The sequence below is a fragment of the Paraburkholderia sp. CNPSo 3281 genome (assembly GCF_024206515.1).
Lineage (GTDB): Bacteria > Pseudomonadota > Gammaproteobacteria > Burkholderiales > Burkholderiaceae > Paraburkholderia > Paraburkholderia nodosa.
Genome location: NZ_JAMBPS010000024.1, coordinates 1 through 111,349, shown reverse-complemented (window position 1 = coordinate 111,349; position 111,349 = coordinate 1). Strand labels below are relative to the sequence as shown.

The 111,349-nt window shown below is 66.1% G+C and carries 97 protein-coding genes, 3 tRNA genes and 2 pseudogenes; 37 read left to right on the top strand and 65 right to left on the bottom strand.

Annotated elements, in window-relative coordinates; all coding sequences use genetic code 11:
* The 4 genes from M3I56_RS22760 to M3I56_RS22745 all read right to left on the bottom strand — a co-directional run.
* Nucleotides 1–396, bottom strand: a 396-nt coding sequence (locus tag M3I56_RS22760) for an NAD(P)/FAD-dependent oxidoreductase (protein WP_254355916.1), incomplete at its 3' end; no start/stop codon positions are given.
* Between the two features lie 43 nt (nt 397–439).
* Nucleotides 440–2,230 (bottom strand): acyl-CoA dehydrogenase, encoded by a 1,791-nt coding sequence (locus M3I56_RS22755; protein ID WP_254355915.1) that lies wholly within the window; start codon nt 2,228–2,230, stop codon nt 440–442.
* Between the two features lie 224 nt (nt 2,231–2,454).
* A complete protein-coding gene (locus tag M3I56_RS22750) occupies nt 2,455–3,459 on the bottom strand; it encodes an AraC family transcriptional regulator (protein ID WP_254355914.1) in 1,005 nt (334 codons plus the stop codon).
* 79 nt (nt 3,460–3,538) lie between these two features.
* Complete coding sequence (locus M3I56_RS22745) at nt 3,539–5,533, bottom strand: acetoacetate--CoA ligase (RefSeq protein WP_254355913.1); 1,995 nt, start codon at nt 5,531–5,533, stop codon at nt 3,539–3,541.
* A 722-nt stretch (nt 5,534–6,255) separates the two neighbouring features.
* Here M3I56_RS22745 and arcD point away from each other — a divergent pair.
* The 4 genes from arcD to arcC all read left to right on the top strand — a co-directional run bounded on the left by arcD (nt 6,256) and on the right by arcC (nt 10,992).
* Nucleotides 6,256–7,623, top strand: a complete 1,368-nt coding sequence (gene arcD / locus M3I56_RS22740; protein WP_254355921.1) for an arginine-ornithine antiporter — start codon at nt 6,256–6,258, stop codon at nt 7,621–7,623.
* A gap of 13 nt (nt 7,624–7,636) precedes the next feature.
* On the top strand, nt 7,637–8,896 hold the full coding sequence (gene arcA / locus M3I56_RS22735) for an arginine deiminase (protein WP_375541773.1): 1,260 nt from the start codon (nt 7,637–7,639) through the stop codon (nt 8,894–8,896).
* Nucleotides 8,897–8,945: 49 nt separating this feature from the next.
* Complete coding sequence (locus tag M3I56_RS22730; RefSeq protein WP_254355912.1) at nt 8,946–9,956, top strand: ornithine carbamoyltransferase; 1,011 nt, start codon at nt 8,946–8,948, stop codon at nt 9,954–9,956.
* Between the two features lie 106 nt (nt 9,957–10,062).
* Complete coding sequence (gene arcC / locus M3I56_RS22725; protein ID WP_254355911.1) at nt 10,063–10,992, top strand: carbamate kinase; 930 nt, start codon at nt 10,063–10,065, stop codon at nt 10,990–10,992.
* Nucleotides 10,993–11,106: 114 nt separating this feature from the next.
* On the opposite strand, the gene M3I56_RS22720 is transcribed toward arcC, so the two are convergent.
* From M3I56_RS22720 to M3I56_RS22700, 5 genes are all read right to left on the bottom strand, one after another.
* Nucleotides 11,107–11,361 (bottom strand): RNA-binding protein, encoded by a 255-nt coding sequence (locus M3I56_RS22720; protein WP_254355910.1) that lies wholly within the window; start codon nt 11,359–11,361, stop codon nt 11,107–11,109.
* A 90-nt stretch (nt 11,362–11,451) separates the two neighbouring features.
* Nucleotides 11,452–12,273 (bottom strand): polyphosphate kinase 2, encoded by an 822-nt coding sequence (gene ppk2 / locus M3I56_RS22715; RefSeq protein WP_254355909.1) that lies wholly within the window; start codon nt 12,271–12,273, stop codon nt 11,452–11,454.
* Nucleotides 12,274–12,410: 137 nt separating this feature from the next.
* A complete protein-coding gene (locus tag M3I56_RS22710; protein ID WP_254355908.1) occupies nt 12,411–12,854 on the bottom strand; it encodes a PRC-barrel domain-containing protein in 444 nt (147 codons plus the stop codon).
* 68 nt (nt 12,855–12,922) lie between these two features.
* Nucleotides 12,923–13,495, bottom strand: a complete 573-nt coding sequence (locus M3I56_RS22705) for a cupin (protein WP_254355907.1) — start codon at nt 13,493–13,495, stop codon at nt 12,923–12,925.
* A gap of 4 nt (nt 13,496–13,499) precedes the next feature.
* A complete protein-coding gene (locus M3I56_RS22700) occupies nt 13,500–13,853 on the bottom strand; it encodes a hypothetical protein (protein ID WP_254355906.1) in 354 nt (117 codons plus the stop codon).
* Between the two features lie 425 nt (nt 13,854–14,278).
* Here M3I56_RS22700 and M3I56_RS22695 point away from each other — a divergent pair, with 425 nt between their 5' ends.
* Nucleotides 14,279–14,656 carry a thioesterase family protein gene (locus M3I56_RS22695; protein ID WP_254355905.1) on the top strand — a complete coding sequence of 126 codons (378 nt, stop codon included), beginning with the start codon at nt 14,279–14,281 and terminating at the stop codon, nt 14,654–14,656.
* Between the two features lie 12 nt (nt 14,657–14,668).
* Here the strand turns inward: M3I56_RS22695 and M3I56_RS22690 are convergent, their stop codons facing one another.
* From M3I56_RS22690 to M3I56_RS22680, 3 genes are all read right to left on the bottom strand, one after another.
* Nucleotides 14,669–14,986, bottom strand: coding sequence for a YnfA family protein (locus M3I56_RS22690; RefSeq protein WP_028207023.1), 318 nt, complete (start codon nt 14,984–14,986; stop codon nt 14,669–14,671).
* Nucleotides 14,987–15,083: 97 nt separating this feature from the next.
* Entirely contained in the window at nt 15,084–15,887 is an 804-nt protein-coding gene (gene phnX / locus M3I56_RS22685) for a phosphonoacetaldehyde hydrolase (protein WP_254355904.1), read from the bottom strand.
* Nucleotides 15,888–15,941: 54 nt separating this feature from the next.
* Nucleotides 15,942–17,102, bottom strand: a complete 1,161-nt coding sequence (locus M3I56_RS22680) for a 2-aminoethylphosphonate--pyruvate transaminase (protein WP_254355903.1) — start codon at nt 17,100–17,102, stop codon at nt 15,942–15,944.
* A gap of 126 nt (nt 17,103–17,228) precedes the next feature.
* Here M3I56_RS22680 and M3I56_RS22675 point away from each other — a divergent pair, with 126 nt between their 5' ends.
* Nucleotides 17,229–18,086, top strand: coding sequence for a LysR substrate-binding domain-containing protein (locus M3I56_RS22675; RefSeq protein WP_254355902.1), 858 nt, complete (start codon nt 17,229–17,231; stop codon nt 18,084–18,086).
* Between the two features lie 15 nt (nt 18,087–18,101).
* Here the strand turns inward: M3I56_RS22675 and M3I56_RS22670 are convergent, their stop codons facing one another.
* Nucleotides 18,102–18,323 carry a hypothetical protein gene (locus M3I56_RS22670; protein WP_069268061.1) on the bottom strand — a complete coding sequence of 74 codons (222 nt, stop codon included), beginning with the start codon at nt 18,321–18,323 and terminating at the stop codon, nt 18,102–18,104.
* A 271-nt stretch (nt 18,324–18,594) separates the two neighbouring features.
* Between M3I56_RS22670 and M3I56_RS22665 the strand changes: the two genes are divergently transcribed.
* The gene (locus M3I56_RS22665) at nt 18,595–19,248 is read left to right on the top strand and encodes a phosphoribosyltransferase (RefSeq protein ID WP_254355901.1); all 654 of its coding nucleotides are present in this window, start codon (nt 18,595–18,597) and stop codon (nt 19,246–19,248) included.
* Between the two features lie 52 nt (nt 19,249–19,300).
* Here the strand turns inward: M3I56_RS22665 and M3I56_RS22660 are convergent, their stop codons facing one another.
* Nucleotides 19,301–19,597 (bottom strand): YciI-like protein, encoded by a 297-nt coding sequence (locus M3I56_RS22660; RefSeq protein ID WP_254355899.1) that lies wholly within the window; start codon nt 19,595–19,597, stop codon nt 19,301–19,303.
* Between the two features lie 204 nt (nt 19,598–19,801).
* Between M3I56_RS22660 and M3I56_RS22655 the strand changes: the two genes are divergently transcribed.
* The 3 genes from M3I56_RS22655 to M3I56_RS22645 all read left to right on the top strand — a co-directional run bounded on the left by M3I56_RS22655 (nt 19,802) and on the right by M3I56_RS22645 (nt 21,604).
* Nucleotides 19,802–20,119 (top strand): PsiF family protein, encoded by a 318-nt coding sequence (locus M3I56_RS22655; RefSeq protein ID WP_254355898.1) that lies wholly within the window; start codon nt 19,802–19,804, stop codon nt 20,117–20,119.
* 325 nt (nt 20,120–20,444) lie between these two features.
* Complete coding sequence (locus tag M3I56_RS22650; protein ID WP_254355897.1) at nt 20,445–20,888, top strand: hypothetical protein; 444 nt, start codon at nt 20,445–20,447, stop codon at nt 20,886–20,888.
* Nucleotides 20,889–21,016: 128 nt separating this feature from the next.
* The gene (locus tag M3I56_RS22645; protein ID WP_254355896.1) at nt 21,017–21,604 is read left to right on the top strand and encodes a YSC84-related protein; all 588 of its coding nucleotides are present in this window, start codon (nt 21,017–21,019) and stop codon (nt 21,602–21,604) included.
* A gap of 23 nt (nt 21,605–21,627) precedes the next feature.
* Here the strand turns inward: M3I56_RS22645 and M3I56_RS22640 are convergent, their stop codons facing one another.
* The 10 genes from M3I56_RS22640 to mltG form a co-directional block, all read right to left on the bottom strand.
* Nucleotides 21,628–22,695: a glycosyltransferase family 4 protein gene (locus M3I56_RS22640; protein ID WP_254355895.1), complete on the bottom strand. Its 1,068-nt coding sequence runs from the start codon at nt 22,693–22,695 to the stop codon at nt 21,628–21,630.
* A 190-nt stretch (nt 22,696–22,885) separates the two neighbouring features.
* On the bottom strand, nt 22,886–24,052 hold the full coding sequence (locus M3I56_RS22635; RefSeq protein WP_254355894.1) for an AAA family ATPase: 1,167 nt from the start codon (nt 24,050–24,052) through the stop codon (nt 22,886–22,888).
* Between the two features lie 103 nt (nt 24,053–24,155).
* Complete coding sequence (gene otsA, locus M3I56_RS22630) at nt 24,156–25,562, bottom strand: alpha,alpha-trehalose-phosphate synthase (UDP-forming) (protein ID WP_254355893.1); 1,407 nt, start codon at nt 25,560–25,562, stop codon at nt 24,156–24,158.
* A gap of 45 nt (nt 25,563–25,607) precedes the next feature.
* A complete protein-coding gene (locus M3I56_RS22625) occupies nt 25,608–26,915 on the bottom strand; it encodes a mechanosensitive ion channel family protein (protein ID WP_254355892.1) in 1,308 nt (435 codons plus the stop codon).
* Nucleotides 26,916–27,120: 205 nt separating this feature from the next.
* Nucleotides 27,121–27,483, bottom strand: a complete 363-nt coding sequence (locus M3I56_RS22620; RefSeq protein WP_028207010.1) for a Rap1a/Tai family immunity protein — start codon at nt 27,481–27,483, stop codon at nt 27,121–27,123.
* 85 nt (nt 27,484–27,568) lie between these two features.
* Nucleotides 27,569–28,294, bottom strand: a complete 726-nt coding sequence (locus tag M3I56_RS22615) for an ankyrin repeat domain-containing protein (RefSeq protein WP_051481823.1) — start codon at nt 28,292–28,294, stop codon at nt 27,569–27,571.
* A gap of 67 nt (nt 28,295–28,361) precedes the next feature.
* Entirely contained in the window at nt 28,362–29,147 is a 786-nt protein-coding gene (locus M3I56_RS22610) for a TatD family hydrolase (RefSeq protein WP_028207009.1), read from the bottom strand.
* A gap of 53 nt (nt 29,148–29,200) precedes the next feature.
* A complete protein-coding gene (locus M3I56_RS22605; RefSeq protein ID WP_254355891.1) occupies nt 29,201–30,244 on the bottom strand; it encodes a DNA polymerase III subunit delta' in 1,044 nt (347 codons plus the stop codon).
* Between the two features lie 87 nt (nt 30,245–30,331).
* Complete coding sequence (tmk, locus tag M3I56_RS22600) at nt 30,332–30,952, bottom strand: dTMP kinase (RefSeq protein ID WP_028207007.1); 621 nt, start codon at nt 30,950–30,952, stop codon at nt 30,332–30,334.
* Nucleotides 30,953–31,963 (bottom strand): endolytic transglycosylase MltG, encoded by a 1,011-nt coding sequence (mltG, locus tag M3I56_RS22595; protein WP_254355890.1) that lies wholly within the window; start codon nt 31,961–31,963, stop codon nt 30,953–30,955.
* A gap of 77 nt (nt 31,964–32,040) precedes the next feature.
* On the opposite strand from mltG, the gene M3I56_RS22590 reads away from it, so the two are divergent.
* Nucleotides 32,041–33,060, top strand: a complete 1,020-nt coding sequence (locus M3I56_RS22590; RefSeq protein ID WP_254355889.1) for a folate-binding protein YgfZ — start codon at nt 32,041–32,043, stop codon at nt 33,058–33,060.
* Between the two features lie 91 nt (nt 33,061–33,151).
* Nucleotides 33,152–34,006, top strand: coding sequence for an NRDE family protein (locus tag M3I56_RS22585; protein ID WP_254355888.1), 855 nt, complete (start codon nt 33,152–33,154; stop codon nt 34,004–34,006).
* Nucleotides 34,007–34,013: 7 nt separating this feature from the next.
* Here M3I56_RS22585 and M3I56_RS22580 read toward each other — a convergent pair.
* From M3I56_RS22580 to M3I56_RS22540, 9 genes and pseudogenes are all read right to left on the bottom strand, one after another.
* Nucleotides 34,014–34,684 (bottom strand): annotated as a pseudogene (locus M3I56_RS22580) (alpha/beta hydrolase fold domain-containing protein).
* A 59-nt stretch (nt 34,685–34,743) separates the two neighbouring features.
* Nucleotides 34,744–35,625 (bottom strand): SDR family oxidoreductase, encoded by an 882-nt coding sequence (locus M3I56_RS22575; RefSeq protein ID WP_254355887.1) that lies wholly within the window; start codon nt 35,623–35,625, stop codon nt 34,744–34,746.
* An 88-nt stretch (nt 35,626–35,713) separates the two neighbouring features.
* The gene (locus M3I56_RS22570; protein WP_254355886.1) at nt 35,714–36,712 is read right to left on the bottom strand and encodes an NADP-dependent oxidoreductase; all 999 of its coding nucleotides are present in this window, start codon (nt 36,710–36,712) and stop codon (nt 35,714–35,716) included.
* Between the two features lie 111 nt (nt 36,713–36,823).
* Nucleotides 36,824–37,351: a PaaI family thioesterase gene (locus tag M3I56_RS22565; protein WP_254355885.1), complete on the bottom strand. Its 528-nt coding sequence runs from the start codon at nt 37,349–37,351 to the stop codon at nt 36,824–36,826.
* A gap of 8 nt (nt 37,352–37,359) precedes the next feature.
* Nucleotides 37,360–37,662, bottom strand: coding sequence for a Dabb family protein (locus M3I56_RS22560; RefSeq protein ID WP_028206999.1), 303 nt, complete (start codon nt 37,660–37,662; stop codon nt 37,360–37,362).
* A gap of 174 nt (nt 37,663–37,836) precedes the next feature.
* Nucleotides 37,837–39,015, bottom strand: coding sequence for an acetyl-CoA C-acyltransferase (locus tag M3I56_RS22555; RefSeq protein ID WP_254355884.1), 1,179 nt, complete (start codon nt 39,013–39,015; stop codon nt 37,837–37,839).
* 53 nt (nt 39,016–39,068) lie between these two features.
* Nucleotides 39,069–39,704, bottom strand: coding sequence for a bifunctional nicotinamidase/pyrazinamidase (pncA, locus tag M3I56_RS22550; protein WP_254355883.1), 636 nt, complete (start codon nt 39,702–39,704; stop codon nt 39,069–39,071).
* A 46-nt stretch (nt 39,705–39,750) separates the two neighbouring features.
* The gene (locus M3I56_RS22545; protein WP_254355882.1) at nt 39,751–41,832 is read right to left on the bottom strand and encodes a 3-hydroxyacyl-CoA dehydrogenase NAD-binding domain-containing protein; all 2,082 of its coding nucleotides are present in this window, start codon (nt 41,830–41,832) and stop codon (nt 39,751–39,753) included.
* A gap of 245 nt (nt 41,833–42,077) precedes the next feature.
* Nucleotides 42,078–43,766 (bottom strand): 3-(methylthio)propionyl-CoA ligase, encoded by a 1,689-nt coding sequence (locus M3I56_RS22540; RefSeq protein ID WP_254355881.1) that lies wholly within the window; start codon nt 43,764–43,766, stop codon nt 42,078–42,080.
* Between the two features lie 157 nt (nt 43,767–43,923).
* Here M3I56_RS22540 and M3I56_RS22535 point away from each other — a divergent pair, with 157 nt between their 5' ends.
* The 5 genes from M3I56_RS22535 to M3I56_RS22515 all read left to right on the top strand — a co-directional run bounded on the left by M3I56_RS22535 (nt 43,924) and on the right by M3I56_RS22515 (nt 47,782).
* Nucleotides 43,924–45,522: a YdiU family protein gene (locus M3I56_RS22535; protein WP_254355880.1), complete on the top strand. Its 1,599-nt coding sequence runs from the start codon at nt 43,924–43,926 to the stop codon at nt 45,520–45,522.
* Between the two features lie 50 nt (nt 45,523–45,572).
* The gene (msrB, locus tag M3I56_RS22530; protein ID WP_201696977.1) at nt 45,573–45,992 is read left to right on the top strand and encodes a peptide-methionine (R)-S-oxide reductase MsrB; all 420 of its coding nucleotides are present in this window, start codon (nt 45,573–45,575) and stop codon (nt 45,990–45,992) included.
* 102 nt (nt 45,993–46,094) lie between these two features.
* Nucleotides 46,095–46,628: a septation protein A gene (locus M3I56_RS22525; protein ID WP_254355879.1), complete on the top strand. Its 534-nt coding sequence runs from the start codon at nt 46,095–46,097 to the stop codon at nt 46,626–46,628.
* A complete protein-coding gene (locus tag M3I56_RS22520; protein ID WP_254355878.1) occupies nt 46,625–46,933 on the top strand; it encodes a BolA family transcriptional regulator in 309 nt (102 codons plus the stop codon). Before M3I56_RS22525 ends, M3I56_RS22520 begins: the two co-directional genes overlap by 4 nt.
* A gap of 69 nt (nt 46,934–47,002) precedes the next feature.
* Nucleotides 47,003–47,782, top strand: a complete 780-nt coding sequence (locus M3I56_RS22515; RefSeq protein ID WP_028206990.1) for a peptidylprolyl isomerase — start codon at nt 47,003–47,005, stop codon at nt 47,780–47,782.
* Nucleotides 47,783–47,873: 91 nt separating this feature from the next.
* Here M3I56_RS22515 and M3I56_RS22510 read toward each other — a convergent pair whose 3' ends face one another.
* The gene (locus M3I56_RS22510) at nt 47,874–48,989 is read right to left on the bottom strand and encodes a Fic family protein (RefSeq protein WP_254355877.1); all 1,116 of its coding nucleotides are present in this window, start codon (nt 48,987–48,989) and stop codon (nt 47,874–47,876) included.
* 219 nt (nt 48,990–49,208) lie between these two features.
* Entirely contained in the window at nt 49,209–53,288 is a 4,080-nt protein-coding gene (gene purL, locus M3I56_RS22505) for a phosphoribosylformylglycinamidine synthase (RefSeq protein ID WP_254355876.1), read from the bottom strand.
* Between the two features lie 342 nt (nt 53,289–53,630).
* Here purL and M3I56_RS22500 point away from each other — a divergent pair, with 342 nt between their 5' ends.
* The 3 genes from M3I56_RS22500 to pgi all read left to right on the top strand — a co-directional run bounded on the left by M3I56_RS22500 (nt 53,631) and on the right by pgi (nt 58,513).
* A complete protein-coding gene (locus tag M3I56_RS22500; RefSeq protein ID WP_254355875.1) occupies nt 53,631–54,926 on the top strand; it encodes an FAD-dependent oxidoreductase in 1,296 nt (431 codons plus the stop codon).
* Nucleotides 54,927–55,046: 120 nt separating this feature from the next.
* Nucleotides 55,047–56,639 carry an NAD(P)H-hydrate dehydratase gene (locus tag M3I56_RS22495; protein WP_254355874.1) on the top strand — a complete coding sequence of 531 codons (1,593 nt, stop codon included), beginning with the start codon at nt 55,047–55,049 and terminating at the stop codon, nt 56,637–56,639.
* Between the two features lie 254 nt (nt 56,640–56,893).
* Nucleotides 56,894–58,513, top strand: a complete 1,620-nt coding sequence (pgi, locus tag M3I56_RS22490) for a glucose-6-phosphate isomerase (RefSeq protein ID WP_254355873.1) — start codon at nt 56,894–56,896, stop codon at nt 58,511–58,513.
* A gap of 54 nt (nt 58,514–58,567) precedes the next feature.
* On the opposite strand, the gene M3I56_RS22485 is transcribed toward pgi, so the two are convergent.
* Nucleotides 58,568–59,308 (bottom strand): ABC transporter ATP-binding protein, encoded by a 741-nt coding sequence (locus M3I56_RS22485; protein WP_302056953.1) that lies wholly within the window; start codon nt 59,306–59,308, stop codon nt 58,568–58,570.
* A 144-nt stretch (nt 59,309–59,452) separates the two neighbouring features.
* Here M3I56_RS22485 and M3I56_RS22480 point away from each other — a divergent pair, with 144 nt between their 5' ends.
* Nucleotides 59,453–60,088, top strand: coding sequence for an arylesterase (locus M3I56_RS22480; RefSeq protein WP_254355919.1), 636 nt, complete (start codon nt 59,453–59,455; stop codon nt 60,086–60,088).
* A gap of 205 nt (nt 60,089–60,293) precedes the next feature.
* Nucleotides 60,294–60,641, top strand: coding sequence for a hypothetical protein (locus M3I56_RS22475; RefSeq protein WP_254355871.1), 348 nt, complete (start codon nt 60,294–60,296; stop codon nt 60,639–60,641).
* A 94-nt stretch (nt 60,642–60,735) separates the two neighbouring features.
* Here the strand turns inward: M3I56_RS22475 and M3I56_RS22470 are convergent, their stop codons facing one another.
* From M3I56_RS22470 to tig, 8 genes are all read right to left on the bottom strand, one after another.
* Nucleotides 60,736–62,676, bottom strand: coding sequence for a SurA N-terminal domain-containing protein (locus M3I56_RS22470; protein WP_254355870.1), 1,941 nt, complete (start codon nt 62,674–62,676; stop codon nt 60,736–60,738).
* Between the two features lie 103 nt (nt 62,677–62,779).
* Nucleotides 62,780–62,856 (bottom strand) — tRNA-Asp (locus M3I56_RS22465).
* Between the two features lie 33 nt (nt 62,857–62,889).
* A tRNA-Val gene (locus M3I56_RS22460) sits at nt 62,890–62,965 on the bottom strand.
* 59 nt (nt 62,966–63,024) lie between these two features.
* Entirely contained in the window at nt 63,025–63,297 is a 273-nt protein-coding gene (locus M3I56_RS22455) for an HU family DNA-binding protein (RefSeq protein WP_254355869.1), read from the bottom strand.
* A gap of 322 nt (nt 63,298–63,619) precedes the next feature.
* Nucleotides 63,620–66,046 carry an endopeptidase La gene (lon, locus tag M3I56_RS22450; protein WP_254355868.1) on the bottom strand — a complete coding sequence of 809 codons (2,427 nt, stop codon included), beginning with the start codon at nt 66,044–66,046 and terminating at the stop codon, nt 63,620–63,622.
* 191 nt (nt 66,047–66,237) lie between these two features.
* The gene (gene clpX / locus M3I56_RS22445) at nt 66,238–67,509 is read right to left on the bottom strand and encodes an ATP-dependent Clp protease ATP-binding subunit ClpX (RefSeq protein WP_254338512.1); all 1,272 of its coding nucleotides are present in this window, start codon (nt 67,507–67,509) and stop codon (nt 66,238–66,240) included.
* A gap of 256 nt (nt 67,510–67,765) precedes the next feature.
* A complete protein-coding gene (clpP, locus tag M3I56_RS22440; RefSeq protein WP_254355867.1) occupies nt 67,766–68,413 on the bottom strand; it encodes an ATP-dependent Clp endopeptidase proteolytic subunit ClpP in 648 nt (215 codons plus the stop codon).
* A gap of 159 nt (nt 68,414–68,572) precedes the next feature.
* Nucleotides 68,573–69,919, bottom strand: coding sequence for a trigger factor (gene tig, locus M3I56_RS22435; RefSeq protein WP_254355866.1), 1,347 nt, complete (start codon nt 69,917–69,919; stop codon nt 68,573–68,575).
* Nucleotides 69,920–70,346: 427 nt separating this feature from the next.
* Here tig and M3I56_RS22430 point away from each other — a divergent pair, with 427 nt between their 5' ends.
* Entirely contained in the window at nt 70,347–71,504 is a 1,158-nt protein-coding gene (locus M3I56_RS22430; RefSeq protein WP_254355865.1) for a glycerate kinase, read from the top strand.
* Nucleotides 71,505–71,758: 254 nt separating this feature from the next.
* A complete protein-coding gene (locus M3I56_RS22425; protein WP_028206975.1) occupies nt 71,759–72,205 on the top strand; it encodes a MarR family winged helix-turn-helix transcriptional regulator in 447 nt (148 codons plus the stop codon).
* Between the two features lie 132 nt (nt 72,206–72,337).
* Here the strand turns inward: M3I56_RS22425 and M3I56_RS22420 are convergent.
* A tRNA-Leu gene (locus tag M3I56_RS22420) sits at nt 72,338–72,424 on the bottom strand.
* 435 nt (nt 72,425–72,859) lie between these two features.
* Between M3I56_RS22420 and M3I56_RS22415 the strand changes: the two genes are divergently transcribed.
* Nucleotides 72,860–73,702, top strand: coding sequence for a squalene/phytoene synthase family protein (locus tag M3I56_RS22415; protein WP_254355864.1), 843 nt, complete (start codon nt 72,860–72,862; stop codon nt 73,700–73,702).
* Nucleotides 73,703–73,716: 14 nt separating this feature from the next.
* On the opposite strand, the gene M3I56_RS22410 is transcribed toward M3I56_RS22415, so the two are convergent.
* The 3 genes from M3I56_RS22410 to M3I56_RS22400 all read right to left on the bottom strand — a co-directional run bounded on the left by M3I56_RS22410 (nt 73,717) and on the right by M3I56_RS22400 (nt 77,060).
* A complete protein-coding gene (locus M3I56_RS22410; RefSeq protein ID WP_254355863.1) occupies nt 73,717–74,937 on the bottom strand; it encodes a DUF1501 domain-containing protein in 1,221 nt (406 codons plus the stop codon).
* 68 nt (nt 74,938–75,005) lie between these two features.
* The gene (locus M3I56_RS22405; RefSeq protein ID WP_254355918.1) at nt 75,006–76,496 is read right to left on the bottom strand and encodes a DUF1800 family protein; all 1,491 of its coding nucleotides are present in this window, start codon (nt 76,494–76,496) and stop codon (nt 75,006–75,008) included.
* Between the two features lie 249 nt (nt 76,497–76,745).
* Nucleotides 76,746–77,060, bottom strand: coding sequence for a hypothetical protein (locus M3I56_RS22400; protein ID WP_254355862.1), 315 nt, complete (start codon nt 77,058–77,060; stop codon nt 76,746–76,748).
* A 251-nt stretch (nt 77,061–77,311) separates the two neighbouring features.
* On the opposite strand from M3I56_RS22400, the gene ompR reads away from it, so the two are divergent.
* The 3 genes from ompR to M3I56_RS22385 all read left to right on the top strand — a co-directional run bounded on the left by ompR (nt 77,312) and on the right by M3I56_RS22385 (nt 80,171).
* Nucleotides 77,312–78,046 carry a two-component system response regulator OmpR gene (gene ompR, locus M3I56_RS22395; protein WP_027814652.1) on the top strand — a complete coding sequence of 245 codons (735 nt, stop codon included), beginning with the start codon at nt 77,312–77,314 and terminating at the stop codon, nt 78,044–78,046.
* Between the two features lie 53 nt (nt 78,047–78,099).
* Nucleotides 78,100–79,449 carry an ATP-binding protein gene (locus tag M3I56_RS22390; protein ID WP_254355861.1) on the top strand — a complete coding sequence of 450 codons (1,350 nt, stop codon included), beginning with the start codon at nt 78,100–78,102 and terminating at the stop codon, nt 79,447–79,449.
* Nucleotides 79,450–79,622: 173 nt separating this feature from the next.
* Nucleotides 79,623–80,171 (top strand): peroxiredoxin, encoded by a 549-nt coding sequence (locus M3I56_RS22385; RefSeq protein ID WP_028206969.1) that lies wholly within the window; start codon nt 79,623–79,625, stop codon nt 80,169–80,171.
* Between the two features lie 18 nt (nt 80,172–80,189).
* On the opposite strand, the gene M3I56_RS22380 is transcribed toward M3I56_RS22385, so the two are convergent.
* The 3 genes from M3I56_RS22380 to ispD all read right to left on the bottom strand — a co-directional run bounded on the left by M3I56_RS22380 (nt 80,190) and on the right by ispD (nt 82,741).
* Nucleotides 80,190–81,335 carry an acyltransferase gene (locus M3I56_RS22380; protein WP_302056952.1) on the bottom strand — a complete coding sequence of 382 codons (1,146 nt, stop codon included), beginning with the start codon at nt 81,333–81,335 and terminating at the stop codon, nt 80,190–80,192.
* A gap of 172 nt (nt 81,336–81,507) precedes the next feature.
* Complete coding sequence (gene ispF, locus M3I56_RS22375) at nt 81,508–81,987, bottom strand: 2-C-methyl-D-erythritol 2,4-cyclodiphosphate synthase (protein WP_028206967.1); 480 nt, start codon at nt 81,985–81,987, stop codon at nt 81,508–81,510.
* A gap of 34 nt (nt 81,988–82,021) precedes the next feature.
* A complete protein-coding gene (gene ispD, locus M3I56_RS22370; protein WP_254355859.1) occupies nt 82,022–82,741 on the bottom strand; it encodes a 2-C-methyl-D-erythritol 4-phosphate cytidylyltransferase in 720 nt (239 codons plus the stop codon).
* Between the two features lie 236 nt (nt 82,742–82,977).
* Between ispD and mfd the strand changes: the two genes are divergently transcribed.
* From mfd to mscL, 4 genes are all read left to right on the top strand, one after another.
* Nucleotides 82,978–86,451, top strand: coding sequence for a transcription-repair coupling factor (mfd, locus tag M3I56_RS22365; RefSeq protein ID WP_254355858.1), 3,474 nt, complete (start codon nt 82,978–82,980; stop codon nt 86,449–86,451).
* A gap of 184 nt (nt 86,452–86,635) precedes the next feature.
* The gene (gene argE, locus M3I56_RS22360) at nt 86,636–87,859 is read left to right on the top strand and encodes an acetylornithine deacetylase (RefSeq protein WP_254355857.1); all 1,224 of its coding nucleotides are present in this window, start codon (nt 86,636–86,638) and stop codon (nt 87,857–87,859) included.
* A gap of 21 nt (nt 87,860–87,880) precedes the next feature.
* Nucleotides 87,881–88,891 (top strand): threonine/serine dehydratase, encoded by a 1,011-nt coding sequence (locus tag M3I56_RS22355; RefSeq protein ID WP_254355856.1) that lies wholly within the window; start codon nt 87,881–87,883, stop codon nt 88,889–88,891.
* Between the two features lie 177 nt (nt 88,892–89,068).
* Nucleotides 89,069–89,515 carry a large conductance mechanosensitive channel protein MscL gene (gene mscL, locus M3I56_RS22350; RefSeq protein WP_254355855.1) on the top strand — a complete coding sequence of 149 codons (447 nt, stop codon included), beginning with the start codon at nt 89,069–89,071 and terminating at the stop codon, nt 89,513–89,515.
* A 77-nt stretch (nt 89,516–89,592) separates the two neighbouring features.
* Here the strand turns inward: mscL and M3I56_RS22345 are convergent, their stop codons facing one another.
* The 3 genes from M3I56_RS22345 to M3I56_RS22335 all read right to left on the bottom strand — a co-directional run bounded on the left by M3I56_RS22345 (nt 89,593) and on the right by M3I56_RS22335 (nt 93,919).
* Nucleotides 89,593–91,590 (bottom strand): response regulator, encoded by a 1,998-nt coding sequence (locus tag M3I56_RS22345; protein ID WP_254355854.1) that lies wholly within the window; start codon nt 91,588–91,590, stop codon nt 89,593–89,595.
* A 98-nt stretch (nt 91,591–91,688) separates the two neighbouring features.
* Complete coding sequence (locus tag M3I56_RS22340; RefSeq protein WP_133186021.1) at nt 91,689–92,189, bottom strand: response regulator; 501 nt, start codon at nt 92,187–92,189, stop codon at nt 91,689–91,691.
* Nucleotides 92,190–92,266: 77 nt separating this feature from the next.
* Nucleotides 92,267–93,919 carry an ATP-binding protein gene (locus tag M3I56_RS22335; protein WP_254355853.1) on the bottom strand — a complete coding sequence of 551 codons (1,653 nt, stop codon included), beginning with the start codon at nt 93,917–93,919 and terminating at the stop codon, nt 92,267–92,269.
* Between the two features lie 514 nt (nt 93,920–94,433).
* Between M3I56_RS22335 and M3I56_RS22330 the strand changes: the two genes are divergently transcribed.
* A complete protein-coding gene (locus M3I56_RS22330; protein WP_028206958.1) occupies nt 94,434–94,934 on the top strand; it encodes a hypothetical protein in 501 nt (166 codons plus the stop codon).
* An 82-nt stretch (nt 94,935–95,016) separates the two neighbouring features.
* On the opposite strand, the gene M3I56_RS22325 is transcribed toward M3I56_RS22330, so the two are convergent.
* Nucleotides 95,017–97,551, bottom strand: coding sequence for an AsmA family protein (locus M3I56_RS22325; RefSeq protein ID WP_254355852.1), 2,535 nt, complete (start codon nt 97,549–97,551; stop codon nt 95,017–95,019).
* A 130-nt stretch (nt 97,552–97,681) separates the two neighbouring features.
* Between M3I56_RS22325 and M3I56_RS22320 the strand changes: the two genes are divergently transcribed.
* Nucleotides 97,682–98,428, top strand: coding sequence for an ATP-binding cassette domain-containing protein (locus tag M3I56_RS22320; RefSeq protein ID WP_254355917.1), 747 nt, complete (start codon nt 97,682–97,684; stop codon nt 98,426–98,428).
* Nucleotides 98,425–99,237: an ABC transporter permease gene (locus M3I56_RS22315; RefSeq protein ID WP_028206956.1), complete on the top strand. Its 813-nt coding sequence runs from the start codon at nt 98,425–98,427 to the stop codon at nt 99,235–99,237. The genes M3I56_RS22320 and M3I56_RS22315 overlap by 4 nt, the downstream gene beginning before the upstream one ends.
* Before the next feature lie 67 nt (nt 99,238–99,304).
* Here the strand turns inward: M3I56_RS22315 and M3I56_RS22310 are convergent, their stop codons facing one another.
* Together M3I56_RS22310 and ligD are read right to left on the bottom strand one after the other, a co-directional pair.
* Nucleotides 99,305–99,874: a DUF6013 family protein gene (locus M3I56_RS22310; protein ID WP_254355851.1), complete on the bottom strand. Its 570-nt coding sequence runs from the start codon at nt 99,872–99,874 to the stop codon at nt 99,305–99,307.
* Nucleotides 99,875–100,177: 303 nt separating this feature from the next.
* Nucleotides 100,178–101,230 (bottom strand): non-homologous end-joining DNA ligase, encoded by a 1,053-nt coding sequence (gene ligD, locus M3I56_RS22305; RefSeq protein ID WP_254355850.1) that lies wholly within the window; start codon nt 101,228–101,230, stop codon nt 100,178–100,180.
* Nucleotides 101,231–101,587: 357 nt separating this feature from the next.
* Between ligD and serB the strand changes: the two genes are divergently transcribed.
* Nucleotides 101,588–102,427 carry a phosphoserine phosphatase SerB gene (gene serB, locus M3I56_RS22300; RefSeq protein WP_254355849.1) on the top strand — a complete coding sequence of 280 codons (840 nt, stop codon included), beginning with the start codon at nt 101,588–101,590 and terminating at the stop codon, nt 102,425–102,427.
* Nucleotides 102,428–102,506: 79 nt separating this feature from the next.
* On the opposite strand, the gene M3I56_RS22295 is transcribed toward serB, so the two are convergent.
* From M3I56_RS22295 to rimO, 5 genes are all read right to left on the bottom strand, one after another.
* Nucleotides 102,507–103,712: a cystathionine beta-lyase gene (locus M3I56_RS22295; protein ID WP_254355848.1), complete on the bottom strand. Its 1,206-nt coding sequence runs from the start codon at nt 103,710–103,712 to the stop codon at nt 102,507–102,509.
* A 103-nt stretch (nt 103,713–103,815) separates the two neighbouring features.
* Nucleotides 103,816–104,421 carry a hypothetical protein gene (locus M3I56_RS22290; RefSeq protein WP_254355847.1) on the bottom strand — a complete coding sequence of 202 codons (606 nt, stop codon included), beginning with the start codon at nt 104,419–104,421 and terminating at the stop codon, nt 103,816–103,818.
* Nucleotides 104,422–104,481: 60 nt separating this feature from the next.
* Nucleotides 104,482–105,666 carry a beta-ketothiolase BktB gene (bktB, locus tag M3I56_RS22285; protein ID WP_254355846.1) on the bottom strand — a complete coding sequence of 395 codons (1,185 nt, stop codon included), beginning with the start codon at nt 105,664–105,666 and terminating at the stop codon, nt 104,482–104,484.
* 37 nt (nt 105,667–105,703) lie between these two features.
* Nucleotides 105,704–106,654, bottom strand: a complete 951-nt coding sequence (locus M3I56_RS22280; protein ID WP_254355845.1) for a sugar kinase — start codon at nt 106,652–106,654, stop codon at nt 105,704–105,706.
* 5 nt (nt 106,655–106,659) lie between these two features.
* Nucleotides 106,660–107,997 (bottom strand): 30S ribosomal protein S12 methylthiotransferase RimO, encoded by a 1,338-nt coding sequence (gene rimO / locus M3I56_RS22275; protein ID WP_254355844.1) that lies wholly within the window; start codon nt 107,995–107,997, stop codon nt 106,660–106,662.
* 318 nt (nt 107,998–108,315) lie between these two features.
* On the opposite strand from rimO, the pseudogene M3I56_RS22270 reads away from it, so the two are divergent.
* A pseudogene (locus M3I56_RS22270) lies at nt 108,316–108,616 on the top strand (helix-turn-helix domain-containing protein).
* 141 nt (nt 108,617–108,757) lie between these two features.
* Here M3I56_RS22270 and phaR read toward each other — a convergent pair.
* From phaR to M3I56_RS22255, 3 genes are all read right to left on the bottom strand, one after another.
* Nucleotides 108,758–109,363 carry a polyhydroxyalkanoate synthesis repressor PhaR gene (phaR, locus tag M3I56_RS22265; RefSeq protein WP_035514475.1) on the bottom strand — a complete coding sequence of 202 codons (606 nt, stop codon included), beginning with the start codon at nt 109,361–109,363 and terminating at the stop codon, nt 108,758–108,760.
* A gap of 151 nt (nt 109,364–109,514) precedes the next feature.
* The gene (locus tag M3I56_RS22260; RefSeq protein WP_254355843.1) at nt 109,515–110,255 is read right to left on the bottom strand and encodes a 3-ketoacyl-ACP reductase; all 741 of its coding nucleotides are present in this window, start codon (nt 110,253–110,255) and stop codon (nt 109,515–109,517) included.
* 97 nt (nt 110,256–110,352) lie between these two features.
* Nucleotides 110,353–111,349 (bottom strand): acetyl-CoA C-acetyltransferase (locus tag M3I56_RS22255; RefSeq protein WP_254355842.1); only part of this gene is annotated, 997 nt, incomplete at its 5' end.

The window sequence follows — 111,349 nt, the reverse complement described above, 5'->3', positions numbered from 1 at the left end:
CCAGCGCGTGACGTTCGCGAGGCTGATGACATAGTTGCCGTGGTTCTTGAAGTTGTCGGGCAGCGCCCAGTTCGGCACCGATTTAGCCCCCGTTTCGGAAAGAAAAAGGAACTTGTCCTCGGTCACGGGCACGTTCAGCGGTGCGCCTTGCTCTTTCCAGTCCGGCATCAGCTCGTTCAAGGCACGCGGATCCATGACCGCGCCCGAGAGGATATGCGCCCCGATTTCCGAGCCTTTCTCCAGCACGCAGACGCCGATTTCAGCGCCTTTTTCCGCGGCCAGCTGCTTCAGGCGGATCGCGGCGGACAGCCCGGCGGGGCCGCCGCCGACGATCACCACGTCGTATTCCATCGACTCGCGTGGACCGTACTGTGCAATCAGATCACTCGGCGACATATCCTCTTCCTTGCTTGCTAACTGAGCGCCCTAAGCCGCTCGATCAAAACTGCACTTCGCTCAGCGCGAGCACGCCAGCGTCGCCCTTTGCGGCCAGGATCGACGTCTCGAGGCCGCTTGCCTGCGCGAGAATGTGCTCGGCGTAGAACTGCGCGATCGCGATCTTCGCGCCGTAAAACTCGGCGTCGTTCGCGAGTTCGCGTTGCGAGACGAGCAACGCACGCGCCATTTGCCAGCCGCACAGCACGATGCCCGCGAGCTTGAGATACGGCACGCTGCCCGCGAACACCGCGTTCGGGTCGCGCTTGACGTTCGCAACCACGTAATCGACGACATTCGCCAGCGCGCGTGCGCCCTTTTCCAGTTGCTCGCGCATCGATGCCGCCGCCGCGCCGCCGGCCTGACCCAGTTCCTCAGCAGTCCGGGCGATCTCGCCAAGCAGCGCCTTCGCCACCGCGCCGCCGTCGCGCACCGTCTTGCGGCCTACCAGGTCGTTCGCCTGGATCGCCGTGGTGCCTTCGTAGATGGCGAGAATGCGCGCGTCGCGGTAGTACTGGGCCGCGCCCGTTTCCTCGATGAAGCCCATGCCGCCATGCACCTGGACGCCAAGGCTCGTCACCTCGTTGACCATTTCGGTGCTCCAGCCCTTCACGATCGGCACGAGGAATTCGTAGATCGCGAGATTGCGCGCACGCGCTTCAGGGTCGGCGTGGTAGTGAGCATGGTCGCTATAGGCGGCGGCGACATACGCGAGCGCTCGTGCGCCCTCGGTCATCGCGCGCATCGAGGCGAGCATGCGGCGCACGTCCGGGTGATGGATGATGGTCGCCGACTGCTTGAGCGAGCCGTCCACGGGGCGGCTCTGCACACGCTCCTTCGCGTACGCCACGGCCTTCTGGTACGCGCTCTGCGCCACGCCCACGCCCTGCATGCCTACGCCGAAGCGCGCCGCGTTCATCATGATGAACATGTATTCGAGGCCGCGATTCTCCTCGCCCACGAGGTAGCCGGTCGCGCCGCCGTGATCGCCGTACTGGAGCACGGCCGTCGGGCTCGCCTTGATGCCGAGCTTGTGTTCGATCGATACGCAATGCACGTCGTTGCGCGCGCCGAGCGAGCCGTCTTCGTTGACGAAGAACTTCGGCACGACAAAGAGCGAAATGCCTTTCACGCCTTCGGGCGCGTTGGGCGTGCGCGCCAGCACGAGGTGAACGATGTTTTCCGCCATATCGTGCTCGCCCCACGTGATGAAGATCTTCGTGCCGAAGACCTTGTAGGTGCCGTCGCCCTGCGGTTCGGCGCGCGAGCGTACCAGTGCGAGGTCGGAGCCGGCCTGCGGCTCGGTGAGGTTCATCGTGCCGGTCCAGTCGCCGGAGATGAGCTTCGGCACGTAGCGCGCCTTCAGCTCGTCGCTGCCCGCGGTCAGCAGCGCCTCGATGGCGCCGTCGGTGAGCAGCGGGCACAGCGCGAACGAGAGGTTCGCCGCGTTGAGCATTTCGATGCAAGGCGTAGCGATCAGCTTGGGCAGCGCCTGGCCGCCGAATTCGGACGGATGCTGCAGCCCCTGCCAGCCGCCCTCGACATACTGGCGGAACGCCCCGGCGAAGCCAGGCGTCGCCGTGACCTCGCCGTCGCGCCAGCTGCTCGGCGCGCGGTCGCCTTCTACGTTCAACGGCGCGATGACTTCGCCGGAGAGCTTCGCGCACTCGTCGAGCACGGCCTGCGCAGTGTCGAAACCAGCGTCTTCGAAACCCGGCAGGGTTGCGACGGCGTCGATGCCGGCCAGCTCTTTCAGCACGAACAGCATGTCCTTGACAGGGGCGTTGTAGCTCATGATCGGTCCTTCCAGTCACTCAGGGGTCAAATTGGATGCGCCGCCGGGCCAGGGTTACCTGGGTGGCTACCTTGCGGCAGTACAGGACGGATCGTAGCGTCAATGGGCCGCAATACCACTGTCCAAACCGGACCACATGGTGACAATTCTGGCCACATTGTCGGCCGCTGTGCCCACCCATCATGGGTGGGTGTCCTCACTTTATGCCGGCGATGCCCAGGCACTCAGCCGCGCCGGCGGTAGGTGCCGGGCGTGCTGCCCGTCCAGTGTCGAAAGGCGCGATGAAAGGCGCTGGGGTCGTCGAAACCCAGATCGCCGCCAATAGCCGCGATCGTGTCCTGGGTATCGGTGAGGCGCTGGATCGCCACGTCGCGGCGCAGTTCGTCCTTGAGCGCCTGGAAGGTGGTCTCCTCCGCGGCGAGGCGCCGGCAGAGCGTGCGCACCGAGCAGTGCAGGTTGTCGGCCGCCGCTTCGATGGTCGGCAGATCAGGCAGTTGCGCCGCCAGGTACTGGCGCACGTTGTGGCTCACGAGCTGCTCGCTGAAGGTCTCGAAGATCCAGTCGCCGGGCGAGCGCGCGAGAAACGCGCGCAGGTTGCGCTTGCTCTGCCGGATCGGCATGTCGAGAAAAGCCGCGCTAAAGCGCATCAGCGTGGCCTCGCAGCCAAAGCGCACGGGACCCGAGAAGAAGTAGCGGTGATCGAGCGCGTGCGGCGGCTGCGCGCAGGCGAAATCGACTTGCAGCAGCGGAATACGCTGGCCGATCAGCCAGGACGACACGCCGTGCGCGAGCTTGAGCATCAGCTCCTGGCCGAGCGGCCCGATCGCGCCGTACGCCGGGTTGGCGCGCAATGCCACCTGGGCCACCAGCCCCTGGCGGCGCGATTCGAGCCGGAAGTCGTCGAGCACGATGTGGAAGAACTGGTCGAAGCGATGCAGCGCCGTTTCGAGGTTGCGCGCATCGAGCAGGCTCAGGCAGAGAAACTTGAGCGTGCCGCTGCGCAGCGGCCGGCTGAAGATGCCGGGCATCTCGTCGTCGAGTTCGATGGCGAGCGTCTGGTAGAGCGTGGAGAACTGCTCTTCCGTCACACGGCCGCCCGGCTTGGCGAGCAGTTCCAGCGCGATGCCCGCCTCGTTGAGATAGCGGCGGATCACGGTGGGCTCGGCGCCCGCGCCGGCGAGAAAGCCGTTGACGAGCGAGATGGGAACGGTGGCGCTAGGCGATGGCATGCATTGACGATGGAAGGCCGCGGAAACGGACGGACATCGGCGTCGGTCCGCGCGCCATTTTAAATCGGCGCGGCCAGAATCACGCGGCCTGGCCCCTCGTCCGCGCAAACGCCGCAAACCACGCGAGACTTTCCGGGTTGGCCATGGTGTCCGGATTGGCCACCTTCTCGAGCGGCTGCCCGAGCAGAAGCCGCTTGATCGGCACCTCCATCTTCTTGCCCGATAGCGTGCGCGGAACGGCTTGAACCTGATGGATCTCATCGGGCACATGGCGCGCCGAGAGCGCCTCGCGCACGCGCGCGCGAATGCGCTGCGCGAGCGCGTCGCCCAGATCGACACCCGGGCGCAACACCACGAAGAGCGGCATCGACGAGCTGCGCCCCAGGTACTCCAGATCGACCACGAGGCTGTCGAGCACCTCGGGCACCGACTCCACCGCGCGATACAGCTCGCTCGTGCCCATGCGGATGCCATGGCGGTTGATGGTGGCGTCCGAGCGTCCGTAGATGACCGCGCCGCCGCGGGGCGTGATGCGCAGCCAGTCGCCGTGGCGCCAGATGCCAGGAAACATGTCGAAGTAGCTTTCGCGGTAGCGCCGGTTCGCTTCGTCGCGCCAGAAGTAAAGCGGCATCGAAGGCATCGGCGCGGTGCACACGAGTTCGCCGACTTCGTCGATGCGCGCGTGCCCGGCGTCATCGAATGCCTCGACGCGCGCGCCAAGGCACCGGCACTGCATTTCGCCGAGATAAACCGGCAGGGTCGGCACGCCGGCGAGGAAGCAGCCCGCGAAGTCGGTGCCGCCCGAAATCGCATCGATCCAGACGGGCCCCACCTGCTCGAGTATCCAGGCATACGCTTCAGGCGGCAGCGGCGAGCCGGTCGAGCCAACCGCGCGCAGGCGCGAGAGATCGTCCGCCGCACGCGGCTCGACGCCGGTCTTCAGGCACCCCTGGAAGTACGCCGCCCCCGCGCCGAAGAACGTCACGCCCGTCTCGCCCACGAAGCGCCACAACGCCTGCGCGTCGGGATACGTGGGGTTGCCGTCGTAGAGGCAGAGCGTCGCGCCCGCGAGCAGGCCGCCCACCTGGCAATTCCACATGATCCAGTTCGTGCTGGCGTACCAGTGGAAACGGTCACCCGGGTTCAGGTCGAGATGCAGCGCGGTGAGCTTTACGTGCTCCACCACGATGCCGCCGTGCGAATGCACGATGGCCTTGGGCATGCCCGTCGTGCCCGACGAATAGACGATCCACAACGGATGATCGAACGGCACGTGTTCGATCTGCAGCGGGACGTTGCCAGCGATGGCGTCGCGCCATGCCGTGGCCTGCGGGTACGCCTTCGCGTCGGCGTCCGGGTCGAGCTGCGGGACGAACACGAGGTGCGCCACGCTCGGCAATTCGCGCAGCAGATGGTGAATCAGCTCGCGCCGGTCGTGCGGCTTGCCGCCGTAGCGATAGCCGTCCACGGCGAACAGCACCTTCGGCTCGATCTGCCGGAAGCGGTCGAGCACCGCGAGCGGCCCCATGTCGGGCGAGCACACCGACCAGATCGCGCCCACGCTCGCCGTGGCGAGGAATGCCACGACGGTTTCGGGCGTGTTCGGCATGAAAGCCGCCACGCGGTCGCCGCGCGTCACGCCCATGCGCCGCAGCGTGGCCGCGCAAGCCGCAACCTCGCGGCGCAGCTCCGCCCAGCTCAATTCGCGCGTGCGTCCCGCCATGGGGCCGCTCTCGCTGCGCGAAACGATCGCGGGCCGCGCGTCGCTCGCGAGCTGAAAGGCCCGCTCGACGTAGTTCAATTCGACACCCGGAAACCAGCGTGCACCGGGCATCGCCGCATCGGCGAGCGCCACGCCGCGCGGCTCGCGCGAGGGAATCTGCGCCCAGTCCCACAGCGCGCACCAGAAACCGTCGATGTCCTCGACGGACCAGCGCCAAAGCGCGTCGTAGTCGTCGAACGCGAGACCGCGCGTCTCGCCGAGCCATTTCATGAACCGGGTTACGCGCGCTGATTCGACTTGCTGCGGCTCCGGCGTCCAGGCCGGAGCGGATGCGGGAACAGTTTCGTTCATCTCGTTGCGTGAGCTCGTGCGGGTTCGTTTGACCTAATGGTGCCGGAGCCGGTGCGCCTCGAACAATTCAGGGAAACCAGTGGGAGGTTTCCAACCGCGTTTGCTGACGACGATGTCCGCTAACGTCGCGCGCAATGACATGTCACGTTGTGATTATTTCCAGTATTTCGAATAAAAGCGGTAATTGAACACTTACGCGCGATCAATATTTTGTTTCCCGATTTAATCTAAGATAAATCGAAATTCACATGCCGGGTTGTCCTGCACAAATAGATCGAACCGCTCATTTACCTTGCGCCGCGCAACGCCTGTTTTACCGGGAAAGTCCGGCAATACGGCCCATTCCGTACGCAATTGGCATAAGGCCCGTCATCAAACTGCAATCCACTGACGCCTTTAATTTGGCAAATTCCCGCCGGGTTGCCTCTCCCTATCGGACCAAGGTCTTATTGTCAGATTGCGCGCCCACTATCAGATTGAGCGCGTAGCGGCACGGGTTCCGCTCTCGCGGCATGCGATCCGCGCTGCAGACTCAGGCACAAGCATGTTGATGGCCTCGCGCGCAGCGCGAGATCTGCAATCCAGCCGGCTCGTACAGGAGATCGCGCATGTCCGAATCGACGTCTACGCCTCACCCCTCCGCCAAGCCCGATAGCGCCGCCACGCCAGCCGCCGCCAACAGGCTTCGCCTCGGCGCGCTCACCGCCCTCGTCGTGGGCTCGATGGTGGGCGGCGGTATCTTTTCCCTGCCGCAAAACATGGCGGCGAGCGCCGACGCCGGCGCGGTACTGATCGGTTGGGCGATCACCGCGGTCGGCATGCTCATGCTGGCGTTCGTGTTCCAGTCGCTGGCCATACGCAAGCCCGAACTCGACGGCGGGGTCTACGCCTTCGCGAAAGCCGGCTTCGGCGACTACATGGGCTTCGGCTCGGCCTGGGGCTACTGGATCAGCGCGTGGCTCGGCAACGTCGGCTACTTCGTTCTCCTGTTCAGCACGCTCGGCTACTTCTTCCCGGTGTTCGGCGAGGGCAACACGCCGATCTCCATCATCTGCGCCTCGGTGCTGCTCTGGGCGCTGCACTTTCTCGTGCTGCGGGGCATCAAGGAGGCTGCGATCGTCAATCAGATCACCACGGTCGCGAAACTGGTGCCGCTATGCCTCTTCATCGTCATCTGCGCGTTTGCGTTCCGCTCCGGCACTTTCACGGCCGACTTCTGGGGACAAATGAATCCCAAGCTCGGCAGCGTGACGAACCAGGTCCGCAACATGATGCTCGTGACGGTGTGGGTGTTCATCGGCATTGAAGGCGCGAGCATTTTCTCCGCGCGCGCGGAAAAGCGCAGCGATGTCGGCAAGGCCACGGTCATCGGTTTCGTCGGCGTGCTGCTCCTGCTCGTGCTCGTGAACATCCTTTCGCTCGGCGTGCTCACGCAGCCGAAGCTCGCGGCCCTGCAGAATCCCTCGATGGCGGGCGTGCTCGAAAACGTGGTCGGCCACTGGGGCGCGATTCTCATCAGCGTGGGGCTCGTCGTGTCGCTCGCGGGCGCGCTGCTCTCGTGGGTGCTGCTGTGCGCCGAAATCATCTTTTCGGCCGCGCGCGACCACACGATGCCAAACTTCCTGCGCAAGGAAAACGCGAAGCACGTGCCCGCCAACGCGCTGTGGCTCACGAACGGCATGGTGCAGATCTTCCTCGTCATCACGCTGTTCTCGAAGGGCACGTATCTTTCGCTCATCTATCTCGCGACCTCGATGATCCTGCTGCCCTACTTCTGGTCGGCAGCCTACGCATTCCTGCTCGCACTGCGCGGCGAAACGTATGAAGCCAACAGCGGCGAGCGCAACAAGGACCTCGTCATCGCGGGCATCGCCGTGATCTATGCGGTCTGGTTGATTTACGCCGGCGGCCTCAAATACGTGCTGCTCTCCGCGTTGCTCTACGCGCCAGGTATCGTGCTGTTTGCACGCGCAAAACGCGAGGTCGGCCAGACCGTGTTCACCACCATCGAGAAGTTCGTTTTCGCCGCTGTGCTGATCGGCGCATTGCTGGCGGCTTTCGGCCTGTACAAGGGCTTTCTCACCCTCTGATTCGAGGAGTCTCATGATGAGTACGGACACTGTCGCCTTCGGCGTCAATTCCGAGGCAGGCAAGCTGCGCAAGGTCATGGTATGCGCGCCGGGTCTCGCGCATCAACGCCTCACACCCAGCAACTGCGACGAGCTGCTTTATGACGACGTGATTTGGGTCAGCCAGGCGAAGCGCGACCACTTCGACTTCGTGACGAAGATGCGCGAGCGCGGCGTGGACGTCCTCGAGATGCACAATCTGCTCACGGAAACGGTGCGACACCCCGAAGCGCTCAAGTACATCCTCGATCGCAAGGTTCGCCCCGAGACCGTGGGCGTTTCGCTCGCCGGCGAGGTGCGCAGCTGGCTCGAAGGGCTCGAGCCGCGCAAGACCGCGGAATTCCTCATTGGCGGCGTGGTTGCCGAAGATATTCCGGATACCGAACAAAGCAAGATCCTCAAGGAATTTCGCCGTTATCTGGGCTATTCGAGCTTCGTGCTCGCGCCGCTGCCCAACAGCACCTTCACACGCGACACGACCTGCTGGATCTACGGCGGTGTTTCGCTCAATCCGATGTACTGGCCGGCCCGCCGGCAGGAAACGCTGCTCACCACAGCCATCTACCGGTATCACCCCGAGTTCGCGGGCAAGGACTTTCAGGTGTGGTACGGCGACCCCGACGAGGACCATGGCGCGGCCACGCTCGAAGGCGGCGACGTGATGCCGATCGGCAACCGCGTCGTGCTGATCGGCATGGGCGAGCGCACGAGCCGCCAGGCAATCGGCCGTCTCGCGCAGAACATTTTCGCCAAGGGCGGCGCCGAGCGCATCGTCGTGGCGGGCCTGCCCAAGTCGCGCGCGGCCATGCACCTGGACACGGTATTCAGCTTCTGCGACCGCGACCTCGTGACGATCTTCCCCGAAGTGGTCAACGAGATCGTGCCGTTCTCGATTCGCCCCGACGAAAAGAGCCCCTCGAAGCTCGACCTGCGCCGCGAGGAAAAGCCCTTCGTGGATGTTGTGGCCGAAGCGTTGAGTTTGAAGAGCCTGCGCATCGTCGAGACCGGCGGCAACGCGTTCGCGGCCGAGCGCGAGCAATGGGACGACGGCAACAACGTCGTGTGCGTCGAGCCCGGCGTCGTGATTGGCTACGACCGCAACACCTATACGAATACGCTGCTGCGCAAGGCCGGCGTGGAGGTCATCACGATCACGGCGAGCGAACTGGGCCGCGGGCGAGGCGGCGGCCACTGCATGACTTGCCCGATCGTGCGCGACGCCGTCGATCTCTGAGCGTCGCTCCCTATCCGCATTCCCACTGCATTCGCAACGGAGAAACGACATGGCTTTCAACCTGCGCAACCGAAGCCTGCTTAGTCTGATGCATCACAACACCCGCGAGCTCCGTTATCTGCTCGATCTCTCGCGCGACCTCAAGCGCGCCAAGTACACGGGGACCGAGCAGCAGCACCTCAAGGGCGTCAACATTGCGCTGATCTTCGAGAAGACCTCCACGCGCACGCGCTGCGCGTTCGAAGTCGCGGCCTACGACCAGGGCGCGAACGTCACCTATATCGATCCGACCTCCTCGCAGATCGGCCACAAGGAAAGCATGAAGGACACGGCGCGTGTGCTGGGCCGCATGTACGACGCGATCGAGTATCGCGGCTTCAGGCAGGAGATCGTCGAGGAACTGGCTAAGTTCGCTGGCGTGCCGGTGTTCAACGGCCTCACCGACGAATACCACCCCACGCAGATGCTCGCCGATGTGCTCACCATGCGCGAGCATTCGGACAAGCCGCTCACGCAGATCAGCTACGCGTATCTCGGCGACGCCCGCAACAACATGGGAAACTCGCTGCTGCTCATCGGCGCGAAGCTCGGCATGGACGTGCGCATCGCGGCGCCGAAATCGCTCTGGCCGCACGACGAGCTCGTGGCGGACTGCAAGAAGTTCGCCGAGGAAAGCGGCGCGCGCATCCTGCTGACCGAGGACCCGAAGGCCGCCGTCAAGGACGTGGATTTCGTGCACACCGACGTGTGGGTCTCGATGGGCGAGCCCATGGAAGCCTGGGGCGAGCGCATCAAGGCGCTGCTGCCCTATCAGGTGAACATGCCGCTCATGAAGGCGAGCGGCACGCCGCATACGCGCTTCATGCACTGCCTGCCCGCCTTCCACAACAGCGACACGGTGATCGGCAAGCAGATCGCAGACAAGTATCCAGAGCTCAAGGGCGGCGTCGAGGTCACGGAGGAAGTGTTCGAGTCGCCGCTGAATCTGGCCTTCGAACAGGCGGAAAACCGCATGCACACGATCAAGGCGATTCTCGTTTCGACGCTCGCCGACATTTGAACCGTACCGATTGACGGCGCGCGTGCGCCGCGCGGCCGGGTTGCAAACCCGGCAACGCGGTGCATGCGCCCCGCTTCACCGACACGCATCACCTTGGGAGTCAGACATGCGAATCGTGATTGCGCTTGGCGGGAACGCGCTGCTGCGTCGCGGCGAGCCGATGACGGCGGAGAACCAGCGCGAGAACGTGCGCCTCGCGGCCACCCAGATCGCGCAGATCGCACAGGGCAACGAACTGGTGATCGCCCACGGCAATGGGCCGCAGGTCGGCCTGCTCGCGCTGCAGGGAGAGGCCTACAAGGACGTGCCCGGCTACCCGCTCGACGTGCTCGGCGCGCAGACCGAGGGCATGATCGGCTACATGATCGAGCAGGAACTCGGCAATCTCCTGCCGTACGAGGTGCCCTTCGCGACCATCCTCACCCAGGTCGAAGTGGACGCGAACGATCCGGCGTTCCAGCATCCGAGCAAGCCGATAGGCCCGGTCTACACGAAGGAGCAGGCGGAGACGCTCGCCGCCGAGCGCGGCTGGGCCATCGCCCCGGACGGCGACAAGTTCCGGCGTGTCGTGGCGAGCCCGCGGCCGAAGCACATCTTCGAGATCCGCCCCGTGAAATGGCTGCTGGAGCGCGGCACGATCGTGATTTGCGCGGGCGGCGGCGGCATTCCGACGCTCTACGGCGAAGGCCACAAGCTGGGCGGGGTGGAGGCCGTGATCGACAAGGATCTGTGCTCCGCCCTGCTCGCGCAGGAGCTGGAGGCCGATATGCTCATCATCGCCACCGACGTGAACGCCACGTACGTCGACTGGAGCAAGCCGTCGCAAAAGGCGATTGCGAGCGCGCATCCCGACGAACTGGAGAAACTGGGCTTCGCGGCCGGGTCGATGGGACCGAAGGTCATGGCGGCCGCGGAGTTCGCGCGCAACACCGGCAAGGATGCGGTGATCGGCGCGCTGGCCGATATCGTGGCGATTACCCAGGGCAAGGCGGGCACGCGCGTGAGCACGGGCAGGCCGGGCTTGATCTTCCATTAAGGCTGGCCTGTTCGGCCTGAGAGCGGGCGCGTCGAAACGGCGCCTGAAAATGCAGGGCGCGCACCGCAGCTGGCGAAGCCGCGGTGCGCGCCCTGTTGTGCGTTTGCGTGGCGCCTACTCCTCGCGTGGCGGCGGCATGACCTGGGCGCTGATGGTGTGGTCGCGCCAGAACAGGTTGTTAATGCGGCCCTGCAACCTGCGCAGCCCCTCCTCGCTCGCGGCGTGGAAGGTGAGCAGCGCGCCGGGACGGCCCGCCCCCTCGATACGCTGAATCGCGTCGTATGGCGGAAAACCGTAGCGCTCCAGAAACTCGTTGATTTCGGCATCCGTGACGTGTTCGTCGATATTACCCAGCAGCAGCTCGGCCATGGTCTAACCCCTCGTGAGCGTTCAATCGTGATGATAGTGTGGTTTGATCCGGCGCGACGACAGGCTGCGCCGGATCGAACGCCATGCCGCTCAGTACTTCTCCTGCACGTAGCGGTAAGGATAGTCCGGGTCGCGGTAGCCTTGTGGCTTCTGGCGTTCGGGCAGCGTGACCTTCTCGCGCGGCAGCGCTTTGTACGCAATGGTGTTCAGAATATGGCTGATGACGTTCAGACGCGCACGCTTCTTGTCATCGGATCGGACAACGAACCATGGGGATTCCGGCGTATCCGTCATGTCGAACATTTCGTCGCGCGCCCGTGAATAGTCGTACCAGCGGCTATACGACAGGAGGTCCATGGGCGAAAGCTTCCAGATCTTGCGCGGATCGTTGATGCGACCTTCGAGGCGCCGGGTCTGCTCTTTCTGGCTCACTTCGAGCCAGAACTTGATGAGGATCGTGCCCGAGTCGATGATGGCGCGCTCGATGAGCGGCACCCCGCGCAGGAATTCCGTCGCCTGTTCCGGCGTGCAAAAACCCATCACGCGCTCGACGCCCGCACGGTTGTACCAGCTGCGGTCGAACACCACGATCTCGCCCGCGGCGGGCAACAGCGGCAGGTAGCGCTGGAAGTACATTTGCGACTTCTCGCGCTCCGTGGGCGCGGGCAGCGCGAAGACGCGAAACACGCGCGGGCTGACCCGTTCGGTGAGCGCCTTGATCGTGCCGCCCTTGCCTGCGCCGTCACGGCCTTCGAACAGGATGCATACCCTGAGGCGCTTCTGGACCACCCACTCCTGCAAGCGAACGAGTTCGCCATGCAGGCGCTCGAGTTCCTCTTGATAGGCCTTTTCGCTGAGTTTTTCCGTCGGCACGGCTGCGCTCGCGGCCTTGACTTCGTCTTTCTTCGCCATTGAATCGCTCCCCGCTTCAGACGCCTCACACGAGGCATCCATCCACTATGGTGTGTGGACGAAGGGCGCGCAATAAGACTTTAGACTCAGGCACTGGCCGTCTTGACGTCCGGCAATCACGCTCGCGTACGAGCGCGTCATTCGTGCGCGTAATTGAACTCGGGCATGGCCTTCAGTTGGTCCTTGTCGGCCTGCAGCACGATCTGTTTGCGGTCGATGCGCAGGTCGTTGAACGGCACGGCCACGAGATGCTTGCCCAAACCGAGGAAGCCGCCCACGGAGAGAATCGCGAAGGCGCCCTGGTTAGGCGACTCGAGCACGATGTCGTCGATCGCGCCGATCTTGCTGCCGCTATTGTCGTAGACATCGGAGCCCACGAGCTTCGAGGCGCGAAAGCCGGTGCCCGACTGCACCGTCGCCATACGCTGCACGGCGATCGATTGCGGAGCCCCCTGCGCGAGCGCGGCAGACGGCACGCCCAGTGCACAGCCGAACACGCACCCAAACGCGACAACGAACGCAGTTGCGCGGCGGCAAGCGAGGTCACACAAATCCAGTGGGCGATTCGATTGTGTCGTCATGGTATCCCCCTCCTTTGTGCGAATGCACGGTGAATACCGCGCGAATGCAAGCGCTGTGCCTGGCGCACTCAGGCTTGCGCGAGCCAGTGCTCGATCAGCGGGCCGCGTTCGCCGTAAAGGGGATCGCTAGCGGGATACGGGAGCGCCTGCATGGCGCGCAACTCCGCCGACGTCAGAACGTCGCGGCGGATGTCCCACTGCTGCCCGCGCGGATAGCCGCCCGCCACGCGGAAGCCGCCGGCCAGCGAAAGCAGGCAATGGCCCGTGCCGGCCGGCAGCAGCAGCGCGTCGCCGGCATGCACGCGCAGCACGCGCCCGCCCGGGCCGCCGAGAATCAGCTCGGCCGTGCCCGCGAACACGCCGAGCACCTCGTGCGCCGTGGAGTGGAAATGGTGATAGTCGAACACGCCGTCGAGCCATTGCACCGGCCAGCCGTTCGCCTCGAAGCGCTCGTTGAACGCCCTTGCAAGGTCATGGGGGCCCGGCGCCAGCGCGCGCCGATAGACGATGACGGGAAGCCGGGCGTTGTTCGGCACCCATCCGTGCCCGGCCAGGAAGAAAGTTTCCACACCGCTTTTGCCTTGGGCCAGACGGCTTTCGCGCAGATGGCGCTGAAAATGAAAGGCGCGATTTTCGTGCATCGTCTTACTCCCTCGCATCGCTGGCGGCCGACGCGTTCGCTGCGCCGTTTGTCGTTTCTTTTGCCGCGCCCTTTACCGGCTGCTTCGCGTGATGCGGTTTGTGTTTCGAGGAATGCGTCGTTCGCGTGGCCTGCGCGCCTTTGTTGGCGGGCACGCCTTGTTCGACGCCCTGGGTCGGCGCCGGGTACACGCCGTTGGCCTTCGCCCCGTTCGACTCCGTGGCGGGTGCCGTGGACGGTCGATCCGCGCCGGTGTTGTCCTGCGCGAGCGCCACGCCCGCCGCCGCTCCTTCCAGGACGAGTGCCAGCGCGAGCGCGCCGGCCATGAAACCCTTCGTCGGTGGGGTGTGCATAGTCATCGGTCCTCCATTTCAGTACGATGCGAGCCCGGGTGCGAGGACCCCGCAACATCGAAGCGAGCTGACGGCGAAGGTCCCTGCTTAAAAAGCAGCAACCCGCGTACCGGCCCGGGCAGGCCCGAGCCCGGCACGGCGTTTGCGGCCAGTCGGGCAAATGGATTCGCGCGAACACGGTGCCGAGGTACCGCGGTGCCACATCAGGCGCACGCTTCGCGCATCCCGGAGAGGTCTATGCGTTCGAATTTCCTTCTCGCCGCCCGTGTTCGACGCGGCCCCGAGGCTCATCTGCCGACCGAGGAGCCCGATAATCCGCGTCGGCCGCCATCGCCTCCGGTGGTGCCGGACGTCGAGCCGCCGCCCGTGCCGGCAGGCGATCCGCCGCCTGAAGCGCCACCCGAGCGCCTGCGCTAGCGTTCCCGGCCGCCATGACGCGGCAGCGCTCAGTCGGCGCCCAGCAGCCGGCGCAACAGGCCCGCCTTCACCTCGGGCCATTCGTCCTCGATGATGATAAAGCGCACGGAATCGCGCTTGCGGCCGTCCGGCATGATGCGTTCGCGCCGCACCACACCCTCTTCTTTTGCGCCGAGGCGCAGGATCGCGGCGCGCTGTGCTTCGAGGTGGGCATCATGGATTTCAACAAGTACGGCGGCGACATCATCTTCCGCATCACGCGGCCCGCCGATGGCGCGCTCATCGCCATGGCGAAATCGGGCTTCGTGTTCTTCGACTACGAAGCGAAAAAGGTCGTGCCGATGCCGCAGGCCTTCCGCGACAAGTTTCCGCAGGTCAATACGCTCGGCTGAGCCTGGATTCGCTCAGCGCGGCTGGAACATGATGAGCGCCATGCCGGCGAGCGTGAAGCCGATGCCGGCCCAGTCCCAGGGGCTCGGCCGGATCGCCTCGACGGCCCAGAGCCAGAGAATCGCCACGCAGACATAGACGCCGCCGTAGGCCGCATAGGTGCGCCCGGCGGCCGTGGGATGGAGCGTGAGCAGCCACGCGAAGAGCGCGAGCGAGGCCGCGGCGGGCACGAGGAGCCAGGCGCTCGCGCCTTCGCGCAGCCAGCGGTAAGGCAGATAGCAGCCGATGATCTCGGCGAACGCGGTCACGACGAAAAGCACAAACGTCTTCATGGGCGGCGGCGAATGGCTGGGGCGCCCATGGTAACGCAAGCGGCGAGGCCGCCTGCGCGATTTTCGCAACGTACCGCTCAGCTCCCTTCAGGTGGGCTCAGGGCCGCTCTCCGCGGGCAAGCCGCGCTTCGATCTCGTTCACCACGGGCAGCAGATCGGCGACGCTGTCGATCACATAGTGCGCGCCCGCCGCGCGCAGGCGTTCCGCGGCCGCGGAGCGGCGGCGCGCGAATTCGTCGGGCGCGAGCGCGCGGACTTCGTTCTCGGACAGGCCGAACGCGTTGCCGCTCACCGCGACGCCCACCGCCCATGTCCCGCCGTTGATGCCCTCCTCGATGCCGACTTCGGTGTCGTCCACCTTGATCGCGTCGCGCGCGAGCCACACGCCGAGCTGCGGCAGCGTGCGATAGATCATGTACGGCGAAGGCCGGCCCTCGGGCGTGTCGCCTGTGCAAACAATGCTGTCCGGTTCGAAACCCTGAGCCTTCGCGCCTGGCACGATCTGGTCGATGATCTCGCGCGTGTAGCCCGTGGTCGTGCCGATGCGTACGCCATCGGCGCGCAGCGCGGCGGTCACGGCTGCCACGCCCGGAATCACGTCGCTGTACTGCGCGGCCACGGCGATGTTCTTCGGCACGAAGACGTCATACACGGCGTCGATATCGGCTTCACCCGGCGCGTGGCCGTAGCGCGCCTCCCATGCCGCCGCGACGCGCGGCAGCGCCATCAGCGCCGCGATGTGCGGACGCTTGGCCATGCCCATCGGCCCGCGCGCCTCGTCGATCGTGATCGGCACGCCGAATTGCTCGAAGGTCTCGACGAAGGCGCCCATTGGCGCGCGCGAGCCGTAGTCGACCACGGTGCCGGCCCAGTCGAAGATCACTGCCTTGACGTGTTTCATTGCATGCGTCCTGCTAAAAAGTCGATGATGTGGAGTCTTGACGGTATGCGAGCATCAAGCGGCGAGCGCTTCGCGTGCGCCGAGGTCGAGCGGCGCGGGCGCAGCACTTGCCACGCCGAGCGTGCGCAGCGCTTCGCCGCACGCGGCCACGACGCGGCGCATGACGGTCTCGTCGAGCGCGCCGATGCAGCCGATGCGAAAGCTCTCCACGCTTGTCAGCTTGCCCGGATAGATGATGAAACCCTGCGTCTTCATCAGTTCGTAGAAGCGCGCGAAGTCGAATGCGGGATCGGCCGGGGAAAAGAACGTGACGATGATGGGCGAGCGCCAGGCTTCGGTCAGCAGCGGCTCGAAGCCTAGCCCGCGCATGCCCTCGACGAGCACGTCGCGGTTGCGCGCATAGCGCGCGAGGCGCCCCGGCTGGCCGCCTTCGAGCGCGTGCAAACGCAGCGCCTCGATGAACGCGGCCACCGCGTGCGTGGGCGGCGTGAAGCGCCATTGGCCGGTGCGATTCATGACGTCCCACTGGTCGTAGATATCGAGCGCGAGCGAGTGGCTCACTCCCTTTGCGTTGTTCAGGACTTCTTTTTTCGCGATCACGAAGCCGAAGCCCGGCACGCCCTCGATGCACTTGTTGGCCGAGGAGACGAACGCGTCGCAAGGCAGCGTGCGCACGTCGAGCGGCACCGCGCCGAACGCGCTCATCGAGTCGACCAGTAGGCGCCGCCCCTGGCGGGCCGTCACGGCCGCAATCTCTTCGATCGGGTTCAGAATGCCCGAGCTGGTCTCGCAGTGGACGGCGACGACATACGTGATGTCCGGGTTCGCGATCAGTAGTTGCTCGACGTCTTCGGCGCGCGGCGGCAGGTAGTCGCCGGTGTCGTGCACGGTGTGCTGGCGGCCCAGGTAGCGCAGCGTCGTGGCGATGCGCTTGCCATACGCGCCGTTGGCGAGCACGAGCGCGTGGCCGTCGCGCGGCACGAAACTGCCGAGCATTGCCTCGACGCAATAGCTGCCGCTGCCCTGCAACGGCACGCAGTCGTATTCACCCTGCTCGTCGCCCGCGATCTGAAGCAGCGCAGCGCGCAATTGCGCGGTCATGGCACGGAAGTCGGCGTCCCACGAGCCCCAGTCGCGCTGCATCGCGGCCTTGGTCGAAGCCGCAGTGGTAAGCGGTCCGGGGGTCAGGAGATACGGCTCGGAGGGGGTGGTCATGCGGGCTCCAGTGGGCGTCGGGACAGTCAATGCCGACACGTTAGCGCAGCCCTATCCATCGGTAAAATCGATATAATCGATGGCTGTATAAGCTGAACTTGTCCCCTGTTGCCGGAGCGCTTCGACATGCAATACGCGCAGTTGCGGGCCTTTCACGCCGTCGCCGAACACGGCGGGTTCTCACGCGCCGCGCAGGCGCTCTCACTCACGCAGCCGGCCATATCGGACCATGTGCGGCGGCTCGAACAGGATTTCGGGGTCAAACTGTTCGAGCGCGGGCCTCGCGGTGTCGAACTTACGGAACTGGGGCGACGACTCTTCGCGGTGACGCGCCAGATGGTGGGGTGCGAACGCGACGCGCGGCGGCTGCTCGAAGCGGCGGGGGCGCTCGAATCGGGCGAACTTGCCCTCGCCGCCGACGCGCCCGACCTCGCCATCAAGCTGATCGGCGCGTTCAGGCGGCGCTATCCGGGGGTGGTGATCAAGCTCTCGATTGCGAACGCGACCGAATGCATGCGCCGCGTCCTCGCGAGCGAAGCCGACGCCGCGATCACGGCCGCGCGCCAGGTGCACAGCCGACTGCAGGCGCGCGTGCTGCGCGAGGAACCGCTCGTCGCGGTCGTGCCCGCCGAGAGTCCCGCCGCGAAAAAGCGCCGTATGACTTACGAGGAGCTCGTGCTTGAGCCGATGGTGTTTCGCGAAACGCATTCGGTCACGCAGCAGTTACTCGAAGCCGAACTCGTGCGTAAAGGACTGCAGGTCCAGCCCGTGCTCTACGTGGACGGCCGCGAGGCATTGCAAACGGCCATTGCGCAGGGTGTGGGCGTGGGCGTGATCGCGCATGCGGAATTCGGCGAGTCGCGGCGCATTCGCATGCTGCCGCTCGTGGACTGCCAGGTGCGCATGGTCGAATCGCTCACGCGCCTCGCCGACACGTCCTCGTCGAATCTGCTTGACGCGCTCTTCGCCACCCCGCTCGATTGAGCGGCGGGAGGGCCGTCAGGACACCACGATGGCGGTGCCAACGGCATGGAGCAGATCGCGCAGCGTTTCGGCCTGCTCCATGCGCGCCCCGTGGCGCAGGTGAATGCGCAGCGCCCGGCCCGCAATGCCGTCGACCGGGCGCGCGAGCCAGAGTTCGACGGCGAGCCCGAGGCCGTCGGGCGCATCGGGCACGACAGGTTCGACGACGCGCGGCTTGAAGGAGGCGGATTCGGACATGGCTAGACCTCGTCGGTGGCGGGATCGACTTCATCGTAGCGAGGCGACACGCCAGCGCCAAACGAGAAATCCACGTATGCAAATGAGCGCCGCCCCGCATTGGATCACGCGGGCGGTGGCATGCATGCCCCGCTCGCGCCGCGCGCCGCTTCGTGGGGGCCTGCGGGGGGTGGCTCTTTTAGCAGCAGCATGTGGCCGCGAGTGGCAAACTGAACGCATCGTCGCGCGGCCATTTGCCTGTTTGCCTGCAACGAGATGGGAGGAGCTCTTCATGGAACGCCCCTTTACCGATCGCCGCGAGGCGGGCCGTTTGCTCGCCGGCCCGCTCTCGGCCTACGCGGACAGACGCGACGTCATCGTGCTCGCGCTGCCGCGCGGCGGCGTGCCGGTAGCCTATGAAGTCGCGAAGACGCTGCATGTGCCGCTCGATGTCTTGCCCGTGTGCAAGCTCGGCCTGCCCTGGCAGACGGAACTCGCCATGGGCGCGCTGTCGTCGAACGGCGCACAGTACGTGGACAGCGCGCTCGTGCGCAGCGCCGGCGTGAGCGAGGCACAGTTGCAGAGTGCCATGGCGCTTGCGCGCATCGAGCTTGGACGGCGCGAGGCGCGCTATCGCGGCGAGCGTGCGCCGCTAGCCGTGGCGGGCCGTGTGGCGGTCGTCGTCGACGACGGCATGGCCACGGGCGCGTCGCTCAAGGCAGCGGCGCTCGCGCTCGCCACGCTGGGCCCCGCGCGCATCGTCGCGGCGCTGCCGGTTGCACCCGCGGGCTCGCAGGACCGGCTCGGCGGGACCGTGGACGAGTTCGTCTGCGCGCGGATGCCCGAGGCGTTCTACAGCGTCGGCCAGTTCTATCTCGACTTCGATCAGGTTAGCGACGACACCGTGCGCGACCTGTTGGCTCAAGCGGCGGCTGACGACGCGTAGATCCAGGCCGCGCCGGACGTGCCGCCGCTCTCACAACCGCTGCTCTCGCGCTCTATCGCACCGGATTCGACGCCGCTTCGCCCACTACCGTTTGCCAGGGCCGCACGCGCCAATGCTTCACGAGCCCCGAGAGCACATACGGGTCGGCGCGCGCGAACGCTTCGGCCGCGGCCGGGCTGTCGCCCTGAAAAAGCAGCAGCGCATTGTCGACGGGATCGGCAATCGCCCCCGCTAGCAGCAACTCCCCGCGTTCGACGGCGGCCCATGCCAGTTCCAGATGCGCGCTGCGGTGTTCGGGACGGCGTTCGAGGTAGTCGTCTGCGAGTTCGTACATCAAGAGGTAATGCATCCGCGTTCTCCGTGCTGTTGCGGCCGCGCCGGACAGGGTCGACGGCCGATAGCGAACATTGTGCAGCAGCCCACGCGTCAACCGAACACATTGCTGCGTCGTTTTAATGGCGGCTTTGCCATAATGGCGGCGCGCGAGAGTCGCACCGGCCATTCACGGCGGGCCGCACGTCACTGAGAACGTCCAAAGTCAAGGGAGTGAACGATGAAGATGCAATCCGTCATTGCTGCAATCGTGCTGGGCGGCGCGCTGGCCGCGCCGGCGTTCGCACAAACCGCCGCACCCGCTGCGCCGGCGGCGAACAGCCAGCAGAACAAGATGAAGGCATGCAACACCCAGGCCGGCGACAAGAAAGGCGACGATCGCAAGGCATTCATGAAGCAGTGCCTTTCGGCTGCCGGCACCCCCGCTCCGACCATGACCCAGCAGGAGCGCATGAAGGCGTGCAACGCCCAGGCCGGCGACAAGAAAGGCGACGACCGCAAGGCATTTATGAAGACCTGCCTATCGACAAAGAGCTGAGCGAAGGGGTTCGGGCACCCTCCCGCACCCTTCTGCATCGGCAGGATCCGCGCGCCGCAGCGTTTGCTGCGGCGCGTTTTTTTATGCGCCGGTTTTGTGCGTTGCAGCGGTTGTTCGATCTCCGCGCGCCCGCGTCGCCGGTTGTGCGAATCATCGCGTATGCGAAATCGTGCAGGTTTGCGCGGAATTGCGTCATCCCCCGCATTCGGACGTGCCGTTTTTCTCCTATGATGGCTGCAGCGGCGGCCCCTCCCCGAGAAATCACACATTAGCCATCGGGCTGCCGCGTTGACGTTGATGCCAATGGCATCGAACGGAGGCGCAGATGGCATGGAGACACAAGAACCGCTGGTTTCGCCGCTGGCTCATGGTGATCACCTTCTGGCTCGTGCCGGTGATGATCGTCGTGGTGCGCGAGGTTCAGGACGAGATGGCGTATAACCGCGCGGATTTGCAGCGCGCGCTGACCACCTGGACCTTCACCGACGCCGAGCGCGACGCCGGCGCCCCGCTGCGCTGCCACGGCACGCCCGAAACCGCGCGTGCAGCCGGCTGCCCCGCCGGGGTGCTCGCGGCGAACGCGCAGCGCCAGCAGGAAGCGCGCGACGAATACGCCGTGCGGCGCACGACGCTCGCGGGCTACTTGTGGCACGCGTTCGTCGGTTACTGGGTCGTGCCCGCTGCAGTGCTGCTCGCGATCGGCGTGCTGCTCGGCGGCGTGAAGCGCGCCCTGCGGCGGCCCACGGCCAAGCCAGTGCCGGAGCGCTAGCGCTTTTCGTGCATGCTCCAGCGCGCAGCGTTTGTGCTGCGCAGCCTCAAAGTGCGGGTCGGCACGTTCGGGTATAACGACTGGACGCCGTGACATCGCGGCGCCCGGCAACAAGAACGGAGAACAAGATGACCGCATCTCGCATGCTTTTGAAGGCTTCTGTCGCAATCGCCGTCGGCGTCGCGGCACTCTCGGGCTGCACCACCACCGGTAGCCAGGCACCCAGTGCCGCGACCAATGCATCGCGCGCCCAGTCGATCAACTCCGACGTCGACGCCACCCTGTCGCGCCTCTATCAGACCGTGCCAGGCTCGCGCGAGCTGGTCGGCAAGGCTCGCGGCATTCTCGTGTTTCCGCGGGTGATCCAGGCGGGCATCGGCGTCGGCGGCGAACACGGCGACGGCGCGCTGCGCGTGGGCGGCAGCACGGTTGGCTTCTACAGCACGTCGTCGGCTTCGGTCGGCGCAACGCTAGGCGTGCAGTCGAAGTCCGTCATCTATCTCTTCATGACCGAAGACGCGCTGGCGAAATTCCGCAATTCGAGCGGCTGGTCGGCAGGCGGCGACGCATCGGTCGCGCTCGTGAAGGTCGGCGCGAACGGCTCGATCGACACCACCACGGCCACCAAGCCCGTGCAGGTCTTCGTGCTCACCAACAGCGGGCTGATCGGCGACCTCTCGCTCGGCGGCACGAAGATCACGAAACTCGACCTCTAAGCGCAGCGCGAACGTCCGCGTGCTCAGGTCGCGGACGTATCGATCACCTTGAAGCGCGAGCGCTTGTTCGCGCGAATCACCGCCTCATACGCCTGCACGTACTCCTGCGCCATGCGGTGCGAGGTGAAACGCTCTTCGAAGCGGCGCCGCACGCCGGCGCGCGGAACGCGCGCGATGCGGTTCACCGCCGCCACGGCGCCGATCTCGTCCTCGACGATAAAGCCCGTCACGCCCTCCTCCACCACCTCCGGCACCGCACCACGATTGAACGCGATCACTGGCGTGCCACACGCCATCGCCTCGATCATCACGAGGCCGAACGGCTCCGGCCAGTCGATCGGGAACAGCAGCGCATGAGCGCCGGAGAGGAATTCGGCCTTCTGGCTGTCGTTGATCTCGCCCACGTACTCGACGTGCGGCAGCGCAAGCAACGGCTTGATGTCGCGCTCGAAATACTCGCGGTCAGCTTCGTCGACCTTCGCGGCGATCCGGATGGGCAACCCGCAGCGCCCGGCAATGCGTATCGCCGTGTCGACGCGTTTTTCAGGCGAAATACGGCCGAGAAACGCAAGATAGCGCGGCTCGACGGGCTGCGGCGTGTAAAGCGTCTCGGGCAGGCCGTGGTAGACGGTGCGCAGCCAGCGCGCCTGCGGCATGGGCTGGCGCTGTGCATTCGAGATCGAGATGACGGGCGCGGTGTTGAACGTATCGAAGACCGGCTGCTGCTCGGGCAGGTCGAGACGGCCATGCAGCGTCGTCACGAACGGCGTTTCCTGGCGCTTGAACACCGAAAACGAGTAGTAGTCCATATGGAAATGCAACACGTCGAACTGGTCGGCCTGGCGGCGCACCATCTCCATCAGGAGCATGTGCGGTGCGATGCGGTCGCGGATGCCGGGGTCGAGCCGCAGCGCGCGGGGCCACACGGGCTCGAGCTTCGCGCTCGTGAGCGAATCGCCGCTCGCGAACAGCGTGACGTCATGCCCGAGTTCGACCAGCGCTTCGGTGATATACGACACGGCGCGCTCGGTGCCGCCATAGAGCTTCGGCGGGACCGATTCGGTCAGTGGGGCGATCTGCGCAATTCTCATCGAGTGTCTCCAGGAAACGGGGCCGCGTTGCCCGTTCTTGCGGTGCCGGTCATTCTAAGCCAGGTCCGGGCGGCCATCGGCGACGCAGCAGTTGTCCCATTATTCGGCAAGCCGGGCGCGCGCGCCGCCAGTCTTTCAATTTCTATACGGTGTTACATGCCGAAACAACCCCTGCGTTTGCCCTACCGGCCTACCTGGCGGGCCATTTCCAGGCCGGCACCTCGAGCGTATCCGGATCGGCGAACCCGGTTGCGCCGAGGCGCCGTTCGAGCACGACCGACTGGCTGCCGGCCTCGCGCTCCAGCGCCGCCACGAGCCGAGCCGCGTGCGAGACGACGATGACCTGCGAGTGCCGCGACGCCCGCGCGATGAGCCGCGCGAGCGACGGCAGCAGGTCCGAATGCAGGCTCGTCTCGGGCTCGTCGAGCACCAGCAGGCCGGGCGGCCGCGGGCTCAGCAGCGCGGCCGCGAGCAGCAGGTAGCGCAAGGTCCCGTCCGAGAGTTCCGCGCCGCGCAGCGGCCGCAACAGCCCCTCCTGGCGCAGCGCCACCTCGAAGCGGCCTTCGTGATTCACGATTTCGACGCGCGCGCCCGGAAAGGCGTCGCCGATCGCAGTATCGAGCGCCTCGCCGTCGCCGATCTCGCGGATCGTCTGCAGCGCGGCAGCGAGGTTTGCGCCGTTGTCGGCGAGCACTGGCGAATGCGTGCCGATCTGCACCTGGCGCGCGCTCGCGTGCTCGTCGGTGCGGAAGTGGTCGTAGAAGCGCCACGAGCGAATCTGCTCGCGCACGGCGATCATTTCGGGCGCGCCACGCGGGTCGGCGTACTCGGTCATCATGCTGTCGAAGCTCGCCACGGGCTGCGCGAGTGTCGTCCACTCGCCCGAGGCGTCGCGGATGCGGATCATCGGCCCCTGGCGGTCCACGAGCAACGCCGAGGGCCGCAGGATCGGCCCGCTCCAGATGCACTCGCGCTTGATCACCGGGTCGAGCGAAAACTGCGAAGTGGACGAAGGCAGCGGTAATCCCAGATCGATCGCGTAACCGAAAGCGTCGCCCGCGAAGCCCAGGCGCAGGCTCACCGCATCCTTGCGCACCGTGCCCTGTACTGCGTATTCCCCCGCCGCGACCGCGCGCGAGAAGCGCTCCGGGCCCGCCCACAGCGTGGATTGCAGGCCGCCCTCGCGCGCCAGCGACGGAATCACGCCGCCGCGCGCGGTGAGCGCGAGCAGGCGCAACGCGCGATAGAGATTCGACTTGCCACTACCGTTCGGACCGGTCACGACGTTGAGCGCACCGAGCGGCACGATGAGCTCGCGCAGCGAGCGGTAGTTGGCGATGGCGAGTGTAGTCAGCATGGAGGTGCGCGGGGTTGCGTGGCAGTTGCGCGGCGGGTGCCTGGATCAGCCACGCATCATACGCAATCGTGCCAGCGCGCGAACCGCCTGTGCCCGGTATCGATCAGCGCGGCTGGGGCACCGCCGCGAGATCGCGCAGGAAGGTGTCTCGCCAGACGCCGAGATCGTTGCGTCTGAGCGCCTCCATGTTGGTCTGGTAGCGCGCCTGGCGCTCTTCGAGCGGCATCGAGAGCGCGCGTTCCAGCGCCTCCGACATGCCGGTCGCATCATGAGGATTCACGAGCAATGCGCCCGAGAGTTCGGCCGCCGCGCCCGCGAAGATCGACAGCACGAGCACGCCCGGATCGTTCGGATTCTGCGCGGCCACATACTCCTTGGCGACGAGGTTCATGCCGTCGTGCAGCGGCGTCACGTAGCCGATCTGCGACTCGCGAAAGAGCGACATCAGCTTCCAGCGGTCGTACTGCTGGCTCAGATAGCGGATCGGCGTGTAATCGAGGCCCGAGTAGCGGCCGTTGATGCGCCCGGCCTCGCGCTCCAGCTCCTCGCGTATCACCTTGTAGCTCGCGACATCCGAGCGTGTCGGCGGCGCGATCTGCACGAGCGTGACCTTGCCGCGCCATTCGGGCGACGTTTCCAGCAACTGCTCGAACGCATGGAAACGCTCGACGAGACCCTTCGAATAGTCGAGCCGGTCCACGCTCATGATGAGCTTGCGCCCTTCCAGACTCTGCTTGAGGTCGAGCACGTGCTGGCGGCTTTCATAACGCGCGGCCTGCTCGGCGATCTCGTCCGGAAACACGCCGATGCGATAGACCCCCGTGCGCAGCTTGCGGCCATACGCCTCGACCTCGCCGTGCTCCGGATTGCCGACGCGCTCGCTGACGTTGCCGCGCGCCTCGCGCGCGATGTAGTCGTGGAACGCCTGCTGATCGTTCTGCGTCTGGAAGCCTAGCAGGTCATAACAGCACAGCGACCTGACAAGTTCGTCGTGCGGCGGAATGGTCTGCAGCACCTGCGGCGAAGGAAACGGAATATGCAGGAAGAATCCGATGCGGTTGCGCACGCCCTCCGAGCGCAGCGCCTCGGCGAACGGAATCAGGTGATAGTCGTGGACCCAGATGTTGTCGTCCGGGTGGATCAGCTTCATGAGCTTGTGCGCGAGCCACGCGTTCACGCGGCGGTAGCCCGCATATTCGTCGCGCTCGTAGCGCGCGAGGTCGTTGCGGTAGTGGAAGACCGGCCAGAGCGTGGCGTTCGAGAATCCGCGGTAGTACTGATCGTAGTCCTTGCGCGTGAGGCCGACGGTCGCAAAGGTGACGTGGCCTTCTTCGACGAGCGTCGGCCCCGCGTTCGCCACCGTCTCGCTCACCACGTCGCCGCTCCAGCCGAACCACACGCCGCCCGCGTCCTTCAGCGCGCCGAATACGCCGACCGCGAGGCCGCCTGCCGAGCCCTTGGTCTCCGTCGGCGTCGCCACGCGGTTCGAGACGACTATCAGTCTGCCCATCTTGCTGTTCCTCCTCCTTTCCCTCACGACCGCTATCAGCGGTTATCAACGATTGTCGCGGCGGCTTTCAGTCGCCGGCTCGCGGGCGTCATTGGCTTGCGCTGCGTCCGCTCCCTTAGCCGCTTCGGACGCCGGCCGCACCGGCCGGTGCGTCTCCAGCTCCTCGCCGTCCCCCGGCACGCGCGTGCCCGTCACGGGATCCGCCTCAGTATGTGCCGCCGTGCTCGCCGCCGCCTGCCGCGCCGGGCGCCGCACGAAGGACGGCAGTTCTCCGGTGCTGCTTTCGAGCTCCGCCGAAACTTCGGCGCGCGCGCGAGGCAGGAACTGCGGATAGTGCTCGTTGACGAAATCGAGCAGCCCTTCGCGCACGCGGCAGCGCAAATCGAAGTTCAGGCCGGAGTCGCGCGAACTCACCAGCACGCGCACCTGCATCGCGCGCTCGTTGGCGTCGGTGACCTGTAAAACCTGCACGCGGCGGTCCCATTCGGGCGCGCCGTCGACGATGCGCGCGAGCGCCTCGCGCAGCGGCGCGAGCGGCATGCGGTAGTCGAGCCACAGAAACACCGTGCCGATGATCTGCGAGCTGCTGCGCGTCCAGTTCGCGAACGGATTCTCGATGAACCATTGCAGCGGCACGATGAGCCGCCGCTGGTCCCAGATCCGCACCGAAACATAGGTGCCGGTAATTTCCTCGATGCGCCCCCACTCGCCCTGGATCACGACCACGTCGTCGAGCCGGATCGGCTGCGAGAGCGCGATCTGCAAACCGGCAATCAGATTCCCTAGCACGGGGCGTGCCGCGATACCGGCAACGAGACCGGCAACACCGGCCGAAGCCAGCAGGCTCGCGCCGATCTGCCTCACGTTCGGGAAGGTCATGAGCGCCGCGCCCACGCCCACGATGATGATGAGCACCATCACCGTGCGCGCGAGCACGCGGGCCTGAGTGTGGATGCGGCGAGCCTGGAGGTTGTCGGCGGTGTCGAGCGGATGGGCGGCGATGATGGCCTCGCCGATCGCCGCCGCACAGCGCACCGAAAGCCAGGTGATCGCGCCGATCAGCGCGAACGCGCACAGCTCGCGCAGACCGCTGATGTGCCGGAGCGTATCGGGCGCCTGCCACCAGACGAATTCGATCGCGAGGATCGCGAGCACGGCGAGCGCAGGCTTGCGGATATAGCGCAGGAACACGCTGACGCGCGGATACGGGCGTGCGATGCGCAGCAAGACGCGGCCGCCGCCCCAGTGCAGGGCGAACGCGAAAACGAGCGCGAGCGCGCTCACGAGCAACGTGCCGAGCCAGTCCTGCAACGGCGCGTCGATGAAACGGGAGAGATCGTCGAGTGTCGGCATCTGCGGCCAGTTCCTCCTGAGCATCCTGAGCAAAGGGCGACGCCTGGAAACGGTACGGGCGCAGGCCCGCGGACGGCCACGGCGATGGTGACAGCTGGCCTCGCTGCGGCTTCGAAGATGAACGGCGCGGCGGTGGTCGGTGCCGCGCCGTGGTTCCAGCTATGTCTATCTACGCGCTACGGGTTACGACTTGAACCCGCCGGCTTCAACTGCCGTTGCCGGTCTTGCAGGGAAACGCCTTGCCGAGCCCGAGCGAAATGGCGGTACTGGCGTTGTAGCCGGCCACGTTCGGGTTGTCGGCGATGTACTTGCGCACCGCGTCGGTGAGTTGCGCCGAGCGCGCATCGGGCGGCAGGCAGAAGTATTGACCCACGCGCGGTCCGGTAGTGCCGCCGATGGCGTCGATGGTGTTGAAGATGCCGTCCGCGGCACCTTCGATATAGGCAGCGCACGCGCTGCGCGAAGCCACATCGGTCTTTGTGCAGAGCCGGTTGAGGTCGCTTGCCGTGAATGCGAAAGCGGAGAGCGGCAACGCCATCGCGCCCGCACAGATCAGAACCCGCAGCATGGTTCTCCTTGAGTTGTCGTAGGGAGCGGCGCATCTAGCGCCGCCGGGCGGCCGCGTTGGTCCAGTGCGGCCGTCTTTATCCCCATTATTTTGCACTGTTTTGCGGCGCTGCCGGGCTCGCCGTGGAGAGGCCAGCCTGGGTCATGCGCGCCGTGAGGTCCTTGATCGCGTCCGGCGCCTTGTACTGGCGCGCGAAATCGAGCGCCGTCATGCCGATCTGGTTCTTCGCGCCAAGCGTCGCGCCGTGCTCGAGCAGCATCTGGAGCGTCGTGAGATGATCGCCGCGCGCGGCCATCATGAGCGGCGTCGTGCCGTTGGGCGACAGCGCGTTGACGTCGGCCGAATAGCCGATCAGCAGCTTCGCGACGTCGTCGTTGCCGTTCGCGGCGGCGTAGTGCAGCGGCGTCCAGCCCTTCTTGTTGACCTCGGCACCCTTGGTGATGAGGAGCTTCACGAAGTCCACGTCGCCGTTGAGCGAGGCGAGCATCAGCGCGTTTTCGCCAGCGCGGTCTTCGGCGGCGATGTTCGTCTTCGGGTTGTCGAGCAGCAGCGCCCCGACCTTGTCGGACTTCTCGCGCGCGGCGAGCACGAGGAGCGGCATGCCCTGGTCGTCGGTGGCGTTCGGGTCCATTCCGCCCGCGAGCGCTTTTTGCACGCCCTTGTCGTCGTCGAACTTGACGCTCTTGACGAGCGAGTCCATCGGAGCGGCATGCGCCGCGGCGCCGAACAGGGTGGCGGCGACGCCGAGCACGAGCGCGGCGGCAGTACGGCGAACAGGGTTGGCGGCGTGCGGGAGCGGTTTCGAGTTCATGTCAAGCCTTAACGTTATCTGCTATCTCGTTGATATTTAACACCATTGACAGCATGCGGTTCGCGATTCAGGCCTGCGGCTGGATCTTGAAGAGCCGGAAAAAGTTCTGCGTGGTGACAGCGCCAAGTTCGGCGTCCGGCAATCCGCGTTGCTGTGCAATGAATCTTCCGACATGGCTCACGTACGCAGGTTCATTGGGTTTGCCACGAAATGGCACTGGCGCGAGGTACGGCGAATCGGTTTCGATCAAAAGGCGCTCGATCGGCACGCGACGCGACACCTCCTGCACATCGGTCGCGCTCTTGAACGTCACAATGCCCGAAAGCGAGATGTAAAAATTCTGCGCGAGCGCGCGCTCGGCAATCGCCCACGGTTCCGTGAAGCAATGCATCACGCCGCCCGGTTCGCCCGCGCGCTCTTCTTCCATGATGCGCAGGGTGTCGTCCGAAGCGGCTCGTGTATGGACGATGAGCGGCTTACCCGTGGCGTGCGCCGCGCGAATGTGCGTGCGAAAGCGCTCGCGCTGCCATTCCATGTCGGCGATCGTGCGCTCGCCCAGGCGATAGTAATCGAGCCCCGTTTCGCCGATCGCCACCACTTTCGGGTGCTCAGCCAGCTCGACCAGCTCGGCCACCGTCGGTTCGCGCATGTGCTCGTGGTCGGGATGCACACCGACCGACGCATAGACGTTCTCGTAGCGGCTCGCGATATCGAGCACCGAAGGCAGCGTTTCGAGGTCCACCGACACGCATAGCGCGTGCGTGACGGCGTTCGCGCGCATGTTCTCGAGCACCTGCGGGAGGCGGTCGCCGAGGCCCTCGAAATTAATGTGGCAATGTGAATCGACAAACATGGGTGGTCCTGCGATGGAGGATTCGGGTCTGATCGTGGACGTCGGCGTGCACGTCAGGCGAACAGTTCACGATAGCCGAGAAAGAGTTCCTCGAACACGAGGCGCGCATTCAGCGGATGGTTTTCCACGGCGCGCTGGCGCGTGACCGTCTTCAGGTAGCGCGCCAGCGCCGCAGCGTCGAGCTTCGCGGCGCAGCGCGCGAGGCCGCCGGCGGCCTGCGGAAAGTAGCGCGGGCGGCCCGCCGTGCGCTCGGCGAGCAGATCGTAGACCCAGCGCTGCAGCCAGCCGAGCACGAGCGGCACCGGCAGCTTCTGCAGCGTTTCGCCGCAGGAGAAGGCGTCGCAGGCAGGGCCTGCCGCGAGCTGGGCCAGGGTCCAGTCGCGCAGCGTGCGGTTTTCGTCGTGCGCGAGCGCGAGCGCCGCGAGGGGCGCGCCGCCGGCTTCCGCGAGCAGCGCCGGCGCGTCGGCCACGCCCTGCTGTGCAAGCCAGGCCGCGGCGGCATCAGGCGCGGGCGTGCCCATGGGCCACTGACGGCAACGGCTGATGATGGTCGGCAGCAGGCGGTCGATGCGCGCCGACACCACGAGGAATACCACGCCCGCGGGCGGTTCTTCGAGCGTCTTCAGCAGCGCGTTCGCGGCGGCGACGTTGAGCGCCTCGGCCGGATACAGCACGACCACGCGCAGGCCGCCGCGGTGCGAGCCCACGCCCGTGAAGCCGAGCAGCGCACGCACCTGCTCGATGCGGATTTCCTTGCTTGGCGCGCGGCCCTTCTTGCCCTCTTCGCCGTCGGCCTTGTCCGCCTTTTCGGCTTTGGCGTCATCGTCGCCGGCCTGGCCGATCTCGCCCGCCAAGGCCTCGGGCACGACGATGCGGTAATCCGGATGATTGCCCTGGACGAACCAGTTGCATGCCGCACAGGCGCCGCACGGCTCGCCGCCCGCCTGCGGCGCTTCGCAGAGCAGCCCCTGCGCGAGATGCTGCGCGAACTGGAGCTTGCCGATGCCCGCCTGCCCATGCAGCAGCAGCGCATGCGGCCAGTGGCTGCGCAGTTGCTGCAGGCGTTGCCAGTCGTCGGTTTGCCAGGGATAGATCATCTTCGGAATCAATCGGTTAAGCGATCTTCAGCAGAATTCACCTGCAGATCGCGCAGCCCTATAAGAACGCCAAATATCGCCTTGAAATCAAAGCGCTGCGATCACATGCTCGAGTTTTTTGCGAATCGCATCGATGCCCTGCGACGAATCGACGATCGCGAAACGATACGGCGCCTCTTCCGCACGGCGCAGGTATTCGGTGCGCGTGCGCTTGAAGAACGCGTCGGATTCGCTTTCGAAGCGATCGGGTTCGCGCGCCGCGCCGCGCCGCTCGCTCGCCGTATCCGGCGGCAGGTCGAACAGCACCGTCAGGTCCGGCTGGAAACCGCCCTGCACCCAGCGCTCCAGCGTTTCGAGCTTGTCGCGCGGCAGCCCGCGGCCGCCGCCCTGATAGGCGAAGGTGGCGTCGCTGAAACGGTCGGACAGCACCCAGTCGCCGCGCGCGAGCGCGGGCTCGATCACCTTGGCGAGGTGCTCGCGGCGCGCCGCGAACATCAGGAGCGCCTCGGTTTCGAGGTCCATCGGTTGATGCAGCACGAGTTCCCGGATCGACTCGCCAAGCGGCGTGCCGCCGGGTTCGCGCGTCATGACGACCGTACGTCCCGTCGGCGCGAGTTTCTGGGCGAGCTGATCGCAAAACCAGGCGAGATGCGTGGTCTTGCCCGCGCCGTCGATGCCCTCGAACGTGATGAATCGGCCCCGCGCCATTTAATTTCCCCGGATGTATTTGTCGACGGCCTTGTTGTGGTCGACAAGATTGTCAGAAAAGACGCTGCTGCCGTCGCCGCGCGCCACGAAGTACAGCGCAGCCGTCGATGCCGGATTGAGCGCCGCCTGGATCGCCGCGACGCCGGGCAGTGCAATGGGCGTTGGCGGCAACCCGAGGCGCAGGTAGGTATTGTAAAGAGTGTCCGACTGCAGATCGCGCTTGCGCAAATGCCCCTCGTAGTTGTCGCCCAGACCGTAGATCACGGCCGGATCGGTCTGCAGCGGCATGCCCACTTTCAGGCGGTTCGAGAACACGGCCGCCACGAGCGAGCGGTCGGCGGCGCGGCCCGTCTCCTTTTCGACGAGCGACGCGAGCGTCAGCGCCTCGTAGGGCGATTTCAGCGGCAAGCCGGGCGCACGCGCGGTCCACGCTTCGTTCAGACGCGTCTGCATCAGGTGGTAGGCGCGCCGGTACACGTCGAGATCGCTCGAGCCCTTGTCGAACAGATAGGTGTCGGGGAAAAACAACCCTTCGCCGCTGCCGTTCGGCGCGGGCGGCGCGCCGATCGCCGCGAGCAGTTCGGCGTCGCTCATGCCGGCCGTGTCGTGGCGCAGCGCGGGGTTCGCGTCGAGTTCGGCGCGCATGTGCTTGAAGGTCCAGCCTTCGATGATGGTGGCGACGGACTCGTTCACGTCGCCGAGCGCCATCTTCTGCAGCACGTCATAGGGCGTGATGCCCGCCTTGAACTCGTAGTTGCCCGATTTGAGCTGACTCTGCAAGCCGAGCACGCGCGTCATGAGCACGAAAAGTTGCGTCTGCACAGGCACGCCGCCGCGCCGCAATTGCAGGGTGACGCTGCGCACGGTGCTGTGCGGCTTGATGGTGACGTCGAGCTGCGGGGCGGCCAGTTCGAGCGGCGTGGTGGCCCAGCGCCATACACCGCCTGCCGCGGCGGCGCCAATCACGACTAGCGCGGCGCCGGCAACAAGGCATTTCTTCAGAAGGGACATGGAAACACGACTCAGGGGGACCTCATATAATAACTGCTTGCCCTCGCTAAAGTCAGGATTGACTGTTCCCCGAATCCATGAACTCACCGCTCGATCCCGCTTCCACGCTTTCCGTTCCTGAATCCACGGCCGACTTCGACGCCGTTCTGAAAGGCGGCGCCTACGCGATCCTGCCGCAGTTCGGCGTGATCGACGCCAATGGCGACGACGCCGCGACCTTCCTGCACAGCCAGCTCACCAACGACGTCCAGCATCTCGACGTGGCCGGCGCGCGCCTCGCGGGCTACTGTTCGCCCAAGGGCCGTCTGCTCGCCTCGTTCCTGACCTGGAAGACCGGTGACACGATCCGTCTCCTGATCTCGAAGGACGTGCAGGCATCAGTGCAAAAACGCCTGTCGATGTTCGTGCTGCGCGCCAAGGCCAAGCTCGCCGACGACAGCGACAAGCTGCTCGTGGTGGGCCTCGCCGGCGACGTGCGCGGCGCGCTCGCGAGCGTGTTCGACGCGCTGCCCGACGGCGTGCACGTGAAGGTGGACGACCCCGCAGGCACGCTGATCCGCGTGCCCGATGCGGCCGGCGTGCGGCGTTATCTGTGGGTCGGCCCAAAAGAAGCGGTGCAGGAGCGCCTCGCGAAGCTCGACGGTTTGGTGAAACGCGTGTCGCCGGCGGTGTGGGACTGGCTCGACATTCGCGCGGGCGAGCCGCGCATCACGCAGGCCGTGAGCGAGCAGTTCGTGCCGCAGATGGTCAACTATGACGTGCTGGGCGGCGTGAACTTCCGCAAGGGCTGCTACCCTGGCCAGGAAATCGTCGCGCGCAGCCAGTATCGCGGCACGATCAAGCGCCGCACCGCGCTCGCCAATGTGGCCGCGAATCTGGACGCCGCGCATGCGGGCGCCGAACTCTTTCATTCGGACGACCCGAGCCAGCCGTGCGGCATGGTCGTGAACGCCGCCGCCGCGCCCGAGGGCGGTGTCGATCTGCTCGCCGAGATCAAGCTTGCCGCGCTCGAAACGGGCAGCGTGCATCTCGGCGCTGCGGACGGCCCCGCGCTGCGCGTGTTGCCGCTGCCGTACGCGTTGCCGGCCGAAATTTGACGCTGCGCACCGCGTCCATCGCGCGCGAGGCGCCTGGCGCCTCGCGTTGCGCGGGCGCGGCCCCAGACCCGACCCTGCAAGGGCCAGCTCCATGTGCCTGATCGTGTTCGACTGGCGTCCACGCGCGAGCGGCGGCACGCTTTTCACGCTCGCGGCCAACCGCGACGAGTTCCTGCGCCGCACCGCCGACCCGCTGCACTGGTGGAACGCCGCGGACGACGTCACGTCGCCGGGCAGTTCGGCAACGGGCGTGCTGGCGGGCCGCGATCTCGTGGGCGGCGGCACGTGGCTCGGCATGACGCGCAGCGGCCGCTTCGCCGCGCTCACGAACTATCGCGCGCCGAACGACATGCGCCCCGACGCGCCCACTCGCGGCACGCTCGTCTCGCGCTGGCTGACCGGTGCGCAAGGTCTCCCCGATACGCCGCTCGGCTATCTCGACGAGATCGCGCGCTCGGGCGATCTCTACAACGGCTTTAATCTGATCGTCGGCGACTGGACGCGGCGCGAGCTGGCGTGGTACTGCAATCGCGCGGACCGCGCGCCGGCCTTGCTGCCCGAAGGCACGCACGGCATTTCGAATGCCGTGCTCGACACGCCGTGGCCCAAGCTCGTACGCAAGCGCGCGGAACTCGCGCAGCTCGCGACGGGCGACGCGCAAGTCCCACTCGCGCGGCTCGTGGACATGATGCGCGACCCGCAGGTCGCGCCCGACCGCGAATTGCCCGCCACGGGCATTTCGCTCGAACGCGAACGCGCGCTTTCCGCGGCATTCATCGAAACGCCCGACTACGGGACGCGCGGCACCACGGCGCTGCGCGTCACGCTGCGCGGCACCCTGCTGGATGTGGAAGCGCTCGAGCGCAGCGACGACGACGGCGCGCATCGCGTCGTCCGCCCGGGCGCCTTCGAGCGCCACGAGACCTACACCGTCGAAAGAGGCTGAGCGCGTTTCAGTCGCCCGTGCCGAACGCCACGCGCAGCGCGTGGGCGGCCTGCTGCTGTGCGCGCCGCGCCTCGTCGAGGAACGCGCCCATCTTGATGAACTCGTGAATCACGCCGTCGTAACGCACGAGCGTGACCTCGTTGCCGGCTTCGCGCAGCTTTTGCGCATAGGCCTCGCCTTCGTCCACGAGCGGATCGAATTCGGCCACGCCGATCCATGCGGGCGCGACGCCGCGAAAATCGGGCTCGCCGCGCGTGCCGTCGAGCGGCGCGAAGCGCCAGTCGTCGCGGTCTGAGTCGTTACGCACATAGTGATTGAAGAACCACTGGATCGTCGGCGCGGTCAGCAAGTGGCCATCGGCAAGACGCTGGTGCGATTCGCTCTGCTGATGCGCGCTCACCGCCGGATAGAACCTTGCCACGGTCTGTGCGGTGCTAGCGCGCGACGCCGGTATCGCGCCGGTGCTAGCACGGGCAGCGGTTCCGCCCAATGCGGCTCGACCGGCTGATAAAGGCGCGCGCGGATCGTCGCGCCGTCCCGCATCGGCACCTGCAGGTCTTCCACGCCATGCATCGGTGCAGACGGGATTTCGAGCACCGACGCGCTCTTTTCATACTCGGCGCGCGCCTCCTGCGCCGTCTGCTCGTGGTAAGGCGCACGGCCCGCGCGGGCCACCATGTCGAGCACGAGTGCGATCTTCGCGGTGAGTGGCGTGGCGCGGATCCCGTGCGCTGCATTTATTGCGGCGCTTTCTTGACTTCAGGTTTGAGCGAAAGCGGATCGGTCGGGTTGCGCAATGTTTCGATATCCTCATGACGCAGCTTCACCGAAGCGAGAATCTGCGGATGCGTGAGGATATAGAAGCGCCCTTCCCGCACGGCGTCGAACGTCGCCTTCGCGACGTCGTCTGGCGTGAGCTTGCCGGAACGCACTGCGCGCTGCAACTGCAGATCGGCGGCTTGCTGCGAGCGCGTGGGCGGCACCTCGTTGCGCAGATCGTCGGGGCGGCTGCGCTCGGCGTTCGCAATGCCGGTCGACACGAAAGCCGGACACAGCAGCGAGCAGCTCACCTTGTCGGTCACATTCTTCAGGTCGTGATAAAGCGTTTCGGTGAGCGAGACCACAGCATGCTTCGACGCGTTGTACACGCCCATGGCGGGCGGTGAAAGCAGCCCCGCCACCGAAGCCGTGTTGACGATATGCGCGCGTTCGCCCTGCGCAAGCATGGCTGGCGTAAAGCTGCGCACGCCGTTGGCCACGCCCATCACGTTCACGCCGAACACCCAGTCCCAGTCCCGCGCACTGCTTTCCCACACGAAGCCGCCGGTGCCGACGCCCGCGTTGTTCAAGAGCAGATGGACTTTGCCATAGGTGTCGAGCGCGGCCTTCGCGAGTGCGTCGACCTGCGCGGCGTCGCGCACGTCGGTGCGTACGCCGATCGCCTGCGCGCCGCCTTCGCGCAATGCATTGACGGTTTCGTCGAGCAGCGTCTGATCGACATCGGCGAGCACGAGCTTCATGCCGAGCGCTGCGGCCTGCTGCGCGAACGCGCGGCCAAAGCCGCTTGCCGCGCCCGTGATGACGGCCACGCGGCCGTCGAACTCAAACGGTTCGGACATTGCGAATCCTGCGGTGAAGGTTGCGGTGAATACCGCGGACGGAAACGCGAAGCGCCCTTTCCGGGCGCTTGCGCTGGCCTTGAGACAGTTAGATCAGCTTGACGAGCTGCTTGCCGAAGTTCTGGCCTTTGAGCATGCCGAGGAACGCGCTGGGTGCGTTCTCGAGCCCGTCGGCCACGGTCTCGCGATAGGCAAGCTGCTGCTTCGCGACCAGCGTACCCAGCTCCGTCAGCGCCTGCGGCCACACTTCCATATGCTCGCTCACGATGAAGCCCTGCACGAGCAGGCGCTGCGTGAGCAGCAGTTGCGGATACTTGAGCGGCATCGGCTCGCCGTCGTAACCGGCGATCATCCCGCACAGCGCGATGCGGCCGAACGCGTTCATGCGCGCGAGCGTAGCGTCGAGCACCGCGCCGCCGACGTTCTCGAAGTAGCCATCCACGCCGTCCGGCGTCGCAGCCTTGAGGTCCTGATAGAGATTGCCAGCCTTGTAATCGACGCATGCGTCGAAGCCGAGCGTCTCCACGACGTAGCGGCATTTTTCCGTGCCGCCCGCGATACCCACCGCGCGGCAGCCCGCGCGCTTCGCAAGCTGGCCGACCACGCTGCCCACCGCGCCACTCGCCGCGCTCACGACGACGGTTTGCCCTGCCTTCGGCTCGATGATGCGATTCAGGCCGTACCACCCGGTCACGCCCGGCATGCCCACCGGCCCGAGGTACGCGGAAAGCGGCACATGCGTCGTGTCGACGACATGCAGGTCACTGCCGTCCGAGGTGCCGAACTCCTGCCAGCCGAACATGCCCACGACCTTGTCGCCGACCTTGAACTTCGCGTTGCGCGACTCAACCACCTCGCCCACCGTGCCGCCGATCATCACCGAGTCGAGCGGCTGCGGCGCCGCATACGACTTGCTGTCGTTCATCCGCCCGCGCATGTACGGATCGAGCGAGAGGTAGTGGTTGCGCACGCGCAGCTGGCCCTCTTCGAGCGGTGCGAGCGGCGTTTTGACGAGGCGGAAGTTATCGACGCTCGCGGCGCCTTCCGGGCGCGAAGCGAGCAGGATCTGGCGATTGGTCTGGGTCATGGCGTCCGTGTTGCTTCATTGGGCGCGGCGAGGCGTTGCACGCCTGCCGCGCGAGAGAACAGCAACCGGGCGCGCACGAGCAAAGCCCTCGCACGCGCCCGATTGCGCGTTTTAACCGTCGCTCGGTCCCGGCCGCGCGCTGGGGTCGCTGCGCAGACGCTGACGTGTCACGTCGCGGCCCACTGCAAGCCGGCGCATGTACTTGAAGGTGCCGAGCGCCTTGGCGACGAAATGGCCTTCGCTGTCGCGAATCTCGCCTTCGCAATAGGCCATCGTGGTGGAACGGTGCAGCACGCGGCCGGTGGCGCGCAATTCGCCGCGCCCCGGCTGCATGAAGTTCACTTTCATTTCGACGGTGACGACGCCCACGCCGTCGGCGGCGACGCTGCGCGCCGCCATGGCGAGCGCGATGTCGGCGAGCGTCATCGTGACGCCGCCGTGCGCGACGTCCCACGTATTCAGATGCCGCTCGGCGAGCGGCAGCACGACTTCGCTCGCGCCGTCACGCGCGCTCACGAGTTGCGCGCCGAGATGCTCGACGAAGGGACTCTCGATGATCGTGAGCGATGGTTGCGCTTGTTGAGCGTCTTCGCCTTTTGGCGCGCCGCCGCCCTGGGATTGATCTGAGGTACCGGTCATGATGCGTTTCAGACCACGTAATCCACGCACTGGCGCGACTCGACCACGAGCTTCGCGAACTGCTTCACGACGAGATGCTCGGGATGGTCCTGATAGCCGTCGAGCGCGGCCTGATCGGCGAAGTCGGAAACGAGCACGAGGTCGAACGTGGAAGCGAGGCCCGGGCCGGCCACGCCGACTTCGAGGTGCAGCGTGCCCGGCACGAGATCGCGGCAGGCTTCGAGCAGCGCCTTGAACTTCACGACGTTCTCGGCACGCGTCGCGCCTTCTGCCGACTCCTTGAGCTTCCACATCACGATATGACGAATCACGAACTCACCTCTTTCAGTCTGCATGGGAACAGGCGCCGCACCGTGCGCGCGCCGACAGCCGTCATGATACCCGCAGCGACTCGAGCGCGAGGGCGGCCCGGCGGGCGTATAGCAGCGGGAAAGCGATGAAATCGCGAGTGCGGCAGCGGGCATGTCCACTGCCGCGCCCCGGCGTCAGACGACTTCGAAGAGGCCGGCAGCGCCCTGCCCGCCGCCGATGCACATCGTCACCACGACGAACTTCGCACCGCGGCGCTTGCCTTCGATGAGCGCGTGGCCCGTGAGGCGAGCGCCCGACACGCCATACGGGTGACCGACGGCAATCGCGCCGCCGTTCACGTTCAGGCGGTCGGCCGGAATGCCGAGCTTGTCGCGGCAATACAGCACCTGCACCGCGAACGCTTCGTTCAGCTCCCACAGGCCGATGTCCTCGACCTTCAGGCCCGTCTGCCTGAGCAGCTTGGGCACGGCGAACACAGGACCGATGCCCATCTCGTCCGGCTCGCAGCCCGCCACGGCGAAGCCGCGGAAAATGCCGAGCGGCTGCAGGCCTTCGCGCTCCGCGACTTTCGCGTTCATGACGACGCAGGCGCTCGCACCGTCCGAGAACTGGCTCGCGTTACCGGCCGTGATGACGCCGCCCGGCATCGCCGTGCGGATCTTCGCAACGCCTTCGAGCGTGGTGTCGGCGCGAATGCCTTCGTCGGCTGCGATCGTCACTTCCTTCGTGACGAGCTGCCCCGTCGCCTTGTCGGCAACCCCGGCGAGCACCGTCATCGGCACGATTTCGTCGTTGAAGAGACCCGCTGCCTGCGCGGCCGCCGCGCGCAACTGCGACTGCACGCCGTACTCGTCCTGGCGCTCCTTCGAGATTTCATAGCGCTTCGCGACCGTCTCGGCCGTTTGCAGCATGCTCCAGTAGATTTCGGGCTTGTGCTGGTTGAGCCAGCCTTCGGCCACCATGTGGCGGTTCATCTCGTTCTGCACGCACGAGATCGATTCCACCCCGCCCGCGACGAACACGTCGCCTTCGCCCGCGATCACGCGTTGCGCAGCGAGTGCGATCGTCTGGAGTCCGGATGAACAGAAGCGGTTCACGGTCATGCCCGGCACGCTCACGGGCAGGCCCGCGCGCAGCGCGATCTGGCGCGCGATATTCGCGCCCGTGGCGCCTTCGGGGTTCGCGCAGCCCATGATCACGTCTTCCACGCGCGCGGGGTCGATCTTCGCGCGCTCGACGGCGGCTTGCGTCACGTGCCCGCCGAGCGTGGCGCCGTGCGTCATGTTGAAGGCGCCCTTCCAGGATTTGGCGAGGCCCGTGCGGGCGGTCGATACGATTACGGCGTCAGTCATGCGATGTCTCCCACTACGAATATTGAATCCAGAGGATGTCTTTGATTGGACGTTCAGGCGGACAATGCCAGCACCTCGGCCGATTGCGCGCGCTTCACACCGGCGGCAAGCAACTGCTGCCACGCGGCGGCAAGCGAGCCGTTCAGGTCGATGGCGCGCGAGGCGTCTTCGATCAGCACGGTTTCGAAGCCCGCGGCGCGCGCGTCGAGCGCCGACCACGCCACGCAATAGTCGGTCGCGAGGCCGCAGCAGTACACGCGCTTCACGCCCACGTCGCGCAGATAACCCGCGAGGCCCGTGGGCGTCTTGCGGTCGGCTTCGAGAAACGCGGAGTAGCTGTCCACGTCGGCGTGATGACCCTTGCGGATCACCGCGCGCGCGTGCGGCACGTTCAGGTCGCGATGCAGCGCAGCCCCTTCGGTGCCCTGCACGCAATGCACGGGCCATAACACCTGCTCGCCGTAGGGCAGCGCCGTCGTCTCGAACGGCGCGCGTCCCGCGTGGTTGGCCGCAAACGAAACGTGCTGCGCCGGGTGCCAGTCCTGCGTGAGCACCACCTGGCTGAAGCCCTGCGCGAGCCGGTTCGCGACCGGCACGACTTCATCGCCATGCGCGACGGCAAGCGCGCCGCCGGGCATGAAGTCGTATTGCAGGTCGATCAGCAGGAGCACGTCGTCTGCGCTTCTCATGATGTTCGTTCGCCTGTTCGTCCGCTTTTGCGTCCGTGAATGATGCTTAGTTAAACGTACCGCCCGTGGCAGCCAGATCGACGATCGAAGGCGCGACTTCCCACGCCTCGCCATTGCGCTGCTGCGCGTAGCGGCGCATGGCGCGCTCGACGTTGTAGAGGCCGACCGTGTCGGCATACAGCATCGGGCCGCCGCGCCACAGCGGGAAGCCGTAGCCCGTGAGATAGACCATGTCGACGTCCGACGCCTTCGAAGCGATGCCCTCCTGGAGAATCTTCGCGCCTTCGTTGACAAGCGAGAACACGAGACGCTCGACGATTTCCTCGTCGCTGATCTTGCGGCGCTCCACACCGGCTTCCTTCGAGTACGCCGCGATCATCTCGTCGACGAGTTTCGACGGCAGCGCGTTGCGCTCACCCGCCTTGTAGTCGTACCAGCCCGCGCCGGTCTTCTGCCCGAAGCGGCCGGTCTCGCACAGACGGTCGGCGATCTTCGAGTACTTCATGTCCGGGTGTTCCTGATAACGGCGCTTGCGAATAGCCCAGCCAATATCGTTGCCGGCCAGGTCGCTCATGCGGAACGGACCCATCGCGAAGCCGAACTTCTCGATCGCCCGGTCCACTTGCGCGGGCAGCGCGCCCTCTTCGAGCAGGTAGAGCGCCTGACGCACGTACTGTTCGATCATGCGGTTGCCAATGAAGCCGTCGCACACGCCCGAAACCACGGCCGTCTTGCGGATCTTCTTCGCGACCTGCATGACGGTGGCGAGCACGTCCTTGCCCGTTTCCTTGCCGCGCACGACTTCGAGCAGCTTCATTACATTGGCAGGACTGAAGAAGTGCAGACCCACCACGTCCTGCGGACGCTTCGTGAACGCCGCGATCTTGTCGACGTCGAGCGTCGAGGTGTTCGAGGCGAGGATCGCGCCAGTCTTGGCGACTTCGTCGAGGCGCTTGAACACCTGCTCCTTCACGCCGAGTTCTTCGAACACGGCTTCGATGATGAGATCGGCTTGCTTGAGGTCGTCGTAGGAGAGCGTCGGGCTGATGAGCGCCATGCGCGCTTCCACCTTCTCCTGCGTGAGCTTGCCCTTCTTGACCTGCGCTTCGTAGTTCTTGCGGATCGTGGCGAGGCCGCGATCGAGCGCTTCCTGCTTCGTTTCCAGCAGCGTGACCGGCACGCCCGCGTTGAGGAAGTTCATCGTGATGCCGCCGCCCATCGTACCCGCGCCGATCACCGCGACCTTCTGGATGTCGCGCGTGGGCGTGCTCGACGGCACATCGGGAATCTTGCTCGCGGCGCGCTCGCCGAAGAACGCGTGGCGCAGCGCGCGGCTTTCCGGCGTCTGCACGAGTTCGAGGAAGCATTCGCGCTCAAAGGCGAGGCCCTTTTCGAAGCCCTGCTTCACACCCGCCGCAATGGCGTCGACGCACTTGACCGGCGCGGGGTAGTTCTTCGCTATCGCGCCAACGGAGTTGCGCGAGAACTGCAGGAAGCCTTCGGCGTTCGCATGTTCGATTTTGCGGTTGCGTACGAGCGGATGCGGGCCCGGTTTGTCGGCCGCCTTGCGCGCGAATGCGATCGCCTCGTCGAGCAGATCGCCTTGCGTCACGGCGTCGAAGAGCCCCGAATTCGCGAGCTTTTCGCTCATCACCGGCGCGCCCGTGACGATCATGTTGAGCGCGGCTTCAAGGCCGATCGCACGCGGCAGACGCTGCGTGCCGCCCGCACCCGGCAGAATGCCGAGCTTCACTTCGGGCAGCGCGATCTGCGCGCCGGCAGCGGCGACCCGGTAGTGCGCGCCGAGCGCCAGTTCGAGACCGCCGCCCATGGCCACGCTGTGGATCGCGGCCACGACCGGCTTCGCGCTCTTTTCGACTTCCTTGATGACGGTGTGGAGCGTGGGCTGCTGCATCGCCTTGGGCGTGTTGAACTCGGTGATGTCCGCGCCGCCCGAGAACGCCTTGCCGGCGCCGGTGATCACGATGGCCGCAACGGCCGGATCGCTCGCGGCGCGCGCGAGGCCCTCGACAATGCCTGCGCGGGTCGAATGCCCGAGGCCGTTGACGGGCGGATTATTGAGCGTGATGACGGCGATGCCGTCGCGAGTCGTGTAGTCCACTGCCATTTGCCTGCCTCCATGCTTGCGGGCCGCGATGTGCGTCGTCGGCATCATTGTCCGACATTCCCGGTCAGCAGGCAGAATACCCAAAAAAGAACGTTCGTTCAATTTTTTGCTGCGCTGCGGACGCCAGGGTTTGTACTGAACGTACGAATCTGGCGGGTCGGCGGGCAAAAGTCGGAAGAAAAAAAACGCAGCCAGATGGCTGCGCCGGAGAACCTTGCGCGGCTGCGCGGGTGGCTCGGGGCGGCCTACCCGGGCTTCGCGGCGTCTTGCGCCGGGTCGAACGGACACCCCTCCACCGCGAGCGCAGTCGGCAGCACGTATGCGCGGAACTGCTCGCGCAGCTTGAGCTTTTGCAGCTTGCCCGTTGCCGTGTGCGGCAATTCGTCGACGAACACGGCGTCGTCGGGCAGCCACCATTTCGCGATCTTGCCTTCGAAGTACGCGAGCAGTTCTTCACGCGTGACCGCGGCGCCGGGCTTCTTGACCGCGACGATGAGCGGCCGCTCGGTCCAGCGCGGGTGCGCGCAGGCAATGCACGCGGCCTCCGCGATGGCCGGATGCGCCACTGCGATGTTTTCCAGGTCGATCGAACTGATCCACTCGCCGCCCGACTTGATCACGTCCTTGCTGCGGTCGGTGATGTGCAGGAAGCCGTCGGGGTCGATCGTGGCGACGTCGCCCGTGGGGAACCAGCCGTCCACGAGCGGCGAGCCGCTTTCCTGGCGGAAATAACGGTCGATCACCCACGGCCCGCGCACGTGCAGGTCGCCGAACGTCACGCCATCCCACGGCAATTCCCGCCCGTCTTCGCCCACGATCTTCATGTCCACGCCGAAGATTACGCGACCCTGCTTTTCGAGCAGCGCCTGCTGCGCTTCGCGCGGGCGCTCCGCCTGCTCCCAGTTAAGCCTCGAGAGCGTGCCGAGCGGCGACATCTCCGTCATGCCCCACGCGTGGATGGTCTGCACGCCGTAGTCGTCTTCGAAGGCGCGTTGTATCGCCGGTGGGCAGGCCGAGCCGCCGACCACCGTGCGCTGGAGCGTGGTAAAACGCACGCCGGCTCCGCGCACATACGCCAGCAAGCCGAGCCAGACCGTGGGCACGCCGGCCGAGGCGGTTACGCTTTCCGCTTCCATGAGTTCGTAGAGCGACTTGCCGTCGAGATCCTTGCCGGGCAGGACGAGCTTCGCGCCCGTGAGCGGCGCCGCATGCGGAATGCCCCATGCGTTCACATGGAACATCGGCACGACCGGCATAATGGCATCGCGCGCGCAAAGCCCCATTGCGTCGGGCAGCGACGCGCCATACGCATGCAGCACGGAAGAGCGGTGCGTGTAGAGCGCGCCTTTCGGATTGCCCGTGGTGCCGGACGTGTAGCAAAGGTTCGAGGCGCTGCGCTCGTCGAGTTCGGGCCACACGTAGTTGCCGTCCTGCGCGGCGAGCAGCGTTTCGTAGCAGAGCACTTCCGTGCGCATTGCCGGCCGGTGCGACTCGTCGCACAGCGCGACCCAGCCGCGCACATTCGGGCATTGCGGTGCGAGCGTGTCGACGAGCGCGGCGAACGTGGTGTCGAACAGCACGTAGCGGTCGTCGGCGTGATTGACGATCCACGCGACCTGCTCGGGAAAGAGCCGCGGATTGACGGTGTGGCACACGGCGCCGAAGCCCGTCACGCCGAAATAGGCTTCGAGGTGCCGGTAGCCGTTCCAGGCCAGCGTGCCGACGCGCTCGCCCGGCGCCACGCCCAGCGCCATCAGCGCCTGGGCAAGCTGCTTCGAGCGCGCTTCGCACTCGCGGTACGTGTAACGATGAATATCGCCCTCGACGCGGCGCGAGACGATCTGCGCGCTGCCATGATGGCGCGCCGCATGCGCGATCAACGACGGGAGCGTGAGCGGCACATCCATCATCTGTCCCAGCAGCGGCGCACTCATCGGTAGCGGTCTCCTTCGCGTTTGATCGGCGTTCGGTGTCGTTGTCTTTCGCGTACTACGTTCTCGTCTGTCGCTGGCGCGCCGGCAAGCTTCGAACGCGCCCCAGCACGCCGGCGGGTGCGGACTTACAATATCCAGTATTCAACAGGCCCTCAATATGTCGTTTTCACCAGGCACTCCCGACTCCCAAGGCGGCTCGTCCGCTACGCACACGCCCGCCACCGGTCCGCTCGCCGACTTCGAACGCGCATTGATCGTGCCGCGCGACGACGCCTTCGCCGCACTCGGCGCCCGCTTTTACACGCGGCTGCCCGGCGCGCCGCTGCCTGCGCCTTACGTTGTCGGCTTTTCGAAGGCCATGGCCGCGCAACTCGGCCTCGATGCATCGGCTGTTGCCGATCCCGCGTTCGCCGCGTTCTTCTGCGGGAATTTCACGCGCGAGCGCTCGCCTTCGACCATGTCGCACGCAACGGTCTACTCCGGCCACCAGTTCGGCGTATGGGCGGGCCAGCTCGGCGACGGCCGCGCGCTCACGCTCGGCGAGGTCGAGCACGAGGGCACGCGCAACGAGATTCAGCTCAAAGGCGCGGGCCGCACGCCCTACTCGCGCATGGGCGACGGCCGCGCGGTGCTGCGCTCGTCGGTCCGCGAATTTCTGTGCTCGGAGGCCATGCACTATCTCGGCATACCGACCACGCGCGCGCTCACGGTGATCGGCTCCGACCAGCCCGTGCGCCGCGAAGACATGGAAACGGCTGCGGTCGTCACGCGCGTGTCGCCGAGCTTCGTGCGCTTCGGCCACTTCGAGCACTTCTATTCCCACGACGATGTGGACGCGCTGCGCGCGCTCGCCGACCACTTGATCGCGCGCTTCTATCCGCAACTGCGCGAAGCCGACGACCCGTACCTCGCCCTGCTCGACGAAGCGGTGCGCAGCACGGCGGCGCTGATGGTCGAGTGGCAGGCCGTGGGCTTCTGCCACGGCGTGATGAACACCGACAACATGTCGATCCTCGGCCTCACGATCGACTACGGTCCGTTCGGCTTCATGGACGGCTTCGACGCCAACCACATCTGCAATCATTCGGATTCGCAGGGCCGCTACGCGTACCGCATGCAGCCGCAGATCGCGTACTGGAATCTCTTCTGCCTCGCGCAGGCGCTCGTGCCGCTGTTCGGCGCGCACTACGAGATCGCCGACGAAAAGAAGCGCGGCGAACGCGTGGTGGCCGACGCGCAAGGTGTGCTCGAACGCTTCAAGGGGCACTTCGCGCCCGCGCTCGAAGCGCGCATGCGCGCGAAGCTCGGCCTCGAACACGAGCGCGAAGGCGACGACGCGCTCGCGAACAAGCTGTTCGAAATCATGCATGCGAACCGTGCCGATTTCACGCTCACATATCGCCATCTCGCGGGCGTCTCGAAGCATGACGCGAGCGGCGACACGCCGGTGCGCGATCTCTTTCTCGATCGCGCCGCCTTCGACGCCTGGGCCGCCGACTACCGCGCGCGCCTCGCGCACGAAACACGCGACGACGCCGCGCGCGCAGCAGCGATGAACCGCACCAATCCGAAATACGTGCTGCGCAATCACCTTGCGCAAACGGCGATCGAGCGCGCCGCGCAAAAGGACTTCAGCGAAGTCGAGCGGCTCGCCAAGGTGCTGGAGCGGCCATTCGACGAGCAGCCCGAAAACGCGTCGTACGCAGGGCTGCCGCCCGACTGGGCGAGTTCGCTCGAAGTCAGTTGCTCTTCGTGAGCGCGCCCCCATCTACGTGATCCTTGTTTCCTACCCGACAGGAACCCAACATGAGCCAGGACGACCATAACTCCACCGCCTACCCGGGCTACAAAGCCGACGAGCAATGGCGGGAGCAGCTCGACGACGCGCAGTATCAGGTCACGCGCCACGCCGCGACCGAGCGCGCGTTCACGGGCAAGTACTGGGACCACTTCGATCGGGGCGTCTATGACTGTGTGTGTTGCGGCACGCCGCTCTTCGAGTCCGACACGAAATTCGACGCCGGCTGTGGCTGGCCGAGCTACTTCCGCCCGATCAACGGCGAGGTGATCGAGGAGAAAACCGACCGCACGCACGGCATGTTGCGCATCGAGGTGCGCTGCAAGAACTGCGGCGCGCACCTCGGCCACGTGTTCGAGGATGGTCCGGCCCCGACGGGCCTTCGGTATTGCATCAATTCGGCTGCGCTACAATTCGAGCCCAAGTGAACGTTGGCAAGGCAGCCCCGCGCCCCGCGCGGGGCGCAATGCGGCCTTGACAGCGTCGTGCCCGCTTTTGCCGGGCTCAATTCGTCAACTCTCAGGCCGATAATGAAATTCCTGTTTGATCTGTTCCCGATCATCCTCTTTTTCGTCGCCTTCAAGCTGTGGGGCATCTTTACGGCTACGGCCGTGGCGATTGGAGCTACGCTCGTGCAGATCGCGTGGGTCGCATTCCGTCACCGCAAGGTCGACCCGATGCTGTGGCTTTCGCTCGGCATCGTCGTCGTGTTCGGCGGCGCCACGCTGATGCTGCACGACGAGACCTTCATCAAGTGGAAACCCACCGTGCTCTACTGGGCGTTCTCGGTCGTGCTGCTCGTTTCGCAAGTGGCATTCGGCAAGAACCTCATCGAAGCGATGATGGGCAAACAGATCACCCTGCCGGCGCGCATCTGGACGCAACTGAACTTCGTCTGGTCGATCTTCTTCGCGCTGCTCGGCATTCTCAATCTCTTCGTGGCGTTTCACTTTTCCACCGACGCGTGGGTCGACTTCAAGCTGTTCGGCGCGACCGGCATCCTCGTGGTGTTCATCGTCGGCCAGAGCCTGTGGCTTTCGCGTTACATGAAGGAAGAAGAATGAGCGACGTCTTTCTCAACGCCAGCCCCGCCGAGCGCATGGCGCTCATCGAAACGCGCCTGAGCGCGGCGCTCGCCCCCGTTTCCATCGACGTGCGCGACGACAGCGCGCAGCACGCCGGACACGCGGGCGCCGCTGCCGGCGGTCACTATCATGTCACGATCGTTGCGGGCGCATTCGCGGGGAAAGCCCGCGTGGCAAGGCATCGCATGGTGTATGATGCGCTGGCCGAGGCCATGCAGCGCGGCATCCACGCACTCGCGATTACGGCGCTCACGCCCGAAGAAGCCGCGGCGCTGCCCCGGTAGCCCACGTTAGATTTCGACCTGCTTGATCCTTTTGTTCGCCATTTTGGTTCGCCCCGTTAGGACTTTCCGATGACCTTGAAGAAAACCCATCTTTGGGTGTTGCTGGCTGCGTGCGCGGCGGCTCCCGCCTTTGCGCAGAACATCGCCGTCGTGAACGGCACGCCGATTCCCAAAGCGCGCGCCGACGCGCTGGTCCAGCAGCTTGTCCAACAAGGCCAGCAGGATTCGCCGCAACTGCAAATGGCGGTACGCGAAGAACTCGTGAACCGCGAAATCCTCATGCAGGAAGCGATTCGCGAAGGCATTCCGAACAACCCCGACGTGAAGGCGCAGATCGCCGTGGCCCAGCAGACCGTCGTGCTGCGCGCGCTGATCCAGAACTTCGTGAAGAACAACCAGCCGAGCGACGCCGAAGTCAAGGCGCGCTACGACCAGTTGACCAAGGATGCGGGCGGCAGCGAATACCACCTGCACCACATCCTCGTGGACAACGAGCAGCAGGCCAAGGACCTGATCGCGAAGATCAAGGCTGGCGCCAGCTTCGAAGACCTCGCGAAGCAGTACTCAAAGGACCCGGGCTCGGCCAAGAACGGCGGCGACCTCGACTGGTCCGATCCGAAGGCTTATGTGCCGGAATTCGCGACCGCGGCCACGCATCTGCAAAAAGGCCAGATGACCGATACGCCGGTGCACACGCAGTTCGGCTGGCACATCATCCGCGTGGACGACATCCGCCCGGTCACGCCGCCGCCGCTCGAACAGGTGCGCCCGCAGATCGTCCAGCAGATCCAGCAGGAAAAGCTGCAGGCGTTCGAAGAGAACCTGCGCAAGCAAGCGAAGATTCAGTAAGGTTGCATGGCGGCTCGTTTGCCGCGCATTTGCCGCTTTCGCTGCTCTAAAAACCCCGCGACCTTCGAAGGCGCGGGGTTTTTGTTTGCGGCTACGCGTTGAGCTCGTAGCTCGTGCTGCGCCCGCCCCCCTGCGCCTTGCGCAGTACGCCGCGCGTCACCAGGTCGTTGATGTCGCGTAACGCCGTATCGGACGAGCATTTGGCGATGGCCGCCCATTTGCCGCTCGTGAGCTTGCCGTCGAAGCCGTCGAGCAAGCGGTTCAGGAGCTTGACCTGGCGCTCGTTGAACGGCGTCGTGGCCCACTCGCGCCAGAAGCGCGCCTTGGCGAGCACGGCGTCCAGCGTGATTTGCGCCTGATCGACGGCGCGATGCAGCGCGTCGAAGAACCACGCGAGCCATAGCGTGACATCCGTCGAGCCGCGCTGCGTGCGCTCGAGAATGTCGTAATAGCCTTTGCGCTCCCGCTGAATCTGCGCGGAGAGGCTGTAAAAGCGCTGCGCACTGCCGTCCGCGCGCGCGAGCAGCAAGTCGCCGATGGCCCTTGCCACGCGGCCGTTGCCGTCGTCGAACGGGTGCAGCGTGACGAACCACAAGTGGCCGAGAGCGGCCTTGATCAGCGGCGGCTCTTGCGCCGGGCCGTTGAGCCAGTCGAGAAAGCCCCGCGTTTCGGCTTCCAGCCGGTTCGCGGGCGGCGCCTCGAAATGCACGCGTTGACGGCCGATCGGCCCCGAGATCACCTGCATGGGTCCGCTCGCATCGTCGCGCCATGCACCGACGTTGATCCGCGACAGGCCCGCGTAGCCCGTAGGAAACAGTGCGGCGTGCCAGCCGAACAGGCGCTCGCGCGTGACCGGCGCGCGGCTATTGGTGGTCGCGTCGAGCACCATCTCCACCACGCCTTCCACGTGGCGGTCCACCGGCGCGAGCGCCCCGATGTCCACGCCCATGCGCCGCGCGATCGACGAACGCACGGAGGCGACGTCGAGTTGCTCGCCCTCGATCTCGCTGGTCTTGAGCACGTCCTCCGTCAGGGCCGCGAGGCTCGCCTGATCGCGCAGCGCCAGGCCGACATCGGCCAGCCTGCCCACCAGCAAGCCCTGGGCGCGGCTGACCTCGGCCATGGGCTCGGCCAGCGCCGTCAGATCGAAGCGCCACTGAGGCCAGTCGCCGGCTTGCCAGATGTAGGTGTATTCGCCGCTATTCATGCGGCGATTATGAGACGTATTCGCCGCATGTACAAGTTAATCACCGCAAAAAATGCGGTGATTAACACCGCTATTTGCCGCAAGGCCGCGTCGATCGGCGCCCAAAAGACAAAAACCCCGGCCCGCACTCGCAATCGAGGGATGACCGGGGTTTTCCGCCAAGGCAAGTCGCCTTTGGCGTGCCCTGGCGTCAAACGTCCGCGTGCTTCGCCGGGCGCGTTAGCTCACCCACTTGCGCGCGTTCTGGAACGCACGCATCCACGGGCTTGCCTCGCCCCAGGCTTCGGGGTGCCAGCTCATCGTCACCGTGCGCTGCACGCGCTCGGTGTGCGGCATCAGCACCGTGAAGCGGCCGTCGGGCGTCGTGACCGAGGTGATGCCTTGCGGCGAGCCGTTCGGATTGAACGGGTAGGCTTCGGTCGCCTGGGCGCGATGGTCGACGTAGCGCATCGCCACCGCGACCTTCGAGATGTCGCCCTGCTGCGAGAAGTCCGCGAAGCCTTCGCCGTGCGCGACCGCCACCGGAATGCGCGAGCCTTCCATGCCGTTGAAGAAGATCGACGGCGAGCCCTGCACTTCCACCAGCGAGAAGCGCGCTTCGAACTGCTCCGACTTGTTGCGCGTGAACTTCGGCCAGGCTTCGGCGCCCGGGATCATCGAGGCGAGGCTCGACATCATCTGGCAGCCGTTGCAGATGCCGAGCGCAAACGTGTCCTCGCGCGCGAAGAACGCGGCGAACATGTCCGCAAGCTTCGCGTTGAAGCGGATCGTCTTGGCCCAGCCTTCGCCCGCGCCCAGCACGTCGCCGTACGAGAAGCCGCCGCAGGCCACCGCGCCCGCGAAGTCGGCGAGCGTGGCGCGGCCTTCGAGCAGGTCGCTCATGTGGACGTCGTGCGCGTCGAAGCCGGCGCGATCGAACGCGTACGCGGTTTCGAGGTGCGAGTTCACGCCCTGTTCGCGCAGGATCGCCACGCGCGGACGCGCGCCCTTGCCGATGAACGGGGCGGCGATGTCCTCGGCCGGATCGAAGGTGAGATGCGGTTGCATGCCCGGATCGGCGGCGTCGAGCAGCGCGTCGTATTCGGAATCGGCGCACGCGGGGTTGTCGCGCAGACGCGCAATGCGCCAGCTCACTTCGCTCCACACGCGTTGCAGTTCCGCACGCGGCGCTTCGTAGATGCGCTTGGCGTCGCGGTAGATTTCGATCGAGTCGCGCGGATTCAGCGTGCCGATCACGTGCGAGCAGACCGAGAGGCCATGCTGACGCAGCACGCCCATCACGACGTCGCGCTGCTGTGCGGGCACCTGGATCACGGCGCCGAGTTCTTCGGAGAAGAGCGCGCGCAGCGTGCGGTCTTCGCGGCGGCCGCTCGTTTGCTTCGCCCAGTCCTTGGCGTCGCCGTAGTCGGACTCGTGCTCGCTGTCGAGCGCGAGCATGTCCACGTTCAGCGAGACTCCCGTGCGGCCCGCGAAGGCCATTTCGCAGACCGTCGCCCACAGGCCGCCGTCCGAGCGGTCGTGGTACGCGAGCAGTTGCTCGTTCGCGTTCAGTTGCTGGATGGCCGTGAAGAACTGCTTGAGGTCTTCGGCGCTATCCACGTCGGGCACCGCGTCGCCGACCTGCTGCGTGACCTGCGCGAAAATGCTGCCGCCCATGCGGTTCTTGCCGCGGCCCAGATCGATCGCGATCAGCACCGATTCGCCCACTTCGTCGACGCGGCGCAGTTGCGGCGTGAGATGGCGGCGCACATCGTCGACCGGCGCGAACGCCGAGATGATGAGCGAGACCGGCGCGACCACTTCCTTTGCCACGCCTTCCTCATTCCACTTCGTGCGCATGGAGAGCGAATCCTTGCCTACCGGAATGCCGATGCCCAGCGCAGGGCACAACTCCATGCCGATCGCCTTCACGGTGTCGTACAGCGCGGCGTCCTCGCCCGGTGCGCCGCACGCGGCCATCCAGTTCGCGGAGAGCTTGAGCTTGTCGAGCGAGAGGATCGGAGCGCTGGCGATGTTGGTGATCGCCTCGCCCACGGCCATGCGGCCCGATGCGGGCGCATCGATCACGGCGAGCGGCGTGCGCTCGCCCATCGTCATCGCTTCGCCCTTGTAGCCGGCGTAGTCGAGCGCGGTGATCGCGCAGTCGGCCACCGGCACCTGCCATGGGCCGACCATCTGGTCGCGCACCGTCGTGCCACCCACCGAGCGGTCGCCGATGGTGATGAGGAACGACTTGCTGCCCACGCTCGGGTGGCGCAGCACGCTCTTCGCGACTTCGTCGAGCGAGACGCCCGTGACTTCGACCGGCGCGAGCGGCATGCTCGCATGCTCGACATTGCGGTGCATGCGCGGCGGCTTGCCGAGCAGGATGTCCATCGGCATGTCGACGGGCTGGTGGCCGCCGTTGGCCGCGAGCGCGTGCTCGTCGGCGTCGATGAGCTTCAGGTCGCGCGCGTCGGTCGCGACGCCCACGACGGCGAACGGGCAGCGCTCACGCTCGCAGATCGCCTGGAACTCCGCCAGATCGGCGGGTGCGATCGCGAGAACGTAGCGTTCCTGCGATTCGTTCGACCAGATTTCGCGCGGCGAAAGACCCGACTCTTCGAGCTGCACCTTGCGCAGTTCGAAGCGCGCGCCCTTGTCCGCGCCGTCGACGAGTTCCGGGAAGGCGTTGGAAAGGCCGCCTGCGCCCACGTCGTGAATGCTCAGGATCGGGTTGCGCTCGCCCAGTTGCCAGCACGAGTTGATGACTTCCTGCGCGCGACGCTCGATTTCCGGGTTGCCGCGCTGGACCGAGTCGAAGTCGAGTTCGGCGGTGTTGGTGCCGGTGGCCATCGAGCTGGCCGCGCCGCCGCCCATGCCGATGCGCATGCCCGGACCGCCGATCTGGATCAGCAGCGTGCCGGCCGGCAGGTCGTGCTTGTGCGTGTGCTGCGCGCTGATGTTGCCGAGGCCGCCCGCGATCATGATCGGCTTGTGATAGCCGCGCACGGTGCCCGCCACGTTCTGCTCGTAGGTACGGAAATAGCCGCCGAGGTTCGGCCGGCCGAATTCGTTGTTGAACGCGGCGCCACCGAGCGGGCCGTCGATCATGATCTGCAGCGGCGACGCGATACGGTCCGGGCGGCCGTAGGCGCCCTGCGTGTCGGCGGGGTTGCGCAGCGCGAGCGGCAAGGCCGCGTCGCGGGCGTCTTCCCATGCTTCGCGCGCGTCGGGCAGGTCGAGGTTCGAAACCGTGAAGCCCGTGAGGCCGGCCTTCGGACGCGCGCCGCGGCCCGTCGCGCCTTCGTCGCGGATTTCGCCGCCCGAGCCCGTTGCCGCGCCCGCGAACGGCGAGATCGCCGTGGGGTGGTTGTGCGTCTCCACCTTCATCAGCGTGTGCGTGAGTTCGGTGTGGCGGCCATAACGTTCACCCGGCTCGCCGGGCGTGCCGTCGTCCCTGCGCGGGAACCAGCGCTCCGCGACCGCGCCTTCCATGATCGACGAGTTGTCCGAGTACGCAACGATCGTACCCTGCGGGCTGATCTTCTCGGTGTTGCGGATCATCGCGAAGAGCGACATATCCTGATCCTGGCCGTCGATCGTCCAGCTCGCGTTGAAGATCTTGTGGCGGCAGTGCTCGCTGTTGGCCTGCGCGAACATCATCAGCTCGACGTCGGTCGGGTTGCGCTCGAGCTTCTTGAAGTTTTCGACGAGGTAGTCGATTTCATCGTCGGCGAGCGCGAGGCCCAGTTCGCCGTTGGCCGCCTCCAGCGCCGCACGGCCGTGGCCGAGCACGTCGACCGTCTGCATCGGGCGGGCCGGCAGTTCGTCGAACAGATGCAGCGCCGCGTCGCGCGACGGCGCCACGCTTTCCGTCATGCGGTCGTGCAGCGCCGCGGCGACAGCGGCGTGCGCCTCATCCGAAAGCGTCTTTTTGCCGCCGAGCAGGCCCGACTTCAGCACCACGGTGTATTCGACGCCGCGCTCGATGCGGCGCACCTGCTCGAGGCCGCAATGGTGCGCGATGTCCGTGGCTTTGCTCGCCCACGGCGACACCGTGCCGAAGCGCGGCACGACGAGGAACGTGAGCGCGCTGCCGCGCTCCTGCGGTGCCGCGAACGGCGCGCCGTAGTGCATCAGCGCTTCGATCTTCGCGCCGTCGTCAGCGGAAAGCTGCGTGGCCGCATTGACGAAATGCAGATACTGGCCGTACACGCCGACGATGTTCGCGTCGATACGCTGAAGCGTCTCGAGCAGGCGGGTCTGACGGAAGTCGGAAAGGGCCGAAGCGCCGGGGAAACACGAGAAGTGGGCCATGGACTGGGGCGTTGCGTCGAGGTTGCGTCAGAGTTGCGTCGCGGCTTCGCCTCGCGCGAAACACGTCGCAAGGTGGCGATGCGTCGCGCGGGGGATGGCGACGGTCAGGCGAAGGGAGACCGCGATTATAACCCGGAAGGCTTGTCCTGACCGCCCCGGCGGCCATGCGCAACGCGTGTGGCAAGCCGGCCTCGCGCATGGCGATGCGGACGCTTTCGCTGCTCTGATTGCGCGTTTCGTCTGATCGGCGCACCCGGGCATGGCTTCGGCGCGCTGCACGCCCCACCTTCGGCAGGACGCCCTCATCCGAGCGAGCGCCACCTGCCTGCAGATCGTATCGTCATGGATGTCATCGTCATCGGCGGCGGAATCGCCGGCATCGCTACCGCCTGGCAGCTGCGCGCGGCCGGGCATCGCGTCTGCGTGATCGAACGCCACGCCACTGTCGCGCAAGGCGCGACCTACGGGCATAGCGGCATTGCGCTGCCCACGCCGCTCGACGTCTGGTTCGGCCCCACCTTCCTGCGCAATGGTCGTCAGTCGTCCGGCGGCGTGATCAGCAAGACAGGCTGGCGTGGCCAGGCGCACGGTTTCGTCAAGCGCCTTGCCACGCTGCACGGCTCCGAGGCGTTCGCCGAGCGCTATGCGCTGCTGCGCCCGCTCATCGAGTCGGCGCAAGCGGCGCTCGCCGACATCGACGCGCGCTTCCAGCTCGATTACGAGCAGCGCGACGGCCTGCTCTACCTCGTGCGCGGCAACGACGAATGGTCGCTCACGCAACCGGCCCTCGAGCTGCTGCGCCGCTTCGAGACGCCGCACCACGCGCTTTCGCCCGCGGAATGCGTGGCGTTCGACCATGCCATCCCCGCCGATCCGCCGTTTGCGGGCGGCGTGCGCTTCGAGACCGGCCGGGTAGCCAACTGCCCGCTCTTCGTGAAGCTGCTCAAGCAGGTGCTCGACGCCCAGGGCGGCGTGCAGTTCGAGATGAGCCGCGAGGTCAGCGCGATCCGCCTGGAAGACCGGCGCGCGGCCGTGGAACTCGCGCCGCCTGCGCACGAAGCGGGCCGCTCGCGCGACGTCGAGGTGATCTCGGGCGACGCCGTCGTGGTCGCCGCGGGCGCGCAAACGCCGCGGCTTCTCACGCCGCTCGGCCTCAAGATGCCGTTCTATCCGCTGCGCATGCACACGCTCAATTCGCCGGTGGCGCACGAGGAATGCGTGCCGCAGACCACGATCGTCGATGCCGGCAAGCGCATCGCCATCGCGCGCATGAATCACCGGCTGCGCATATCGGGCGCCGCCGTGCTGCTGCGCGCGCAGGAAGTCGACGACGCGCTGCCCGAGGCGCTCACCGAAGACGCTCTCGCGCTGCTCGGCGAGGCGTCGCGCGACTGGGCGCCGGGCGCCGCGCGCATTTCGGCCGCGCTCGCGTGGGAGGGCATGAAGCTGCTCTCCGCCGACGGCCTGCCGGCGGTCGGCAGCGTGAGCCACCCGCGCCTCTACGTCAACGCAGGCCACGGGCCGGCAGGCTGGGCGCTTTCCCTCGGCTCGGCGCGTCTCATCGCCCAGCAGATCTCGAACACCGCGCCTGAGCTGCCGGCCGATACCATCAAGGCGCTCCAGCCGGGCCGCGATTGAGCGGCGCTCGCGTGTGCGGCGTTGCCGCGCCGCCGTGCCCGTCCACCGCGCACCTGGGGCGTGCCGTCTGAGCGCTTGCTCGGGTATCGTTGCGATGTCGCCTCTCTGGACCGCATCGTCATGACGCACGCTCCACACTCCTCTGGCACCGGGCAACCGGTGCTTATCTACCCGCACGATCGTGCGGTCCCGCTGCTTACCGTCGAACAGTTGCGCAATGCCGAAGTCGCAGCGCAGTCGGCTCTGCCTGCTCACGCGCTCATGGCGCGCGCAGGTGCCGCCGCCGCGCACTTCCTGAACGAGCAGCTCGCGCATGCGCCCTCGTCGGCTAGCGACAAGCCCGTCTGGTTCGCCGCCGGGCCCGGCAACAACGGTGGTGACGCCCTCGTCGTCGCCACCGAACTGCATCGCGCGGGCGTCGCCGTGGAAGTTTGCATGCCCGTCGAGGTCAAGCCCGACGACGCGCGCTGGGCGCTCGCCGAGGCGCGCGCGGCGGGCGTGCCCATCGCCGCGTCGGCGCCCGCATCGTTCGACGCTTACGGCTGGCTCGTCGACGGGATGTTCGGCATCGGCCTCGCGCGCGGGCTCGAAGGCGTGTTCGCCGAACTCACCGAGATGCTCTCGGCACGCGCGCGCAGCCATGGCCATGTGCTCGCGCTCGACGTGCCGAGCGGCCTCGACAGCGACACCGGCAACGTGGTCGGCAGCGGCCCGGCGGTGCGCGCGACCCATACCGTGACCTTCATCGCCGCCAAACCTGGCCTGTACACGGGCGTCGGGCGCGACTACGCAGGCGCCGTCGCGGTCGCGCCGATCGGCATCGACACCGAAGGCACGCCGGGCGCCGTGCGCCTGAACGCGCCCGCGCTCTTCGCCGCCGCGCTGCCCGCACGCGACTTCGCCACCCACAAGGGCACGTTCGGCACGCTCGCCGTCGTGGGCGGCGACACGGGTATGTGCGGCGCGCCGATTCTCGCGGCGCGCGCGGCGCTGCTCACCGGCGCGGGCAAGGTTCACGTGGGCTTTCTCGGCAGCGACGCGCCGCCCTACGACGCCCCGCACCCCGAACTCATGCTGCACGCGGCGGCCAGGCTACCGCTTGGCGCGATGGACGCCGTCGCGGCGGGCTGCGGCATGGGCGGCAGCGCGTCGGCGCGCCAGCTCGTGGACGCCATCCTGCGCCTGCACGCCCCCGTGCTCCTCGATGCCGACGCGCTCAATCTCGTCGCGCGCGACGAGGCGCTCGCCGTGCACGTCGCGCAGTCGGCCGCCGCGCGCGGGGCGCCTTGCGTGCTCACGCCGCATCCGCTCGAAGCGGCGCGCCTGCTCGGCTGCGACACCGCCCAGGTACAGCGCGACCGCCTCGCCGCAGCGCGAGCACTTGCCGACCGCTACGCGGCGGTTGCCGTGCTCAAGGGCAGCGGCACCGTGATCGCCGCGCCCGACGGCCGCGTCGCCGTCAACCCCACCGGCAACGCAGGCCTCGCCACGGGCGGCACCGGCGACGTGCTCGGCGGCATGATCGGCGCGCTGCTGGCCCAGCGCGTGCCGCCCTACGAGGCGGCGCTCGCGGGCGTCTACCTGCACGGCCTCGCCGCCGACACACTGTGCGCTCAAGGCGACGGTCCCGCGGGTCTCACGGCGGGCGAACTCGCGCCTGCGGTGCGCAAGCTGATGAACCGGCTCTTTTACGCGCCGTCTTATGCAACCTGAGGCCGCATCTCGCACGTCCGCTCGCGCGGCACGCGGCTTGCTTCGCAACCACGTTTGCCCCACCGCCCGCGCCGGGCACGGCCGCAGGGATCACAACGCTGCGCAGTGTCGCGCGAGGCCGCTATACTGATCCTCCGCACGCCGTCTTCCACCGGAGGCGGCCCGTGCTTGCCCGCGGCGCGCGAAGCGCGCGTTCGGCCTGACCGGCGAACCGCACCTGCCGCCCTCCATTCGTGATCCCTCGCTAGACGAACATGACGAATCCGCTCCCCGCCTGGTCCGCGCTACAGACGCATTACGAACAGATCCGCGACGAAAAGCTGCGCGACTGGTTCGCCCCCGCCAACGACCCGGCGCCGACGCGCGCCGAACGCTTCACGTTCGCAGGCGCCGGTCTCGGCGCCGACTTCTCGAAGAACCGCATCACCGACGCCACGCTCAAGCTGCTCGTGCAGCTCGCTCGCGAGGCCGGCGTGGAAGCGCGCCGCGATGCGATGTTCAAGGGCGAAGTCGTCAACCCGACTGAAGGCCGCGCGGCGCTGCACACCGCCTTGCGCGCCACCGAAGCCGACGCGCCGTTCCACGCCCAGATCGCGGCCGAGCGCGCGAAGATGGCGAAGTTCGCCGACGCCGTGCGCAGCGGCGCGTGGACCGGCTACACGGGCAAGCGCATCCGCCATGTCGTGAATATCGGCATCGGCGGCTCGGATCTCGGGCCGAAAATGGTCGTGCACGCGCTCAAGCATCTCGAACTACCCGAGATCACCTCGCACTTCGTCTCGAACGTCGACGGCGCGGACCTGTGGCGCACGATCGAAAACATCGATCCGGAAGAGACGCTGGCGATCATCGTCTCGAAGACGTTCACGACGCTCGAAACCATGACCAACGCGCTGTCGATGCGCGACTGGTTCGTGAAACACGGCTGCCCGGAAGGCGAACTCGCGAAGCACTTCGTAGGCGTCTCGGCCAATCCGGCCGAAGTCGTAAAGTTCGGCATCGCCAGGGAAAACGTGTTCGAGATGTGGGACTGGGTCGGCGGCCGCTATTCGTTGTGGTCGGCCGTGGGCCTCTCGATCATGATCGCCATCGGGCCGCAGCAGTTCGACGAACTGCTCGCCGGCGCGCACGACATGGACAAGCACTTCCGCGAAGCGCCGCTGGAGAAGAACCTGCCCGTGCTGCTCGGCATGATCGGTGTCTGGTATCGCAACTTCTTCGGCTCGCAGAGCTATCTCGTTGCGCCCTACTCCGAAGCGTTGCACTTCCTGCCTTCGTATCTCCAGCAACTCGAAATGGAGAGCAACGGCAAGTCGGCGCGCCTCGACGGCAAGTTCGTCGATTACGCGACCTCGGCGATCACCTGGGGCGAGCCCGGCACGAACGGGCAGCACGCGTTCTTCCAGATGCTGCACCAGGGCACGACGATCGTGCCGATCGACTTCATCGCCGTGCTCACGCCCGAGCATCCGCTGGCCGACCATCATCCGAAGCTGCTCGCGAACTGCTTTGCGCAGAGCGAGGCGCTGATGCTTGGCCGCACCGAGGAAGAAGCGCGCAAGATCGCGGGCCCGGACAAGCCCGAACTCGTGCCGCACATCATGTTCCCCGGCAACCGGCCGACCACCACGCTGCTCGTCGACGCGCTCACCGCGCGCTCGCTCGGCGCGATCATCGCGCTCTATGAGCACAAGGTGCTCGTGCAGGCTTCCGTGTGGGATATCAACCCGTTCGACCAGTGGGGCGTGGAACTCGGCAAGATCCTCGGCAAGGTGGTCGAAGCCGACTTGAACGCGGCAAGCGCCGATGTGAAGCGGCACGATTCGTCCACAGCCGCACTGATCGCGCGCGCCCGCGCGGCGCTCAAACGCTGACTCGGGCAGAGGCGGCGTGCGCATGCGCTGCGCACGCCGTTCGATGGTCAGGCGCTAACGCCCGGCTTCGACATTGCTCGCGCTGCGCGAGGCTGCCGCGCCATGCGGCGCGTTGGGCATGCGGTGGCCCGCTTCGATCGTGATGATGGCGTCGCAGCGCTGCGCGAGATCGACGTCGTGGGTGACGAGCACGAGCGTCGCGCCGTTGGCGCGATTGAGTTCGAACATCAGGTCGATGACGGCGTGGCCCGTGGCGGCGTCGAGGCTGCCGGTGGGCTCGTCGGCGAACAGCACGGCGGGGCTCGTCACGAACGCGCGGGCGAGCGCCACGCGTTGCTGCTCGCCGCCCGAGAGCAGCTTCGGGTAGTGGCCCGTGCGCTCGGCAAGACCCACGCGCTCGAGCAGCGTGCGCGCGCGGGAGAAAGCATCGCGCGTCGACATGCCGCCCTGCAGTTCGAGCGGCAGCGCGACGTTCTCCAAAGCGGTGAGATGCGGCATCAGCTGGAACGACTGGAACACAAAGCCCACCGAGCCGTTGCGCAGCGCCGCGCGCTGATCTTCGGCCATGCCGGTAAGCTCATGGCCTAGCAGGCGCACCGAACCCGCGCTCGCGCTGTCGAGGCCGGCCAGCAGGCCGAGCAGCGTCGACTTGCCGGAACCGGACGCGCCGACGATCGCCACGCTCCCGCCCGCCTGCACGGTGAGGTCGATGCCGTCGAGGATCGTCAGCTCGCCGGTGGCGTCGGTGACCCGCTTGCTCAAACCCCGTACTTCGATGACTGGATCGCTATTCATTCGCACATGATGACGCACAGGTTAGCCGTGAACCAGAAACGCGCCGCGCGGCGCGCCGCCCTTTCCCGCGCTTCGTCCCGCTTCAGCGCGTTTGCCGCTATCGCGACCCTGACCGCCGCTGCGTGGCTCGGCGCCTTATGTGGCATGACCGGCACCGCGCTCGCGGCCTCGCCCGTCTCCACGGTCAACGCGGCGACGAACCCCGCTGCCACGGCAAAACCGAACGTCGTCGTGCTCGGCGACAGCCTTTCCGCCGAATACGGCCTGCCGCGCGATACCGGCTGGGTGGCCCTGCTGCGCCAGCGGCTCGCCAGTGAGCGGATCGATTATAACGTTGCGAATGCGAGCATTAGCGGGGACACGACCAGCGGCGGACTCACGCGCCTGCCGCTCGTCATGCAGCGCATCAAGCCCGCGATCGTGATCGTCGAACTGGGCGCAAACGACGCACTGCGCGGCGTGCCGCTCACGACGACGGACAGCAATCTGCGCGCCATCGTCGCGCAGATCCGCGAAAGCGGCGCGAAACCCGTGCTCATCGGCATGTACGTGCCGCCCAACTACGGGGTCGACTATACGCGTGACTTCCACGCCATCTACGAGCGCCTTGCGAAAGAACTGAACGTGCCGCTCGTGCCCTTTCTGCTCGCCGGCCTCGCCGACAAGCCTGAACTCTTCCAGGCCGATCAGATCCATCCTACCCAGCAGGCACAGCCTTTGCTGCTCGACAACGTGTGGCCAACGCTCAAGCCGCTGCTCGGCAGCGGCGTGCGGCGCTGAGGCGGCAGCTGGGCAAACGTCTGGGCACCCTCACCGGGCGCCCTTTCCCAGCGCGCAGCCGTTGGCGCGTTCAAGCCGCTCGAGCCTCTCAGGCAGCGTGGCAGCGGGCAACCGCATCTCGCCATTGGCCACCTTTTGCGTCAGACATGCGGGTCCGAGAGGCTTCGCTGCCTGAATCCGACCGACCCTGACTGGAGGAAGAAGCGTGAAATATTTACCTCTCATTGTCGTTACGGCAGCACTGGCTGCCTGCGCCAATCAGCCAATGCCGAGCGGAGCGCAGTCCGTCGGCACGAGCCAACAACCCCCTGCGACGGTTGCGCAATGCATCGCGCAAAAATGGGCCGACAAGTCGCAGCAGCAAGTCGTCTCGCAGTCCGTGCTCGCCAACGGCCAGGCTGTCGACGTCTACGTCCCTGGCCAGCAGCCGCCTAACGGCGCAGCAGCGACGGTGCGCCCCGCATGGAGCGCCAGCGCGAAGACGTGGGTCGGCTTCCGCTCCAGTGGCGGCGCCGGTGGAGACGCCACCAGCGACATCAGCGCCTGCCTCTGATTTCGCGCTTGCCAAAACGCAAAAGCCCCGCGACGTTTCGCGGGGCTTTTTTTTGTGCCGGCTCTCGACGCCGGCGGGCTGATGCGGGTTGGGCTTACTGGGCGCCGTCGCCCGACTGGCTGGCCGAACTGAGCAAACCGTAGAGCTTCACCTTCGCGCGCTCGCGCAACGCGTCGAGGTACGCCTGCACCTGCGACTGGCCGTCCACCTGGGCCAGTTGCTGCTGCGCGGCGCCCAGACGCGGGCCTTCTGCGGCCGGACCGTTGGTCACGCTGTTCACGCGGTAGATCGCATAGCCGTCGTTGCCGAGGTCCACGCCCACGTAAGCGGGCAGCTTCTGCGAATCGGCCTTGAAGACGGCGGACAGCGCGCTGGGCGGCAACCCTTGAGCGTCGTTGCGCGACACCTTGAGCGCCGACGAGAAACCATCGGTCGACTTCGACTTCTGCAGTTCCGCGAGCCTGGCCTCGCCGTCCTTGTGCGCCATGTCGGCAGCCTGCTGCGCGACCACCTTCTGGCGCACCGCATCCTTGACCGCGGCGAACGCGGGCACGGCGGCCGGCTGGTAGTTCGTCACGTGAGCCGAGATCAGCGTGTTGTTGCCGACGTCGATCGCCTGGGTGTTGTTGTGCTGGTTCACCGAGTCGCTCGCGAATACGGCGTCGAGGAACTTCTGGTTGTTTAGCGGGCTATCCGGCGGCAGCGCTGCATTCGGCTTCGGCGTGACCGTGGCCGTCTGGATCGTCAGCTTGTACTTGTCCGCGGCCGGCTGCAGGCTCTTCGCCTGCTCGTAGACCACCGACGTGAAGCCATCGCTCGCGTCGGCGAGCAATTTCGCGGCTTGCTGCGCCTTCACGTCGTTCGTGATCTGCGCCTTCACGTCGTCGAACGGCTTCGTGACCGCCGGCTTCAGGTCCGTGACCTTGACGATGTGATAGCCGAAGTCCGACTGGATCACGTCGCTGATCTCGTCCTTCTTGAGCTTGAAGACCGCGGCGTCGAACGCCTGGCCGCCCGCGATCATGCCGGGGCCGAAGTAGCCGAGGTCGCCGCCCTTCGAGGCTGAACCCGGATCCTGCGATTCCTTCTGCGCGATCTGCGCGAACTGATCCGGATGCGCCTTCACTTCGGCGAGGATCGATTCGGCCTTCTGCTTCGCTGCGTTGCGCACGTCGGCGCTCGCGTCCTTCGGCACCGTGATCAGGATGTGGCTCGCGCGCACTTCTTCCTGCGTGCGATAGTGCGCGATGTTGTCGTCGTAGTACTTCTTGAGATCGGCGTCGCTCGGCTGCACGCCGGCGGCAACCGTCGCCGCCGAGAGCACGAGATACTGGATCTGCGCCGTGGCCGGCGTGGCGAAAGCGTTTTTGTTCGCGTCGTAGTACGCCTGCAGTTGCGCATCGGTCGGCTGGACCTTGGGCGCATAGTCGCTCGCGTGGAACGCAAGGCCCTGCACGTCGCGCTGCTGCTCAGAGAGGCCCGTGAGCTGCTGCGCGAGCGCCTTCGGCGTGAACGCGCTGCTGATGATCGACGCCGGCAGTTGCTGCATGGCGAGGCTATAGCGCACGCGTTCGTCGTACTGCTCCGGCGTCATGCCCTGCATGGCGAGCAGTTGCTTGTACTGGTCGAGATTGATCGAGCCGTCAGGATTCTTGAGCGACGAGATCACCGGGTCGGCGAGCAGCGCGCGGCGCACGGCGTCGTCCGAGGCGGTGAGGTGCAGGCGCTGCGTTTCGTCCACCAGCACGCGCTGCTGGATCAGACCGTCGAGGATGTCCTTACGGTGCTGGGGCGTGTCGAACATGTTCGCGTCGAATTGCGCGCCGAGGACCTGGCGGGCCTGGTCGAGCTGCTGGCGCGCGGCGTTGTCGTATTCGACACGCGTGATCTTGTGCCCGTTGACGCTCGCGACATTCGCGCTTTCATCGAAGAAGCCGCGGAAACCTTGAATACCGACGAAGCCCAGCCCTGGCAGGACGACCAGGAGCAGCATGAACATCATCAGGCGTTTGTGATTGCGGAAAAAGTCGAGCATGCGTGACCAGACGTTGAGGGCGCCAGAAAATGGAACGCCCGATATTACAACAGCGGCCAACAAAAAAGGCGAACCGGAGTTCGCCTTCTTGTCGAGATATCCTTGGCGGAGCGGACGGGACTCGAACCCGCGACCCCCGGCGTGACAGGCCGGTATTCTAACCAACTGAACTACCGCTCCGTGCGGGTGCGCTACGTACCGGAACAGAAGCTGTGGTGGGTGCTGAGAGGCTCGAACTCCCGACCTACGCCTTGTAAGGGCGCCGCTCTACCAACTGAGCTAAGCACCCAGCTTCATGCTTTCCTGAACTGCGACTTCTGCTGCGCTACCCATCAGGTAGCGAGCCGGCTAGTTTAGCGCATCCTTCAGCGCTTTACCAGGCCTAAATTTGGGCACCTTCGCCGCCTTGATCTTGATCACGTCGCCAGTACGCGGATTGCGGCCCGTGCGCGCGGTGCGCTTGCCGACGGCGAACGTGCCGAAGCCGACGAGCGTGACCGAGCCGCCCTTCTTGAGCGTCCCTTTGACGCCGCCGATCACGGCGTCGAGCGCGCGTCCCGCAGCCGCCTTCGAAATGTCGGCTTGTTGCGCGATATGGTCAATCAGTTCCGTTTTATTCATTCCAGCCCCCGAGAATGTGTTTGGGCAATCGTAAGAAAGAAGGTCAACTTATTGGATAGACGTCCCCGCCATAGCGCGGGGACCGCTCATTTAACGGGGCCGAAAGGGCCGTGTCAAGCGGGATTGAGCCTGATTCGGCGCGGGATTCGAGGGATTATTCGAAGGAGTATCGAACATGTGGGAAAACGCAGAAAAGACCTCTGATTGTCATCACAGCGTCAAGGATTGTGACGCAAATAAAAAAGCCCGCGGAGCATGCCGCGGGCTTTTTGGGTCCAACGCGCCGCGCATGAGCGCGGCTTGTTGAAGGCGTACTGAAGGCTTAGTGCTTGACGACTTCCGTCGCGCCGGCATCCGTCGATTCGGCCACGGGCGCCTTGGCGTCCTCGGCCTTCACCTCTTCTTCCGGCAGCGGCTGCGGCACACGTTCGAGCGCGAGTTCGAGCACCTTGTCGATCCAGCGGACCGGCACGATTTCGATCGAGTTCTTCACGTTGTCCGGAATCTCAGTGAGATCCTTGACGTTCTCTTCCGGGATCAGCACGAGTTTGATGCCGCCACGATGCGCCGCGAGCAGCTTCTCCTTCAGGCCGCCGATCGGCAGCACTTCGCCGCGCAGCGTGATCTCGCCCGTCATCGCCACGTCGGCACGCACCGGAATACCCGTGAGCACCGACACGAGCGCCGTCGTCATCGCACCGCCTGCGGACGGACCGTCCTTCGGCGTCGCGCCTTCCGGCACGTGGATGTGGATGTCCTGCTTCTCGAACGCTTCGTCCTTGATGCCAAGACGACGCGAACGCGAACGCACCACCGAGCGTGCCGCTTCGACCGATTCCTTCATGACGTCGCCGAGCGAACCCGTGCGGATCACGTTGCCCTTGCCGGGCATGACCGCCGCTTCGATCGTCAGCAGATCGCCGCCGACTTCCGTCCAGGCAAGACCCGTGACCTGACCGATCTGGTTTTCCTTCGCGGCCAGACCGAAGTCGTACTTGCGCACGCCGAGGAAGGTGTCGAGGTTGGCGCTGTCCACCGTGACGGCTTTGTCGGCCTTCTTCAGCAGCAGCATCTTCACGACCTTGCGGCAGATCTTCGACACTTCGCGCTCGAGCGAACGCACGCCTGCTTCACGCGTGTAGTAACGAATGATGTCGCGGATCGCGCCTTCGGTCACCTCGATCTCGCCCGGCTTCAGCCCGTTGTTCTTCTTCTGCTTCGGCAGCAGATAACGCTGGGCGATGCTGACCTTCTCGTCTTCCGTGTAACCCGACAGACGGATGACTTCCATCCGGTCGAGCAGCGGCGGCGGAATGTTGAGCGAGTTCGACGTGGCGACGAACATCACATCGGAGAGGTCGAAATCGACTTCGATGTAGTGATCCGCGAACGTATGGTTCTGTTCCGGATCGAGCACTTCCAGCAGCGCCGACGACGGATCGCCGCGGAAATCCATGCCCATCTTGTCGACTTCGTCGAGCAGGAAGAGCGGATTGCGCACACCGACCTTGGCCAGGCTCTGCAGGATCTTGCCCGGCATCGAACCGATGTACGTACGACGGTGGCCGCGGATTTCGGCTTCGTCGCGCACGCCGCCCAGCGCCATACGCACGAACTTGCGGTTCGTTGCGCGCGCAATCGACTGCCCGAGCGAGGTCTTGCCGACGCCCGGAGGTCCGACGAGGCACAGGATCGGCGCCTTGACCTTGTCCACGCGCTGTTGCACCGCGAGATACTCGAGAATGCGTTCCTTCACCTTCTCGAGACCGAAGTGGTCTTCGTCGAGTACGGCTTCGGCATTCGAGAGGTCGTTGTTGACCTTGCTCTTCTTGCGCCACGGCAGGCCGATCAGCGTGTCGATGTAGTTGCGCACCACGGTGGCTTCCGCCGACATCGGCGACATCAGCTTGAGCTTCTTGAGCTCGGCATCGGCCTTCTTCTTGGCTTCCTTGGGCATGCGCGCGGCCGTGATGCGCTTCTCGAGTTCTTCGAGATCCGCACCCTCTTCGCCTTCGCCCAGTTCCTTCTGGATGGCCTTGACCTGCTCGTTCAGGTAGTACTCGCGCTGGCTCTTTTCCATCTGGCGCTTCACGCGGCCGCGAATACGCTTCTCCACCTGGAGAATGTCGATTTCGGCTTCGAGTTGCGCGAGCAGATGCTCCAGACGCTCCACGACCGGGAACATCTCGAGGATGTGCTGCTTCTGGTCCAGCTTGAGCGGCAGATGCGCGGCGATGGTGTCAGCAAGACGACCGGCCTCGTCGATCCCCGACAGCGAGGTCAGGATCTCCGGCGGGATCTTCTTGTTGAGCTTCACGTACTGGTCGAACTGCGAGACGATCGCGCGGCGCAGCGCTTCGGTTTCTGCGCTGTCGGCGTGGTCCGGTTCGAGCGGCATCACTTCGCACGAGAACTGCGTTTCCTGCTCTTCGATGGAAAGCGTCTTCGCGCGCTGCAGGCCTTCCACGAGCACCTTCACGGTGCCGTCGGGCAGCTTGAGCATTTGCAGGATGTTGGCGACACACCCTACTTCATACATGTCTTTTTCGGTCGGCTCATCCTTCGCGGCGGTTTTCTGCGCGACGAGCATGATGTGCTTGCCGCCTTCCATAGCCGCTTCGAGGGCCTTGATCGATTTCGGTCGGCCCACGAAAAGGGGAATCACCATATGCGGGAAGACTACGACGTCTCGCAGCGGCAGCAGCGGGAGCGTGGTGCGTTCCGGCGGGAGGAGTTGGGTTCCTGACATTTCATTTCCCCATGAGTGGAATCAATTGTTCGGTAATTGAGGCCTGAGATACCGATTGCAAGCCTCGCGCGTGTGGGAAAAGTTCAGTGACTCCAAAATAGTGCGCCATCGACCACAAGATTAAACGAAAAAGCCGTTCATCCCATTGTATGAACGGCCCTTTTCCGGAACTCTTTAGCCGATCACCACCATCAGTTCGACCCTGCAACCTTCGGAGCGTCTTCGTAGATCAGCAGCGGCTTGCCGTCGCCGTCGATCACGTTGTCGTCGATGATGACCTTGCTCACGCCCTTCATGGCCGGCAGCTCGTACATCACGTCGAGCAATGCCTGTTCCAGGATCGAGCGCAGGCCACGAGCCCCCGTCTTGCGGCGGATCGCCTTGCGGGCGACGGCCTGCAACGCGGCCGGGCGGATTTCCAGCTCCACGCGCTCCATGTTGAAGAGCTTGTGATACTGCTTGACGAGTGCATTCTTCGGCTCGACCAGAATCTTCATGAGCGCGACTTCGTCGAGCTTGCCGAGCGTAGCGACCACGGGCAGACGGCCGATCAGTTCGGGAATGAGGCCGAACTTGATCAGGTCTTCCGGTTCCGTTTCGCGCAGCACTTCGCCTGTGTCGCGCTCCTGCTTGCTCTTCACGCTTGCGCCGAAGCCAATGCCGGTCTTTTCCGTACGGTCGGTGATGACCTTTTCCAGACCGTCGAACGCGCCGCCGCAGATGAACAGGATATTGGTCGTGTCGACCTGGATGAAATCCTGGTTCGGATGCTTGCGGCCGCCCTGCGGCGGCACCGAAGCCATCGTGCCCTCGACGAGCTTGAGCAGCGCCTGCTGCACGCCCTCGCCGGAGACGTCGCGCGTGATCGACGGGTTGTCCGACTTGCGGCTGATCTTGTCGATTTCGTCGATATAGACGATGCCGCGCTGGGCCTTGTCGACCTCGTAATTGCAGTTCTGGAGCAGCTTCTGAATGATGTTCTCGACGTCTTCGCCCACGTAACCGGCTTCGGTCAGCGTGGTGGCGTCGGCGATCACGAACGGTACGTTCAGAAGACGCGCGAGCGTCTGCGCGAGCAGCGTCTTGCCCGAGCCCGTGGGCCCGATCAGCAGGATGTTGCTCTTGGAGAGTTCGACGTCGTCCTTCTTGTCGAGGTGCTTCAGACGCTTGTAGTGGTTGTACACCGCCACTGCGAGAATCTTCTTCGCGCGTTCCTGCCCGATCACGTACTGGTCGAGGATGTCGCGGATCTCCTGCGGGCTCGGCAGGTCCGAGCGCGACAGCGCCGCGTCGACGCCCGCACCGGCGGCTTCGTCACGAATGATCTCGTTGCACAAGTCGATGCATTCATCGCAGATGAATACCGACGGACCAGCGATGAGCTTTTTCACCTCATGCTGGCTCTTGCCGCAGAACGAGCAATACAACAGCTTCTCGCTGTTAGAACCTTTCTTGTCCGCCATGGATAAATGAGCCTCCGGACACTCTGTTACATGATACGCCGTTTCCCCCGGCGAGGCCGGAGGGTGCGTGAACCGCTTGCTGTGACGGCGTTGGGGGCCGCAGGCCGCGAAGCGCGTTTGCCGATTATTTCACAAGGTCTGCGCGGCGTCGGCTATCCCCTTTTGTACGGGGGCCGAGCTGTTCCTTTACGTTGCCTTTGTCACGGCTTGCGCGCCGTCCTTCGCAGGGTCGGACGCGCAAAACCGCTCGCGCAGCTTAAGGACGCTTGTGCAGGACCTGGTCGACGAGACCATATGCCTGGGCGTCGTCACCCGACATGAAATTGTCGCGATCCGTGTCGCGCGCAATGCGCTCGACCGGCTGACCCGTATGGTGCGCGAGCAACTGGTTCAGGCGCTCCTTCAGGTACAGGATTTCGCGAGCCTGGATTTCGATGTCCGAGGCCTGGCCGCGCGCGCCGCCGAGCGGCTGGTGAATCATCACGCGCGAGTTCGGCAGCGCGAAACGCTTGCCCTTGGCACCCGACGCCAGCAGGAACGCGCCCATGCTGGCCGCGAGGCCCATGCAAAGGGTCGAAACGTCCGGCTTGATGAACTGCATCGTGTCGTAAATCGCCATGCCGGCCGACACCGAGCCGCCCGGGCTGTTGATGTACAGGCTGATGTCCTTATCCGGGTTTTCGCTTTCGAGGAACAGCAGCTGGGCGACCACGAGGTTCGCCGTCTGGTCGTTCACTTCGCCGACCAGGAACACCACGCGCTCCTTGAGCAGGCGCGAGTAGATGTCGTAGGAACGTTCGCCGCGGCCGCTCGTTTCGACGACGATCGGCACGAGGCCGAGCGCCTGCGGGTCGAAGTCCCGCGACGAGGTCAACGTATCCAGCGATTGAGCGCGAATGGTCATGCGGTGCATCCTTGTCTGGAAAAGTTCTTCTATATACCCGTATGGCGACGGACCCCGGTTAAATCAACCACACGGACAGCATGGCTAAAACCTGCGGATGCAAAAACGGCGTGCTGGCCGTCGGTCGCTCCGACAGCCGGCACGCCGTAGCGGGCAGTTTTAAGCCTGCGCCGTCGCGCTTGCCAGTTCTTCGAAGCTAACTTGCTTGTCCGTCACCTTGGCCTTGCCGAGCACGAAGTCGACGACGTTCGATTCGACGACATAGGCTTCCATTTCGGCCAGACGCTGCTGGTTGGAATAATACCAGCGCACGACCTCCTTCGGGTCCTCATAGCTTTTCGCGAATTCGTCGACTTCAGCACGGATCTGCTCCGGCTTCGCCTCGAGGCTGTTGGCCTTCACGAGTTCGGCGAGCACGAGGCCGAGCTTCACGCGACGCTCGGCTTGTTCCTTGAACATTTCGGCCGGGATCGGCGCGTCCTTGGCGTTGGGCACGCCACGCTGCGCGAGGTCGGCGCGCGCCATTTCGACGAGGCGTTCCTGATCCTGCTCGACGAGCGCGTTCGGCACCTCGAGATCGGAAATCTTGAGGAGCGCGTCCATCACCTGGTTCTTGACGATGGACTGGGTGCGGCGCTTCGCTTCGCGTTCGAGATTGTCCTTGATTTCGGCGCGCATCTTCACGAGGTCGCCGTCGGCGATGCCGAGCGACTTGGCGAATTCAGCGTCGATTTCCGGCAGGTGCGGCCACTCGATCTGCTGCATCGTGATCGTGAACTTCGCCGTCTTGCCGGCGACGTCCTTGCCGTGATAGTCCTCGGGGAACGCGAGGTCGAATTCGCGCGACTCGCCCTTCTTCAGGCCGATCGCCGCCTTTTCGAATTCCGGCAGCATGCGGCCTTCGCCCAGCACGAACGCGAAGCCTTCCGCGGTGCCGCCCTGGAACGCGACGTCGTCGATCTTGCCGACGAAGTCGACCGTCACGCGGTCGCCTTCCTTTGCTGCGGTGTCGGCGCCGCCGTCACCGTGCTCGCCGGCTTCGCCGCGAGCGTGGAAGTGCACGCGCTGCTTGCGCAGGATGTCGAGCGTGCGGTCGATTTCCGCTTCGGTGATGGTCGTGGTCGTGCGCTCGATTTCGGCCGTCGCGACGTCGCCGAGCTTCACTTCCGGGTAGACCTCGAAGGTCGCGTCGAACGCGTAGTCGCCTTCAGCGGCTTCCGACTTCGGCGCGAAGCTCGGCTGGCCGGCAACGCGCAGGTTCTCGGCGCGGCTTATGTCGAAGAACTCCTTGCCGACCTTGTCGCTCAGGACTTCGGCTTCGACCTGGCCCGAATACTGCTGCGTGACCATCTTGAGCGGCACCTTGCCCGGGCGGAAACCCGGCATGCGCACGTTCTTCGCGAGTTTACGGATGCGCGAATCGATTTCTTTCTGCACGGCGTCCTTCGGCAGGGAAATCGTCACGCGGCGTTCCAGCTTGCCGAGGTTTTCAACAACGTTAGCCATGGCTTCAATCGTCCTAAAATTGTTCGAGCGAATCAGTAATCTGTGGTCTTTGCGTGCCGCGGTCCGCTTGGGGCCGCTTGGTTCCGATGCGGTCCAGCAACCCGCTTTGGAGCTGAACGCCGGCGCCTCACGCGCCGCTCAACAGCGCCGAAACGGGCGGCTTGCGGTGCGGTTCCGTCAAAAGAGCCAAGTATTTTAGCAAACTATTTCCCGGTCCCAGTGGAATTGCCGTTTGAGTGTGCTATGAGCCTGTTTTCGATCCGGTTTTGGCCTGCTTTTGAACCGCCACAAGCCCGAAACGCGCTCCGATGCGCGCTATCGCAGCGCCGTTATCCAGCACACGCGGCGAGGCTGTTAAGCTAACGCTCGCGCCGGACGCCCCGCCGGCCGCAGCCGCTCCCAACACAATCCTTCCAGCAGAGACACCATGCCGAATTCGTCGCCTGACGCTCCCGTTATCGTCATTGCTCCTGATTCTTTCAAAGGCTCGCTCAGCGCGGACGGGGTCGCTGCCGCGATCGCCGAGGGCATCCGCCGCGTGTGCGCCGACGCCGACATCCGCATCCGCCCCATGGCCGACGGCGGCGAAGGCACGCTCGACGCGATGCTGTCGATGGGCGGCGAGCGCCGCGTACTCACCGTGGAAGGCGCAGCGGGCCCGAAGCGCGACGCCGCAGTGGGCCTGCTGCACGACGGCAGCGCGATCGTCGAAACTGCCGAGATCGTGGGCATCACGGACCCGGTGGGCATGGGCGTGCCGGTGGACGCGCGCAGCACGCGCGGCATGGGCGAAGCGATCCGCGCGCTGCTCGACGAAGGCGTGCGGCGCTTTTACGTGGCGCTCGGCGGCAGCAGCACCAACGACGCCGGCGCGGGCCTGCTCGCGGGCCTCGGCCTGCAACTCTTCGACGCTGCGGACAAGCCCCTCGAGCCCACGCCGCAAGCGCTCGCGCAAGTGGCGCGGGTGGACGTTTCCGGGCTCGACGCGCGGCTTCGCGAGGCATCGTTCGTCGGCATGTCCGACGTGGACAATCCGCTTACGGGCGAGCATGGCGCAACCGCCGTGTTCGGCCCGCAAAAAGGCGTGACGCCGGAGCAGGTCGCGCCGATCGACGCGGCGCTCGGCCGGTTCGCCGATCTGCTCGAAGCGGCGCTGGGCCGTCGCGTGCGCGACGAAGCCGGTTCCGGCGCGGCCGGCGGCCTGGGTTTCGCGCTGCGCATGCTCGGCGCGAGCTTCGAGCCCGGCGCCGAAGTCGTTGCGCGCACCATCGGTCTGGACGAAGCGCTCGATCGCGCGGACTGGCTCATCACCGGCGAAGGCCGCTCCGACGTACAAACGCTGCATGGCAAGGCGCCGTTCATCGCCTGCCGCCACGCCGCGGCCCTAGGGGTGCCGGCCACGCTGCTCTCGGGCGCCGTGGACGCAGCCGCCCTGCCGCGGCTCGCGGAGCACTTCAGCGGCTGCTTTTCGCCCGCGCCGGGCCCCATCACGCTCGAAACCGCAATTCGCGACGCCGCACGCCTGCTCGTCAACGAAGCGGAGCAGCTCGCCCGCCTCAAATACGCTGCGCGTACATCCAACTAAGATCCGGGCAGACCGGCCGGGGCCCGCCGCCCCGGCCTCGTTGCCCTTCCCCGGGTCCCGGGTGGCCAGATCGCGGCCAGCTTCATGACCTCGGCACGCCACGCATTCCGCAGTAAGCGATTAATAGATTCGTGCGCCGCATCGGATGCGCTCGACAAGGGTTAGGATGCGTTGACCCGCGCGCGAGATGGGGCAACAATTATGGAATCGCGACACGTGTCGCGCCCTTCCCAAGCGACCAGACCAGGACTCCCATGAAGGCAAGCAAAGCCGGACTCGAACAATTCCTCACCTATCGGCTGCATGTCCTGAACAAACTCTCCGAACGTGGCGCGAGCGAACGCTACCAGGCGAAGCTCGGCATCACACTTCCGGAGGCTCGGCTCATTGCAGCTGTGGGGGCGTTCGGCCCGTTTTCCGTGATGGAGCTTGCGCGTCACGCGAATCTCGACAAGAGCCAGGCAAGCCGTGCAGCCGAGGCGTTGATGCGCCGCGGCCTCATGCAGCGCGACACGAGCGAGGAGGACGGACGCCTCGTGCTCGTTTCGCTCACAACCGACGGGCGCGCGCTGTATCGCAAGGTCATGCCCATCGCGCGCAAGTGGAATGTCGACCTCTTCGCGAGCCTAGACGACAAGGAACGCGACGCACTCGCGCGCGCGCTCGACAAGGTGATCGAAGCCATGCAGACCGAACTGTAAGGCAGTACGAACGAGCAGAGGCAATAAGCCAAACAGATGGCGGCCAGCGTCAAGCCGCCATCGCGAGTGCTTCGCGCAAGCCGTGCACAAACAAAAAGGCCACGTACCGGAAGGTACATGGCCTTTTTACTTTGGTGCGTGAGGCCGGACTCGAACCGGCACACCCTTGCGGGCGTCAGGACCTAAACCTGGTGCGTCTACCAATTTCGCCACTCACGCGAATTCTTTGCGCTTGTCTTGTTGCGCCCGGCAGGACCGCTGCGAACAACGCGTGCGATACAACCCTGTGCGACATGCCGACTGATCGAGTCCTCGTGAGACGCCAGACGCGGTGTTATCCACCTCGCCCGCAATCCAGCCTGCTTTCTGACTGCGCCCGCCGGCAGCGATGCTTCATTATGGGCCGGCTGCGCGCTTCCAGCTAAGAGTCAGAAAGCGCAAGCGCGAGATTCTAACCGATTGACTGGCGCTTGTCTGCATCCCGAAAACAGTGCGCGACGGGGCATGCCAGCGCATCGACCCGTGCATCGATCCGCGCGCCGGGCCGCCCTGCCGGGCCGGCCGAAAGCCGCGCCGATGCTAGAATCGCGGCTCTACCGTCGCGGCGCGCCCTGGACGCCGCGCTAGCCGCTTCGCCCCACATCTCCGAATGCCGTGAACTTCGACGACTACTGCCTGCAAAAGGCGGCTCCCCCTGGTTCGAGCACTTACTATGCGCTGCGTCAGGCCCGCGCTGCGCGCCAGCCGCTCCTGACCGCCCTCTTCGCGCTGCGCCGCGAACTCGAGGAAACCGCGAAAGAGACGAGCGATCCCACCGTCGGCCGCACGAAGCTCGCCTGGTGGCAAAAGGAACTGGCCGCGCTCGCCGCAGGCAAACCGGCGCATCCGGTCACCCAGGCGCTCGCCGAGCATCTCGGCGATGCGAGCGCCGTCTATCCAGATCTGCAAGCGCTGCTCGCCGGCTTCGAGATGGACTTCGAGCAGGCGCGTTATCTCGATCTGCCGAATCTGCGCCGCTATATGCAGGGTGTGGGCGGCACGTTCGCCTCGCTCATCGCGCAACTGAGTGCGCGCACCGACGAAGATCGCCAGGACGCCGCACGCTGGGCCGCCCCTCTCGGCAACGCACTGATGCTCGCGCAGTTCGTGCCGGAAATCGGCAACGACGCGCGCCATGGCCGCATCTACGTGCCCATCGACGAATTGCAGCGCTACAACGTCACCGCCGCCGATCTCATCAACCGGCGCTACAGCGCGGAGTTCACCGAGCTGATGCAGTTCCAGACCTCGCGCGCGCGCGCATCAGTCCAGGCCGCGCTCGACGCGATTCCCGCTTCGGCGCGGCGCGACCAGCGCACCTTGCGTGCGCTCGCGGCGCTCGAACTGGCGCTGCTCGACGAAGTCGAGCGCGAAGGCTACCAGGTGCTGCATCAGCAGATCGTGCTCACGCCGGTGCGCAAGCTGTGGATCGCCTGGCGCGCCGCGCGGCGTAGTTGAAGCTCGCGGCCGCGCTACGCGCGCAGCAACGGCAGCGGCTCGAAGCGCTGCTGCAGCACGGCCTGCGCGTCGAGGCCCCACCAGGGGCCTAGCACGGTCGCATAGATCTGCCTGAAATCGACGCCCACCGGCAGATTGCCGTTGCCGTCGAGCCGCGTGAGTTGCGGCGCCTGACCATAGAGCCCGCCCGCGACGAAATGCGCCGAAGCCGTACCGTGATCGGTGCCGCGGCTTTGATTCTCACGCACGCGCCGCCCGAATTCCGCATACGTCACGATGAGCGTGCGGTCCCAACGTCCGAGTTCCACGAGCGCCGAGCGCATCGCCGCCATGCCCGAGGCGAACTGCCGCAGCAAGTCGGCGTGGCGCTGCGGCTGGTTCTGGTGCGTGTCGAAGCCGTTCAGCGTCAGACGAATCACCGCGACACCGCGGCCCGCCACTGGCGCGCCTTGCGGCGTGTCGCTCGAGGCGAGCGCCTGCATGGCCGTTTTGATCGAGGTGCCGAATGCGCCGGCCGGAAATGCAGTCTTCAGCGCGTAGTTGCCCGGGCGCGGCCGCAGCGCATCGGCGGCGTGCACGATGTCGTTCTCAACATCGAGGATATGCGCGAGCGCGGGATTGTGTTCCTTGAGCGAGATCGGCGTGACGAGGCGCGAAGCGCGCGCGAACTGCACCGGATTCACGAGCGCGATGGCGCGCGCGCCGTTCGAGAGCGGCCCCATCTCGGCGCTGCCGAGCACGAGCGCATCGGCGGCGAATCCGGGCGGCACCGGCTCGCGTGCGAACGCGCGCGTGAGCCAGCCTTCGCGCAGATATTCGTTGGAGCGCGAAGCCGTGTCCCAGATCTCGATCGATCGAAAGTGCGACAGATTGGGCTGCGCGTAGCTCACCCCCTGCACGATCGCCAGCTCGCGCGCGCGCCACATCGGCATGAGCGGCGCGAGCGCCGGATGGAGCGCCGTGCGCTCGTCCAGTTGGATCGCCTGCGCGCGCGGCACGCCGATCGTTTGCCGGTAGCTGTAATAGAGCGGATCGGCAAAAGGCACGACGGTGTTGAGGCCGTCGTTGCCGCCCTTCAGCTCGACGAGAATCAGCAGGTTCTCGTAGCCGCTCGCCGTGCCCGGGTGCATGGGCACCGCGCCTTGCGCGCGCGCAGCGCGAGGCAGCCATAGCGCGGAACCAGCCGTCGCGGCGACCGCCGTCGCACCGGCTGCAAGAAAGTCGCGTCGCTTCATGGCTTGCCTCGCTCGTCAGTGCGGCGGCGCACACTGCCGCCGGGGATTCGGCTATTCATATCCATGCTTCACTTCAACTGATACACCGGATCCATCAGCAGTGCCTGGAGATATGAACTCGAGCTACTGCCAACTGCAATCGCATCGACAGGCGCAAGCGGCAGGACTGCGTGCTGCATCTGCAACTGCGCGGAAAGGCCGGGCGTGGCTTCGGCGGTGAGACCGAAGCGCGAGAGCCAGCCGTCCAGATCGAAGCGCATGCCGCCTTGCAAGGCGGCATGCCGCATCGCGTTTTGCGGCACGCTTGCCGTGATCTTCGTCGCTGCGGCCGAAGCATGCGGTCGCCCTGCTTCCGTCGCACGAAACAGCTGCTCGACGAACTGCTTGCGCGCGAGCAGCGTCGAGCTATTGATCCACGATGCCCCGCCCGGCCACCCCTTCACGTTCGGCGGATAGAACAGGTTCTCGCCCAACGCGGCCGAGCGGCGCGCGAACGGCAGCGTATCGCCATAGGCCACATCGAAGCGCCGCATCGTGCCGACGATGAACTCCACCGGCGAACTCACGAGCACGCCCCGATTGCTTTCATCCCAGAACGCGGGAGTGGTTAAGAGCGCGCGAAGCGCAGCGCCGACTTCATAGCCACTAGAGTGAAACCGATCGGCGACGCTTGCGAGCTGCTCTTCGTCAGGCGTCGCGGAGATGAACTCGCGCCAAAGCCTCGCCGACACATACCGGGCAGTTTGCGGCTGCGCGAGCAGGATGTCGAGCACCTGGTCGCCGTCGAATGCACCGCTGCGTCCCAGCACGGTCTTTTCGCCGTCGTCGTGCAAGTCGGCGCGCCAGACGAACGCCTCGGTGTCGGGATCGAGACTCCAACCCGTATAGGCGCGCGCCGCTTCGGCAACGTCACGCTGCGAGTACTGCCCTTCGCCCAGCGTGAACAGTTCCATCACTTCACGCGCGAAATTTTCGTTGGGCCGGCCCTTGCGATTGCTCGCGCCGTCGAGGTAAAGCAGCATAGCGGGGTCCTTGGCGACCGCGTGCAGCATGTCCGCGAAACTGCCCAGCGCATCGCGCCGCAACAGCGCGTTTTGCGCGGCCATCAACTGCGGCTCGCCGACTTTGTCCTGACCCGAGGTGAAGTGGTTGTGCCAGAAGAGCGTCATGCGCTCAGTCAGCGCCGAAGGCGTGACGAGCATCTCGCGCAGCCACCATGCGCGCAATTCGTCGTAGCGCGCGCCGCGCTGGCGCTGCGCTTGCTGGCGTTCTTCGGGGGTCCACGCGCTGCGCTGTGCCCGGCTCGGCGGCACTTCGGCGCTCCATGCGGGCAGCGGCGTGAGCGCCTCGCGGCGCGCGCTGCCGACGAGCCGCGCGACAGCCTGCTCTCGCGTGAGCCCCACATAGGGTTCGACTTCGCTCTCGCGCGGCGCGAAGCCCGTGCGCACCAGAAGATGGCGGACATCGTCGGCGTCGAGCAGCGCATCCGCGCCGTCGTCGGGCGCCGCTGCGTGGGCGGCGGACTGCGCGTTTGGCCTCGACCGTCTGGAGTCGCTCATGGTGAATGGGCGCACGACGAATCCGCCGGCGCAGTCAATGAATGTACCGGCTTAACGGCTGTGGCGACACGGATGTTGACTGTGCAATTGCTACGGTATTTTTCAGCGCGTTTCGGCAGCGCGAGTGCACCAATGCACGCGTCGATACCGATAAAATCATGAAAGCCGCGAGAAAGGCGTGCGCGAGGTGCCAGGAGAAAATCGCGTAAACGTTATCGCAGCAGAGCGGCATTTACGCGCGCCGCAGTATCAGCGCTTGTACAGTTCGCGCACGGCGTCTTCGATGTGCTGGCGCAAGAGGCGCCGTTCGTCGGGCGTCATATGGCCGTCGCGGCGACGCTGATCGAGATCGGGGGGAACTGCGGGACGCTGGTTGATGTCCGATGCGGGGCGCGGGATCGTGTCGCTGCGTACGCGCCGCATCGACGGTTTGCTGCCCGGCGAGCGAGCGGAGGACAGCGAGTTCTCGTAGCGGTCTGCGGAGGGCTGGGCCCGGGCCGGCACCGACTCCAGTGCGGCCGCCACGCCACCGGCTAGCGCCAGTGCAAGCATGGTATGGCGCATTGTCGGCCTGACCCCTCCCATCGTTTTGTTCCCTTCTTGACGCGGCAAACGGCTACCTCGAATACATGTGCGAACCCGGCTCGGCGCGGGCATGAATTTTAAAGTCGAATGAAGTATCTACCGAACTGCCGCTTTACGTAAAGAAGTCTATCTGTCGGTGCTTGCGGTCGTGGCACAGCACGGGTAAATTTTGTAACTGACTGTAACCTGATAATTGGTGCAAACTCGCATCAGTATCCAATCGCGCTAAGATGCCAGGCATGGAAACCAAAAACCCGTCCAAAATTCTCGTTGTCGATGACGATCCCCGACTGCGGGACCTCCTGCGGCGCTACCTCGGCGAGCAGGGCTTCAATGTCTATGTGGCCGAAAACGCCCCCGCCATGAACAAGCTGTGGGTGCGCGAGCGTTTCGACCTGCTGGTGCTCGACCTCATGCTGCCAGGCGAAGACGGCCTGTCGATCTGCCGACGTCTGCGCGGCAGCAACGACCGCACGCCCATCATCATGCTCACTGCCAAGGGCGAGGACGTGGACCGCATCGTCGGCCTCGAAATGGGTGCCGACGACTATTTGCCCAAGCCCTTCAACCCGCGCGAACTCGTCGCACGCATTCACGCGGTGCTGCGCCGTCAGGCGCCGTCCGAACTGCCGGGCGCGCCCTCGGAAACCACCGAAGTGTTCGAGTTCGGCGAATTCGCGTTGAATCTCGCCACGCGTACGCTCACCAAGGCCGGCCAGGAAATCCCGCTCACCACGGGCGAATTCTCGGTGCTCAAGGTGTTCGCGCGTCATCCGCGCCAACCGCTCTCCCGCGAAAAGCTCATGGAGCTGGCGCGCGGCCGTGAATACGAAGTGTTCGACCGCAGCCTCGACGTGCAGATCTCGCGCCTGCGCAAGCTCATCGAACCCGATCCGGGCAGCCCGCGTTTCATTCAAACGGTTTGGGGCCTCGGCTACGTGTTCATTCCCGACGGCGCCGCGTGATCCTGGATGGAGTCTCGTTGTCTGCACTGCCTCTGTTGAAACGGGAAGGGTCCATGCGGATTGACCGGCGTTTGCTCACGCTCGCGTTCGGCGATCTGTTCTGGCGCACCTTCCTGCTGATCGCCCTTCTCATCGCAGTGAGTCTTGCCGCGTGGTTCCAGAGCTTTCGCGTGATCGAGCGGGAGCCGCGCGCGCAGCGCGTGGCGCTCCAGCTCGTCGCGATCGTGAAGCTCACGCGCACGGCGCTCCTCTACTCCGATCCCGATCTGCGCCGCGCGTTGCTGCAGGATCTCGAGAGCAACGAGGGCGTGCGCGTGTACCCGCGCGAAACCACCGACAAATACAAGCTTCAGCCCGACGAATCGCTCAATCGCCTGATCGAGCACGACATCCGCGGGCGTCTTGGCGACGACACCGTGATCGCGCAGTCCGTGAACGACATTCCGGGCGTGTGGATCAGCTTCAAGATCGACGAAGACGACTACTGGGTCGCGCTCGACCGCGACCAGCTCGACAACGTCACAGGCCTGCAGTGGGTCGGATGGGGTGTCTCTGCGCTTGCGCTATCGCTCTTCGGGGCGGCCTTCATCACGAGTCTCGTGAACCGGCCATTCGCGCGTCTCGCCATGTCGGCGCGCATGCTGGGCTCGGGCCAGCCGCCCGCGCCGTTGCCTGAGAGCGGCATGGGCGTCGCGGCCGAAACGAATCGCTCGTTCAACCAGATGGTGCGCGACCTCGAGCAGCTGGAGGCCGACCGCGCGCTGATGCTCGCGGGCATCTCGCACGATCTGCGCACGCCGCTCGCGCGCCTGCGGCTCGAGACGGAGATGAGTCCGTCCGACCAGGCCACCAAGGACGCGATGATCGACGACATCGAGCAGATGGACATGATCATCGGCCGCTTCCTCGATTACGCACGGCCCGCCCAGCGCATGCCCGAGCGCGTCGACCTCTCAGTCATCGCCGGCGAGATGGCCGGGCGCATGGCGAGCGAAGATGGCGTGCGTCTCATCACGCGGCTCGCGCCTTCGGCCATGATCGAAGCCGACGACACCGACATGCGCCGCGTCGTGGGCAACCTGATCGAGAACGCCCGCAAGTACGGCGCGAGCGAAACCGACGGCATTCCGCACATCATGCTCGAAACGCGCGTCTCTCATTCGCGCGTCGAACTTTCCGTGGTCGACGAAGGCCCGGGCATTCCCGAGGATCAGCTCCCGCTCGTCACGCGGCCGTTCTACCGCGTCGATACGGCTCGTACGCAGGCGAACGGCACGGGACTCGGCATGGCCATCGTGCAGCGCCTCGTGGGTCGCTATCGCGGCGCGCTGCGTCTGCGCAACCGGCTGCCAGGCCCGGGGCTCGAAGTGACGATCGAGTTCCCGCTCGCCAAGGGCACCTGAGCCTCTTTCGCTCCTGAGCGAGACCCGGCGGCGGCGCACCGTCGCACCACGCGCCGCCCGCACCTGCGACAATCGTTTTCATGGGCACGCCGCCGCATGTGGCCGAGTCTGGCACCGCGCGCGCGGCGGCAAAGCGGGCCGCCCGGCCCGTCTCTCGTATGAGGACCTCCGCCATGAAAACCGTCGGCGACAAACTCGAAGCTTTTACCGTCACGGCCGCGAAGCCCGGCTTCAACCATCCCGAAGAAAACGGCGAATCGGCGTTCACCGAGATCACCGAGCAGACCTTCGCCAACAAGTGGAAGGTCATCTATTTCTACCCCAAGGATTTCACGCTCGTTTGCCCCACCGAGATCGTCGCGTTCGCCGGGCTCATCAAGGAATTCGATGACCGCGAAACGGTCGTGATGGGCGGCAGTTGCGACAACGAATATGTGAAGCTCGCGTGGCGACGCGAGGACAAGACACTCGATCGCCTCAATCACTATTCGTTCGGCGACGTGAAGGGCGAACTCATCGATCAGCTCGGCATACGCGACAAGGAAGCGGGCGTGGCGCTGCGCGCGACGTTCATCGTCGATCCCGACAACACGATCCAGCATGTCACGGTGAACAACCTCAACGTCGGGCGCAGCGCCGAAGAAGTGCTGCGCGTGCTCGATGGGTTGCAGACCGGCGAGCTGTGTCCGGACGGCCGCGAAGTCGGCGGCGGAACGCTCTAGGCTACGCGCCGCCGCGCATCACGTCTGGCTCGCTGCCGCGCGGGTGGGCAGGCGGTTGCGTATCGCCGTTTCGAGCGGCCGCTTCCACTCGAGCACGCGCTTTTCGAGCACCTGCCACGACAGATGCGCGAGCAGCACGGCCAGTGCGAACTGCAGCACGAGCGCGAGGACCGGCTGCGCCACCTCGGGCACGTGAAACCGCGCATAGAGCCCCGGCGCCACGCCAAGACGCGCCGGCACGAGGTTGTGAAACAGATAGAAGCCGTAACTGATCGTGCCGAGCCAGGCCAGCGGCCGCAGTTCCAGCGCCGCGACCAGTACGCTGTCCTGACGACGCACGAGCCACAGGAACAACGCGCCGAGCGAGAGCGCGAGCCCGATGTCGAAGCAGCCCGGCAGCATCGTCGCGCTCGTCACGCCTTCGGCGCAGTCAGCACAATCGGCGCGCGCCAGCGCGAAGCCGGCGATCGCCGCACACGCGCCGACGAACCACAGCGCGCTCAACGCGCCCGGGCGCAACGGCACGCGCGCGCCGCCAATCGCCAGTGCGCCGCCGAGCGCCAGCATGGCGAAATTCCATGGCGAGAATGCGTAGATGAGTGGCGCGATCGCCCCTTCCTCGTACAGCGCGAGATGCGCGCACGCGGCCGCCGCGATGACCACGGCGCAGAGCGCGAGATGGCGCGACGCACGCACGAACAGCAGCGCGAATGGCGCGACGAGATAGAACTGCTGCTCGACCGCGAGGCTCCAGAAATGCGACACGGTGCCAGGCCAACCGTCGTGCACCACGCCGATCCAGTAATTGGAGAGGAATACGAAATGCCAGGCGAGCCCGAGATCGACATCGCGCTGATAAAAGCTCGCATGCGCGATGGTGAGCGCCACGAGCAGCAGGTAATACACGGGAAAAATGCGCAGCGTGCGCTTCATGAAAAAGACGTACAGCAGCGCGGCCGTACGTGCGTCGTGTTGCTCGATTCGGACCCGATTGCGATGCAGCTCACCGATGATCAGATAGCCGCTGATCAGAAAGAACAGCCAGACGCCGATCTTGCCCACATCGATCACGTCGACATGGGCCTTGTGCGAGAGGAACACGAGCACGACTGCCAGCGCCCGCAGGCCATCGAGGCCTTTCACGCGTCTTTCAATTCCCGCCATCGTCCTCCCCACTTCCGGTTACCGGTTCAGTATGGGACGAAAAAAACGGAAAATTAATCGGCAAGAAAAGCAACGGCGATGATTGCAGCTGCAATCATCGCCGTCAGGTGCGGAGCAGGCACGCGCCCTGCTCCCGCCGTTCAACCCTTCAAAATGTCGGTTGAATAACCGCTCACGCGCGCAGCAGCAGTACCGCCGCCTGCGCTTCGATCCCTTCGCTGCGGCCGAGATAGCCGAGTTTCTCATTCGTCTTCGCCTTCACGTTGACGCGCTCGACCGGCAGGTTCAGGTCTTCGGCGATTGTCTGGCGCATCGATTCGATGTGCGGCGCGAGCTTGGGCGCCTGCGCGATCACCGTGGTATCGACGTTCATCAGCGTAAAGCCCGCCTCCTGCACGCGGCGCAGGCATTCGCGCAGCAGCACGCGGCTGTTCGCGCCATAGAATTGCTTGTCGGTGTCGGGGAAATGGCGACCGATGTCGCCGAGCGCGGCAGCGCCGAACAGCGCGTCGGTGATGGCGTGCAGCAGCACGTCGGCGTCCGAGTGGCCGAGCAGGCCGCGATCGTAGGGGATCGTCACGCCGCCGAGCACGAGCGGGCGGCCGGGCACCAGCGCGTGCACGTCGTAGCCTTGTCCGATTCTGATGTCCATGTCTGGGATTCCGGGTAAAGGGATTGCGGCGCGCTTACTCTGCGGGCCGGCTGAGGATCGCTTCGGCGAGCGCGAAATCTTCGGGGTACGTCACCTTGAAGTTACGCAGACTGCCCTGCACGAGTCGCGGCGCGTGGCCGAGCCATTCGATCGCGCTCGCCTCGTCGGTGAGATCGTGGCCGTCTTGCTGCGCGCGCTCGATGCCCGTGCGCAGCATGCCGATGCGGAACATCTGCGGGGTCTGGGCCTGCCAGAGGCCGTCGCGCGACTCGGTGCGCGCGATATGCGCGCCGGGCGCCGCGGGATCCTTCGACGCGACGCGCTTGAGCGTGTCGGCCACCGGCAGCGCCATGATGCCCCCCACGGGGTCGTCCTTGAGCGACTCGACGAGCGCGCGGATCAGCGCGGGCGTGATGCCGGGGCGCGCGGCGTCGTGGACGAGTACCCAGTCGTCGTCGGTTGCGCCGAATTCGGCGAGTGCGGCGAGGCCGTTGTAGACCGACGCCTGGCGCGAGGCGCCCCCGCAGCGGCGCACGGCAAAGCGCAAGCCGCCGAAGCGCCGGGCGTCGAAGTGGTTATCGTCGGGAGAAATCACCACGAGCGTCTGCGAGAATTCGTTGCAGGCGTCAAAAGCGGCAAGCGTATAGTGCAGGAGGTCGCGTCCGGCAACGATTCGATATTGTTTCGGCATGGCCGAGCCCGAACGGCTGCCGGTGCCGGCGCACGGAATCAGGGCAAAGAGGCGTGAAGTCACGGTGTCGCGAGCCGCATGAGTCAAAGTAAAGGACGGATTTTATAATAGGTCCCTCACCCGCACGCCGGACGCCCGCAAAACGGCCATAAAATGCCCGCGCAACGTAAGGAAAAACGCGCCGGATTCACTTGAAGACCGCAAACCGGCCCCCATATTCCGGCGTTGCACGTGCCCGAACTGAACTGGCCACCATACCGACACAAGCGCCGACACAAGCGTCGGCCACCCTGTTGCCCATGTCCGATATCGCCGCTTCCTCGCAATCTCCGTCCCCCGTTGCCGTCGTCAAGCCGGGCCAGCGCTACGCGTTCGATGGCACGCACGGCTCGTCCGACGCGCTCCTGATCGCCCGCTACCGCGAGGCCGCGCGCACCGGCGCCGCCCCGCTACTGGCCGTGATCTGCGCGAGCGCCGTGGACGCGCAGCGGCTCGCCCAGGAGATTCCGTTCTTCGCGCCCGAGGCGCGCGTGCGCCTGCTGCCCGACTGGGAAACGCTGCCGTACGACACGTTCTCGCCGCACCAGGATCTCGTTTCCGAGCGCCTCGCGACGCTGCACGATCTCGGCGAAGGCCGCTGCGACATTCTCATCGTGCCGGCCACCACGGCGCTCTACCGGATGCCGCCCGCCTCGTTCCTCGCGGCCTATACGTTCTCGTTCTCGCAGGGCGAGCGCCTCGACGAAGCGAAGCTCAAGTCGCAGCTCACGCTCGCGGGCTACGAACACGTGAGCCAGGTGGTGCGCCCGGGCGAATACTGCGTGCGCGGCTCGCTCATCGACCTGTTTCCGATGGGCTCGCCGCTGCCCTACCGCATCGACCTGTTCGACGACCAGGTCGACTCGATCCGCGCGTTCGATCCGGACAGCCAGCGCAGCCTCTATCCCGTGAAGGACGTGCGCCTGCTGCCCGGCCGCGAGTTCCCGTTTGACGAAGCCGCGCGCACGGCGTTTCGCAGCCGCTGGCGCGAAGTGTTCGAGGGCGACCCGAGCCGCGCGACGATCTACAAGGACATGGGCAACGGCGTGCCTTCGGCGGGCATCGAATACTACCTGCCGCTCTTTTTCGAAGAGACGGCTACGCTCTTCCACTATCTGCCGCAAAACGCCCAGCTGGTGTTCTCGGGCGACCTCGACACGTCGATCCGCCGCTTCACGAACGACACGAAGCAGCGCCACAACTTCCTCTCGCACGACCGCGAGCGGCCGATCCTCGAGCCGCAGCGCCTTTTCCTGACCGACGAGGACTTCTTCGCCTTCGCGAAGCCCTTCGCGCGCCTCGTGCTGCCCGCCACGAGCGCGGGCGGCTGGGCCACGGCGCTGCCGAACCTCGCGATCGACCGCCACGCCGACGACCCGCTCGCCTCGCTGCGCACGTACCTCGACACGACGAAGAACCGCGTGCTGTTCGCGGTGGAATCGGCGGGCCGGCGCGAAACCATCGCGCAGCTGCTCGCCGACAACCACCTGCGCCCCGCGGGCGCGGACAGCTTCGAGGACTGGCTCACCGGCGACGAGCGTTTCGCGATGGGTGTCGCACCGCTCTCCACGGGCTTCGCGCTGCCGGGCGAGGAACTCGCGGTCATCACCGAGACCGAGCTTTACGGCCCGCTCGCGCGCCGCGCCGGGCGCCGCCGCCAGGAACAGGCGAGCAACGTCGATTCGATGGTGCGCGACCTCTCCGAGCTGAAAGTGGGCGATCCGGTGGTCCATGCGCAGCACGGCATCGGCCGCTATCACGGCCTGGTGACGATGGACCTCGGCGAAGGCGACACCGAGTTCCTGCACCTCGAATACGCGAACGGCAGCAAGCTCTACGTGCCGGTGTCGCAACTGCATGTGATTTCGCGCTACAGCGGCGCCGATCCCGATAGCGCACCGCTGCACGCGCTCGGCTCGGGCCAGTGGGAAAAGGCGCGCCGCAAGGCCGCGCAGCAGATCCGCGACACGGCCGCCGAGCTTCTGAATCTCTACGCGCGCCGCGCCGCGCGCGAGGGCCACGCGTTCGCGCTCGAACCGCGCGACTACGTGAAGTTCGCGGAAAGTTTCGGCTTCGAGGAAACGCCCGATCAGGCCGCCGCGATCGCCGCCGTGATCGGCGACATGACGAGCGGCAAGCCGATGGACCGCCTCGTGTGCGGCGACGTCGGCTTCGGCAAGACCGAAGTGGCGTTGCGCGCGGCGTTCATCGCCGTGATGGGCGGCAAGCAGGTGGCGATTCTCTCGCCCACCACGCTGCTCGCCGAGCAGCACACGCAGACCTTCACGGACCGCTTCGCCGACTGGCCCGTGCGTATCGCCGAGCTGTCGCGCTTCAAGACCGCGAAGGAAGTGAGCGCCGCGATCCAGCAGATCAACGACGGCAGCGTCGATATCGTGATCGGCACGCACAAGCTGCTTTCGTCCGATGTTCAGTTCAAGCGCCTCGGGCTCGTGATCATCGACGAGGAGCACCGTTTCGGCGTGCGCCAGAAGGAGGCGCTCAAGGCGTTGCGCGCGGAAGTCGACGTGCTCACGCTCACCGCCACGCCGATTCCGCGTACGCTCGGCATGGCGCTCGAAGGCCTGCGCGACTTCTCCGTGATCGCGACCGCGCCGCAAAAGCGCCTCGCCATCAAGACGTTCGTGCGCCGCGAGGAAGACAGCGTGATTCGCGAGGCCATGCTGCGCGAACTCAAGCGCGGCGGCCAGGTGTACTTCCTGCACAACGAGGTCGAGACCATCGAGAACCGCCGCGCGATGCTCGAAGCGCTCGTGCCGGAAGCACGTATCGCCGTGGCGCACGGCCAGATGCACGAGCGCGAACTCGAAACCGTGATGCGCGATTTCGTGGCGCAACGCGCGAACGTGCTGCTCTGTACGACGATCATCGAGACCGGCATCGACGTGCCGACGGCGAACACGATCCTCATCCACCGTTCCGACAAGTTCGGTCTCGCACAGCTGCACCAGTTGCGCGGCCGCGTCGGGCGCTCGCACCACCAGGCGTACGCGTATTTGCTCGTGCACGATCCGCAAGGGCTCACGAAGCAGGCGCAACGGCGGCTCGAAGCCATTCAGCAGATGGAGGAACTCGGCTCGGGCTTCTATCTGGCGATGCACGACCTGGAAATTCGCGGCACGGGCGAGGTGCTCGGCGACAAGCAGTCGGGCGAGATCCAGGAGATCGGTTTCCAGCTGTATACGGACATGCTCAACGACGCCGTGAAGGCGCTCAAGGACGGCCGCGAGCCCGATCTCAACGCGCCGCTCGCGGCGACCACCGAGATCAACCTGCACGCGCCCGCCATCCTGCCCGCCGACTATTGCGGCGACGTGCAGGAGCGCCTGTCGCTCTACAAGCGGCTCGCGAACTGCGAGCACGACGATTCGATCGACGGCATCCAGGAAGAGCTGATCGACCGCTTCGGCAAGATGCCGGCGCAGGCGCATGCGCTGATCGAAACGCACCGCCTGCGTCTGGCGGCCAAGCCGCTCGGCATCACGAAGATCGATGCGGGCGAAGCGGTCATTGGCCTGCAGTTCGTGCCGAATCCGCCCGTGGACGCCATGCGCATCATCGAGATGGTGCAGAAGCACAAGCACATCAAGCTCGCCGGGCAGGACAAGTTGCGCATCGAAACGCGCAGCCCCGATCTCGCGGTGCGCGTGGCGACCGTGAAGGAGACGTTGCGCGCGCTCGGCGCGCCCAATCGCGCTGGCGCATCGCGCTGAATGCCTTTTCAGCATCATCGGACGCCCGCGCGGATTGCCTTTTGCGCGGGCGTTTTCACGTCTTGCTGCAGTGCGCCATGCCCAGCGCGGTCGCCTGCTGCGTGGGACGCCGCACTGCCCGCAGCTTTGGCTTGCCGCATTCTTTTTGGGTAAGATGAAGAATACAAGCAAGCTGGAGTCCAACATGTCCGTCGCCGCTGAAACAGCGCAGTCGTCCACGCCTTCCGCCGCCCTTCCCGCCTCGCTCCCCTGGGTCACCCGCCTGGTTTCCATGGACACGGTCAGCCGCCATCCGAATCTCGGCCTGATCGAGACCGTGCGCGACGATCTGCGCGCGCGCGGCATCGAGTCGACGCTCACCTATGGCCGCGATGGCAAATGGGCCAACCTGTTCGCCACGATCCCCGCGCACGACGGCGAAACGAACGGCGGCATCGTGCTCTCGGGGCACACGGACGTCGTGCCCGTGGACGGCCAGAAATGGGACAGCGACCCGTTCAAGCCCGAGATTCGTGACGGCCTGCTCTATGGCCGCGGCACCTGTGACATGAAGGGTTTCATCGGCGCCGCGCTCACGCTCCTGCCCGAGATCCAGCAGACGAAACTCGCCAAGCCCTTGCACCTCGCGCTCTCGTTCGACGAGGAAGTGGGCTGCGTGGGCGCGCCGCTCATGATCGAAGAACTCGTGAAGCGCGGCGTGAAGCCCGAAGGCTGCATCGTGGGCGAGCCCACGAGCATGCACCCCATCGTCGCGCACAAGGGCATCAACGCGTACCAGTGCTGCGTGCGCGGCCAGGCCGCCCATTCGTCGCTCACGCCGCGCGGCCTGAACGCGATCGAGTACGCGGCGCGCCTCATCTGCTACATCCGCGACATGGCCGACGCGTTCCGCGCGAACGGCCCCTTCGACGAGCTTTACGATGTGCCGTTCACGACCGCGCAAACCAGCACGATCGAAGGCGGCAACGCCATCAACACGGTGCCGGCCGAATGCCGCTTCGCGTTCGAGTTCCGCAATCTGCCGACGCTCGACCCCGACACGATCTTCGCGCGCGTCGAGCAGTACGCGCGCGAAACGCTCGTGCCGAAAATGCAGCGCGAGCACGCGGTGGGCGCGATCGAGTTCACGAAGATCGCCGCAGCCCCCGGCCTCGACGCCACCGAGCAGGCCGCGATCACACAGCTCGTGCGCGCGCTCACCGCCGATCAGTCGCGCCGCAAGGTGGCTTATGGCACCGAGGCGGGCCTGTTCGCACGCGCGGGCATTCCGAGCGTGGTGTGCGGCCCCGGCGACATCCAGCAGGCGCACAAGCCGAACGAATACGTCTCGCTCGAACAGCTCGCGGCCTGCGAAGGTTTCCTGCGCAAGCTCGTGCACGGCATGTCCGTCGAAGCCCTGGCACAGTAACTACGCCGGACGCGCAACATCATGTCCACCGCCGCGCCGCTGCCCACCAGCCACACGATCGACGGTGAGGCGATCCCCACGCTCGACGAGATCGCCTCGCAGCATTTCGCGCTCGCGCCGTGGGTGCTGCGCACGCCGGTGTTCGACCGCCATGATCTGTCCACGCTCGAAGCGACGCTCGTGAATTTCAAGTTCGAGCTGCTGCAGTCGAGCGGCAGCTTCAAGGTGCGCGGCGCGTTCACGCATCTGCTCGCCCTCGACGCCGCGCAACGCAGCGCCGGCGTCACGTGCGTTTCGGGCGGCAATCACGCGATTGCGGTAGCGTATGCGGCGATGCGCCTCGGCATCAGCGCGAAAGTCGTGCTCTTTCGCACCGCGAGCGCGGCGCGCGTCGCACAGTGCAAGCGCTTTGGCGCGGAAATTGTCGTAGCGGGCAACAGCAGCGAGGCGTTCGAGATCGTGCGCCGTATCGAGACGGACGAGGGTCGCTATTTCGTGCATCCCTTCAACGGCTATCGCACGGTGCTCGGCACGGCCACGCTCGGCTACGAATGGGCCACCCAGGCGCCCGATCTCGACGCGGTCGTCGTGCCCATCGGCGGCGGCGGGCTCGCTGCGGGCGTCGCCACCGCGCTGCGGCTCGCGAATCCGCGCGTGCGCGTGTATGGCGTCGAGCCCGAGGGCTCGGACGTGATGAGCCGCAGCTTCGCCGCGAACCATACGGTGCGCCTGACCCACATGCACTCGATCGCCGACTCGCTCATGGCGCCGCATGCGGAGCAATACAGCTATACGCTGTGCCGCCGTCATCTCGAGCGCGTCGTCACGGTCACCGACGACGCCTTGCGCAGCGCAATGCGCGTGCTCTTCGAGCAGCTCAAGCTCGCCGTCGAGCCCGCTTGCGCCACCGCTACGGCGGGGCTGCTCGGGCCGCTGCGCGACACGCTGCAAGGCAAGCGCGTAGGCGTGCTGCTGTGTGGCACCAACACCGACCCGGCGAGCTTCCACCAGCAGATCTCGCTCGCGCACTAGCGCGGCGCACGCGTCGTAGGCACGCCGCGTGCGTTCGCCGGGACTTCGTCGCCGGTCCACGGCAAAACGTCAGGGAATGTCAAATTGCTACCGCGATACGGATGCGTTCGCTATGATTGCGCCAATACGCCGTATTGACCCCAGCCCCGTGCTGCGCCATTCAGGGAGAGCCCGCTCATGAGCATCGTCCAGGAGTTCAAGGAATTCGCCGTCAAAGGCAACGTGATGGATCTCGCCGTCGGTGTGATCATCGGCGGCGCGTTCTCAAGCATTGTCAACTCGATCGTGAAAGACCTCATCATGCCGGTCATCGGCGTGATCACCGGCGGCCTCGACTTCTCGAACATGTTCGTGCGGCTCGGCCACATTCCGGCCAGCTATAAAGGCAACCCCGAATCGTACAAGGATCTGCAGACCGCGGGCGTGGCCGTGTTCGGCTATGGCTCGTTCATCACCGCGGTGATCAACTTCGTCATTCTCGCGTTCATCATCTTTTTGATGGTGAAGTTCATCAACAAGCTGCGCCAGCCGCAAGTGGCTGCGCCCGCCGAGCCGCCGCCCACGCCCGAAGACGTGCTGCTGCTGCGTGAGATCCGCGATTCGCTGCAGAGCAATCCGCGCTGAGCCGCACGAGCGCCCAGACAAAAGCCCGCGCCGCCGTAAGGCCGCGCGGGCTTTTTTGTGCCCGGATCCAGACAGCGTCAGGGACGAGGCGCGGCGGAATCGGGCTCGGCCGCCGCGCTGCGCGCGGCTGCGGCCTCTTCGATCAGCCGTTCGAGCTGCTCGAAGTTGACGGGTTTCGTGAGGTGCGCAGTAAAGCCCGCTTCGACGCTGCGGCGCACGTCTTCGTCGGTGCCGAAGCCGGTGAGCGCGACGGCCGGCGCCGTTGATTGCGCACGAAACGCCCGGATGAAGTCGATGCCCGAGCCATCCGGCAGGCCGATGTCGCTCACCACGAGGTCGAAGGCCATGCTGGCCGTGAGCGCGAGCGCGCCGGTTACGCTGCCCGCCACCGCCACCTCGTGGCCGCCCGCACGCATCAGCTGCGACATGACCTCGGCGGTGTCCTCGTGATCCTCGATCAGCAGGATGTTCAGCGCGCCCACCCGATGCGGCCCGCGCAGCTCGGCGGTCGCTGCCGCCCCCTCGCCACGCGCCGCGGTCGGCAGCACGATGGTGAAGGTCGCGCCGCAATGCGCGCCGGGGCTCTTCGCGCTCACGTTGCCGCCGTGCGCCTCGGTCAGCGCCCGCGTCACGGCAAGACCTAGACCGAGTCCGCCGAACTGGCGCGTGAGATTGTGGCTGCCCTGCTCGAAGGCATGAAAGAGCTTGCCGATCTGCTCGGGCGCGATGCCGATGCCCGTATCCTCGACCTCGATTTCCACCTGCATGCGCTCGTCGCGCGTGCGCACGTAAATGTGGCCGCCGTCCGGCGTGAACTTCGCGGCGTTGCGCACGAGATTCCAGAGCATCTGCTGCAGGCGCGCGCGGTCGCCGCGCACGTAATGCTGCTGCGCGCGCAGATCGACGTGCACATCCTGCTGCTTGATCTGGATTTCGCTGTGGAACAGCTCGAGCACGGCCTCGATCACGTCATGCACGTCGACCGTCTCGAGCGCAAGGCTCAGTTTGCCATTGGCCACGCGCGTGAGATCGAGCAGGTCGTCGATCAGACGCGCCTCGAGTTCGATATTGCGGCGGATCATCAGCACGCCCGCGCGCGCCGCATCGGGCAGGCCCGGGATCTGCTCCAGCAGACGCGTGCCCGCGAGCACCGGCGTGAGCGGCGTGCGCAGCTCGTGCGAGAGCATGGCGAGGAAGCGGTCTTTCGCGCGATTGGCTTCTTCAGCGGTCTGCCGCGCGGCCTGCTCCGAGGCGAGCAGGCGCTCGCGCTCCTGGGTTGCTTCGCGCTGTGCGTCGATGTCGGTGCAACTGCCGAACCATTTGTTCACGCCGCCGCGCGGGTCGCGCATCGGAACGATTCGGACATCGAACCATCGGTAGACGCCATCGTGGCGGCGAATCCGCAACTCGTGGCGATAGTCGGCGGCGCCGCTGCTCACGGCCTTGAGCCACGTGTGGCGAATCTCCTCGCGATCGTCGGCATGCACGGCGTCGAGCCACGCGAGACCGTGCGACTGGCCCGCGTCGAGACCCGTGTAGTCGAGCCACTGCTTCGAGACGAAGTCGCAATTGCCGTCCGCGCCGCAGGTGAGCACGAGGTGCGGCAAGGCTTCGGAGAGCGTGCGGTAGTGCTCTTCGCGGTCGCGCAGGAGCAGCGCTTCGTCGGAGGCGCGCTGCAGCGCCACCTGCGAGAGCACGCGCGCGACGGCTTCAGGCAGGTAGTCGAGATAGTCGCCCGATTTCGGCACCACGTCCGAGACGCCCGCGCGCAACGCGGCGATCACGCGAGATTCGTCGGTGAAGCCGGTCACGAGGATGGCCGGCACGCGCACGTCGTCGGCGCGCAGGCGACGGAAGAAGTCGAGGCCCGTTTCCGCGCCGTCGAGCTGATAGTCGAGCACGAGCACATCGGGCGTCTGCATGGCGAGCAGCGCGCACGCCTCCCCGACACCCGTGCAGGTGTCCACGCGCGCACCGGCGCGCAGAAGCGATTTGCGGGCGAGGCGCAGAATGCCTTCGTCGTCGTCGACAACGAGCACGCGCGCGCCGTCCAGCATCGTGGGTACCTCAGTCATGCGCGAAGCATCCCTTCGGGCATGGGTCCGGTTTGCCGCCGTTCTTCCATTCGATTGCCAATGCGTGATGATTGCATGCGCGATGCATGCGTGATGCGTTATTGGGCGCCGGCCGGCCGCGCCTGGACGAAGCGATGTCCCGGCGGCAGCTTGACGACCTGGAGAAAGAAGCCGAGCCGGCGAACGGCCTCGATGAACGCGTCATATTCGACCGGTTTCGTGATGTACACGTTGCAGCCGAGCTCATAGCAGCGTTCGATTTCGCGAGGGTCGTCGGTGGTCGTGAGCACGATCACCGGCACCGACGCCGTGGCGGGCTCCGCTTTCAGGCGCCGCAGCACCTCGAAGCCGTCCACGCGCGGCATGCGCAGGTCGAGCAGCACGACAAAATTGCCGAGCGCGTCGCGCGAAGGCCAGTGCGCGGCCGCAGCCGGGTTATCGCCCGGCGTGCCGAAAAAATAATCGAGCGCCTCCTGGCCGTCGCGAAAGCGCAGAAAGCCGTTCGAGATCCCCGAACGGCGCAGGTTACGCTCGACCAGCGTGGCATGCCCGTCGTCGTCTTCGATCAGCACGATGCTGACCTGTTCCCCGTTCGTCATCTCGACTCTCCTACGTCCTGCATGAACTTTTTAAGGCTTGTTGAAAGCTTGCCGCGCAGCGCGCGCCAGAATACCCGCTATGTGGTACGCAACGGCTGGTCCGGCAGCGCGACGAAGAACGTCGAGCCCGCGCCCTCGGTCGATTCGACCCAGACGCGCCCGCCATGCCGCTCCGCAATCCGCTTGGCGAGCGCGAGGCCGGTGCCCTGCCCGGGCGATTCGCCGCCGTGCAGCCGCTGAAAGGCGCGGAACAGCTTCGGCAGATACGCCTGCGCGATACCAACGCCATTGTCGCGCACAAAATAAGTCCGCGTACGTTCGCCAGGCTCTCTGGCCGCTGATTTTCCGGGGCCTTTTCCCGCGCTTTTGCCGGGTTCGCCGGCGGATTGCGCGCCGGCCTCTAGCGCGCCGATCTCGACCCGGCCCGGCCGCGCGGGATCGAGATGGTGCAGCGCGTTCTCGATGAGGTTGCCGAAGATCTGCTCGAGCGCGGCCGGATCGCCCCACGCGGGCGGCAACTCGCCCACTTCGATGCGCGCGGCCTTCGTGCGTTCCTCGGCGAGGCCACCGAGCACGCGCTCGACGAGCCGCGCGACGTTGACGCGCTGCCAGCGGTATTCGAGGCGTCCGGCGCGCGAGATGCGCAGCAGCGCCTCGATGATGGCCGCCGCGCGCGCCACCGCCTGACGCAGGAATTTCAGCGATTCGTCGACATCGCCGTCGAGCACTTCGGCCATCGCGCGATATTCGTGTTCGGGCAGCCCCGCCGCGTCGACCTGCGTGCGCAAGTCGTCGCACGATACCTGCAGTTCCTTCGAAAAACCCTGCAGGTTCACGAGCGGCGAGCGCAAATCGTGCGACACGCTGTAGATGAACATCTCGTTGTCCTGACTCTCCTGGCGCAAATGCTCGTTGGCGCTCGCGAGATCCGCGGCGCGCGCCTGGAGCTGCGCCTTCAGCGCGGTCTGTTCGCGCTCGGCCACGCGCAGCCGCGCGCTCGTCTGATGCAGCACCGCATCGAGCGCCGCGATTTCATCGTCGCCCGAGAGCGGCGGCGCGAGCGGCGCCCCATCGCCCAGACGCTCGGCGTTCGCGCCGAGCGCGGCGAGTCGCACGCCCACGTTGCGCGCAAACGCCATCGCCGTGAACGCCCAGATCAGCATCGAGCCCACCACGGCGAAAATCAGCGCGTCCTGCTGGCGCTCGCGCGTCTCGCGCAGCATCGCCGCGCGGGCCTCGTCGAGCCGCGTCTCCTCGGCGATGAACTCGCCCAGCACCTCGCGCACCGTCTCGATCTCGGGCGGCATGCCGTTGCCCGCCACGCGCGCAAACGGCGCGCTATGTCCCGTGCGTAGCGCATCGGCAATATCGCCCGCTTCCTTGCGCCATGCATAGGCGGCGTCGCGCATGCGCTCGACGCGCGCGAGCTGGGGCGGATTGTCGGCGACCATCCGCGCAAGCAGCGTGATGCGGTCGGAGAACTCGGTCCAGACGGCGTGGCGATCAATGAAGGAAGGGTCTTCGAGCACGATGCCGGTGCGCACGCGCGCGGCTTCGCGCAGCAACGGGTCGACGAGACTGTTGGCCTGCCAAAGGATTTGCTGCGTGTTCTCGGCGCGTTTGGCCGCGAGCGCGGCCTTTCCCTGCGCGTCGAACACGACGCCCAGCAGCGCCAGTTCGACGACGCTCGGAATCGCGATCAGCAAGAGCCCCTTGGCGAAGAGTTTCATGTCGGTCTGGTTCGGTGGCGGGTCTGGGCGGCACGCCGTGCTTTTCGCCATGCGTTCTGCAATGCGTTTTGCAAGCTCTCGCGCCGCGTCCGCCCTCGCAAAACCAGCCAGCTGGGGGCGCCTGGGGCAACCGCGGGCACCAGAACCGCAACATTATCTGCGCGATTTTTCAGGATGACAATGTATGTGACACCACACACCTCGCGTCGTGGAAAACCCGCTTTTTTGCGGCAATTCGCCACACCGAGCGCACACACAGGTCTATTATTGAGACGGAGACAAGCGAGAGAGCGCCGGGATATCTACATGAGCGCGACGTGCGATCCGGCATGGCGTTTGCGAACGCGATGAGGGTTTTGAAACAGGGGCAGCAAGCCGGGCCGCGCAGGCCGGATCGCTACAGGCGGTCCGCGCGCCGTTCAAGCGGACCGTCCCCATCTCGATCCTCATGAAGACAGCAAATCCGTGTGCTATAAAGGATCGACGTGCGGCGCACCAGTCCGGGAGTGGTCGCATGGGAACGCTGCGTGTACTGCAATCCACCTTTTTCAGGCGAATTTTTATGTCCTTCCCGAAAAAGCGCAAACGCGTCAAGGCAGACGGCGATGAGTCATTTCTCGCCGTGCTGAGCCACTTCAAACCGTTCGGCCAACTTGATACCAAGATCGCGCGTGCGCGCGCGCAGGACGAGCCCGTGCTGTATGCGCATATCCTGCCGGGGCTCGACGTGCTCCTGTGCAGCGTGCGCGGTGCGCAGCCGCCCTATCCGGGCACGAGCGAGTTGCGCAAGCGCTGCATCGAATCGATCGCTCACGCGCTCGAGCAGCCGATCGAAGGCCTCGAGAACGGCGGTTACTGGTACGAGGCGGACGGCTTCGGCTTCCTTGTGTTCGCGAGCCGCGCGCGCGGCCGGGTCCTGCCCGAGTTCGGCGCCGCGCGTCCGACCATGACCACCCGGCGCGTGACGCGCCGCCAGGACGCCGCCGGCGACACGGCGCCGCGTTCGTTGCGCTAGGTCGCGCTTCCAACGAAGTTCACTACGGCACTGCGCCGGGTCGATTGACCCGGCGCAGTGTTTTTCGCGTCCGCTTCCCGAATCAGCTTCCCTTGTAGAGCGGCTCCTGCCCTTGCGTCGGCTTGCCAGCCGAGGCCGGCGACGGCGCGCTGCGCATTGCCGGGCCCGCTTTCGCGCCCTTGTCACCCTTATCGCCCTTGCCGCCCTTGTCAGTCGCCGCAGCCGCGCTCGCGCCCGTGCCTGCGCTTCCGAGGTCGGGCTTTGGCAGCGCGTGCATTTTCTGGCCCGGCGGCGGCGCCACGGGATGCTGATGCATCTGCGCGAACAGCGTGTCGCACGGCAGCGGCTTGTTGTTGCTCGGCGCGATGAGCGGAATCAGCGCGGCGAACGGGTTGATCAGCCCGAGCCCGATCATGGCGCCGCCGCGCAGCGCAAGCGCCGTCGCATCCACGCCCACATGCGGGTTCTTGAAGGTGCCCTTCACGTAGAGCGGCGAGCGCAGCGTGAAAATGCGGAAGCCCTTGGTATGCGGATGGACCTTCATGTTCATCGACTCGTCGCGCAGATCGATCGGGCCGTCGATGTCGATCACGGCGTCGTCGGTGTCGAGCGCGAACACGCGCGGATCGAGCACGCCGTTGGTGGCGACGAAGTCGGCCGCGGCGCAATTGATTTTCACGTCGCGCGAGCCGAACAGCTTTTCGTAGACCACGTTCGCCACGTTCAGGCCCGCCGCCTCCATGAGCAGCATACTGATCGTGCCCTGCGTGACGAGCAGCTTCACCTCGCCGTTCGAGGTCGCAGCGAGCGCCGCCGGCGAGTTGCCGGTCGCCGTGAGCGATGCGTCGCCGTTGATCTCGCCGAGCGCCGACTGCATCGTCTTGAAGTTCGGGAATAGCTGCTTGAGCTTCAGGTGGCGCGCCTCCAGCGTGCCGCGCGCCTTGAGCGGCGCGCCGCTGCCGTCCAGGTTCAGCCGCGTGCCGAGCGTGCCGCCTGCCACGCCGAACTGCAGCGGGTCGAGCACGAGCACGCCGTTCGTCATCATGACGTGCGTGTAGAGGTCCTGCACCGGCAGGCTGCCCTGCTTGATGATGCGCCGCCCCGTGAACTTGACGTCGGCGTCGATGGCGTTCCAGCGGTCGGTGCGGAACTGCTCGACCGGAATCACGCGATCGGCAGGTTGGGTCACGGTGTCGCCGCGCTTTTCCTTGCTCGCACGGCTGTCGGCGCCGATGATCGGCGCGAGGTCCGAGAACTGCAGCAGGTTCGAGACCAGCTCGCCGCTCAGGAGCGGCCGCGGCGTGCGTTGCTCGTAGACCACCGTACCGTTCAGATCGCTGCCGCCGACGCGGCCCGTGAAGTTCTCATAGCGGAACACGCTCGCGCCGCGTTTGAAATTGCCGACGAAGCGGCCTTCGGTGGCATACGGGGGCGTTTCGGGCAACGTCACGCCGGTGAGGTTGTAGAGATGCGCCAGGCTTTGCCCCTGCAGCCACAGGCGCAGATCGACGGCGGCCAGATGCATGGGGTCGGTGACCGTGCCGACCAGCGCGATGTGCATGTCGCCCACGCGCACGTCGGCCTGGATCGGGAACGGGCGCTTCGCGTCCTGCAGGGCGAGCACGCCGCCGAGCTTGCCGTCGCCCGAGAGCGCCGTCTTGCCATAGGTGCCCTTGATCGTCCAGCCGATCGCGTAGAACGGCTGTTTCACGGGCGGCTGCGCGAGCGCCGCGCCCGAGCCGACGACAGCGCCGCTGGCGCCGCTCGCGGCGAGTGTCTGCGAGCCGGCTGCGGGCGCGCTTGTTGCGCTCGACGTGCCCGTGGTTGTGCCGGCAACACTCGCGGCAGCCGGCACGCCCGAAGCCGCCGCCCCGCTGGCCGCGCTGGCGGCCGCCGCCTCCGAAGCCTGCTCCTTGTTGACCTGCTGGGTCAGCCGGTTCGCGCCCGCACGCCCGATGACCTGCGCGGAGCCCTGGCGCGACGCCGCTTCCTGCTCCTCCATCACCTTGCCGATCGGGATGCCGTGCCCGAGCAGGCTCACCGTGATCTTCACGTCGGTTTTCGTCTGCTGGTCGCTCACGGCAATATTGCCGCTCGAAAACGTGATGTCGTGCAGATCGAGCCGCCACGTCGACGGTCCGCTCGAGGCGGGCAGCTTGAAGGTCCAGTTGTTGCGCCCGTCGACGAGGCGCTCGACGTCGATCGACGGATTCACGAGATTGATCGCCGGAATCACGATGTCGTGCGCGAGCAGCGGCAGCACGGCCACCTCGAAGTCGATCTCGTCGAGCGTGGCGAAGTGCGGGGACTTCGTCCAGTCGGGATTGGCGATCTCGATCTGCGTGGCGGAAAAACGCGGCCAGGGCACCCACGCGCGCCAGCCCGTTTCGCCGGGCGGCCGCTGCCAGCCCACCTTGAGATCGCCTTCGATCGCGAACGGCCGCCCGATGGCCTCGGTGACCTTCTCGTTCACGTAGGGTTTGGCGTGGTTCCAGTCGAACGTCAGGATGAAGACGACGAGCACGGCAATCAACACGACGACAACCGCGACGAGCCATGCGATGATCCTGGCGAGTGTGCGGCCGAGTCGGAAAGGCTTGGGCTGCGGTGACGTCATGCGTGCTCCACGTTATGCGTTGTTGTATGGCCTGCTATGTTGCAATACCGCAAGAGCAGTCAGCGTGCCCGGTTACATCTGCATGACTGCCTCGCACGACCTGTATGCCTGCCCTGTTTGCAATCTTTCGATGCTCAAGCACACCCCACTTCCCCCACCCCACGCCAGTGGCGTGCCGCTCGTCGAGGCGCACCAGATCGCCCGGCGCGACGCGCAACGCGGCCAGTGGCTGCTGCAACCCACCGATTTCGCCTTGCAGGCGGGCGAGCGCGCCGTGCTGACGGGACCGTCCGGCTCCGGCAAGAGTGTGTTCCTGCGCGCGCTCGCGCTGCTCGACCCGCTCGATGGCGGCGACGTGCGCTGGCACGGCGAAGCGGTCACGCGCGGGCGCATTGTCCACTATCGGCGGCATATTGCGTACCTGCGGCAGCGGCCTGCGCTGCTCGACGGCAGCGTCGAGGACAATCTGCGCTACCCCTACACGCTAGCGGTATATCGCGATGTGCGATTCGACCCGGCGCGCGCCAGCGCACTTTTCGCCGCCACTGGCCGTTCCAGCGACTTCCTCGCGCGCGACACCGCCGAGCTTTCCGGCGGCGAAGCGCAGATCGTGGCGCTCGTGCGCGTGCTCCAGCTCGATCCCGAAGCGCTCCTGCTCGACGAGCCGACCGCGTCTCTCGACCCCGAATCGGCGCGCGCCGTCGAAGCGCTCGTCGCCGGCTGGTTCGATGAGGCGCGCACGGGGCGCGCCACGGTCTGGGTCTCGCACGATCCCGCCCAGGCACAGCGCGTGGGCGCGCGGCATCTGACGATGCGCGCGGGTGTGCTCGAAGAACCCGCCACGCGCGCGGCGTTCACCCAGGGAGCCGCGCAATGAGCCCCGGCGTGCTGCAGAACCTCGGCATCGGCGACGTCGCCATTGCGGCGCTCCTAGTGTTCGTCAACGGCGCGGTCTCCGTGTTGCTCAAGCTCGACCTCGAACGCAAGCTGGCGTGGGCCGCCGTGCGCACCGTCGTGCAGCTGCTCGCGATCGGTTACGTGCTCGGCTGGGTGTTCGCGTTCAACCGCTGGTACGTCGTGCTGCCGCTCATGGTACTCATGACGCTGATCGCCGGCTTCGCAGGAGCGCAGCGCGGCGCGCGCACCTATGGCGGGCAGCGCGCGGACAGCATCGTGTCGATCTGGGTGAGCGCGTGGCTCGTGGCGGCAGTCGGGCTCTTCGTGGTGATCCGCATCCGGCCGTGGTACGAGCCGCAATATGCGATTCCGATCCTCGGCATGATTCTCGGCAACACGCTGACGGGGGTGTCGCTCGGCGTGGAGCGCATGATGCAGGAGCTGACCGCGCGGCGCGACCGTGTGGAGAGCGCGCTCGCGCTGGGCGCCACACGCTGGGAAGCCGCGCAGGCGAGCGCCCGCGAGGCCGTGCGCGCCGGCATGATTCCGACGCTCAACCAGATGGCCGTGGTTGGCGTGGTAAGCCTGCCCGGCATGATGACAGGCCAGGTGCTCGCGGGGCAATCGCCGCTACAGGCCGTCCGCTATCAGATCGTGATCATGTTCCTGATCGCGGCTTCGTCGGCGCTCGGCACGGTGGGCGCGGTGCTGCTCGCGTACCGGCGCCTGTTCTCGCCGCAGCATCGCTTTCTCGTTGCGCGGCTCATCGAGCGCAAGACACGCGCTTAAAGCCCGGGCGGCGTGCGCGGCCGGCGCGCCTGGTGCGTCTCGCCGGCCCTCCCGCTCGAGCCGCGCCCTAGCGCTGCGCCGAGATCGAGATTTGCGTGCCGTCGCTGAGCTTGAGCGTCTTCGCGGTGCCATTGGTGGGCATCGTGAGGTGGGTGACCTCGCTATGCGCGACCACGGCGGGGCACGTGAGCGAAGCGCCGTTGCTCGACACCGTCTGCGTGCCGTGCGGCGCCTGGGCGCGGAAGCTCACCTGCACGGTGGCCGTGCCGTTGCTCGCGACGATTGGCGCCAGACGCACCTGGGTCTGCCGGACCATCGCGCCATTCGCGTCGAGCGGCAACGAGGCGTAGTCCGGGCAGCCTTGCGGCGTCGCGACCGCACCGCCCGGCGGCGTGGTGCGCCAGGTGAAGTCGTCGGTATCGCCCGAGCGCAGGGTGCGGGTCTCCTGGGCGTCGCCGAACGCCTTCGACGCGACCCGCACGGTGTAGCGGATCGGCCCGTCGGTCGCGGCCTTCGAGGTGACCGTGATCGGCGTGGCCGCGAATGCCGGCAGCGCGATCGCGCAGGAAGCGGCGAGGACAAACTGGACGAGCACCGCGGGGCGGCGGCGAGTATGGCGGGAGCTGCGGCAAGGCATGCGTCACCTCCTGGCGGGAACGGCCGCGCCCGCGAGCGAAAAGCGGCGTACGCAACGAACGCGGCGAGCCGCGAAACACCAGGTACGACGCTCCGCTCCCGTGCGGCGGATGGTCTGTTAGCAGTCTAGCGCGCTGCGCGCTGCCTTGCGCCGAGCACATGCATCGAACGGACCAGGTTTTATCCGGCTTGTCATCGCCAGCAATTTGCTTGCCGTCCAACAGCGCACCGTTGGCACCGGCCGGCGTCTGCGTGGCCGACTCGTCGTGCATACACGGCACGCGCAAACCCTCACCTCGCGCCGCTACTTGCCGGCGGTTTCGAGACCCAGCGTCAGCTCCGCCGTCAACGTCTGGCGCACGCGCCCATAGGCTGCCCAGGGATCGGCTTGCTCGACCTGCGCGAGGCGCGCGTCGATCGTCGCAAGCGTCCATTGCGCGCCGCCCGTCGTCGCCTCCAGTTCGTCCCAGCCGATCGGCACGGACACGCCCATGCCCGGCCGCGCCCGCACGCCATACGCGAGCGCCGTGCTCGCACCGCGCGCATTGCGCAGGTAGTCGACGAAGATCTTCTTCTTGCGGTGTTCGGGGCCCATGGTGGCCGTGATCTGCGTGGGCCAAACCGAGGCCAGATGCTGCGCAACCGCACGAGCGAACGCCTTCGCGTCATCCCAGCCCGCGTCCGGCGTGAGCGGCACGACGATATGCAAGCCCTTGCCGCCGCTCGTCTTGCAGAACGATTCGAGCCTCAGTTCCGCAAGCAAGGCCCGCGTGGACCGCGCCGCCTCGATCATACGGTCCCAGCCCAGCGCCGGATCGGGGTCGAGGTCGAACACGACCCGGTCGGGCCGCTCGATGTCGTGGACACTAGCGTTCCAGGTGTGCAGCTCGATGACGTCCATCTGCGCGGCGCTCACCAGCGCTCTCGCCGTATCGATCGTGAGCAGCGGCGGATGGCCCGGGTCGAGCCCTTCGTGTTCGGTGAGTTCGGGCAGCGGCGCGCGAGCGCGGTGGCGCTGGAAGAACATCTCGCCGCTCAGGCCGCGCGGTGCGCGCACGAGCGACACGGGGCGATCGCGCAGATGCGGCAGGATCCAGCGCGCGGCGCGCTCGTAGTAGCGCACGACCTCGAGCTTGTGCGTCCCGCTGTCCGCGTCGATGACGCGCCTTGCGCTCGTGATGCGTATGCCGTCGATTTCGCTGTCGGCGGAGTCATCACGCCGGCGCCGTGCGCTACGAGGCAAGCGGTGCACGGACGCGGCAGGCGTGGCCGGTGCGGCGGCGTCCGATGTCGGGGCCCGCTCGCCGCGCGGCGTTCGGGCAGATGTCGTGGCTGGGGCCTTGCGGGCGTCCTGCATACCGGTTCCCCTGGCGCCGTGGCGCACATGACGCATCGCGAGTCGCAACACGTTCGGTTGACGGCACGCGGCGGCCGCCCCCGTCGGATCGCCGCATGAGCTTCCATTGTGCCTCGAATGGGCACTTTCGTCGCTGCAAGGTGTTCGCAAACGGATGCCAAAAACGGGGAAGTGTCCGCCAGGCGCGCAAACGCGACAGGCGGCGTGTACGACCGCAGCGGTCGGCGGGACGTTACAATGACGGGCTTTGCCGCGCACTGCAGGAGCACTGCGGGGTCTTGCACGCACACGCGCGACTGCGCCCTTTTTCATCCGATCAATCCGACGACGCCGTGCGTCGGTTTCGCCTGTCCTGCCATGAACCTCGTCATCCAGAGTCCCGCCCCGCTCGACACCGTCCATCACAAGCCGCTCCTCGGCCTCGCCCGCGGCAGCCGCCTCGCGCCGATCGACGCCCACGCGCTGCGCATCGAGAACGCCGAGCCGGCCCAGCGCGCCGACCTCGAGGTCTACTGCGGCACGCATCAGCTCGACTATGCATTCGTCGACGCCGGCCGCGCGCTGGCCGATTTCGGCCTCCTGGCGATGGACATGGACTCGACGCTCATCACGATCGAATGCATCGACGAAATCGCAGACTTCTGCGGTCTGAAGGCCGAGGTCGCAGCGATTACCGAAGCCTCGATGCGCGGCGAGATCAAGGACTTCAACGAGAGCCTGACGCGCCGCGTGGCGCTGCTCGAGGGGCTCGACGCGAGCGCCCTCGAGCGTGTGTATGAGGAACGCCTGCAGCTCTCGCCGGGCGCCGAACAGATGCTCGCGGGCGCGAAGGCCGCCGGGCTGAAGACGCTGCTGGTTTCCGGCGGCTTCACGTTCTTCACCGAGCGCCTGAAAGCGCGCCTCGGGCTCGACTACACGCGCGCGAACACGCTCGAAATCGTCGATGGCAAGCTCACGGGCCGCGTGACGGGCGAGATCGTCAACGCCGACGTGAAGGCGCGTACGCTCGCCGAAACCTGTGCCGAAATCGGCATCGATCCGCGCCGCGCAATCGCGATGGGCGACGGCTCGAACGACCTCAAGATGATGGGCGTGGCCGGTTTGTCGGTGGCGTTCCGCGCGAAGCCGGTGGTGCGCGAGGCCGCGAGCGTCGCGTTCAACTTCGTCGGGCTCGACGGGTTGCTGCGTCTTTTCTGATCCGGTTTTCGCGGGGCAGACACGCCAACGGCCGCTCGTGTCCTTGTGGACGCGAGCGGCCGTTGTGGCTTTGTGCGGGTTATTCAGGCGTGCTTGTTTTTTCCGCGAGCCTCGCGAGCGAGCGCTCGATATCGGCGCGCAGATCGGCTTCTTCTTCGAGACCGATGTAGAAGCGCACCAGCGTGCCGCGATGCGGCCAGCTCGCAGCCGTGCGCATCGAACCGACGTCGTACGGCATCGCGAGACTATGCGCCCCGCCCCAGCTCCAGCCCAATGCGAAGAGTTCGAGCGACTCGCAGAACGTGTCGATCTGCGCCGCACTGTAGCGCTCGTCGAACACCACGGAAAAGAGACCGCCCGCGCCCGTGAAGTCGCGCTTGTAGAACTCGTGGCCCGGGCAATCTTCGAACGCCGGGTGCAGCGTCGCCGCGATTTCGGGGCGCGTCTTGAGCCAGCCAGCGAGTGCGAGCGCGGTGCGATCGTGCGCCTCGAAGCGCGCCTTCATGCTCGGCAGTGCGCGCAGCACGAGCGAGCAGTCGTCGACCGAGACGCCAATGCCAAGCCGCATGCGCGCGGCCTTGAGCTTGAGATAGAGATCGCGGTCTGCCGTGATGGTCGCGCCCATCAGCACGTCGCTGCCGCCCGACTGATACTTGGTGAGCGCCTGCACCGAGATGTCGATGCCGTGCTCGAATGGCTTGAAGGCGAGGCCCGCCGACCACGTATTGTCGATGGCCGTCACGACATTGCGCGCGCGCGCCGCCGTCGTGATCGCGCGCACGTCGGGCACTTCCATCGTCACCGAGCCGGGCGCTTCCAGCCAGATCAGTTTCGTGTTCGGCTGGATCAGTTCGGCGATGCCCGCACCGATCATCGGTTCGTAATAACGCACCGTGAGGCCGAAATCTCGCGCGAGCCAGTCGCCATGGTCGCGGTTCGGCGAATAGACGTTATCGGGGATCAGTACATCGTCGCCCGACTTCAGCAGTCCGAAGTAGACGTTCGAGATGGCCGAGAGGCCCGAGGGTTGCAGCAGCGCATGCTCGCCGCCTTCGATCTCGGCGATGCGCTTTTGCAGCATGGCCGAGGTGGGCGTGGCGTGCAGGCCGTAGCGCCATTGCGCGTCGTTGCGCCAGTCGAGCGCGCGAACCGAAGCGAGGTCGGGAAACACCACGGTCGACGCCCGCGTGACAGGCGCGGCAAACGACTCGAAGCCGGGCGTGAGGTCGTCTTGCGGGTGAACGATGCGCGTCTGCAATGCGCGGCTGGAGTCGGATTTGGTCATGTCGGAAGGCGAATTCGGTTGAGGCGCGATGACGTTGCGACGCGCGGCTCGCGCAATGGCGCGTGCAACGCCGCATACCGAAGAGTAACACCCGCAGCGGCGCTTATTGCCCGATGACGAGATTGCTCACGCCGTTCACGGCATGCGCGCCGTTCGGCGTCGACGCGGGCGCGCTCGTCACGCCGGTCGACACAGCCGGAGCCGCGGACCCCGCCGCGAGCGGCTTAAGATCGAATGGCACCGGATGGGAATCGTCCGGGTCCATGCGGTCGCCCGAAAGCGAGCCGTCCTCGGCGAACGTGCCCACCCAGTTGCCGGTGATATGCGTGCCGTCGTTCGAGTCCTCGGCTTCGAGCGTGGCATCCGCGTGGTCGCCGGCAATCAGGATCACCTCGCCGGTGTCCGTGAACTGGTATTCGCCATGCACGCCGGTCGGGTCGTCGTCGCCGGCCTTGGCGCCAAGGCGCATGACGATCTGGCGCTGGCCGAGCGTGCCGACGTATTGCGGCAGCTTCGCGAACTCGGGGTTCGGCTTGAGCGTGGATTGGACCGGCGGCGGCGCGCCTGCGTCCTGCGCGCGCGCCGCGAGCGGCAGCGTGAAGACCATGGCTGCAGCGGCCGCGGCCACGATCCAGCCGCGCGCCCGGGTGGCGCTGCCCCGTCGGGCGGCCGCGCGCGGCGGCCGCTGTGCTTGCGTCAATCCTTCCATCTGCATCCTTCCTTCACTTGCACAGTGGCCTTGCGCAAAACCGCGCGTCACGAGTCGGCGTCAAATCCGTTCGAAGATGGCCGCAATGCCCTGGCCGCCGCCGATGCACATCGTCACGAGCGCGTAGCGGCCGCCGATACGCTGCAGTTCATAAAGCGCCTTCACGGTGATGAGCGCGCCGGTCGCGCCGATCGGGTGGCCGAGCGAGATGCCCGAGCCATTCGGATTGACCCTGGCCGGGTCGAACCCGAGCTCCTGCGACACCGCGCAGGCCTGCGCCGCGAAGGCTTCGTTGGCTTCGATCACGTCGAGGTCACTGACCTTGAGACCCGCGCGCTCGAGCGCCTTCTGCGTGGCCGGCACGGGGCCGATGCCCATGTACGCCGGATCGACGCCCGCATGCGCGTACGAGACGAGGCGCGCGAGTGGCTTCACGCCGCGTGCGCGGGCAGCGTCCGCGCTCATCAGCAGTACGGCGGCAGCGGCGTCGTTGATGCCCGACGCGTTGCCCGCCGTGACCGTGCCGTTTTCCTTCGCGAACACTGGCTTGAGCTTCGAGAAGTCCTCCAGCGTGGCGCCGTGGCGCACGTGCTCGTCGGCATCGAACAGCACTTCGCCCTTCTTCGACTTGATTGAGATGGACAGGATCTGATCCTTGAAGCGGCCTTCGGCGATCGCACGCTCGGCGCGGCGATGGGATTCGAGCGCGAGCGCGTCCTGCGCCTCGCGCGTGATGCCGAACTTCTTCGCGACGTTTTCCGCCGTCACGCCCATGTGGATCGTCTGGAACGGGTCGTGCAGCGCACCGATCATCATGTCGACGAGTTGCGCGTCGCCCATGCGCTGGCCGAAACGCGCGGCCGGCATCGAATACGGCGCGCGGCTCATGTTTTCCGCGCCGCCGCCGATCGCAATGTCGGCGTCGCCGAGCAGAATGGTTTGCGCCGCCGATACGATCGCCTGCAGGCCCGAGCCGCACAGGCGGTTCACGGTCAATGCCGGCGCGTGCTGGGCAACGCCGCCGTTGATGGCGGCCACGCGCGCAAGATACATGTCCTTGGGCTCCGTGTGCACGACGTTGCCGAACACCACGTGACCCACCGCGTCGCCTTCCACGTTCGCGCGCGAGAGCACTTCGCGCACCACGCGTGCGCCAAGATCCGTCGGCGAGAAGTCCTTCAGGCCGCCGCCGAAGTCGCCGATTGCCGTGCGTACACCGCTTGCCACCACTACTTCGCGTTCCATGGTCTTGCTCCTCGTCTTCCTGAATGGATGAATCTTGTTATTGATGCGCCTCGCTTGCGGGCTGGCCGGCAAGCAAGCGCTCGACGTCCTCGCGATACGGGATCGGCGCAACCGCGCCAAAACCCAGCGTCGAGAGCGCGGCGGCCGCGTTCGCATAGCGCGCAGCCGCGAACGGATCGTCGCCGGCTGCGAGCCGCGCGACGAATGCGCCGCCGAAGCAGTCGCCCGCGCCCGTGGCGTCCACGGCCGCGACCACGTGGCCCGGCACGACGCGCCGCTCGTCGGGCGTCGCCACATAGGCGCCGTCCTTGCCCAGCTTCAACGCGACCACGCGGGCACCGCGCGCGAGCAGGTAATCGAGGATCGCGTCACGGTCGTCGAGGCCTGTGAGCACCGCCACGTCGTCCCAGCTGGGCAGGCAGATATCGGTCAGGCGCAGCACCTCGTTCATCACGGCGCGGGCTCGCGCGAGCGGCCACAGCTTCAGGCGCAGGTTGGTGTCGAAGCTCACGCGCACGCCGTTGGCGCGCGCATGCTCGACCGCGTCCAGTGCCGCGTCGCAGGCGCTGTCGCTGATCGCCACGCTGATGCCGGAAAGATGCAGCACGCGCGCAGCCGCGATGATGTCGAGCGGCAGATCGCGCGGCGTGTAACCGCTCGCGGCCGAGCCCTTGCGCAGATAGTCGAAGGCATGGCCGCCCGGGCCATGCGAGACGAAGTACACACCCGTGGGCGCCGTGGCGTCCACCCGCACCGTCGCGGTATCGACGCCTTCGCGCGCCCACAGGTCGGTCAGGAGGCGCCCGAAATGATCGTCGCCGACGGCCGAAACGAAGCCCGTGCGTGTACCCTGGCGAGCCGCCGCGATGGCGAAGTTCGACGTGTCGCCGCCAAAGCCCTGCAAGTACTCGGGACGGTCTTTCGACGCCTGGTTGAACTCGACCATGGCCTCGCCATAAGCGAGGACTTGCGGGGCGACGCTCGTCATGCCGGTTAGACCTCGCCCCAGAGATCGTGGCCATCCGCGCCGGTGATCTTCACCGAAACGAAATCGCCGACCTTGTAACGCTTCGACGCCCTGGTCGCCGGCGCGACATACACCACGCCGTCGATCTCGGGTGCATCCGCCGCGGTGCGGCCAATGCCGCCATCGACGTTGATCTCGTCGATCAGTACCTTGAGGGTCTTGCCCACCTTGCGCTGAATACGTTTGGCCGAGACCTGCTCCGCCACTTCCATGAAGCGCGCGCGGCGTTCCTCGCGCACTTCGTCGGGCAGCGCGCCGTCGAGTTCGTTCGCCGTTGCGCCTTCGACCGGCGAATAGGCGAAGCAGCCCACGCGGTCGAGTTCGGCCTCGCGGATGAAGTCGAGCAGCGTTTCGAACTGCTCTTCAGTCTCGCCGGGGAAGCCGGCAATGAACGTGCTGCGGATCGTGAGATCGGGACACATTTCGCGCCAGGCCTTCACGCGCTCCATGACCTTCTCCGCGTTCGCGGGACGCTTCATGCGCTTGAGCACTTCAGGATGCGCGTGCTGGAACGGCACATCGAGATACGGCAGCACGTGGCCCTTGAACGGACCTTCGGCCATCATCGGAATGACTTCGTCCACGCTCGGGTAGGGGTAGACGTAGTGCAGGCGCACCCAGGCGCCATATTGCGCGGCCAGCTCGCCCAGCGCGCCGACGAGATCGGTCATGCGCGTCTTGATCGGCTTGCCGTTCCAGAAGCCGGTGCGGTACTTCACGTCCACGCCGTAAGCGCTCGTGTCCTGCGAAATGACGAGCAGTTCCTTCACGCCGGACTTGAAGAGGTTCTCCGCTTCGAGCATGACCTCGGCGACCGGGCGCGACACGAGGTCGCCGCGCATCGACGGGATGATGCAGAACGTGCAGCGGTGATTGCAGCCTTCGGATATCTTCAGGTACGCGTAGTGGCGCGGCGTGAGCTTGATGCCCGCAGCCGGCACGAGGTCGACGAACGGATCGTGCGGCTTGGGCAGGTGGCTGTGCACGGCTTGCATGACCTCGCCCACGGCGTGCGGGCCCGTCACGGCGAGCACCTTCGGATGCACTTCCTCAATCAGGTTCGAGCCGCTCGCGCTCGCCTTCTTGCCGAGACAGCCGGTGACGATCACCTTGCCGTTCTCGGAAAGCGCTTCGCCGATGGCGTCGAGACTCTCCTGCACCGCTTCGTCGATGAAGCCGCACGTGTTGACTACCACGAGATCCGCACCGTCGTAAGACCCCGAGATTTCGTAACCCTCGGCGCGCAACTGGGTAATGATCTGCTCGGAGTCGACAAGCGCTTTCGGGCAGCCGAGGGAAACCATTCCGACGCGCGGAGCAGGATTGCGGGGGGTCGTTGATTCAACAGGGTTTTTCACGTGTACGTCCGGATATGGGGCGCAGGGCGAGGTAGCGCCGCGCGAGGGTCAAGCCAATCCGCCATTTTACCCGTTTGGCGTATCGTGCGGCGCAGCATGGTGGGTGCGTGCCTCGTAGCGTCAGGGTCGGATGGAATATGGACAGAATCAAACTTTGTTCAGCTATCGCTCGCCTGCGAATTGCGCATCCGGATAATTTTCGACCGGTGCGCCCGGCGCGCGGTCAAACGCAACCTGAACCGGATGTGGGGAGAGAGCGAAAACATGAACGAGAAAATGGACCCGTTTCAGGCTGAACTGCTGGACTCGGTGCGCGGGTTGAAAGCGCGCCGGGGCGCCTCGAGTGGCGCGTTGCGCGTCACCGGCCGCAAGCCCACCGCCGCCGCGCTCGCGCGTGTGAGCGCCGGTCTCTCGCAGAGCGCGTTCGCGGCACTGCCTGGCGTTTCCACGCGTACGCTGCAGGACTGGGAGCCAAGGCCGGCGCCAGCCGACCGGGGCCGCACAATCCCTTTTGCGGTTGGCCGTGGCGCACCCTGAAGCCTTGCGCGACCTGCAAAGCGCCTGAGGGTAAATGAAGGCGGCGGCATCACCCGCTGCCTCACAAAGCGTGGCGCTCGCGCGGCAACGGGCCGCCGCGGCGCGCCGGATATGCGAAAGCGCGCCGCGACTTGCCAGCGCGCGCCACCCGCCGTGTGCGCCGCGCCGCTTACTTCTTCTCTTCCTCGCCGCCCTCGGGCGCGCCCTGCGCCGGCGCCGCTGCGCCGCCCGGCGGCACGGGCTTGAACGGGAAGCTGCTGAACATGTTCTTCGCCTGGTTCTGCATCTGCTCCTGCATCTGCACGAACATGTTCTTCGACTGCTCGATGTAGCTCGTCATCATGCCCTGCATCATCGGCGCCTGCATGTTCATGAACTGCGACCAGACCTCGGGATTCATCGCGTTGCCTTCGTAGAGGCTCTTCGACTGGTCCGCGAGCTTGTTCTGGATGTCGATGAACGCCTGGATGTTCTTTTCCAGGTAAGTGCCCATCATGCCCTGCATCGCATGACCATAGAAACGGATGATCTGCGACAGCATCGACGACGAGAACATCGGCAGACCGCCGCTTTCCTCTTCGAGGATGATCTGCAGCAGGATGCTGCGCGTCAGATCCTCGTTGGTCTTCGCGTCGATGACCTTGAACTCCTCCTGCTCCAGCACGAGTTGCTTCACGTCGGTCAACGTGATGTACGTGCTCGTCTCCGTGTCGTACAGCCGACGATTCGGATATTTCTTGATGAGACGTTCGGCGGTTTTCTTTGTAGTCGTCATGTGTCGCCCTTGTTAGCGCCAACGCGCGGCAGCCGCTGCCGTCGCGCGTTCGCCTAGCCCGTCAAGCGTGCCTGCCCCGGTGAGCAAACAGGCCCGCTGCCGTCCTCGATCCCAGCTTCGCGCGTCCCCTGCAGGCGCGCGGCGCTCAGGATCAGCCCATGTGCAACCCGCCATTCAGCGAGAAGTCAGCACCGGTTGCAAAGCCTGACTCGTCGGACGCGAGCCACGCCACGATCGACGCGATTTCCTCGGGCGCGCCGAGACGGCGCACGGGAATCGTCGCGACGATCTTTTCCAGCACGTCGGGACGGATGGACTTCACCATATCCGTGCCGATATAGCCCGGCGAAACGGTATTGACCGTCACGCCCTTGGTCGCCACTTCCTGGGCCAGCGCCATCGTAAAGCCGTGAATGCCGGCTTTGGCCGTGGAATAGTTGGTCTGCCCGAACTGGCCCTTCTGGCCGTTCACCGACGAGATATTGATGATGCGGCCCCAGCCACGCTCGACCATGCCGTCGATCACCTGCTTCGTGACGTTGAAGAGGCTCGTGAGATTGGTGTCGATCACCGCCGTCCAGTCTTCGCGCGTCATCTTGCGGAAGACGACGTCGCGCGTAATGCCGGCGTTGTTCACGAGCACGTCGATTTCACCGACCTCGGCCTTGACCTTGTCGAACGCCTGGCGCGTCGATTCCCAGTCGCCCACGTTGCCTTCCGAGGCCACGAAGTCGAAACCGAGCGCCTTCTGATCTTCCAGCCACTTCACGCGGCGCGGCGAATGCGGGCCACAGCCGGCGACCACCGTAAAACCCTGCTTGGCGAGGCGCTGGCAAATGCCCGTTCCGATGCCGCCCATCCCGCCAGTTACATACGCAATACGCTCTGACATAAACCACACTCCATTATCGTTTTCCGGCTGCGCCGCTTGCAGTTATTGGTCGCCCCGCGGGTCACAAGCGCCGGAGCGGTCAGCTCCGGCAGTGACATCAAGCGCGCTCGAGCGCGAGCGCCACGCCCATGCCGCCGCCGATGCACAGCGAGGCCAGACCGCGCTTGGCATCGCGGCGCTGCATTTCGTGCAGCAGCGTCACGAGAATCCGGCAGCCCGACGCGCCGATCGGGTGTCCGATCGCAATCGCCCCGCCATTCACGTTGATCTTCGACGTGTCCCAGCCCATCTGCTTGTTCACGGCCAGCGCCTGTGCGGCAAATGCCTCGTTGATCTCCATGAGATCGAGGTCGTTCACCGACCAGCCCGCGCGCTCCAGCGCACGCTTCGACGCCGGCACCGGACCCATGCCCATCACCTTCGGATCGACGCCGCCGCTGGCGTACGCCTTGATGCGTGCGAGCGGCGTGAGACCCAGCGCCTCGGCCTTCTTCGCCGACATCACCACGACCGCAGCCGCGCCGTCGTTGAGGCCCGACGCGTTCGCCGCCGTCACCGTGCCTTCCTTGTTGAACGCGGGCTTCAGACCCGCGAGCGACTCCGCCGTCACGCCGTGGCGCACGAATTCGTCGGTCGCGAACTGCTGCGGCTCGCCCTTGCGCTGCGGAATCGCCACCGGCACGATTTCCGCGTCGAAGCGGCCCGCCTTCTGCGCGGCTTCCGCCTTGTTCTGCGACAGCGCCGCAAACGCGTCCTGCTCCTCGCGCGTGATGCCGTATTCCTTCGCGACGTTTTCCGCCGTCACGCCCATGTGGTACTGGTTGTACACGTCCCACAGGCCGTCGACGATCATGCTGTCGATGAGCTTCGCATCACCCATGCGGAAACCGTCGCGCGAGCCCGGCAGCACGTGCGGCGCGGCGCTCATGTTCTCCTGGCCGCCGGCCACGACGATGTCCGAATCGCCCGCGATGATCGCGTTGGCCGCGAGCATCACCGCCTTCAGGCCCGAGCCGCACACCTTGTTGATCGTCATGGCGGGAACGGCCGTGGGCAGGCCCGCCTTGATCGATGCCTGGCGCGCCACGTTCTGG

Bases quoted from the DNA above. Each gene is read 5' to 3' on its own strand.
- M3I56_RS22700 (WP_254355906.1), bottom strand. From the start codon at position 13,853: ATGACTATGCACACCCCACCGACGAAGGGTTTCATGGCCGGCGCGCTC.
- pgi (WP_254355873.1), top strand. From the start codon at position 56,894: ATGACGAATCCGCTCCCCGCCTGGTCCGCGCTACAGACGCATTACGAA.
- M3I56_RS22690 (WP_028207023.1), bottom strand. From the start codon at position 14,986: ATGAAGACGTTTGTGCTTTTCGTCGTGACCGCGTTCGCCGAGATCATC.
- M3I56_RS22620 (WP_028207010.1), bottom strand. From the start codon at position 27,483: ATGCTGCGGGTTCTGATCTGTGCGGGCGCGATGGCGTTGCCGCTCTCC.
- M3I56_RS22495 (WP_254355874.1), top strand. From the start codon at position 55,047: ATGACGCACGCTCCACACTCCTCTGGCACCGGGCAACCGGTGCTTATC.
- arcC (WP_254355911.1), top strand. From the start codon at position 10,063: ATGCGAATCGTGATTGCGCTTGGCGGGAACGCGCTGCTGCGTCGCGGC.
- M3I56_RS22625 (WP_254355892.1), bottom strand. From the start codon at position 26,915: ATGCCGACACTCGACGATCTCTCCCGTTTCATCGACGCGCCGTTGCAG.
- lon (WP_254355868.1), bottom strand. From the start codon at position 66,046: ATGTCAGGAACCCAACTCCTCCCGCCGGAACGCACCACGCTCCCGCTG.
- M3I56_RS22645 (WP_254355896.1), top strand. From the start codon at position 21,017: ATGACCGCATCTCGCATGCTTTTGAAGGCTTCTGTCGCAATCGCCGTC.
- phaR (WP_035514475.1), bottom strand. From the start codon at position 109,363: ATGACGACTACAAAGAAAACCGCCGAACGTCTCATCAAGAAATATCCG.
- M3I56_RS22660 (WP_254355899.1), bottom strand. From the start codon at position 19,597: ATGCATTACCTCTTGATGTACGAACTCGCAGACGACTACCTCGAACGC.
- M3I56_RS22390 (WP_254355861.1), top strand. From the start codon at position 78,100: ATGCGGATTGACCGGCGTTTGCTCACGCTCGCGTTCGGCGATCTGTTC.
- M3I56_RS22670 (WP_069268061.1), bottom strand. From the start codon at position 18,323: ATGTCCGAATCCGCCTCCTTCAAGCCGCGCGTCGTCGAACCTGTCGTG.
- ligD (WP_254355850.1), bottom strand. From the start codon at position 101,230: ATGCAGGACGCCCGCAAGGCCCCAGCCACGACATCTGCCCGAACGCCG.
- pncA (WP_254355883.1), bottom strand. From the start codon at position 39,704: ATGAGAAGCGCAGACGACGTGCTCCTGCTGATCGACCTGCAATACGAC.
- phnX (WP_254355904.1), bottom strand. From the start codon at position 15,887: ATGAAACACGTCAAGGCAGTGATCTTCGACTGGGCCGGCACCGTGGTC.
- M3I56_RS22510 (WP_254355877.1), bottom strand. From the start codon at position 48,989: ATGAATAGCGGCGAATACACCTACATCTGGCAAGCCGGCGACTGGCCT.
- M3I56_RS22260 (WP_254355843.1), bottom strand. From the start codon at position 110,255: ATGTCAGAGCGTATTGCGTATGTAACTGGCGGGATGGGCGGCATCGGA.
- M3I56_RS22635 (WP_254355894.1), bottom strand. From the start codon at position 24,052: ATGCTGACTACACTCGCCATCGCCAACTACCGCTCGCTGCGCGAGCTC.
- otsA (WP_254355893.1), bottom strand. From the start codon at position 25,562: ATGGGCAGACTGATAGTCGTCTCGAACCGCGTGGCGACGCCGACGGAG.
- M3I56_RS22540 (WP_254355881.1), bottom strand. From the start codon at position 43,766: ATGAGTGCGCCGCTGCTGGGACAGATGATGGATGTGCCGCTCACGCTC.
- M3I56_RS22470 (WP_254355870.1), bottom strand. From the start codon at position 62,676: ATGCTCGACTTTTTCCGCAATCACAAACGCCTGATGATGTTCATGCTG.
- M3I56_RS22310 (WP_254355851.1), bottom strand. From the start codon at position 99,874: ATGCCTTGCCGCAGCTCCCGCCATACTCGCCGCCGCCCCGCGGTGCTC.
- M3I56_RS22280 (WP_254355845.1), bottom strand. From the start codon at position 106,654: ATGACGAGCGTCGCCCCGCAAGTCCTCGCTTATGGCGAGGCCATGGTC.
- M3I56_RS22315 (WP_028206956.1), top strand. From the start codon at position 98,425: ATGAGCCCCGGCGTGCTGCAGAACCTCGGCATCGGCGACGTCGCCATT.
- M3I56_RS22615 (WP_051481823.1), bottom strand. From the start codon at position 28,294: ATGAACTCGAAACCGCTCCCGCACGCCGCCAACCCTGTTCGCCGTACT.
- M3I56_RS22405 (WP_254355918.1), bottom strand. From the start codon at position 76,496: ATGAGCGACTCCAGACGGTCGAGGCCAAACGCGCAGTCCGCCGCCCAC.
- M3I56_RS22650 (WP_254355897.1), top strand. From the start codon at position 20,445: ATGGCATGGAGACACAAGAACCGCTGGTTTCGCCGCTGGCTCATGGTG.
- M3I56_RS22710 (WP_254355908.1), bottom strand. From the start codon at position 12,854: ATGACGACACAATCGAATCGCCCACTGGATTTGTGTGACCTCGCTTGC.
- M3I56_RS22340 (WP_133186021.1), bottom strand. From the start codon at position 92,189: ATGACGAACGGGGAACAGGTCAGCATCGTGCTGATCGAAGACGACGAC.
- M3I56_RS22380 (WP_302056952.1), bottom strand. From the start codon at position 81,335: ATGGCGGGAATTGAAAGACGCGTGAAAGGCCTCGATGGCCTGCGGGCG.
- mltG (WP_254355890.1), bottom strand. From the start codon at position 31,963: ATGTCCCTTCTGAAGAAATGCCTTGTTGCCGGCGCCGCGCTAGTCGTG.
- M3I56_RS22335 (WP_254355853.1), bottom strand. From the start codon at position 93,919: ATGAAACTCTTCGCCAAGGGGCTCTTGCTGATCGCGATTCCGAGCGTC.
- M3I56_RS22590 (WP_254355889.1), top strand. From the start codon at position 32,041: ATGAACTCACCGCTCGATCCCGCTTCCACGCTTTCCGTTCCTGAATCC.
- M3I56_RS22425 (WP_028206975.1), top strand. From the start codon at position 71,759: ATGAAGGCAAGCAAAGCCGGACTCGAACAATTCCTCACCTATCGGCTG.
- rimO (WP_254355844.1), bottom strand. From the start codon at position 107,997: ATGGTTTCCCTCGGCTGCCCGAAAGCGCTTGTCGACTCCGAGCAGATC.
- M3I56_RS22640 (WP_254355895.1), bottom strand. From the start codon at position 22,695: ATGAGAATTGCGCAGATCGCCCCACTGACCGAATCGGTCCCGCCGAAG.
- M3I56_RS22385 (WP_028206969.1), top strand. From the start codon at position 79,623: ATGAAAACCGTCGGCGACAAACTCGAAGCTTTTACCGTCACGGCCGCG.
- M3I56_RS22355 (WP_254355856.1), top strand. From the start codon at position 87,881: ATGTCCACCGCCGCGCCGCTGCCCACCAGCCACACGATCGACGGTGAG.
- M3I56_RS22680 (WP_254355903.1), bottom strand. From the start codon at position 17,102: ATGACCACCCCCTCCGAGCCGTATCTCCTGACCCCCGGACCGCTTACC.
- M3I56_RS22485 (WP_302056953.1), bottom strand. From the start codon at position 59,308: ATGAATAGCGATCCAGTCATCGAAGTACGGGGTTTGAGCAAGCGGGTC.
- ompR (WP_027814652.1), top strand. From the start codon at position 77,312: ATGCCAGGCATGGAAACCAAAAACCCGTCCAAAATTCTCGTTGTCGAT.
- M3I56_RS22565 (WP_254355885.1), bottom strand. From the start codon at position 37,351: ATGACCGGTACCTCAGATCAATCCCAGGGCGGCGGCGCGCCAAAAGGC.
- M3I56_RS22500 (WP_254355875.1), top strand. From the start codon at position 53,631: ATGGATGTCATCGTCATCGGCGGCGGAATCGCCGGCATCGCTACCGCC.
- msrB (WP_201696977.1), top strand. From the start codon at position 45,573: ATGAGCCAGGACGACCATAACTCCACCGCCTACCCGGGCTACAAAGCC.
- arcA (WP_375541773.1), top strand. From the start codon at position 7,637: ATGATGAGTACGGACACTGTCGCCTTCGGCGTCAATTCCGAGGCAGGC.
- M3I56_RS22410 (WP_254355863.1), bottom strand. From the start codon at position 74,937: ATGAAGCGACGCGACTTTCTTGCAGCCGGTGCGACGGCGGTCGCCGCG.
- ispF (WP_028206967.1), bottom strand. From the start codon at position 81,987: ATGGACATCAGAATCGGACAAGGCTACGACGTGCACGCGCTGGTGCCC.
- M3I56_RS22665 (WP_254355901.1), top strand. From the start codon at position 18,595: ATGGAACGCCCCTTTACCGATCGCCGCGAGGCGGGCCGTTTGCTCGCC.
- serB (WP_254355849.1), top strand. From the start codon at position 101,588: ATGAACCTCGTCATCCAGAGTCCCGCCCCGCTCGACACCGTCCATCAC.
- M3I56_RS22720 (WP_254355910.1), bottom strand. From the start codon at position 11,361: ATGGCCGAGCTGCTGCTGGGTAATATCGACGAACACGTCACGGATGCC.
- M3I56_RS22455 (WP_254355869.1), bottom strand. From the start codon at position 63,297: ATGAATAAAACGGAACTGATTGACCATATCGCGCAACAAGCCGACATT.
- tmk (WP_028207007.1), bottom strand. From the start codon at position 30,952: ATGGCGCGGGGCCGATTCATCACGTTCGAGGGCATCGACGGCGCGGGC.
- M3I56_RS22345 (WP_254355854.1), bottom strand. From the start codon at position 91,590: ATGACTGAGGTACCCACGATGCTGGACGGCGCGCGCGTGCTCGTTGTC.
- M3I56_RS22570 (WP_254355886.1), bottom strand. From the start codon at position 36,712: ATGACCCAGACCAATCGCCAGATCCTGCTCGCTTCGCGCCCGGAAGGC.
- M3I56_RS22325 (WP_254355852.1), bottom strand. From the start codon at position 97,551: ATGACGTCACCGCAGCCCAAGCCTTTCCGACTCGGCCGCACACTCGCC.
- M3I56_RS22290 (WP_254355847.1), bottom strand. From the start codon at position 104,421: ATGGAAGGATTGACGCAAGCACAGCGGCCGCCGCGCGCGGCCGCCCGA.
- M3I56_RS22525 (WP_254355879.1), top strand. From the start codon at position 46,095: ATGAAATTCCTGTTTGATCTGTTCCCGATCATCCTCTTTTTCGTCGCC.
- M3I56_RS22430 (WP_254355865.1), top strand. From the start codon at position 70,347: ATGCCGAATTCGTCGCCTGACGCTCCCGTTATCGTCATTGCTCCTGAT.
- arcD (WP_254355921.1), top strand. From the start codon at position 6,256: ATGGTGGGCGGCGGTATCTTTTCCCTGCCGCAAAACATGGCGGCGAGC.
- M3I56_RS22295 (WP_254355848.1), bottom strand. From the start codon at position 103,712: ATGACCAAATCCGACTCCAGCCGCGCATTGCAGACGCGCATCGTTCAC.
- purL (WP_254355876.1), bottom strand. From the start codon at position 53,288: ATGGCCCACTTCTCGTGTTTCCCCGGCGCTTCGGCCCTTTCCGACTTC.
- M3I56_RS22705 (WP_254355907.1), bottom strand. From the start codon at position 13,495: ATGCACGAAAATCGCGCCTTTCATTTTCAGCGCCATCTGCGCGAAAGC.
- M3I56_RS22545 (WP_254355882.1), bottom strand. From the start codon at position 41,832: ATGGCAGTGGACTACACGACTCGCGACGGCATCGCCGTCATCACGCTC.
- M3I56_RS22745 (WP_254355913.1), bottom strand. From the start codon at position 5,533: ATGAACGAAACTGTTCCCGCATCCGCTCCGGCCTGGACGCCGGAGCCG.
- bktB (WP_254355846.1), bottom strand. From the start codon at position 105,666: ATGGAACGCGAAGTAGTGGTGGCAAGCGGTGTACGCACGGCAATCGGC.
- M3I56_RS22400 (WP_254355862.1), bottom strand. From the start codon at position 77,060: ATGCGCCATACCATGCTTGCACTGGCGCTAGCCGGTGGCGTGGCGGCC.
- M3I56_RS22695 (WP_254355905.1), top strand. From the start codon at position 14,279: ATGACGCGGCAGCGCTCAGTCGGCGCCCAGCAGCCGGCGCAACAGGCC.
- M3I56_RS22320 (WP_254355917.1), top strand. From the start codon at position 97,682: ATGCTCAAGCACACCCCACTTCCCCCACCCCACGCCAGTGGCGTGCCG.
- M3I56_RS22575 (WP_254355887.1), bottom strand. From the start codon at position 35,625: ATGTCCGAACCGTTTGAGTTCGACGGCCGCGTGGCCGTCATCACGGGC.
- M3I56_RS22750 (WP_254355914.1), bottom strand. From the start codon at position 3,459: ATGCCATCGCCTAGCGCCACCGTTCCCATCTCGCTCGTCAACGGCTTT.
- M3I56_RS22480 (WP_254355919.1), top strand. From the start codon at position 59,453: ATGACCGGCACCGCGCTCGCGGCCTCGCCCGTCTCCACGGTCAACGCG.
- M3I56_RS22655 (WP_254355898.1), top strand. From the start codon at position 19,802: ATGAAGATGCAATCCGTCATTGCTGCAATCGTGCTGGGCGGCGCGCTG.
- M3I56_RS22330 (WP_028206958.1), top strand. From the start codon at position 94,434: ATGGGAACGCTGCGTGTACTGCAATCCACCTTTTTCAGGCGAATTTTT.
- M3I56_RS22605 (WP_254355891.1), bottom strand. From the start codon at position 30,244: ATGATCTATCCCTGGCAAACCGACGACTGGCAACGCCTGCAGCAACTG.
- mscL (WP_254355855.1), top strand. From the start codon at position 89,069: ATGAGCATCGTCCAGGAGTTCAAGGAATTCGCCGTCAAAGGCAACGTG.
- M3I56_RS22585 (WP_254355888.1), top strand. From the start codon at position 33,152: ATGTGCCTGATCGTGTTCGACTGGCGTCCACGCGCGAGCGGCGGCACG.
- M3I56_RS22555 (WP_254355884.1), bottom strand. From the start codon at position 39,015: ATGACTGACGCCGTAATCGTATCGACCGCCCGCACGGGCCTCGCCAAA.
- tig (WP_254355866.1), bottom strand. From the start codon at position 69,919: ATGGCTAACGTTGTTGAAAACCTCGGCAAGCTGGAACGCCGCGTGACG.
- mfd (WP_254355858.1), top strand. From the start codon at position 82,978: ATGTCCGATATCGCCGCTTCCTCGCAATCTCCGTCCCCCGTTGCCGTC.
- ppk2 (WP_254355909.1), bottom strand. From the start codon at position 12,273: ATGGCGAAGAAAGACGAAGTCAAGGCCGCGAGCGCAGCCGTGCCGACG.
- clpP (WP_254355867.1), bottom strand. From the start codon at position 68,413: ATGACCATTCGCGCTCAATCGCTGGATACGTTGACCTCGTCGCGGGAC.
- M3I56_RS22520 (WP_254355878.1), top strand. From the start codon at position 46,625: ATGAGCGACGTCTTTCTCAACGCCAGCCCCGCCGAGCGCATGGCGCTC.
- clpX (WP_254338512.1), bottom strand. From the start codon at position 67,509: ATGGCGGACAAGAAAGGTTCTAACAGCGAGAAGCTGTTGTATTGCTCG.
- M3I56_RS22755 (WP_254355915.1), bottom strand. From the start codon at position 2,230: ATGAGCTACAACGCCCCTGTCAAGGACATGCTGTTCGTGCTGAAAGAG.
- M3I56_RS22610 (WP_028207009.1), bottom strand. From the start codon at position 29,147: ATGTTTGTCGATTCACATTGCCACATTAATTTCGAGGGCCTCGGCGAC.
- M3I56_RS22515 (WP_028206990.1), top strand. From the start codon at position 47,003: ATGACCTTGAAGAAAACCCATCTTTGGGTGTTGCTGGCTGCGTGCGCG.
- M3I56_RS22535 (WP_254355880.1), top strand. From the start codon at position 43,924: ATGTCGTTTTCACCAGGCACTCCCGACTCCCAAGGCGGCTCGTCCGCT.
- M3I56_RS22730 (WP_254355912.1), top strand. From the start codon at position 8,946: ATGGCTTTCAACCTGCGCAACCGAAGCCTGCTTAGTCTGATGCATCAC.
- M3I56_RS22675 (WP_254355902.1), top strand. From the start codon at position 17,229: ATGCAATACGCGCAGTTGCGGGCCTTTCACGCCGTCGCCGAACACGGC.
- argE (WP_254355857.1), top strand. From the start codon at position 86,636: ATGTCCGTCGCCGCTGAAACAGCGCAGTCGTCCACGCCTTCCGCCGCC.